This window comes from Streptomyces aurantiogriseus, assembly GCF_014649375.1.
In the GTDB taxonomy this organism is placed as follows: domain Bacteria; phylum Actinomycetota; class Actinomycetes; order Streptomycetales; family Streptomycetaceae; genus Streptomyces; species Streptomyces aurantiogriseus.
Genome location: NZ_BMSX01000007.1, coordinates 1 through 115,343, shown reverse-complemented (window position 1 = coordinate 115,343; position 115,343 = coordinate 1). Strand labels below are relative to the sequence as shown.

Here is a 115,343-nt window from a genome sequence, read left to right as displayed (position 1 = left end):
CACGGCAAGACCTTCGCGCTGCGCGAACTGGCCCGCCGTATCCCGGCCGAACTGCCGCATCTCGTCCCCCTGTTGGTGGAGCTGAACGCGCTGGACCGGGCCTACTCCTTCGAGGGGCTGGTCGCCGCCCACCTCGCCGCGCACGGTGTCGACACCATCGACCTGCGCGCCTTCCGCTACATGCTCCAGCAGGGCCGGATCGTGCTGCTCTTCGACGGCTTCGACGAGCTGGTCAACCAGGTCACCTACGACCGTGCCGCCGAACGTCTCCAGGTGCTGCTGGACTCCGCCGTCGACAGCGCCAAGATCGTCGTCAGCAGCCGCACCCAGCACTTCCGCTCCCAGGGCCAGGTCCTCACCGCCCTCGGCGAACGCGTCGGGCTCCTCCCGCACCGCCGTGTGCTCGCCGTCCAGGAGTTCACCCCGCAGCAGATCCACGCCTACCTGGCCAACCGCTACGACGGCGACGAACGCGCCGCCGACCGCCGGGTGCGGCTCCTCGACGCCATCCCCGACCTGCTCGCCCTGTGCCGCAACCCCCGGCTCCTCGGTTTCGTCGCCGACCTCGACGACGACCAGCTGCGCGCGGTGGCCGGTGCCGGCCGCGCGCTCAGCCCCGCCGGTCTCTACCAGGAGGTCCTCACCTCGTGGCTGCGCCACGAGGAGCAGCGCGCCGGCGGCGGCCCCGGCCGGGCCCCCGGACTCAGCCTCGACCAGCTGTGGAACGCGGTCACCGCGCTCGCCCTCAGACTGTGGGAGAGCGGCCAGGAGTCGCTGCGCCTCGATGAGCTGACCGACGTCGCCGAGACCCTGACCGGGCTCGCCGAGAGCCGGCTGTCGGTGCCGCAGGCCGCCCATGCCGTCGGCTCGGGCAGTCTGCTGGTGCGCAGCGACGACGGCGTGTTCCGGTTCATCCACGGCTCGGTGGTGGAGTGGCTCGTCGCCCGCGCGTGCGCCCTGCGGCTGGCCGCCGACGACACAGCACTGCTGACCCGACGGCAACTCAGCCGTCTCGCCGTGGAGTTCCTCTGTGACCTCGCCGACCACCGGGCCTGTCAGGAGTGGGCCGAGCGCACGCTGAGCGGCAGCGGAGGGGGCGAGGAGACCGCCCGCGCCAACGCCGTGAAGATCCTCTCCCGGCTGCGCGTGCCCGCCCACACCGACCTGCGCGGCGCCGCCCTCGCCGGGGAGGACCTGTCGTACCGCGACTTCTCCGGCGTCGACCTCACCCGCGCCGACCTCACCGACGCCCGGCTGGTCGGCGCCAACCTCTCCGGGGCGGTGCTGCGTGACGCCCGGCTGACCGGCGCGCGGCTCGACGGCGCCGATCTGACCGGGACCGACCTGCGCGGGGCCGACCTGCGGCGGGCCCGGCTGATCCGCACCGACCTGACCGGCGCCCGCGTCGAGGGCGGGAGATGGCGCCGGGCGGCGCTGGTCTCGGCGACCACCGGCACCGACCTGTCCGACACCCCCGAACTGGCCTCCGCCGCCATCGCCCCCGGCATGGCCGTCGACTCCGGTTTCCGGCCCTCCGCGGTCGGCGTGCCGTACGGCTTCGACATGCGGACCAGCCGGCTGCCGGAACCCATCTCGTACAGCCCGGACGGCGAACTCCTCGCCGTGGGCAGCGAGGACGGCGGGGTGCTGGTCTGCGACGCCGCCACCGGCACCGCCCTGCGCACCCTGGAGGGCCACACCGATCGGGTCTACGCGGTGAAGTTCCGGGACCGGGTGCTGGCGACGGGCAGCGCGGACGGGACCGTACGGCTGTGGGACCCCGTGTCCGGCGCGTGCCGGCACCGGCTGGAGATCCACCCCGCCGGGGTCTGGCCGGTCGCCCTCGACGCCGACGGTTCCCTGCTGGCGACCGGCGACGCCGACGGCGTGGTCACCCTGTGGGACACGGCCACCGGAGCCCCGCTGCACCGGTTGCCCGGTCACGCCGCGCCCGTCTACACGGTCGCCTTCGGACCGGGCAACACCACCCTGGTCACCGGGGACGCCTCCGCCGCCGTACGGCTGTGGGACCTCGCCGACGGGCGGGCGCTCGGGGAGCTGCCGGGGCACCGGGGCGCGGTGTTCCGGGCGCGGTTCAGTCCGGACGGGAGCCTGCTGGCCACCGGGGACATGGGCGCCGGGCGGGCCGGGACGGTCCGGGTGTGGGACGTGGCCGGGCGGCGGGTGCTGCACACGTTCACCGGTCACGCGGGGCGTGTCTACACGCTGGACTTCCATCCCGGCGGCCGCTTCCTGGTGAGCGGCGACACGGAGGGCGAGGTGCGGTTGTGGGACCTGGCCGCCGGGGCCGGCGCCGGGCTGCTCGGCGGCTGCCGGGGCGCGGTGTACCAGGTGCTGTTCGACCCCGACGGCACGACGCTCGCCGCCGGGGACAGCCAGGGCGTCGTCCGGCTGTGGCGCATCGCCCCGGACGCCGAACCGGTGGCCGTCCCCCTCAACCGGCAGCCCGAGGACCACCGCGGCTCGGTCTGGGTCTGCAAGTTCCGCCCGCACGGCGACGCACCCGCCCCGGAGGCCGGCTCCCTGCTGGTGACGGGCGCCAACGACGGTGTCGTACGGCTCTGGGACCCCGCCACCGGCCAGGGCCGGCACATCCTGCGCGGCCACGGACGGCGGATCGGCACCCTGTCCTTCAGCGCCGACGGCTCGATGCTCGCGGCCGGCGGCAACGACGGCGTCGTCCGGCTGTGGCACGCCGTCTCCGGACGGTGGCTGCGCGAACTGACCGGGCAGAGCGACCGCCTGGTCTCGGCTGTGTTCAGTCCCGCCGACCCCGCCCTGCTGGCCACCGCGAGCAGCGACGGCGACCTCTACCTGTGGAACGCCGGGACGGGTGAGTACCAGCGGGAGATGGACGTGGAGACGGACCACGTCTGGGCGGAGGCGTTCAGCGCCGACGGCCACCTGCTGGCCACCGCCAACGACGACGACACCGTACGGATCTGGTACCGGGCCACCGGCGCCCACGTCACCACCATCACCGAGCACTACGGCCGGGTCCGCTCCATCGCCTTCCGGCCCGACGGGGCGGTCCTCGTCACCGGCTGCGACGACCGCAAGGTGCGGATCTGGGACATGGCCGCCCGCCGGATCACCGCCGTCCTCGACGGGCACACCGACCGGGTGTACGCCGTGGCGTTCGCGCCCGACGGCACCTGGCTGGCCAGCGCCTCCTGGGACGGGCAGGCGGTGATCTGGCGGGACGGCGAGATCGCCCACCGGCTGACCGGGCACACCGGCAAGCTGTGGACGGCCGCCGCGCATCCGCTGCGGCCCCTGCTCGCCACCGCCGGCGACGACCGGACCGTCCGCCTGTGGGACCCGCGCTCCGGCCGTGAGACCGCCGTTCTGACCGGCCACACCGGCCGCGTGCTGGCGGTCGCGTTCAGCCCCGACGGCTCGCTGCTGGCGAGCGGCGGCGAGGACGGGACGGTGCGACTGTGGAACGTCCCCGGTGGCGCCCCGGCCACCCTGCGCGCCACGCTCGTCGGGCTGCCGGGCGGCTGGGCGGCGCTGTCACCGTCCGGCGGCTACAAGTTCGAGGGCGATGTCACGGGCGAGTTCTGGCACGCCGTGGGGATGTGCCGGTTCGAGCCGGGGGAGCTGGACGGGCATCTGCCGGGGGTGCGGCAGGTGCCGTTGGAGGAGGCGCTGGACTGAGGCCGCTCAGCGGCCGTGAAGCGCATCCTGGTGCGGCCGGCGAGCGGCGCAAGTGTTTTGAACATGTTCAATTACGGGCGTACGCTGCCTCCATGAGCGACAGAGCCGCCCTGCTGAAGGGCATCCGTGCCTGGCTTGTCTTCTTCGTCGTCTGTCTGGTGCTCAGCGGCGTCACGGCCTTCCCCCTGGTGCACGAACTGCGCTGGACGGAGGACCTGTTGCGCACCCTGTCCGTGCCGGAGCACCTCCCCGCTCTCATGGAGTGGATCGAGCACGTCCGCCGCGGCCTCGACACCGTCGACGCCGAGTACCCCTTCGTCCTCTACGGCACCGACTGGCTGGCCTTCGCCCACCTGGTCATCGCCGTCGCCTTCTACGGCCCCTACCGCGACCCCGTCCGCAACATCTGGGTCGTCGAGTTCGGCATGATCGCCTGCGCCGGGATCATCCCGCTCGCCCTGATCTGCGGGCCGATCCGGGACATCCCCTTCTGGTGGAGCGTGATCGACATGTCGTTCGGGGTGTTCGGGGTGATCCCGCTGTACGTCGTACGCGGGAAGATCAAGCGACTGGAGGCGCTCACCGCCCCGAACACCCTCGCGGTGGCGGCTACTTGAGGGCGGCCGTCGCGATCCGCTCGGCCACCGGGTTCATCCCCTCCGCCTTCGCGTCCGTGGAGTTGACCGAGTAGACGAGGGTACGGCTCAGGTTCCGGGTCCCGGCGATCAGCGCGTTGTAGCCGTACCGGCCGCCCGACTTCAGCCAGTAGACCCGGCCCCCGTACTCGAACCGCTGGAGACCGGCGCTGTAGGTGGCCCCGTCGATGTGAGCCGGGACCGTGAACATCTCCCGCAGTTGGGGCTGCGGCACGATCCGGCCCCGGAACAGCGAGGTGAGCAGCCGTTCCAGGTCCGCGGTCGTGGAGATCATGTCCCCGGCCGCGAACCGGTCCGCCTGGTTCCACTCCGTGACGTCGACGAGCTCCGTCGTCCCGTCGGCCCCCCGCACCGCCTGGTAGCCGTGGTTGTGCGGGCCGCGGATGCGCGGGTCGGTGCCGGGGAAGTACGTGTCGCGCATGCCGGCGGGCGCCAGCACCAGTTCGGCGGCAGCGGCGGCGTACGGCTGCCCGGTCACCTTCTCGATCAGCAGGCCGAGGATCGTGTAGTTGATGTTCAGGTAGTGCTGCTTGCAGCCGGGGCGGAATTCCGGGCCCTTCGCCGCCGCCGAGGCCACGACCTGCTGCGGCGTGAGGGTGTCGTAGCGGTGGGCGTACAGCTCCTCGAACGAATTCCCGAGGCCGTCGCCCGCCGGGATGCCGCTGGTGTGGTTCAGCAACTGCCTTACGGTGACCGGCCGGAAGTCCTTGCCGAGCAGGCCGGGCAGATAGCGCTGGATCGGCCGGTTCAGGTCGATCTCGCCCTGTGCCACAAGCTTCAGTACGGCCGCCGCCGTCACCACCTTGGTCGTCGAACCGGCCCGGAAGCGGGCGTCCGGGTCGGCCGCCCGGCCGCTCTGCAGGTCGTGCACGCCCGCGCTGCCGTGCCACCTGCCGTCACTTCCGCCCACCCGGACCAGGGCCGCCGTCGCGTCCGGATCGGGGAGCCCGGCCAGCGCGGCGCGCAGGGCCTGGGTGTCGAGGCCGGGCGTGCCGGGGGCGGAGGCCGGTGCGGGAGCGGCTGACGCGGGGGCGGTCAGCGGGCCCGCCCCCAGGGCGAGGAGAAGGGTGGCGGCGAGGAGGGTGGTGCGGCGGCGAGCGCGCATGCCAGGGCTCCCGAAGGGGTCGGTGACAGGATCGTGATCATCCTCGGGCGGTTCGCGCCTGCCCGGATCGTCGGCCGGGAGGGTGTCCGACCCTGGTGAAACCCCGAGCAACTGCCGTACTGGGTACGCGGGTTGTCCGGGACGTCCCCTACGGGTGCGCGCAAAAAGTGTTATCCCGACGTCCTTCACCCCGTCTCCGCCCTGTGATCCCCGACATAGCCATCACCCCGGGACCGCCTGAGAGGGTGCGTGCACGCACGAAGTGACATGAGGTACGGAGAGGACGACGTGGACGGGCGGCACTGGCGCTCCACCATCGCGGCCGCGCAGGCCGGCGACCGGCATGCGCTGGACGAGCTGGTCGCGGGCTGGCTGCCCCTGGTCTACAACATCGTCGGCCGCGCCCTGAACGGCCACGCCGACGTCGACGACGTCGTCCAGGAGACCATGCTGCGCGCCGTCGACAACCTCGGCTCACTGCGCGACCCCGACAGCTTCCGGTCCTGGCTGGTGGCGATCGCCATGCGGCAGATCCGCGACCGGGCACGCCGCCGCACCACCCAGCACCTCGACGAGAGCGTGCCCGCGGACGGTGCCGCCGACTTCGCCGAGCTCACCGTCCTCAAACTCCAGTTGGAGGGCCAGCGGCGCGAGGTCGCGGAGGCGGTGCGCTGGCTCGACGACGAGGACCGGCAGTTGCTGTCGCTGTGGTGGCTGGAGGTCGCGGGCGAGCTCAGCCGGCGCGAGCTGGCCGCCGCCGTCGGCATCAGCCGGCAGCACGCCGCCGTGCGCGTCCAGCGGATGAAGGAGCGCCTGGAGGTCTCCCGGGGGATCGTCCGCGCCCTCGACGGCGCCTGCCCCGACCTGCGCGAGCTGACCGGCCGGTGGAACGGCCACCCCGACTCCGTCTGGCGCAAGCGGCTCGCCCGGCACATCCGGGGGTGCGGCTACTGCGGTGACACCGGCACGTCCGTCGTACCGGCCGAGCGGCTGCTGGTGGGCATCGCGCTCGTGCCGGTCCCCGTCGGGTTCACGTTGTCGCTGGCCTTCGGCGGCAAGACCGCCGTGGCCGCCACCGCCGCCGGAACCTCCGTCGGCTGGTCGGCCAAGGTACTGAGCGCGCTGGCCAATCCGGCCGTCGCCGTGACGGCGGGCGCGACCTTCGTCGCGGGCGGCGCCTACGTCGTCACCCAGCCCCCGGACGCCCCGCCGCCGCGCGCGGCCGTCACCCCCACGGCGACGGTCACCCCCGCCCCGCCGCCGTCCCCTTCGGCCGCTCCGTCCGCGTCCCCCTCCGCCACGCCCTCGCCGTCGGCGAGCCCGAGAAGGACCGACCTGTACGGCACCGTCGTCGACGCCGTCGACCAGGCGCCCGACCCGAACACGCGGCCCGCGGCCCTGCCCCACCGGCCCGAGACCGGCATCACCAGCAGCGGCGGCGCGCACGCCACCATGAACCACCGCGGGGACAGCGTCACGCTCAGCGGCCGGGGCTACGTCCTCGTCCGCTGGCAGATCTCCCCGCAGTACCGGTCCGGCGGGCTGGTCATGCCGACCTGGACCGGCCTGAAGGGCAAGCTCTTCCACGTGGCCTCGGGCGGCGGCCGCCGCATGGACGACCCCGTCAGCAGCACCGACAGCTCCGCCACCGGCATGGGCAACTCGACCACCGGCTACGCCGTCCTGCCGTCGGGCACCCAGCAGATGTGGCAGAACGAGTACTACTACGTCGACGGCAGCGTCACCCTCACCGTGAACGAGCGGGGCGCCGACTACGGCCTGAATGTCTTCCCCTCCAGCTGGGACGCGGTGGAGAAGGACGTGCTGAGCGGACCCCCCGAGGGCGCGCAGCGCTACGGCCTCGTCCGCGACACCGGCGAGGACGACACCCCGGTGCCGCAGTACGTAACCCGGGAGACTCCGGCCGATCCGGCGACCGTGCCTCAGCGGTCCCGCGTGTAGTCACCCACGCATGTAGTCACCCACGCGTGTAGTCAGTCAGAGGTGTGCGCGGCGTTGCGGTGGGGGAGGCGCCGTCGCGGAGGTTGCAGAGGACGTCGATGCGGTTGGTGGTGATCGAGTCGACGCCCAGGTCGATCAGCCGGCGCATGGAGCGGCGGGTGTCCGGGGTCCACACGGAGAGCAGATGGCCGCCGTGGTGGACGCGGGCGGCCAGGTCGCGGCTGACCAGCGAGAAGCGGTAGTTGAGCCAGCGGGGCTGCACCGCCGCCAGCAGGACGGGGCGCGGCGGCGCCAGACTCGTACAGGTCAGGGCGATCTCGGCGGACGGGTCGGCGGCGCGGACCGCGAGCATCGCGGCGGCGTTCGCGCAGTAGTACACGCGGTCCGCCGCCCCGGCCTCCCGTACGGCGTCCACCACCCGGCGCGCCGTCCGCACGTCGCGGGTGCCGGGCAGGTCCAGCATCACCCGGCTGCCCTCGGTCGCCGCCAGCGCCTCCGCCAGGGTCGGCACCCCACCCGCCGTGAGCCCGCGCACCTCGGCGGACGACAGGGACAGCAACGGCCGTTCCTGCTCCCACAGCCGCTTCAGCGTCTCGTCGTGCAGCAGCACGGGCACGCCGTCCCTGGTGAGCCGTACGTCGATCTCGACGGCGTCCGCGCCCTGGTGGAGCGCGGAACGCAGTGAGTCGAGCGTGTTCTCACGGAAGCGGTAGGGGTCGCCGCGGTGGGCCACGGCAGTCACGGTCTGCATGGGGCCCATTGTGGCGGTCAGCCGGCGAGGTGGTCCGAGGTGTAGCTGTCGATCTCGGACGTGAGCCTGGTCTTGGCCGCATCCTCCAGGAACGACGCCTCCACGGCGTTCTTCGCCAGCTCCGCCAGGCCCCGCTCGTCGAGGTCGAGGAGCGTGGCCGCGACGGCGTACTCGGTGTTGAGGTCCGTGCCGAACATCGGCGGGTCGTCGGAGTTGATGGTGACCAGGACGCCGGCCTTCACGAACTCCTTGACGGGGTGCTCGTCGAGGGTGCGCACGGCGCGCGTGGCGATGTTGGAGGTCGGGCACACCTCCAGGGCGATGCGGTGCTCCGCGAGGTGTGCGAGGAGCTTCTCGTCCTGGGCGGAGCTGGTGCCGTGTCCGATGCGCTCGGCGCGCAGGTGGGTGAGGGCGTCCCAGACGGTCTGCGGGCCGGTCGTCTCGCCGGCGTGCGGCACCGAGCGGAGGCCGGCGGCGATCGCCCGGTCGAAGTACGGCTTGAACTGCGGGCGGGGGACGCCGACCTCGGGGCCGCCGAGGCCGAAGGAGACCAGGCCCTCGGGGCGCAGGCGGTCGTCCGTGGCCAGGCGGGTCGTCTCCTCGGCGGCCCTGAGACCGGCCTCGCCGGGGATGTCGAAGCACCAGCGCAGCACCGTCCCGAACTCCGCCTCCGCCGACTTGCGGGCGTCCTCGATCGCGTCCATGAAGGCCTGCTCGTCGATGCCGCGGCTGGTGGAGGAGAAGGGGGTGATCGTGAGCTCGGCGTACCGGACCTGCTGGCGGGCCAGGTCGCGGGCCACCTCGTAGGTGAGCAGCCGGACGTCCTCCGGGGTGCGGATGAGGTCCACGACGGACAGGTACACCTCGATGAAGTGCGCGAAGTCCGTGAAGGTGAAGTAGTCGACCAGGGCTTCGGGGTCGGTGGGGACCTTGGAGTCGGGGTGACGGGCGGCCAGTTCGGCGACGATCCGGGGGGAGGCGGAGCCGACGTGGTGGACGTGGAGTTCGGCCTTGGGCAGGCCGGCGATGAAGGTGTGCAGGTGGTGGTCGGTCAAAGGGGCCTCCCCGGGACGGCGCCCCTGGCCTGGGCGCGGGGGCCTGGCCGGGTGGGCGCGGGTGATCGGCTGATCGGTGCGTCGGGGTCATCGTAGGCGGAGGTGGGTGGCTGCGGGCGGTGGGTTTTCGCGTGCGGGGCGCTCTTGCTGGGGGTGGTGGGTGGGGCGGGGGCTTGCGGTGCGGGGCGCGCCTGCGGGTGGTGGGTGGGTCGGGGTCGTGGTGGTGCGGCGAGCCCGTCGCGTGTTGGGCGTACGGCTGCCTGCTGCCACAGTTCGAGTTGGCTGTGACGAGCTGAGCGACGGGCTCCAGCCGCACCACCACGACCCGCTCCCGCCGGGGGGCGGGTGCGGGTGTGTGGGGGCTTGGGTGGTGCCACGGCCCGTTCCTGCCGGGGGGGCGGGTGCGGGTGTGTGGGGGCTTGGGTGGTGCCACGGCCCGTTCCTGCCGGGGGGGCGGGTGCAGGTGCGTTTCGCGGGGTGCGCCGACCTTCATGGACTCTCCTGTGGTCGGGTGGGTGCGGGCCGGCTCGGGGGCTGGGGTGGGTCGTCGGTGTTCGGGCCTTAGCATTGCGGGACGTACGACAGAGGGGGGCTGCGCATGTCTGACGACGCGTCTACTACGGGTGAGGACGCTGCGTGGGGTGCGCCCGGGTCGGTGCCGGAGGGGGTCGAGGGGCCGCAGTACGCGAGTTCCGAGGGGGACGGCGAACCGCGGGACGCGGCTTCCAAGGTGGACTTGGACAAGGGCGGTCCCGGTGGCACCGTCGCCACCCATGAGCCGTTGGCTGCGCGGGCGACCGGTTCGCAGGAGCCGGTGTCGCCGTCCGTACATGAGCAGCAGACGGTCACCTCCCTGCCCAGCGTGACTCCGGCGGTGGGGGACGGCGCCTCGCAGGGCTGGGCGAGTCCGGTCGAGCCGCCGGCACCGGAGAACGGGGCCCTGGCTTCCTTTCCGCCGCCCGATCCCGCTACCGCGATCGGTGGCCCCAACCCCTTCGCGCCCCCTGTGGTCCAGGACGGGGCGGTGCCTCCGCCGCCGATCGCTCCGGACGGCCCCGGCCAGGTCCCGTACGGCTATCCCGGTGGTTATGGATATCCGGTTCAGCCCGGTTACGTCGGCGCTCCGGGGTACGGCTGGCCCGGGATGCGGCCGGCGGAGAACGGGATGGGCATCACCGCGATGGTGCTGGGGATCGTGTCGGCCGGGGGGTTCTGTCTGTGGCCGGCCGCGCTCGTCGTGGGGCCTCTCGCCATTATTTTCGGCGTGATCGGGCGGGCGAAGGCCAAGCGCGGCGAGGCCACCAACGCCGGTCAGGCCCTGGCCGGCATCATCTGCGGCATCGCCGGAACCCTACTGGCGATCGGCTTGGTCGTGCTGGTGATCGTGGCTCCCTGAGCGGTTGCGGAGGCCTACAGCCCCCGCAGTCGCTCCCGCGCCTCCATCAGCGCGAAGCCCAGCAGGTTCGGCCCTCTCCAGCGCTCCGGGTGTGAGGCGGCCTCGTCGTCCGCGGCGAGGCCGATGCCCCAGACCCGGTCCACCGGGCTCGCCTCCACCAGGATCCGATCACCCGTGTTCAGCAGGAACGTCCGCAGCTCGGGATGTGCCGCGAACTTGTGGACGCTGCCCTCGACCACGATCCGGAAGCGCTCGCGCTCCCAGGTCGCCTCGTCGAAGTCGCGGACCAGGCGTCCGGCCTTCTTCGCCTGGGACGGGTGCTCGGCGGCCAGGGCCCGCTTCTCGGCTTCGGCGTCGCCGAAGAGCCGTGCCTTGCCGGCCATCATCCAGTGCTCGGCCGTCGCATAGGTGACACCGTCCACCACGAAGGGTGACGGCCACCACTGGCTCAGGCAGCTCACGCCCACCTGCCCGTCGGGACGTGGCCGGTGTCCCCAGAAGTGCAGGTACTTGATCCTCGCCCCCGCCCGGACCTCCCCGACCAGGGCCTCCCAAGAATCGATCTTCTCCATGCACGCCACTGTCGCACGCGCCACTGACACTGCGTCCCCCGTTTTCCTGGCCGACTCGACACCTGGTCGACAGATTCCGTCGCGTAACCAAAAGGCAACAACGGAATCACTTGTTGGAGTGCCGTAGCTCTGTCAGGATCGGCACTCAAATCAAGCTGGAGCTACGCCACCCGCCCCCACGTGAAGTGGGGCGAAGGCGGAGGAGAGCGACATGCAGAAGCCGGGTACCGCCACCCCGGACCGATTTCCCGCACAGCGACATTTCGCGGACGGCGCTCAGTACATCGCGGGCCGCCTCAGGAGGGGCACGTCCGGCCGGACGCACGCCGTGGTCGATCCGGCCAGTGGGGAGGAGGTCTACCGGTACGAGCTGGCCGGGGCCGATGACGTCGACGCGGCCGTGGCCGCTGCCCGCGCCGCCTTTCCGGAGTGGGCGGGAGCCACTCCCGGCGAGCGGTCCGACGCCCTGTACCGCTTCGCCGTCGTCCTCGCCGACCACGCCGAGGACCTTGCCCGTGCCGAGTCCCTCCAGTGCGGCAAGCCGCTCAAGCTGACGCGGGAGTTCGACGTCCCGGGGACCATCGACAACACCGGCTTCTTCGCCGGTGCCGCCCGGCATCTCCAGGGGCAGTCGGCGGGGGAGTACTCCGGGGATCACACGTCGTACGTGCGGCGGGAGCCCATCGGTGTCGTCGGGTCCATCGCGCCCTGGAACTACCCCCTCCAGATGGCCGCCTGGAAGATCCTCCCGGCGATCGCCGCGGGCAACACGATCGTGCTGAAGCCCGCGGAGCTGACCCCGCTCACCTCGCTGCTCTTCGCCCGGGCCGCCACCGAGGCGGGCATTCCCGAGGGGGTCGTCAACATCGTCACGGGGACCGGGAAGGAAGCCGGTGAGCATCTCGTCGGGCATCCCGACGTGGCCATGACCTCCTTCACCGGTTCCACCGCCGTCGGCAAGCGTGTCGCCGAGATAGCCACCGCCACCGTCAAGCGGCTCCACCTGGAGCTGGGCGGCAAGGCGCCCTTCGTCGTCTTCGACGACGCCGACCTGGAGGCCGCCGTCCACGGCGCGGTCGCGGGCGCCCTCATCAACACCGGACAGGACTGCACGGCCGCCACCCGCGCGTACGTGCAGCGGCCCCTCTACGAGGCGTTCGTCGAGCAGACGGCCGCCCTCATGGAGACCGTACGGCTCGGGGATCCGTTCGCCCCCGGCACCGACCTCGGGCCACTGATCTCGCACGCCCAGCGGGACCGGGTCGCCGCCTTCGTCGACCGGGCGCGCGGCTACGCGCGCGTGGTGACCGGCGGCGAGGCTCCACAGGCGGAGCTCAAGAACGGCGCGTACTATCTCCCCACCCTGATCGCGGACGTGGCGCAGGACAGCGAGATCGTCCAGTCCGAGATCTTCGGGCCGGTCCTGGTCGTCCTGCCCTTCGACAGCGACGACGAGGGGATCCGGCTGGCCAACGACACGCCGTACGGGCTGGCCGCCTCCGCGTGGAGCCGGGACGTCTACCGGGCGAACCGGGCGACACGTGAGATCAGGGCCGGGTGCGTGTGGGTCAACGACCACATCCCGATCATCAGCGAGATGCCGCACGGCGGCTACCGGGCGTCCGGCTTCGGCAAGGACATGTCCGCGTACTCGTTCGAGGAGTACACGCAGATCAAGCACGTCATGTTCGACAACACCGCGGTGGCCCGCAAGGACTGGCACCGCACCGTCTTCGGGGACCGATAGTCATCACCACGGCCGCTGACCAGGCCGAACCCTCCCGAAAGGGCACCACGCGCATGGAGCAGTACGAGCCCGACCGCCTGACCCCGGCCCAAGTGGCCGCCATGCGGCGCAGTCTCCGCAACGGCCGGGCAGCCATGACCCGCCGTTCGCTGCTGCGCGCCTCGGCGGGCGGCGCCCTGACACTGGGCGGCCTCGGGGCACTGAGCGCCTGCGGGATCCCCGCGGCCGGCAAGACCGAGGGCGGCACGTCCGCCGAGGACCACTCGGCCGAGGAGAAGACCGTCAGCTTCTCCAACTGGACCGAGTACATGGACGTCGACGACTCGGGGAAGCACCACCCGACCCTCGAGGCGTTCACCAGGCGGACCGGCATCAAGGTCAAGTACACCGAGGACATCAACGACAACAACGAGTTCTTCGGCAAGATCAAGCCGCAGCTCGCCGCGGGCCAGGACACCGGCCGCGACATCATCGTCCTCACCGACTGGCTGGCCGCCCGCCTCATCCGCCTGGGGTGGGTCCAGAAACTGGACCCGTCCAACCTGCCGCACGCCTATGCCAACCTGTCGAGCCAGTTCCGCAGCCCCGACTGGGACCCGGGGCGGGCGTACTCGTATCCCTGGCAGGGCATATCGACCGTCATCGCCTACAACAAGAAGGCGCTCGACGGCGTCGAGGTGAAGTCGGTCTCCGACATGCTCGACAACCCCAAGCTCAAGGGGCGCGTCGGCTTCCTCACCGAGATGCGCGACAGCGTCGGCATGACGCTGCTGGACATGGGCAAGGACCCGGGCAAGTTCACCGACGACGACTACGACGCGGCGATCGCCCGCCTCCAGAAGGCCGTCGACGGCGGGCAGATCCGCCGCTTCACCGGCAACGACTACACCTCCGACATCACCAGCGGAGACTTCGCGGCCTGCATCGCCTGGGCCGGTGACGTCGTCCAGCTGAAGGCCGACAGCCCCGATGTCGACTTCGTCATCCCCGACAGCGGCTACATGACGTCCAGCGACAACCTGCTGATCCCCAACAAGGCACGTCACAAGACGAACGCCGAGCGGCTCATCGACTACTACTACGAGCCGCAGCCGGCCGCCGAGCTCGCCGCGTACATCAACTACGTCTGTCCCGTCGACGGTGTACAGGCCGAGCTGGCGAAGATCGACGAGGATGCGGCGAACAACCCGCTGATCATCCCCGACCAGGCCATGCAGGCGAAGTCCCACGCCTTCCGCTCCCTGAGCGCGAAGGAAGAGACGGCCTACGAAGCACAGTTCGCGAAGCTCACTGGGGCGTGACGACGAGATGAAGACGACAGACAGCAGCGGCGACGTCCGCCTCTCCGGCATCAGCAAGACCTACGGCTCCTTCACCGCCGTCCACCCGCTCGACCTGACCGTCCCGCAGGGCTCCTTCTTCGCCCTGCTCGGCGCCTCCGGCTGCGGCAAGACCACCACCCTGCGCATGATCGCCGGCCTGGAGGAACCTTCCTCCGGCACCGTCCACCTCGGCGACCAGGACGTCACGGCCCTCCCGCCGTACAAGCGCCCGGTGAACACCGTCTTCCAGTCCTACGCCCTCTTCCCGCACCTCGACATCTTCGAGAACGTCGCCTTCGGTCTGCGCCGGCGCGGCATCAAGAGCGTGAAGAAGCAGGTCGAGGACATGCTGGAACTCGTCCAGCTCGGGGAGCAGGCGCGCAAGAAGCCGCACCAGCTCTCCGGCGGCCAGCAGCAGCGCGTCGCCGTGGCCCGCGCCCTCATCAACCACCCGAAGGTGCTCCTCCTCGACGAGCCGCTCGGCGCCCTCGACCTCAAGCTGCGCCGCCAGATGCAGCTGGAGCTCAAGCGCATCCAGACCGAGGTCGGCATCACCTTCATCCACGTCACGCACGACCAGGAGGAGGCCATGACCATGGCCGACACGGTCGCCGTGATGAACGCGGGCCGCGTCGAGCAGCTCGGCTCGCCCGCCGACCTGTACGAGAACCCGCGGACGACGTTCGTCGCGAACTTCCTCGGCACCTCGAACCTGATCGAGGCCGAGGTGGACTCCAAGAGCGGTGACGACATCGTGCTCAAGGCGGGCGACGGCAAGCTGGTGCTGCCCGAGGCGCGCTGTGCCGCGCCGGCCGGGGCCGGCGGCAAGGTGCTGGTCGGAGTGCGACCCGAGAAGATCTCCCTCACCCACGCCGACGACGCGGGCGAGATCCCGGTGGGCCGCAACCGCGTCACCGGCAGGATCGCCGCCACCTCCTTCATCGGCGTCTCCACGCAGTACATCGTCGACAGCGCGGTCTGCCCCGAGCTCGAGGTCTACGTCCAGAACGTCGACCGCGACACCCGGCTCGTCCCCGGCGCCGAGGTCGTCCTGCACTGGAGCCCCGCCCACACCTTCGGCCTGGACGCCGCCCAGGACATCGACGCGGGTCTTGAGGAAGAGGCGGCCGCCTGATGTCGACGCTCACCGAGGCGCCCCCGCCTCTCTCCCCGACGGCGCCCGAGAAGAAGCCACCGCGCAGGCGAGGCCGCTGGACGCCGTACTGGCTGCTGCTGCCGGGCCTGCTCTGGCTGCTGGTCTTCTTCGCGCTGCCGATGATCTACCAGGCCTCCACGTCCGTGCAGACGGGCTCCCTGGAGGAGGGCTACAAGGTCACCTGGCACTTCGCGACCTACTGGGACGCGCTGAGCGAGTACTGGCCGCAGTTCGTCCGCTCGGTCCTCTACGCGGCCGCCGCGACGATCCTCTGCCTCGTGCTGGGCTACCCGCTGGCGTACCTGATCGCCTTCCGGGCGGGCCGCTGGCGGAACCTGATCATGATCCTGGTGATCGCGCCGTTCTTCACCAGCTTCCTGATCCGTACGCTCGCCTGGAAGACGATCCTCGCGGACGGCGGCCCGGTCGTCGGCGCCCTCAACACCCTGCACGTCCTGGACGTCACCAGCTGGCTCGGCTGGACGGCCGGCGACCGCGTCCTCGCCACGCCGCTCGCGGTCGTCTGCGGTCTGACGTACAACTTCCTGCCGTTCATGATCCTGCCGCTGTACACCTCGCTGGAGCGCATCGACGGACGGCTGCACGAGGCGGCCGGCGACCTGTACGCCAGGCCGATCACCACCTTCCGTAAGGTCACCTTCCCGCTGTCGATGCCGGGCGTGGTCTCCGGCACGCTGCTGACCTTCATCCCGGCGGCCGGCGACTACGTCAACGCCGAACTCCTCGGCTCGACCGACACCCGCATGATCGGAAACGTCATCCAGACGCAGTTCCTGCGCGTGCTGGACTATCCCACGGCCGCGGCCCTCTCCTTCATCCTCATGGCCGCGATCCTTTTCATGGTCACCTTCTACATCCGCAGGTCCGGGACGGAGGATCTGGTCTAAATGCCCTTCGTCAACTGGCTCAAGAGGAATCTCGTCGTCATCGCGGGACTTCTGACACTCGCCTATCTCCTGCTGCCGAACATCGTCGTCACGGTGTTCTCCTTCAACAAACCGAAGGGCCGCTTCAACTACGAGTGGCAGCAGTTCTCCACGGACGCCTGGAAGGACCCGTGCGGGGTCGCCGGCATGTGCGGCTCGCTGTCGCTGAGCCTGCAGATCGCGTTCTGGGCGACGCTCGGCGCCACCGTCCTCGGCGCGATGATCGCCTTCGCGCTCGTCCGCTACCGCTTCCGCGCGCGCGGGGCGGTGAACTCGCTGATCTTCCTGCCCATGGCGATGCCCGAGGTCGTCATGGCGGCCTCACTGCTCACGCTCTTCCTCAACATGGGTGCCGAGTTGGGATTCTGGACGATCCTGATCGCGCACATCATGTTCTGCCTCAGCTTCGTCGTGACGGCCGTGAAGGCGCGCGTGATGTCGATGGACCCGAGACTGGAGCAGGCAGCGCAGGACCTTTACGCCGGTCCGTTCCAGACGTTCCTCCGGGTCACCCTGCCGATCGCGGCACCGGGAATCGCCGCGGGCGCGCTGCTCGCCTTCGCGCTCTCCTTCGACGATTTCATCATCACCAATTTCAACGCGGGCTCGACCGTCACCTTCCCCATGTTCGTCTGGGGTTCGGCACAGCGCGGAACGCCCGTGCAGATCAATGTCATCGGGACGGCCATGTTCCTTGTCGCCGTACTGTTCGTGCTGGCCTCGATGGTCATCAGCAATCGTCGGAACAAGCACAAGGCATAAAGCCCTGTAGGGAGTTGAAATCATGGCCCCGAGCGCCATGAGCAGTGGCAGAGAAAAAGACTGGACGAAGTCCCTTTCCGAAGCCCAGCCGGTCCCGTACTGGCTGGAAGACCCCGGCAAGCCCCGGCCCGAGCCCGCGCTCACCGGCGCCGAGACCTGCGATCTGCTGGTCGTCGGCGGCGGGTACAGCGGACTGTGGACCGCGCTCGTCGCCAAGGAGCGCGAGCCGCAGCGGGACGTGGTGCTGCTGGAGGGCCGCGAGGTGGGCTGGGCCGCCTCGGGCCGCAACGGAGGCTTCTGCGCGGCCTCCCTCACCCACGGCCTGCCCAACGGGCTCGCCCGCTGGCCGGACGAGATCCACACGCTTCAGCAGCTGGGCGAGCGCAACCTCGACGAGATCGAGGCGGCGATCGCCCGGCACGGCATCGACTGCGACTTCGAGCGCACCGGCGAGATCGACGTCGCGACCGAGACGTACCAGGCGTGGGAACTGCGCGACTGGTACGAGGAGCTCGAGCGCAGGGGCCTCGCCGAGGGCTTCGAGTTCCTCGACGCCGACGCGGTCCGCGAACAGGTCGCCTCGCCCACCTTCGAGGCGGGCCTGCACGACCGCCGGGGCGTCGCCATGCTCCACCCGGCCAAGCTCGCCTGGGGCCTGAAGCGGGCCTGCCTGAAGCTGGGCGTCCGCGTCCACGAGCACACGCCCGCGCTGACGCTGAAGCCGTACGGCGCCGGCATGGCCGTACGCACCCCGTACGGGCAGGTCCGCGCTCGCCAGGTGGCCCTCGGCACGAACATCTTCCCGAACCTGGTCAAGCGGGTGCGGGCGTACACCGTCCCGGTCTACGACTACGCCCTGATGACCGAACCACTGAGCGCCGACCAACTGGCGTCGATCGGCTGGAAGAACAGACAGGGCCTCGGCGACAGCGCCAACCAGTTCCACTACTTCCGGCTGTCCGCCGACAACCGCATCCTCTGGGGCGGCTACGACGCCATCTACCCGTACGGCGGCCGCGTCCGCGCCGAGTACGACGACCGCCCGGAGACCTACGCCAAGCTCGCCGGGCACTTCTTCACCTGCTTCCCGCAGCTGGAGGGCGTCCGCTTCACCCACGCGTGGGGCGGCGCGATCGACACCTGCTCACGCTTCTCGGCGTTCTTCGGCACGGCCCACCAGGGGAAGGTGGCGTACGCGGCGGGGTACACAGGGCTGGGCGTGGGCGCCACCCGGTTCGGCGCCGAGGTGATGCTGGACCTGCTGGCGGGGGAGACCACCGAGCGCACCTCGCTGGAGATGGTCCGCAAGAAGCCGCTGCCCTTCCCGCCCGAGCCGTTCGCCTGGACGGGCATCGCCCTCACCAAGTGGTCGCTGGCGCGGGCGGACGCGCACGCCGGCCGGCGCAATCTGTGGCTGAGGACGATGGACCGGCTGGGCCTCGGCTTCGACAGCTGACCCGTTCATCGATCCGGTTCACTCCAACGAGGGGCCGGAACGCGCGTAATGCCCGCAGGGGGACCTCCCTCCTCCCCGTGGACGCGCACGCGTCCACGAGAGAAAGGGAGGTCTCCTCATGGCTCGGGCGAAGACGGCCGTCGAATGGCTCGCATCCGTCGCACCGGACCCCGAGGCCTGCCGCTGGGAATGGGAGCGCAACCCCCTCGGGGTCGCCCTGTTGCCCGCCGGCAAGGCCTGGGACGTACTGATCCTGCCGGGCGAGCTGGGCCATCCCACGCTCGACGTCCTCACCCGCATCCTCGACCAGCCCGGCCCCGTGCTGCTCGACTTCGCGGACGACCGGATGGGCTTCTTCGTACCGCCGGGCACGGCCGCCCGCTGGATCGGCACCGGCGTCCGCACGGCCGGCGCCGACACCTGGATCGTCGTCCCCTACCCGGGCCGGTCAACCGGCACCGTCCGCTGGCTGATCCCCCCGGACGGCTCGGGCACCCTCACCGACCCCTCACTCCTGGAACTGGCGATGCACGAGGCGGCAGCGGGCCCGACCGACCCGGAAAACACCTGACCCACACCCGCACCCGCCCTCCGGCAGGAGCGGGCCGTGTCACCACCCAAGCCCCCACACACCCGCACCCGCCCCCATCCCCACCACGACGCTCCCGCACCCGCATGCGGCGGGAGCGGGTCGTGGTGGTGCGGCTGGAGCCCGTCGCTCAGCTCGTCACAGCCAACTCGGACTGTGGCAGCAGGCAGCCGTACGCCCAACACGCGACGGGCTCGCCGCACCGCCACGACCCCGACCCACCCACCGGCAGCAGGCGCGACCCGCACCGCCACGACCCCGACCCGCCCACCAACCCGCAGGCGCCCCGCTCACCCCCACCCGCAGCCACCTACTCCGCAGCCGTAGCCTTCAACGCCAGCCACAGCTCCATCCGCACATCCGGATCGTCCAGCGAGCGCCCCAGGATCTCCTCCACCCGCCGCATCCGGTAGCGAAGCGTGTGACGGTGGACGCCCAGGTCGGCGGCCGCCGCGTCCCACTGGCCGTGGCGGGACAGCCAGGCGCGCAGGGAGGCCACCAGATCGCCCCGGCCGGTCGCGTCGTGTTCGTGCAGGGCTCGCAGAAGTCCGTCCGCGAACGCCTTCACCGCGTCGTCCGCGAGGAGGGGAAGGACCGAGCCCGCCGCCAGCTGCTCGTGTTCCACGAAGACACGGCCCCGACGGCGTGCCACCGACAGCGCCTGCTCGGCCTGCTTGTACGCCGCGGCCGCCGCGATCGGCCCGGCCGGGGCGGACAGACCGACGACCGGTTCGTCCTCCTCGCCGCCCTCGCGAACGGCGCCGGCGCCCACCGTCCCCCGGGCCCCCTCCAGCGCCGCCGCGTACTGCACACAGGCCGCCGCGGCCGAGCCCCCGTCCGCGACCAGGGCCACCAGCCGCTCACCCTCGGGCACGACCAGCACCGCCTCCCCGGAGCGCGCGGCCGCGGACTCCACGGTCTCGGCGACGCCGCCCAGCGGGTCCCCCGACGGCTTCGCGGTCGCCGACTCGGCCACGAGCACCCGGAAGGGGGCGTCGAGCAGGCCGCCGTACAGATCCCCGGCGACGGCACGGGCGTGATCCGGTTCGCCCGCCAGGAGCATGCGCAGCACCGCCGCCCCGATCCGCTGCTCCGCCGCGTGCAGGGACCGGGAGCGTTCCGTGGTGAGGGTGAGCAGGGCGATGGCCGAGTGGACGGCGTACCGCTCCGCCGTACCGAGGGCGGACGCCGTGCCGACCGCGAGGGCGGCGCGCGGGCGGCGGCCGGTGCCCAGGGAGTGCAGTTCTATCCGGTCGTCGTGATCGGAGTGCTCCGGCCCGCCGACCACCGCCGAGGCCGGCGCCGACCGCTCCCGCAGCCGTTCCACCTCCGCCGTGAGCCGTGCCGCCCGCCGCCCCGCCCACTCGGGCGCGGTCGCGACGACGGCGCCCGAGGCGTCGTACAGCGCGGCCCAGCCGTCGACCTGCGAGGCGAGGGCGGTGAGCAGGCCCTCCGGGCCGCCCGTCAGCGTTTGCTTCGTCAGCTCGCGCTGGGCCGCGAACCCGGCCGTCACCGCCCGGTACTGATCGGCCGCGATCGCCGCCGACACCGCCTTGCTGATCGCGAGGAAGGGCGTGCGGCGCGGCACCTCCAGCAGCGGCAGGCCCGCCTCCTCCGCCGCGTCCACGAGCGCCTTCGGGATCTCCTCGTAGTTGACGCCGACGGCGAAGCCGAGCCCCACCACACCCGCCCCGACCAGGCGCTTCACATAGCGCCGCATGGCCTCCGGGTCCTCCGCGTCCAGCTTCAGCGCGGTGATCAGCAGCAGCTCCCCGCCCTCCATGTACGGCACGGGGTCGGCGAGCTCGCTGACGTGCGCCCAGCGCACCGGCACGTCCAGACGGTCATCGCCCGCCCGCACGGTCAGCTTCAGCGCGGAGTGGTGGACGAGCGAGGCGAGCGTGGGAGGCATGGGGCCTTCAGGTCGGAGAGGTGATCGGCTGCGAGATCGTCCGCATCGGCTGCGTGATCTTTTGGCCGCTTCGTACGAAGGGCCTGGGTCGATTCTGCCTCACTGTAGGGGTGCCCTGCGCCTGCTCAGCCCCGCAGATCCACCAGCAACGGCGGCGCGTGCTCGCCCTTGACGGTCGTCAGGGACAGCACCGCGTGCCCCGGCGGCACCTCGTGCGCCAGCTGGGACGCCGACCACCGCTCCCGCTCGACCTGGCGCACGGTCACCGCGTCCGTGGTCACCGCCTTGCCGGTGACCAGCTTGCGCAGGGCGTGGAGGGCGCGGGTCATCGGCTGGTCGGCGAAGACGGTGTGCTTGGCGACCTCCGTCGTCTCCACCCACTCCGTGCCCCAGGTCTGTGCGAACCGGCTGCCGTCCCAGGTGGTGATCCCGGAGAACGCCATCCGGCAGCCGACCGCCCCGTACAGCGGCCCGTGCAGCGCCTCGGGGACGTCACCGATGCTGCGCAGGGCGAGCACCACGCCCGCGTTCTGCGAGCGCAGCCGCTGGATCCGGCGCACCGACTCCGCGGTGACCGTCCCCGTCGCGTCGTCCAGGACCAGGCAGGCGAAGTGCGCACGCCGCCCCTCCCGGACGACGGTGTGGAACTGGGCGAGGACGAGCCGGGTGATCAGCCGGCCGGCCTCCTCGTGGCCACGTTCGGGCAGGTCGACGCGGACCCGCAGCGGATGATGGGCGACGGCCCGCAGGGAGAACGGCCGATGCGCGCCGCCCTCCGGCTCGCCCGCCCGGCCGCCGCTCCCGCCGAAGAAGTCCGCGAACGCCGGCCGGTTCAGCAGCGCGAGCCGGTCGGCGAGGGCACGGCCCGGGTCGCCGGGCGTGCCCGTCTGCCGGATGCGCGCCTCCAGCTCGCGGCGCATGACCTCGTCCCCGGCCACGGCCTCCCGCAGCGCGGACAGCGCCGTCGGCTCGCCCTCGAGGAGCTCGCGCAGCTCGGGCAGCGTCGGGAAGCGGCCGTGGACGGCCCGGTAGGGGCCGAGGAGCTGGGCGAGCGCGGTGGCCGCACTCTGGCCGTTCACCGTGTCCAGGTCGCCGACCAGCGCCTCGCCGAGGACGGCGGCCGCCTCGTCGGGGTCGTCGGACTCGGCGTACGGGTCCAGGTCGTGGACGGACGCCGGATCGCCGATCCGTACGATCACGTCGAACGCGGAGTCGGAGCCGAGCGGGCTCCCGGGCGAGGAGACCGCGACCAGGGCGCAGCCTCCGGTGAGCGCCTGGAGGGCCAGCGCCTCGGTCAGCGGCTCGACCAGCGTCCGCGTCTTGCCCGAGCCGGACGGCCCGACCGCCAGCAGCGAGGTGCCCAGCACCTCCGGGCCGAGCGCGGCGCCCGCGTCGTGGTAGGCGAGGGGGGCGCGCTCGGCGGCCACCCAGCGGCCGATGCGTACCTGGCCCGCGAGCAGATCGTGGCGCGCGCCGCGCCGGGGCAGATCGCGGTCGCCGGACGGGTGGGCCCAGGCGGCGCCGCCCTCCCGCAGCACCGTCTCCCGGAAGTCCGCGAGGCCCGCCGCCCACGCGCGCGTGACGCGCGCGCAGTCCACGTCGTTCATCCGCCCGGCCGCGACCTCGGCGGTCAGCACGTCCGCCGCCTCGTACTGCCCGGCGTCCCGCAGCTGCGGCCACTGCGCACGCGGCCGCTCGACGCGCGTCGGCCCGGGACGGTCGGGGCCCTTGCGGCGGGCGGCGAGGCGTTCCCTCAGGTACGGCCACCAGCCGCCCAGCAGCGCGAACGGCCACACCACCAGCAGGGTGATCACCGTGTACAGGAAGTCGGTGAAGGTGGGGGAGGCGAACAGCTCGTAGCTGCCGGAGATCAGGACGATGAGCGAGAACAGCGGGTCGACGACCGGCAGAGCGTCCCAGCCGACCCCGGGGAAGGCGCTGGGGAACACGAAGCTCAGCGCGGCCAGCGCGCACAGGAGGGCGAGCAGGGCCCGCGCGGGCTGCGGCCGGCGGCCCACGAAGTGGCGGGCGGCGTCGAGCCAGCCGCCCAGCCGGCCCATCGCGTAGACCAGGACGGCGAAGAAGGCGCCGTCGTAGACGACCCGCGCCTCGGCGCCCTCCATGTTCCGTGGCGAGGCGATCGTGCCGCCCCACCACCAGTCGTCCGGGGTGAACAGCCGCAGCAGCGCGAACTGGTACGGGAGGCTGCCCTGCCGCCACAGCGACCACAGCACCAGCGCGACCGCCAGCGGGATCAGCATGCCGAGAACGGTGACGGGCGAGAGCCGCTCCGGTGCCCCGGCGGCCTTCGGCAGCCGGTACCCGAACCGCCAGATGCCCGGCCGGGCCGCCGGACGCGCCTCGTTCAGCCACGCGGCCACGGCGGAGGACGGCGGCGTGACCTGCCCGGACGCGTGCGGCACCCCCGGCGCGCGGGCCGGCCGCGGCGGCACCGCGGGCGGCTGAGGCGGCCCCGCCGGGCGCGGCACAGGATTCGCATGCGTACCCCGCGCGTCCTGCGTCCCGTCGCTGTCCATCGCCCTTGCCCCCTGACCAGCCGTTCCGTCCACCATCGCCGAGTCAATCTAACGCCCCCGCAAAGGGAGTTCACCGCTTACGTGGCCGGGCCCACGGCGACGGGCGGCCACGCAGCTATGTCCACGACGGACAACCCGAGCCGCCGACAACGCCCACATGGAGCATGCCCGCACCTCTCGTCCCGTCCTAGCCTGCGAGAAAAGAAGTAATGCGTCCGAAAAACGCACCCTCCGGACCACCCGGACCGCCCGGTACGCAAGATCATCAGGGAGCCCCCATGACCGCACTTCCCCAGGAGCGCCGCGTCGTCACCGCCATCCCCGGCCCGAAGTCGCAGGAGCTGCAGGCCCGCCGCGTCGCCGCGGTCGCGCAGGGCGTGGGCTCCGTGCTGCCGGTCTTCACCGCGCGCGCGGGCGGCGGCATCATCGAGGACGTCGACGGCAACCGCCTCATCGACTTCGGCTCCGGTATCGCGGTGACCAGCGTCGGCGCCTCCGCCGAGGCCGTCGTACGCCGGGCCTCCGCGCAGCTCGCCGACTTCACCCACACCTGTTTCATGGTCACCCCGTACGAGGGCTACGTGGAGGTCGCCGAGGCCCTCGCCGAGCTCACCCCGGGTGACCACGCCAAGAAGTCCGCGCTCTTCAACAGCGGCGCCGAGGCCGTCGAGAACGCCGTCAAGATCGCCCGCTCCTACACCAAGCGCCAGGCGGTCGTCGTCTTCGACCACGGCTACCACGGCCGGACGAACCTCACGATGGCGCTGACGGCGAAGAACATGCCGTACAAGCACGGCTTCGGCCCGTTCGCGCCCGAGGTGTACCGCATGCCGATGGCGTACGCCTACCGCTGGCCGACCGGCCCGGACAACTGCGGCCCCGAGGCCGCCGCGCAGGCCATCGACCAGATCACCAAGCAGGTCGGCCCGGAGAACGTGGCCGCGATCATCGTCGAGCCGGTGCTCGGCGAGGGCGGCTTCATCGAGCCGGCGAAGGGCTTCCTGCCCGCGATCCGCCAGTTCGCCGCCGACCACGGCATCGTCTTCGTCGCCGACGAGATCCAGTCCGGCTTCTGCCGCACCGGCCAGTGGTTCGCCTGCGAGGACGAGGGCATCGTCCCGGACCTGATCACCACCGCCAAGGGCATCGCCGGTGGTCTCCCGCTCGCCGCCGTCACCGGCCGCGCCGAGATCATGGACGCCGCGCACGCCGGCGGCCTGGGCGGCACCTACGGCGGCAACCCGGTCGCCTGCGCCGGTGCGCTCGGTTCCATCGAGACGATGAAGGAGCTGGACCTCAACGCCAGGGCGAAGGCGATCGAGGCGACGATGAAGGCCCGGCTGGGTGCCATGGCCGAGAAGTTCGACGTCATCGGCGACGTGCGCGGCCGCGGCGCGATGATCGCCATCGAGCTGGTCAAGGACCGCGCCACCAAGGAGCCGAACCCGGAGGCGACCGCCGCGCTGGCCAAGGCCTGCCACCAGGAGGGCCTGCTGGTCCTGACCTGTGGCACCTACGGCAACGTCCTGCGTTTCCTGCCGCCGCTGGTCATCGGTGACGACCTGCTCAACGAGGGTCTTGACATCATCGAGCAGGCCTTCGCCCGCATCTGAGCCGGCCTGCGGCGCCGGTCCGGAAAGGCGTGGGATTCCGGGCCGGGCAGAGCGTGTGAAGAAGGTGTGCGAGGTGGATGGCGGGACGGGATTCCGCCTGTCGTCCCGCCAGTCACTGCCGTAGGTTCTACCCAGATGAGAGATACACCCGCCCACAGGGGACTGTGGGTGAATCCCAGGCCGGGGCCTCCCCAGCTTCGACCTGGTCGTGCCCTCGCGCACACAACCGGAGCCTCCGGCTTCGGATCTCCTCACCGATCGGACGGTCGCCCGCCCCAAACCCCCCGGGGCGGCCGGCGTTCCGATCCGGACGGCCGCCCCGGAATCACCCCCCCTGTTCCGGGGTGGCCGACCTCCTTCTGAGGTGCAGACCACGGAGCCCCGGTTCGCCGGGGTCTTCTTTTTTGCGGCCTTGATGATTTTTTGTGGCGCTGACGATCTCTGTGTGGCATTGACGATCCGACGCTGTGTGGCATTGACGTCCGATGCGTCTCGTCTCGTCCTTTCGGCGCATGATCGCGGAGCGCACCCGTATCCGGTCGTCGATGGCGCCCGCGGTCGGCCGCACCTGTCAAGCTTGGGCCCATGCCGACCCGCCCCCACCAGCGGACCGAGGACGCGCCGCCGGACCCCGACGTCCCCGCCCCGGGTGTCTCCTTCCTCGCCCTCCTCCTCGCCCTGCCCACCCTTCTCTTCGCGCTGTTCACCTGGCAGGTCGCGACCGACGGGCCCCTGCTGGACCTCGACGGGCGCCTCAGCCGCGCCCTCGTCGAGCCGGACCGGGCCTCCGATCTCCTCGCCGACCTGGGCAATGTGTCGGTCGCGGTGCCCGCGCTGGTGCTGGTCGCCTGGTACGTCGCCCGGCGGGGGAGGGCAGCGGGTACGGGGCGCTGGTGGCTGCCGTCCGTCGCCGCGCTCGTGCTGATCGTGCTGGTGCCGCTGATCGTCGTCCCCCTGAAGGAGTGGACGGCCCGGCCGGGCACGCCCGTCGTGCCGCCGGCCACCGGGTACTACCCCTCCGGGCACACCGCGACGGCGGCCGTGGCCTACGGGTCCGCCGCCCTGATCCTGCTGCCCTGGCTGCTCACGGCGCTCGCGCGCCGCGCGGTCGTCGCCACCGCTGCCGTCCTTGTCGCGGCCGTCTCCTTCGGGCTGGTCCGGCACGGCTACCACTGGCCGTTGGACGTCGTGGCCAGCTGGTGCCTGGGGGTGGCGATGCTGGGGGCGTTGTGGCTGTTCCTGCGGCGTGTCGCGCGGTAGACGACCGCGCCAAACCGGCGCACCCCCACCCCCCACCACTACGTCACGGACAAACGACCGGCTGCCTCGCCGCCCCTACCGTGGACCAGGAAAGCCAGCACACCCCCAACGCGGAAGGGCCGGGACTCACATGGCCATAGAGAATGTGGCAGCCACCCACGCCTTCTGGCTCGCCGGCCGTCAGGTCACCGGCGAGGACAGCTTCGACGTCACCTCCCCGTGGGACGGCCGTCTCGTCGGCAGGGTCAGCGTGCCGACCGAGGCGCAGGTCGAGGAGGCCGTGGCCGCCGCGTACGGCGTGCGGGACGAGTTCGCCGCCACCCCGGCCCATGTACGCGCCGCCGCCCTGGACCATGTCAGCAAGCGGCTCGTCGAGCGCACCGAGGAGATCGCGCAGCTGATCTCCGCCGAGAACGGCAAGCCGATCAAGTGGGCGCGCGGCGAGGTCGGCCGTGCCGTCTCCGTCTTCCGGTTCGCCGCCGAGGAGGCCCGCCGGTTCAACGGCGGCGAGGCCCAGCGGCTCGACACCGACCCCGGCGGCCAGGGGCGCCTCGCCCTCACCCGGCGCTTCCCGAAGGGGGTCGTGCTCGGCATCGCGCCGTTCAACTTCCCGCTGAACCTGTGCGCCCACAAGGTCGCCCCGGCGATCGCGGCCGGCGCGCCGATCATCCTGAAGCCCGCCCCGGCCACCCCGCTCTCCGGCCTGGTCATCGGCGAGCTGCTCGCCGAGACCGAGCTGCCCGCCGGCTCCTGGAGCATCCTGCCGGTCTCCAACGAGCGCATGCCCGCCCTCGTCCAGGACGAGCGGCTGCCGGTCATCTCCTTCACCGGCTCCGAGAAGGTCGGTTACGCGATCATGGACTCGGTGCCGCGCAAGCACTGCACCCTGGAGCTGGGCGGCAACGGCGCGGCCGTGGTCCTCGGGGACTACGCCTCCGACGCCGACCTCGACTGGGCCGCGACCCGCATCGCCACCTTCTCCAACTACCAGGGCGGCCAGTCCTGCATCTCCGTGCAGCGGGTCATCGCGGACGCCTCCGTGTACGACCGCCTGCTGCCGCGCATCGTGGCCGCCGTGGAGGCCCAGGTCACCGGCGACCCCTCCGACGACAAGACCGATGTCGGCCCGCTGGTCAGTGAGGAGGCCGCCAAGCGCGTCGAGACCTGGGTGGACGAGGCCGTCGCCGCCGGCGCCTCCCTCCTCGCCGGCGGCAAGCGCGACGGCGCCTCCTACGCGCCGACCGTCCTCACCGACGTACCCGCGGACGTCACGATCTCCTGCGAGGAGGTCTTCGGACCGGTCCTCACCGTGCAGAAGGTGGACGGCGAGGCCGAGGCCTTCGCCGCCGTCAACGACTCCAAGTACGGCCTCCAGGCGGGCGTGTTCACCCATGACCTCCAGGTCGCCTTCCGCGCGCACCGCGCGCTCGAGGTCGGCGGTGTCGTCATCGGCGACGTGCCCTCCTACCGCGCCGACCAGATGCCGTACGGCGGGGTCAAGCAGTCCGGTGTGGGGCGCGAGGGCGTCAAGTTCGCGATGGACGACTACACCTACGAGCGTGTGCTGGTCCTCACCGGGCTCGCTCTGTGACGCGAATCCCTTCGCCCACCCTCTAGCTAATGGGAACCATTTTCAGGTAATCTCGCTCTGACGCGAGATCGCTGTCCCTGAAGGGGCCCGGCACCGATGCCTTCCGGTGCCGGGCCCCTTCTCCGCGTCGGCCTGGTCCGGACCCTCAACCGGAGAAGCCGACGAGCGCGAGCCGCAGCGGGCCGCGCAGCCTGAGCCGCAGGTCGTGCACGCCCCCGGCGGTGAACGGGGCGTCGAGGGTGGTGTAGTCGTACGGGCCCGGCGTGGGCGTGGCGAGCGTCAGTGTCGCCAGGGTGGGGCCGCCGGCCAGGGAGACCTCCACCGTGCCCTCGCCGGCCACCTCCACGCTCACCCCGGTGACACCGGCGCCGAAGTCGCAGGCCCGGTAGAGCAGCTCGCCCGTGCCGCCCGCCATCGGCGTCACCGCGTCACCCGACACCTTCGTCCGGTCCACGATCTCCGTGCCGCTCTGCTCGTCGAAGTCGACGGCGGACAGGCCGCGCCGCAGGACGGGGCGCGGGGCGGCGGGCTCGCCGTCCAGCGTCACCGTCGTCCGCAGCCGGACGTCCTCGCTGGACGCGCCGACCAGCAGGTCGTACGGGCCCGGCTCCAGGCGCCAGTCGCCCCGGGCCACGTCCCAGAACGCGAAGGCGGACAGCGGGACCTCGAAGGACACCTCCGCCTTCTCGCCCGGGGCCAGCGTGACCCTGCGGTGGGCCAGCAGCTCACGGCGCGGCCGGGTGACCGACGGGTCCACCGGGCGCGTGTAGAGCTGGGCGACCTCGTCGGCGGTCACGTCACCGGTGTTGGTGACCGTGAAGGAGACCCGCGCCGAGTCGTCCCCGACGCCCACCGCCAGGTCGGCGTAGGCGAACGACGCGTAGGACAGACCGTGCCCGAACGGGAACAGCGGGGTGCCCTCGAAGTACAGGTACGTCTGGCGGGCGCCGATCACGTCGTAGTCGAGCAGGTCGGGCAGGTCGGCGTCGTCGGCGTACCAGGTCTGCGGCAGCCGGCCCGCGGGGGAGACGTCACCGGCCAGGATCCTCGCCAGGGCCGTGCCCGCGGCCTGCCCTCCGTGCGCGGTCCACAGCACCGCGGAGAGGTGCCCCGGCTCGATCGCGTACGGGTACGCCGACACCAGCGCCAGCACCGTGCGCGGGTTCGCGGTCCGGGCCGCCTCGAGGATCCGCTCCTGCTGGGCCGGCAGCCGCAGGGTCGTGCGGTCCTCCGTCTCGCGGCCGTTGATGTGCGGGTCGTTGCCCGCCACGACCACCACGACGTCCGCCTCGGCCGTGACGCGGGTCACTGCGTCCTCGCCGCGTTCGACGACGATGAGCTCGAAGATTTCGGGATTCTCCTCGGCAACCTTCACGCCCTCGGCGGCGACAGAGACGTGGCGACCCGTTCCCATGTGCTTCAGGAGGTGACCGTTTCCATGGGGTTCCAGGCGGAACGTCTCCTGGACGATCCAGCCGCCGGGCTGGTCGGCGGAGGCGCGCAGACAGCCGTCCTCGGCGACCGACAGGTAGCGGCCGTCGGGGGCGCGCAGGGTGAGAAGGCCCTCGCCCCAGTCGGCCAGGGCGAGCTCGGTGCCCGTGGTGTCGGCGGTGAGAGGCGGGAGGTCGGTGCGGCCCGCGAGCAGCGCCGGGTCCAGGGCGCCCTCGGCGCCGCGCACCTCGTCGGCGGCCTCGGGGGCGGACGGGACCTTCAGGAACGTTCCTGCGGACGTCTTCAGCAGGACGCGGTCCACGCCCTCCGCGAACTCCACCCGCTCGGCGCCGAACCGCTCGTACAGCCCCTCCAGGGGAGTGGAGCGGTGGATCAGCGTGCCGCTGTACCAGTCGAGCTTGCACTCGTCGGCGAGCAGACCGACGACGGCGATGCGGGTGTCCGGGGCGAGCGGCAGGACGCCGTCGTTGCGCAGCAGGACGACCGCCTGCTCGGCCGCCTCCCGCGCGAGGGCGCGGTGGGCCGGGGTGTCGAACTCGCCGGTGCCCGCGTGCGGGTCGTAGTGCGGGTCGAACTCGCCCAGGCGGAAGCGGACCGAGAGCTGCCGGCGGACCGCCGTGTCGAGGTCGGCCTCGGTCAGCAGGCCCTGGTCCAGCGCCCCCTGGAGCCGGGCGGTGATCTTGGAGCCGTCCGTGCCGTGGTCGGTGAAGCTGTCCACCCCGGCGGTCAGCGAGGCCGCCGTCGCCTCCTCGTGGGTGTCGAAGTAGTGCTCGGAGTCGACCAGGTTGGAGGGGGCGCCCGCGTCCGAGCAGACCAGCAACTCCTGCTCCGTCCAGGCGCGCAGATGCTCGCGCAGGTACGGGGAGACATGGTTGGGGCGGCCGTTGACCAGGTTGTACGCGGGCATCACCCCGGCCACCGCGCCCGCCTCGACCGTCTCGCGGAAGGCGCGCAGATCGTACTCGTGCAGCACGCGCGGGCGGACCGAGGACGACGTGACGGACCGGTCGGTCTCGTTGTTGTGGGCCAGCCAGTGCTTGAGGACCGGGGCCGTGCGCCAGTAGGTCGGATGATCCCCGCGCAGGCCCTGGGTGTAGGCGGTGGCGATGGCCGAGGTCAGCTTCGGATCCTCGGAGTAGCCCTCCTCGTTGCGGCCCCACAGGGGATGGCGCAGCAGGTTGACCGTGGGGGACCAGACGTTGAGGCCGACCCGGTCGTCGCCGGCGCGCATCGCGCGGACCTCCTTGGAGACCGCCTCGCCGACCCGGCGCACCAGCTCCGGGTTCCAGGTCGCGCCCAGCCCCACGGCCTGCGGGAACACGGTGGCAGGGCCCATCCACGCCACGCCGTGCAGCGCCTCCTGGCCGGTGCGGAACGCGGCGATGCCGAGCCGCTCCACGGCGGGCGCGAACTGGTGCAGGAAGGAGATCTTCTCCTGCCGGGTCAAACGCGACAGCAGATCGTCGATGCGCTTCGCGAACGGCAGATGCGGATCGCGGAAAGGCGGCGTGGGCGGCGTGGGTGCGGTCACGTTGAGGATCCCTTTGCGATGGAGCGGGGAGGCGCTTTCGAAGCGCTTCGATGCTCATTCGACGTCGGGGTGGGTGTCAAGAGACCCCACCGCAACAACTCCGATGTGCGGCCGTCATTTCAAGCCGTATATGAGCGTGCAGGAAACCGGGACACCTCGGAGGAATATTGGGAACGACCCTTGTGCGCCCCCTGCCCTTCACTTAACCTCGCAGCAACATCGAAGCGCTTCGACGATCCTTCGACGGTGAGGAGCCGCCACCGACGGCGGCCAGTCCTCCGACGATCACGGGCCGAGAACCGCTTCAGCTCAGCCAGTTCCACTCGAGACACCGCAGCCGACGGCCACCGCCGGGTGTCCTGGTGCGCCATGAAGGGTTGACGCAATGACGCCGAACGCCGCTTCCGCCTCCTCCGGGCCCAGCCGGAGAAGCTTCCTCGCCTCCACGGCGGTCGCCACCGCAGCGGTGGCGGGTGGGATGCCGTTGCTCGCCGCCTGCGGCGGTGCGGACAGCGGCTCGCGCGAGGGCACCACGTCGGGCAAGGACGCGAAGAAGATCCTGCCGGCCTACGTCGCCAGCAACGTCGTCACACCCGACATCCCCGCCAAGAACGGCTCCCCGATCGGCTTCACCAGCAAGCTGGACCTCACCACCCTCAAGACCTCGGTGCCCAAGAAGCTCGGCAAGGGCGGCAAGGTCACCATCATGTCGCCGTTCTGGGGCTCCCCGCCCAAGCAGGACAACCCCTACTACAAGGGGATGAACGACCTGATCGGCGTCGACGTCGTCTGGCAGAACCAGGACGGCAACACCTACGACCAGAAGCTCGGCGCGGTCCTCGCCTCCAGCGACGTACCGGACGTGGTGGTCGTCCCCAGCTGGAACATGGGCGGCAAGATACCCAGCGCCATCATCAGCAAGTTCGCCGACCTCGGCCCCTACCTCTCCGGGGACGCGGTCAAGGAGTACCCGAACCTCGCGGCCATCCCGACCGACGCCTGGCAGCGCTGCATCATCGGCGGCAAGCTGCGCGGCCTGCCGATGCCACAGTCGTACGTCACCGGCATCGTGCCCCTCTACCGCAAGGACATCTTCGACAAGGAGGGGTACGAAGTCCCGCGGACGGCGGACGAGTTCCTGGCGCTGGCCAAGGAGATCACCAACGCCAAGGCCAAGCGCTGGGCCTGCCTGGACATGAAGTGGACCGCCTGGCAGATGTTCGGTGTCCTCTCCGGCAGTGAGAAGCCGCTCGGCTGGAACCTCGTCGACGGCAAGATGATCAACCGCATCGAGACGGAGGAGTATCTCGAAGCGCTGGAGTGGACCCGCAAGCTCTTCGCCGCCGGGGTCGTGCACCCCGACGCCCTGATGGGCAAGAACGCCCCCGACCCGGGCCCCAAGTTCGCGGCGGGCGAGTTCCTGATCTACTCCAACAACATCAGCCAGTGGTGGAGCCGTACCGCTGAACAGGCCACCCAGAACCCGGAGTTCAAGATCTGGGGCATGGACGTCCACGGCCACGACGGCGGCGACCCGACGGTCTGGGCCGAACAGCCGGCCGGCATCTTCGCCTACGTCAACAAGAAGGCCTCGGAGGCCGTGATCCGTGACGTGCTGGCCGTCGCCAACGTCACCGCCGCGCCGTACGGCACCAAGGAATACATGATGACCAACTACGGCGTGGAGGGCACCCACTACACCGTCAAGGACGGCGTGCCCATCAAGACCACCGCGGGCAACAACCAGGTCATGAACGCCTACGTCATGGTCGCGAGCCCCGCCGCCACCCTCGCCCACCCCGACTTCCCCGAGGTCACCAAGGCCCAGGTGGAGTGGCAGCAGCGGATGGGCGCCTTCACCAAGAAGTCCAGCTTCTTCGGCCAGATGATCACCGAGCCCGCGCGCTACACCAACCTCTCCAACGACTTCGAGCAGCTCGAGGACGACATCACCCGCGGCCGCAAGAAGATCAGCGACATGCAGCAGGCCGTCTCCGACTGGAAGAAGAAGGGTGGCGACCAGCTGCGCGACTGGTACAAGAAGCTGCTCGACGACAACGGCTCGGCCGCGAGCTGACCCGGCCCCGAGGCAAGGAGAACGGCCGTGTCGAACAGCACGGTGCCTCGGAGCGGGACCGAGGCCAGCACGCCGGAGAAGGACGGGAAGACCCCGGTGGTGCCACCCGGCGGCGCCACCGGCTCCGGCCGGGGACGAGGGCAGGGGAAGCTGAGCCTGCGCCTCAGGTTCAGACGCGACCGCGTCCTGCTCCTGATGACCCTGCCGGCCGTCCTCCTGGTGCTGCTCTTCAACTACGTGCCGATCCTCGGCAACGTCGTCGCCTTCCAGGAGTACGACCCCTACATCAGTGACAACGGGATCGTCTCCATCCTGAACAGCCCCTGGGTGGGGCTGGAGAACTTCCAGCGGATCTTCGACGACTCCGCCTTCTGGCAGGCCGTGGAGAACACGCTGGTGCTGTTCTTCCTGCAGCTGGTGGTGTTCTTCCCGGTCACGATCCTGCTCGCGCTGCTCATCAACAGCGTGGTCAGGCCCCGGGTGCGGGCGGTCGCGCAGGCGGTCCTCTACCTGCCGCACTTCTTCTCGTGGGTGCTGGTCATCGCCGTCTTCCAGCAGATGTTCGGCGGCGCGGGCATGCTCTCCCAACTGCTGCGGCAGCACGGGTACGACGGCCTCGACATCATGACCGACCCGAACACCTTCCCGTTCCTGATCACTTCGCAGAGCGTCTGGAAGGACGCCGGCTGGGGGATCATCGTCTTCCTCGCCGCGCTCGCCTCGGTCCCCCAGGACCTGTACGAGGCCGCCGCGATGGACGGCGCGAACCGCTGGCGCCGCATCTGGCACGTCACCCTGCCCGCGCTGCGCCCGGTGATCGCCCTGCTGCTGGTGCTGCGCGTCGGCGACGCCCTCACCGTCGGCTTCGAACAGATCCTCCTCCAACGGGACGCCGTCGGACCCGGCGCGGCGGAGGTCCTCGACACCTTCGTCTGGTGGAACGGCGTGCGCAACCAGGACTTCGGCTACGCGGCCGCCGCCGGGCTCGTCAAGGGCGTGGTGAGCCTCGGGCTGGTCCTCGTCGCGAACAAGGTGGCCCATCTCATGGGCGAGCAGGGGGTGTACCGGAAGTGAGTGCCGTGATCGACAAGCCGGCGGGTGAGCGCGGGGCCGCGGCCGAGCCCCGCTGGTGGGAGCCGCCGCCGCGACCGGTGTGGGAGGAGAAGCCCACCAAGGCGGGCCTGGCGAGCAAGGGCCTGGTCCTGGCGCTGGCCTGCCTGGGCATCTTGTTCCCCCTGTGGATCATCGTCGTCACCTCGCTGTCCTCGCGGAAGACGATCGACGAGGCGGGCGGACTGGTGATGATCCCGAAGGACATCACGTTCGTCGCGTACCAGGAGCTGTTGAGCGGCGGGCAGGTGACGCGTGCGGCGGTCATCAGCGTCCTGGTCACGCTCGTCGGTACGGCGTTCTCGATGACGGTGTCGGTGCTGTGCGCGTACGGGCTGTCCCGCACGGGTTCGCTCGGCCACCGCTGGCTGCTGATGATCCTGCTGGCGACGATGTTCTTCAGCGCCGGTCTGATCCCGACGTACCTGCTGGTGCAGTCCCTCGGCCTGACCGACACCTACCTCGCGCTGATCCTGCCGAGCGCGGTGAGCGTCTTCAACATCCTGGTGCTGCGGGGCTTCTTCATGGGGATCTCGCAGGAACTGATCGACAGCGCGCGGATCGACGGGGCGGGGGACTTCCGGATCCTGTGGCGGATCGTGATGCCGCTGTCGAGGGCGGTACTGGCCGTGATCACGCTGTTCTACGCGGTCGGTTACTGGAGCGCCTGGTTCAACGCGTCGCTCTACCTCAACGACCAGGACATGATGCCGCTGCAGAACGTCATGATCCAGCTGGTGCAGAAGCAGGAGGCGCCGGTCGGTCTGGGCCAGGCCATCAAGACCGGCGAACTGTCCGGCCTGGCCGTGCAGATGGCCGTGATGGTGATGGCGCTGCTGCCGGTGGCCGTCCTGTCGCCGTTCGTCCAGAAGCACTTCAAGAAGGGGATGCTGACGGGAGCGGTGAAGGGCTGACGCCCGCTGGGAGCGCCGGGGACTGCAGGTCGTGAGTTGTCTGCGGGTGGCCGGTGGCTGATCGCGCCCACGCGGCGGAGCCGCAGATCGACACAGCCCCGCGCCCCTGGGTACGTCCCCTCACGCCCGTCGTCAGCTGAGCCGTCCCACTCCGCGGCAGTCGAGCCGTCAAGCTGCGGGCATGCGTGCCGCCTGGGGCGGCTCCCGACCCACTGAAGGCGGCACCCCGTCAGCGCCGGGCTGCGCGTCCCACCCCCCCGGTACCAGCCAACGGCACCCAGCAAACCCAGGTCCAGGTATCCAACCCCTGCGAGGTACAGCCATGCACACCTCCCCCCTCACCCGCCGCACCGTCCTCGCCGGGACGGCAGCCGCGGCAGCCCTGACCGCCGTTCCCGCGGTCAGCGGATCCGCGCACGCCGCCGAGCAGGCGGAACCCACCGCCGCCGCCACCTACCGCTGGCGCAACGCCGTCATCGGCGGCACGGGCTTCGTCACCGGCGTCCTCTTCCACCCCTCCGTCCGCGGCCTCGCCTACGCCCGCACCGACATCGGCGGCGCGTACAGATGGGACGACCGCACGTCCCGCTGGACCCCGCTCACCGACCACCTCGGCTGGGACGACTGGAACCTCCTCGGCGTCGAGGCCATCGCCGTCGACCCGGCGCACCCGAACCGCCTCTACCTCGCCCTGGGCACCTACGCCCAGTCCTGGGCCGGCAACGGCGCGATCCTCCGCTCCGAGGACCGCGGCGCCACCTGGACCCGCACCGACCTCACCGTGAAGCTCGGCGCCAACGAGGACGGCCGGGGCACGGGTGAACGCCTGCTCGTCGACCCGCGCAGCAGCGACACCCTCTGGCTGGGGACACGGCACGACGGGCTCCTCAAGTCGACGGACCGCGGGGCCACCTGGGCAGCGGTCAGCACCTTCCCCGCCACGCCCAGCGCCACCGGCCAGGGCGTCACCCTCCTCGTCGCCGCCGGCCGCACCGTCTACGCCGGCTGGGGCGACGCCGACGGCACCGCCACGAACCTCTACCGCACCGCCGACGGCACCACCTGGGAGCCCGTCCCCGGACAGCCCACCGGCACCGCCGCCAAGGTCCCGGTCCGCGCCGCGTACGACAAGCACACCCGCGAGCTGTACGTGACCTACGCCAACGCGCCCGGCCCCAACGGCCAGTCCGACGGCAGCGTGCACAAGCTGGCCACGGCCACCGGCACGTGGACCGAGGTCACGCCGGTGAAGCCGGGCGGGACCACGAGCGACGGCTCGACCGACAGCTTCGGCTACGGCGGTGTCGCCGTGGATGTTTGCCGCCCCGGCACCGTCGTCGTCTCCACCAACAACCGCTGGGCGGCCGTCGACACCGTGTTCCGTTCCACGAACGGTGGGCGCACCTGGACGTCCCTGAAGGACACGGCCGTCTTCGACGTCTCGGAGACCCCCTACCTCAAGTGGGGAGAGGACAAGCCCAAGTTCGGCTGGTGGATCCAGGCGCTCGCGCTCGACCCGTACGACTCCGGGCACATCGTCTACGGCACCGGCGCGACCCTCTACGGCACCCGCGACCTTGTCCACTGGGCCCCGCAGATCCGCGGCCTGGAGGAGACGTCCGTGCGCCAGCTGATCTCGCCCCCGGCGGGGGAGGCGCACCTGATCAGCGGCTCCGGGGACATCGGCGTGATGTACCACGAGCGGCTCACGGCGTCCCCGTCGCGCGGCATGGCGACGAACCCCGTGTTCGGGACGGCGACGGGACTCGCGCAGGCCGCGGCCAAGCCGTCGTACGTCGTCCGCACCGGCTGGGGCGACCACGGCAACGGTGCCTGCTCCCACGACGGCGGACAGACCTGGGCGCCCTTCGAGGCCCAGCCCGACATCGCGAAGAGCGCGCCGGGGCCGGTCGCCACCAACGCGGACGGCAGCGTGCTGCTGTGGTCCTTCGTGCACTGGGACGGCACGAAGTACCCGGCCTACCGCTCGGCGGACAACGGCGCCACCTGGACCGAGGTCACCTCCTTCCCGAAGGGCGCCACGCCGGTCGCCGACCCGGCCGACCCGACGCTCTTCTACGCGTACGACACCGACACGGGAACGCTGTACGCCAGCGCGGACAGCGGCCGTACCTTCACGGCCCGTGCGACCGGACTGCCCTCCGGGGACAGCCAGTTCAAGCTGGTCGCGGCGCCGGGCAGGACCGGTGACCTGTGGCTGAGCGTCAAGTGGAACGGGCTCTACCGGTCCACCGACGGGGGCGCGAGCTTCTCGAAGATCACCAGCTGCTGGGCCTCGTACTGCCTCGGCTTCGGCAAGGCCGCCGACGGTGCCGCCTACCCGGCGATCTACCAGGTCGGCTCCACCGAGACGATCACCGCCGTCTACCGCTCCGACGACGAGGCGAAGACGTGGGTGCGGATCAACGACGACCGGCACCAGTGGGGCTGGATCGGCGAGACGATCACCGGCGACCCGCGGGTCCACGGCCGCGTCTACCTCGCCACCAACGGGCGCGGCATCCAGTACGGGGAGCCCGTCTGATGGCCGTGCACGAACGACCGGGCCTCGCCGATGCCACCCGGGGCCGCATCCTCTTCGGCGGCGACTACAACCCCGAGCAGTGGCCCGAGGAGACCTGGCACGAGGACGTGCGCCTCATGCGGGAGGCCGGCGTCAACTCCGTCACCCTCGGCGTCTTCTCCTGGGCGAAGCTCGAACCCCACCCGGGAGCTAGGGAGTTCGGCTGGCTGGACCGGCTCATGGACCTGATGCACGACAACGGCATCGGCGTCGTCCTCGCCACGCCCACCTCCTCGCCCCCGCCCTGGCTGGGCCGCCTCCACCCGGACACCCTGCCCCGCACCGAGGACGGCAGCACCGAGTGGTGGGGCGGCCGCCAGCACTTCTCGCACTCCAGCGCCACCTACCGCCGTCACGCCGCCGCCATCACCGAGGACCTGGCCGCCCGCTACGCCGGCCACCCCGCCCTCACGATGTGGCACATCAACAACGAGTACTGCACCTACGACCACGGTGACGAGGCCGCCGCGGCCTTCCGCCGCTGGCTGCGCGAGAAGTACGGCACCCTCGACGCCCTCAACACCGCCTGGGGCACCGCCTTCTGGAGCCAGGGCTACGACAGCTGGGACGGCATCCTGCCCCCGCGCACCCCGCACTACCTGAAGAACCCCACCCAGGTACTGGACTTCCGGCGCTTCACCTCCGACATGCTCCTGGAGTGTTACCTGGCCGAGCGGGACATCGTCGCCCGGCACACCCCGCACATCCCGGTCACCACCAACTTCATGCCGCTGTTCTTCGGCCAGGACGCCTGGCGCTGGGCCGGGGAGGAGGACGTCGTCTCCGTCGACCTCTACCCCGACCCCCGGGACCCGCTCGGTCCCCAGCACGGCGCCCTCGTCCAGGACCTGACCCGCTCACAGGCCCGCGGGCCCTGGATGCTGATGGAGCAGGCGGCCGGCCCGGTCAACTGGCGGGGCGTGAACCACCCCAAGCCACGTGGCCTCAACCGCCTCTGGTCCCTCCAGGCCGTCGCCCGGGGCGCCGACGCCGTCTGCTACTTCCAGTGGCGCCAGTCCCGCCAGGGCGCGGAGAAGTTCCACTCCGGGATGGTCAGCCACGCGGGGGAGCGGGGCCGGACGTACCAGGAGGTCAAGCAGCTGGGGGCGGAACTCGCCCGCATCAGCGGTGAGGTGACGGGCGGTCGCATCGGCGCGGACGTCGCCGTCCTCCACGACTGGCACGCCTGGTGGGCGAGCGCACAGGACGGCCGCCCCTCCACCCACGTCGACCACCCGGCCGTCCTGCACGCCTGGCACCGCGCCCTGTGGGAGTCCCACCTCACCACCGACTTCGCCCACCCCGAACACGACCTGAGCGGTTACCGGCTGGTCGTCGTCCCGCAGCTCTACCTCCTCACGGACGCCGCGATCGACAACCTCCTCGCCTACGTCCGTGGCGGCGGCACCCTCGTCAGCGGCTTCCTCACCGGCGTCGCCGACGAGGACGACCGGGTCCGCGCCGGCGGCATGGACGCCCGGCTGCGCGAGCTCTTCGGCATCCGCACCCTGCACGAGTGGTGGCCGCTGGAGCCGGGGGAGACCGTCGCCTGCGACGGCTTCCGCGGCACCCTGTGGTCGGAGGAGATCGAGCCCGACGCGGAGACGGTCGCCGAGTCGGTCCCCTACAAGGGCGGCGAACTCGACGGCCTGCCCGCCGTCCTGCGCTCCGGCCGCGCCTGGTACGTCTCCACCCTCCCCGAACCGGACGCCCTGCGCGCCCTGCTCGCCCGTGTCGCCGCCGGGGCCGGCGCCCGGCCGGTTCTCGACGGCCTCCCGGCCGGCGTCGAGGCGGTACGCCGCGGTGACCTGCTGTTCCTCCTCAACCACGGCCGTGAGCCGGTCACCGTCGACGTGCCGGGCACCCACACCGACCTCCTCACCGGCGACCCGGTCACCGACACGGTCGCCCTCGGCCGCTACGGAGTGGTGGTGTTGCGGCCATGACACCCACACCAACCACACCACCACCGACTCCCGCGCCCCCGACGCCACCGATGCCCTCCACCACCCACGGCCCCGTCCACAGCACGTGGGAGCGGGAGCCGGCCGCCCGCTGGGAGGACGGTTTCCTCAGCGGCAACGGCCACCACGGCGCCCTCGTGTTCGGTGATCCGAACGACGACCGCGTCATCGTCACCCACCACACCCTGGTCCGCCCGAACGGCGCCGAGCACGCCAAGCCCCCCGAGCTGGCCGCCCGGCTCCCCGCCCTCCAGGACCGGCTCCTCGCCGGGGACCTCACGGCCGCCGAGGGCTTCACGGACGGACGGCCACTGCAGTGGGTGCAGCCCTTCCACCCCGCCTTCCAGACCCGCCTGCGCCGCCCGCCCACGGACCGGACCGACTACCGCCGTACCGTCGACTTCGCCACCGGCGAGGTGACCGCGACCTGCGCCGACCGGACCAGCCGCGTCTTCGTCTCCCGCGCCGACGACGTGATCGTCCAGCACGTCACCGCCCCCGGCCTCACCCTCGACCTCTCCCTGGACCACCGGCTCCCGGGCGCACCCGAGAGCCTGGGCGTCGGACACGGCACCCTCCTCACGCCCGAAGGCGCCGTCCTCAGCCTCCGCGCCCGCTACCCCGGCAGCGACCGCGCGTACACCGGCGTCACCCTCGCCGCGGTCACCGGCGGCAGCGTCTCCCTCGCCGCACCCGGCGCCCGCGTCCTGGGCGCCGAATCCGTCCTCCTGCTCACGCGCGTCCGCCGGCACACCGGCGAGCTCGACGTCACCGAGGAGGCCGGCGCCCTGCGCGCCCTCCTCGCGGAGCGCTCGTACGAGGACCTCCTCGACCGGCACACGGCGCTCCACCGGACCGCCTACGAACGGGTCACCCTCGACCTCGCCGCCGACCCGGACGACCGCGCGCTGCCCGGCTCCGAGTTGCTCGAGAGGCCGTCGAGCGCGGCCCTCCTGGAGCGGCTCTTCGCGGCCGGCCGCTACCACCTCCTCAGCGCGAGCGGCCTCCTCCCGCCCCGGCTCACCGGCCTGTGGACCGGCGACTGGGACACGGCCTGGGCCGGCGCGTTCACCACCGACGCCAACGTCAACCTCCAGACCTCCTCGGCCGCGTCCGCCGCCCTGCCCGAAGTCACGGCCGGGCTCGCCTCCCTGGTCCAGAACCAGATCGGCGACTGGCGGGAGAACGCCCGAGCGATCTTCGGCGCCCGAGGCGTCGTCGCCCCGCCCCACACCGACGGCGAGTCCGGGCTGACGTACCACTTCAGCCGCGAGTACCCCCTCCACCTGTGGACCGCCGGCGCCGACTGGCTGCTCAAACCGCTCGTGGACCACGACGAGACCCGCGGTGAACACGACCCGCGCACCGTCGCCGCGCTCGCCGAAGTCGCCCTGTTCTACGAGGACTTCCTCACCCGCACCGACGAGGACGGCCGGCTCGTCGTCGTCCCCTCCTACTCACCCGAGAACCGGCCCGCCAATGCGAGCTGGGGCGCCCTCAACGCGGCCATGGACCTCTCCGCGGCCCGGCACGCGCTGCTCACCGCCGCCGCCCACCACCCGGAGAACCCGGAACAGGCGGACCGCTGGCGCGCCCTCGCCGACCGCCTCCCACCGCACCGGATCAACGCCGACGGCGCCCTCGCCGAATGGGCCTGGCCCGGCCTCGACGACACCTACGACCACCGCCACCTCAGCCACCTCTACGGCGTCTGGCCCCTCGACGAGATCAACCCCTACGACACCCCGCGCCTCGCCGCCGCCGCCCACCGCGCCCTGGAGCTGCGCGGCGCCGAGAACGACTCCGCCCACGGCCACCTCCACCACGCGCTGATCGCGGCCCGCCTGCGCGACGGCGACCGCGTCGCCGCCGCCCTCGCCCAGGTCCTGGAGGGCGACTTCTTCCACGCGTCCCTGATGAGCGCCCACTACCCCCACCGCGACGTCTACAACGCGGACGCCGCCCACACCCTGCCCGCCGTCCTCGTCGAGATGCTCGTCCAGTCGACCCCCGGCCGGCTCGTCCTGCTGCCCGCGCTCACCCCCGCCCTCCCGGCGGGCGAACTCCGGGGCGTCCGCACCCGGTTCGGCGCGGACCTCGACCTGACCTGGGGCCCCGCCGGCGCCCGCGCCGTGCTCAGACCGCACCGCACGCACCGCATCGAAGTCCGGACTTCCTCCGGCGCACACCCGCTCGACCTGGTCGCCGGAGAAGACCACGTCCTCACCCTGGGGGCGTGGTGACTCCCCGCACATTCCCCCCACCCATGGAAGGGACACCATGGCAACACGCACCCTCGGCAGGGTCACCAAGGCCCTGCTCGCCCCGGCCCTCGCGCTCGGCGCCACCATCGGCCTCGCCTCCGCCCCCGCCTCGGCGGCCGTCTGGAGCTCCTGCGACCAGTGGGGCAACACCAGCCTGAACGGCTACACCCTCTACAACAACATCTGGGGCTCCGGCGCCGGCAGCCAGTGCGTCTGGGCCAACTCAGGCACCAACTGGGGCGTCTGGGCCAACCACCCCAACACCGGCGGCATCAAGTCGTACCCCAACGCCAAGAAGGTGATCAACAAGACGATCACCTCCCTCGGCTCGCTCAACAGCAGCTACAACGTCACCGTCCCGTCCTCGGGCTCGTACAACTCGTCGTACGACATCTGGGACACGGACTACGACTACGAGACCATGCTGTGGGTCAACTACAACGGCGCCGTCGGCGCGCTCGGCTCCTTCCAGCAGAGCGTGACGCTCGGCGGGCACAGCTGGAACGTCTACAAGGGCCGGGCCTACCGGTCCGACGGCACCTACTGGGACGTCTTCTCGTTCCTGCGCACCTCGGACTCCACCTCCGGCACCGTCCAGATCCTCCCGATCCTGAAGTGGATCAAGGACACCAAGGGCTGGATGGGCAACGAGACCATCGGCGACGTCCAGTTCGGCTTCGAGATCACCTCGTCGTCCGGCGGCCTGGACTTCCAGACCAACAACCTGACCGTCACCAGCAGCTGAGCGACCCGCACGACAGTGCGGCCGGTCCCTCCCCTACGGGACCGGCCGCACCGTCGTTCCGACGCGGCTACTCCGCTACAGGCAGCCGCGCCCCGTCCCGCAGGAACAGCGGGATGCGGTCCAGCGGGGCGTCGACCGTCACGGCCGCACCGCCCTCGTACGTCTCCCCCGTCCACGCGTCCGTCCAGCTCGCGCCCGCCGGAAGATACGTCGTCCAGGTCGTCACGCCCGACTCCAGGACCGGGGCGACGAGCAGGTCCCGGCCGAAGAGGTAGGAGTCGTCGACCGACCAGGTCGCCGGGTCCTCCGGGAACTCCAGGAACAGCGGCCGCATCACCGGCAGCCCCTCCTCATGGGCCTCCCGCATCACGTCGAGCACGTACGGCTTCAGGCGCTCGCGCAGCCGCAGGTACCGCTCCAGGACCGCCCCGGCCTCCTCGCCGTACGACCACACCTCGTTCGGGCCGCCGGTCATCTCGGGGCCCAGCGGCATGCCCGGGTCGCGGAAGCCGTGCAGGCGCATCAGCGGGGAGAGGGCACCGAACTGGAACCAGCGGACCATGACCTCGCGGTACGCCGGGTCGTCCGGGTCGCCGCCGTGGAAGCCGCCGATGTCCGTGTTCCACCACGGGATGCCGGACAGGGCCGTGTTGAGGCCGGCCGCGATCTGGCGGCGCAGGGTCGCGAAGTCGGTGCCGATGTCACCGGACCACAGCGCGGCGCCGTAGCGCTGACTGCCCGCCCACGCCGAGCGGTTGAGGGTGATGATCTCGTCCTCGCCGCCGGCGCGCAGGCCCTCGTAGAAGGTGCGGGCGTTCTCGGCCGGGTAGATGTTGCCGACCTCCAGGCCGGGCCCCGCCCAGTAGCGCAGGTTCTCCTGGAAGCCCGGCTTCAGCTCCGGCTCGCACGCGTCCAGCCAGAAGGCCGTGATGCCGTAGGGGGTCAGGTAGTTGTCACGGACGCGCGACCACACGAAGTCACGGGCGTCGGGGTTCGTCGCGTCGTAGAAGGCCACCTGGACCGTCGACGCCACCTCCTTGTCCGGCCAGTCGGCGTGCGCCAGCGGACCGTACTGGGTGCCGATGAAGTAGCCGCGCTGCTCCATCACCGGGTGGTTCTCGCTCAGCGGGGACACCGACGGCCAGACGCTGACCACCAACTTGACGCCCAGCTCGTCCAGTTCACGGACCATCCCCGCCGGGTCGGGCCACTCCTTCGGGTCGAACTTCCACTCGCCCAGGTGCGTCCAGTGGAAGAAGTCGCAGACGATCGCGTCGAGGGGCAGGCCGCGCCGCTTGTACTCCCGTGCCACGGCGAGGAGTTCGTCCTGGGTGCGGTAGCGCAGCTTGCACTGCCAGAAGCCCGCCGCCCACTCCGGAAGCATCGGGGTGCGGCCCGTCACGGCGCTGTAGCGGCGCTGGGCCTCGGCCGGGGCGCCCGCGGTGATCCAGTAGTCGATCTGGCGGGCCGAGTCCGCGACCCAGCGTGTGCCGTTGCCGGCCAGTTCCACGCGTCCGATCGCCGGGTTGTTCCACAGCAGGGTGTAGCCGCGGCTGGAGGTGAGCACCGGGATGCCGACCTCGGCGTTGCGCTGGACCAGGTCCAGCACCAGCCCCTTCTGGTCCAGCCGCCCGTGCTGGTGCTGGCCCAGGCCGTACAGCTTCTCGTCGTCGTAGGCGGCGAAGCGCTGCTCCAGCCGGTGGTGTCCGTTGCCGACGGCCGTGTACAGGCGCGGGCCGGGCCACCAGAAGTGGGCGCGCTCCTCCGCCAGGATCTCGGCGCCGTCCTCCGTCCGCAGGAAGCGGATCAGGCCCTCCGCGTCGACCTCGACGGTCAGCGTGCCGACGGTCAGCCGCCCCCGCCCGTCCTCGATCTTGACGGTGGACGAGGTCGGCGGGGCCTCCTCGAGCAGCGCGCCGGGCAGACCGTCGAGGACGGGACCGCCGAGCCGCGCACGGACCCGGACCGCGTCCGGCCCCCACGGCTCGACACGGACGGTCTCCTGGCGGCCGCTCCACTCCAGCGCACCGTCCCGCTCACGGAAGGTACCGACGGTGGGCGAGGACTGCGCCAGGCTGACCTGAGGCTGGTTTTCGGCAGGCTGATTCACGGGGGGTGCTCCTGTGCTCCTGGAGGAGTGGACATGGAGGAGTGAGACATGGGGCGGGCGGTCAGGGGGTGCCCGGGCAGGGACACCGGTGAGGTGGGGCGGCGGGGTGTCAGGAGGTGCCGGCCGGCGCCGGTCCCGAGCTGGCGCGGACCGTCAGCTCGGGGGCGATCAGCACGACTTCGTCGCTGCCCCGCCCGTCGAGCTTGGCCGTCAGTCGCTCCACGGCGTGCCGCCCCATCTCCTGCGCGGGGATGGCGACGGACGTCAGCCGCACCGAGGCCTGGACGGCGACCTGGTCGGGGCAGATCGCGACCACCGACACGTCCTCGGGCACGGCCCGGCCCTGCTGGCGCAGCAGCGCGAGCAGCGGCTCGACCGCCGACTCGTTCTGTACGACGAAGCCGGTGGTGCCCGGCCGTTCGTCCAGGATCCGGGCCAGGGTCACGGCCATCGCGTCGTACCCGCCCTCGCACGGGCGGTGCAGCACCCGCAGGCCCAGCTCCTTCGCCCGGGACCGGAGTCCGTCGAGGGTGCGCTCGGCGAACCCGGTGTGCCGTTCGTAGACCGCGGGGGCCTCGCCGATGACAGCGATGTCGCGGTGGCCGAGCGTCGCCAGGTGCTCCACGCACAGCGCGCCGGTCGCGTTCCAGTCGAGGTCGACGCAGGTCAGGCCCGTGGTGTCGGCGGGCAGTCCGATGAGCACGGAGGGCTGGTCGGTGCCGCGCAGCAACGGCAGCCGCTCGTCGTCGAGCTGGACGTCCATCAGGATCATCGCGTCGGCGAGCCCGCTGCCGGTGACGCGACGGACGGCGTCGGGACCCTCCTCGCCGGTGAGCAGCAGGACGTCGTAACCGTGCGTCCGGGCCGTGGTGGCGACCGCGATGGCGATCTCCATCATCACCGGCACGTACATGTCGGTGCGCAGCGGGATCATCAGCGCGATGATGTTGGACCTGCTGCTGGCCAGGGCGCGCGCGCCCGCGTTCGGGTGGTAGCCGAGTTCGCGGATGCTCTGCTCGACCCGCTGCCGGGTGGTCGCGGAGATGGACCGCTTGCCGCTGAGGACATAGCTCACCGTGCTCGCCGAGACTCCGGCGTGCTGGGCGACCTCGGCGAGGGTGACCATCCAGCTCTCCAAGCTTTGTGAAGCGCTTCGACAGTGCGCATTGCGAACAGGGGCGGGTGAGGGTGGTTCGACAGTAGCTCTAGCGGGGGTGGGTGTCCATAGGTTGTCGAAGCGCTTCGACAGCAAGTTTCCGGGGGATGGCACCGGGGTGGGCCCTGCCTATCACTTGTGGGCGCTGACGGGGGAGACATCCGTGGCGGACGGCAACCTTCCGCACCCTCGGCGGCCACTGGGGAACGTCAGAGCGATCCGCCCCCGGAAGGACCCCCATGCAGCACCGCCGCCCCCGCCTCTCGAAGAAGGCGAAGGCCCTCACCGCCGCCGCGGTCGCCCTCTCGGCCGCCGCCGGTGTCACCGTCGCCCAGGCGGACGAGTCGAGCAAGAAGTGCACCGCGTTCGACACCATCACGCTCGGCAAGTACTACGTGAACAACAACCTGTGGAACCAGGAGAAGGCCGTCGGCAGCCAGTGCGTCTGGGACAACTCCCAGTCCGGTTCCACCATCTCCTGGGGGACGAACTACAGCTGGGCCAACAGCGCCACCGGCAAGGACTACGACGTGAAGACCTACGCCAGTACGGTCCTCGGCTGGCACTGGGGCTGGAAGGTGGACAAGGCGAAGACCGGGCTGCCGATCAGGGTCGGCGACCGCAAGAAGGTGACAGCGAGCTGGGAGTTCTCCGTCTCCGCCAACCCCGGCGTCATGAACGTCGCCCACGACCTCTGGCTGCACACCAAGAACACCGCGGACTGGCAGGACCAGCCCACCGACGAGATCATGATCTGGCTCAACCGCCAGGGCGGCGCGGGCCCGCTGGGCACCAAGTACGGCAGCGTGAGCCTGGGCGGCGCGATGTGGGACATCTACCAGGGCGACATCGGCTGGAAGGTGTACTCCTTCGTCCGCCGCACCAACACGACCAAGGCCACCCTGAACCTCGACGACTTCACCCAGGCACTCGTTCGGCGCAAGCTGCTCAGCAACGACAAGTACGTCTCCGGCATCGAGTCCGGCACCGAGGTCTTCAAGGGCACGGGCCGTCTGGACACCAAGTCCTACTCGGTCACCGTCGGCTGAGCGGCCGCGCGAGGGGTGGTGGGTTCGTCCCGGATCGGGTACCAACGATCGAGTAGGACCCGTCGGTAACCACTCAGGTCCAAGATCCCGATTCGCGGCGAGGTGAGCCTCATGTCCGCACCACCCTCATCCTCCTCCTCACCCCGGCCCACCGTCACCGAACGTGAGGCCCGCCAGGTCGCGGAGGCCGCCCGGGAGCAGCACTGGCGCAAGCCCAGCTTCGCCAAGGAACTGTTCCTGGGCCGCTTCCGGCTCGACCTCATCCACCCCCACCCCCTGCCGGCCGACGAGGACGCACAGCGCGGCGAGGAGTTCCTCGCCAAGCTGCGCGACTTCTGCGAGACCCGCGTCGACTCGGCCCGCATCGAGCGCGAGGCGCGCATCCCCGACGAGACCATCGACGGCCTCAAGGAACTCGGCGCCCTCGGCATGAAGATCGATGCCAAGTACGGCGGCCTCGGCCTCACGCAGGTCTACTACAACAAGGCCCTCGCCCTGGTCGGCTCGGTGAGCCCGGCGATCGGCGCGCTGCTCTCCGCCCACCAGTCGATCGGCGTCCCCCAGCCGCTGAAGATGTTCGGCACCCAGGAGCAGAAGGACACCTTCCTGCCCCGCTGTGCCCGCACCGACATCTCGGCGTTCCTGCTGACCGAACCGGACGTCGGCTCCGATCCCGCGCGCCTGGCCACGACCGCCGTCCCGGACGGCGACGACTACGTCCTCGACGGGGTCAAGCTGTGGACGACCAACGGCGTCGTCGCCGACCTCCTCGTCGTCATGGCCCGCGTCCCGAAGTCGGAGGGCCACAAGGGCGGCATCACCGCCTTCGTCGTCGAGGCCTCCTCCGAGGGCGTCACCGTCGAGAACCGCAACGCCTTCATGGGCCTGCGCGGCCTGGAGAACGGCGTCACCCGCTTCCACCAGGTGCGGGTCCCCGCCGCGCACCGCATCGGCCCCGAGGGCGCCGGCCTCAAGATCGCCCTGACGACCCTCAACACCGGCCGGCTCTCCCTGCCCGCGATGTGCGTGGGCGCCGGCAAGTGGTGCCTGAAGATCGCCCGCGAGTGGTCGGCCGCCCGCGAGCAGTGGGGCAAGCCCGTCGCCCTGCACGAGGCCGTCGGCTCGAAGATCAGCTTCATCGCGGCGACCACCTTCGCCCTGGAGGCCGTCCTCGACCTCTCCTCCCAGATGGCCGACGAGGAAAGCAACGACATCCGCATCGAGGCCGCCCTCGCCAAGCTCTACGGCTCGGAGATGGCCTGGCTGATGGCCGACGAACTGGTCCAGATCCGCGGTGGCCGCGGCTTCGAGACGGCCGAGTCCCTCGCGGCCCGCGGCGAGCGCGCGGTCCCCGCCGAACAGCTCCTGCGCGACCTGCGCATCAACCGCATCTTCGAGGGCTCCACGGAGATCATGCACCTGCTGATCGCCCGCGAGGCCGTCGACGCCCACCTCGCGGTCGCCGGCGACCTCATCGACCCGGAGAAGTCCCTCCAGGACAAGGCGAGGGCAGGTGCGGGCGCGGGCGTCTTCTACGCCAAGTGGCTCCCGAAGCTGATCGCGGGACCGGGCCAACTACCCACGTCGTACGCCGAGTTCAAGCACACCGACGGCGTGGACCTCTCCCCGCACCTGCGCTACGTCGAGCGGCACGCCCGCAAGCTCGCCCGGTCCACCTTCTACGCCATGTCCCGCTGGCAGGGCCGGATGGAGACCAAGCAGGGCTTCCTCGGCCGCATCGTCGACATCGGCGCCGAACTGTTCGCGATGAGCGCGGCCTGCGTACGCGCCGAGCTGCTGCGCTCCCGCGGTGAGCACGGCCGCGAGGCCTACCAGCTCGCCGACGCCTTCTGCCGCCAGGCCCGCGTCCGCGTCGACGCCCTCTTCACCCGCCTGTGGTCCAACACCGACGACCTCGACCGCAAGGTCGTCAAGGGCGTCCTCACAGGCACCTACACCTGGCTGGAGGAGGGGATCCTCGACCCGTCGGGCGAGGGTCCGTGGATCGCCGACGCCACACCGGGACCGTCCCAGCGGGAGAACGTCCACCGCCCGATCAGGTGAGCCGGCGCACAGCCACCGCGGGGTGTCCCCCCGAGACCCCACTCATGAGGGGGACCGTGGGGGACACCCTGTCCACCCGGACATCCGTTGCGGCCACAATGGGGGGATGAGCGACAGTCCAGCCCTCCTCGCCGACCCGCACCTCGTCTACGACCCCGTCGTGGGCGACGGCCCGAAGGACGTGGTGATCCTCGGCTCCACCGGGTCGATCGGCACCCAGGCCATCGACCTCGTGCTGCGCAACCCGGACCGCTTCCGGGTGACCGGCCTGTCCGCCAACGGCGGCCGGGTCGCCCTCCTCGCCGAGCAGGCCCGCCGGCTGCGGGTGCGGACCGTCGCGGTCGCCCGCGAGGACGTCGTACCGGCCCTGCGCGAGGCGCTCACCGCCGAGTACGGCACCGGGGAGCCGCTCCCCGAGATCCTCGCCGGACCGGAGGCGGCGACACAGCTCGCCGCCTCCGAGTGCCACACCGTCCTGAACGGCATCACGGGCTCCATCGGCCTCGCACCCACCCTCTCCGCCCTGGAGGCGGGCCGCACCCTCGCACTCGCCAACAAGGAGTCGCTCATCGTCGGCGGCCCGCTGGTCAAGGCGCTCGCCAAGCCCGGCCAGATCATCCCTGTGGACTCCGAGCACGCGGCCCTCTTCCAGGCCCTCGCGGCCGGCACCCGCGCCGACGTCCGCAAACTGGTCGTCACCGCCTCCGGCGGCCCCTTCCGCGGCCGTACCAAGGACGAACTGGCGCACGTCACCGTCGAGGACGCCCTCGCGCACCCCACCTGGGCCATGGGCCCCGTGATCACGATCAACTCCGCGACCCTCGTCAACAAGGGCCTGGAGGTCATCGAGGCACACCTTCTCTACGACATTCCCTTCGACCGCATTGAGGTGGTCGTGCATCCCCAGTCGTATGTCCACTCGATGGTTGAGTTCACGGACGGATCGACACTGGCGCAGGCGACGCCCCCCGACATGCGCGGGCCCATCGCCGTCGGCCTCGGCTGGCCCGCGCGGGTGCCCGACGCGGCGCCCGCCTTCGACTGGAGCAAGGCGTCGACGTGGGAGTTCTTCCCGCTCGACAACGAGGCCTTCCCCTCGGTGAACCTCGCCCGGCACGTGGGCGAGCTCGCGGGGACGGCCCCGGCGGTGTTCAACGCCGCCAACGAGGAGTGCGTGGAGGCCTTCCGCCGGGGCGCGCTGCCGTTCAACGGGATCATGGAGACCGTGACCAGGGTCGTCGACGAGCACGGCACCCCGCGCACGGGAACCTCACTCACCGTGTCCGACGTCCTCGAAGCGGAGACCTGGGCGCGGGCCCGGGCCCGGGAACTGACGGCCCAGACGGCGGAGGTCCGTGCATGACGACCCTGATGTTCATCCTCGGCATAGTGGTCTTCGCGTTCGGCCTCCTCGTGTCGATCGCCTGGCACGAGCTGGGGCACCTGTCCACGGCCAAGCTCTTCGGCATCCGCGTCCCGCAGTACATGGTCGGCTTCGGCCCGACCCTGTGGTCGCGCCACAAGGGCGAGACCGAGTACGGCATCAAGGCGATCCCCTTCGGCGGCTACATCCGCATGATCGGCATGTTCCCGCCCGGCGACGACGGCCGGATAACAGCCCGTTCCACCTCGCCCTGGCGCGGCATGATCGAGGACGCCCGCACAGCCGCGTACGAGGAGCTCAAGCCCGGCGACGAGACGCGCATGTTCTACACGCGCAAGCCGTGGAAGCGGGTCATCGTGATGTTCGCGGGCCCCTTCATGAACCTCGTCCTCGCGGTCGCCCTGTTCCTCACCGTGCTGATGGGCTTCGGCATCCAGCAGCAGACCACCTCCGTCGCCTCGGTCTCCCCGTGCGTCATCGCGCAGAGCGAGAACCGCGACACCTGCAAGTCCTCCGACCCGGCCTCCCCGGCCGCGGCCGCCGGCATGGAGAAGGGCGACAGGATCGTCTCCTTCGACGGCAAGCGCACCGACGACTGGGACACGCTCTCCGACCTGATCCGCGTCAGCGCCGGCCAGGAGGTGCCGATCGTCGTCGACCGCGACGGCAAGGAGCTCACCCTCCACGCGAAGATCGCCACCAACCAGGTCGCGAAGAAGGACTCCAGCGGCGCCTACGTCGAGGGCGAGTACGTCAAGGCCGGCTTCCTCGGCTTCAGCGCGGCCACCGGCGTCGTCAAGCAGGACTTCGGCGACTCCGTGACCTGGATGACCGAACGGGTCGGCGACGCCGTCGACTCCCTCGCCGCCCTGCCGTCCAAGGTTCCCGCCCTGTGGGACGCGGCCTTCGGCGACGGCCCGCGCGAGCCCGACTCCCCGATGGGCGTCGTCGGCGCGGCCCGGGTCGGCGGCGAGATCGCCACCCTCGACATCCCGGCCTCGCAGCAGCTGGCCATGTTCGTGATGCTGCTCGCCGGCTTCAACCTCTCCCTGTTCCTCTTCAACATGCTCCCGCTGCTGCCGCTGGACGGCGGTCATATCGCGGGCGCGCTCTGGGAGTCGCTGCGCCGCAACACCGCGAAGGTGCTGCGCCGTCCGGACCCGGGCCCGTTCGACGTGGCGAAGCTGATGCCGGTGGCGTACGTGGTGGCCGGGATCTTCATCTGCTTCACGATCCTCGTCCTCATCGCGGACGTGGTTAACCCCGTCAGAATCTCCTAGCCACACGGCGTTCAGGGGCGGCCGGACACCGACGGTGTCCGGCCGCCTTCCTATGGGTGCGTTGACGGGCGGGATGTGCTCGGGCCAGTGCCCGTGCCGTAATCTCGGAGGCCGGAGCCCGCTGCTCACGGGACCGGACCTTGATCCACGACTTGGGGTTGCACAGCAGATGACTGCGATTTCTCTCGGCATGCCGTCCGTTCCGACCAAGCTCGCCGAGCGCCGGAAGAGCCGGCAGATCCAGGTCGGCTCCGTGGCGGTCGGCGGTGACGCCCCCGTGTCCGTGCAGTCGATGACCACGACCCGCACGTCCGACATCGGCGCCACCCTCCAGCAGATCGCCGAGCTCACCGCCTCCGGCTGCCAGATCGTCCGCGTCGCCTGCCCCACCCAGGACGACGCCGACGCCCTGCCGGTGATCGCGAAGAAGTCCCAGATCCCGGTCATCGCCGACATCCACTTCCAGCCCAAGTACGTCTTCGCGGCCATCGAGGCCGGCTGCGCCGCGGTCCGTGTGAACCCCGGCAACATCAAGAAGTTCGACGACCAGGTCAAGGAGATCGCCAAGGCGGCGAAGGACCACGGCACCCCGATCCGCATCGGCGTGAACGCGGGCTCCCTGGACAAGCGCCTGCTCCAGAAGTACGGCAAGGCGACCCCCGAGGCGCTCGTCGAGTCCGCCCTCTGGGAGGCCTCCCTCTTCGAGGAGCACGACTTCCGGGACATCAAGATCTCCGTGAAGCACAACGACCCGGTCGTGATGATCGAGGCCTACCGCCAGCTCGCCGCCGCCTGCGACTACCCCCTCCACCTCGGCGTGACGGAGGCGGGCCCGGCCTTCCAGGGCACGATCAAGTCGGCGGTCGCCTTCGGCGCCCTGCTGAGCCAGGGCATCGGCGACACGATCCGCGTCTCCCTCTCGGCCCCGCCGGTCGAGGAGGTCAAGGTCGGCAACCAGATCCTGGAGTCGCTCAACCTCAAGCAGCGCGGTCTGGAGATCGTCTCCTGTCCGTCCTGTGGCCGCGCCCAGGTCGACGTCTACAAGCTGGCCGAGGAGGTCACCGCGGGCCTGACCGGCATGGAGGTCCCGCTGCGCGTCGCCGTCATGGGCTGCGTGGTCAACGGCCCCGGCGAGGCCCGCGAGGCCGACCTCGGCGTCGCCTCCGGCAACGGCAAGGGCCAGATCTTCGTCAAGGGCGAGGTCATCAAGACCGTCCCCGAGTCCAAGATCGTGGAGACCCTCATCGAGGAGGCCATGAAGCTGGCCGAACAGATGGAGGCGGCAGGCGTCACCTCGGGCGAGCCGTCGGTGTCGGTGGCGGGCTGAGAGGCCTTTCGAGCGCGGGGCGGGCCTTTCGGCGCTTGGCCGGGGCGACTCGGCGTGTCTCGGGCTCGGGAATGAGGGTGTCCGTCGGGGCGGACTGCTCGGTGCCGGTCCGGGCGATCTCGGCTGGTTCGGGGCTTGGGGTGGGCGGTGGCCGTCCCGAGCCTCCACCCGCCCCGAGGGGGGCGGACTGCTGGGTGCTGGTCCGGGCAATCTCAACGGGTTCGGGGCTTGGGTCGGTTCGGGGCTTGGGGTGAGCGGTCGCCGTCCCGAGCCCTCACCCACCCCGAGGGGGCGACTGCTCGGTGCCGGTCCAGGCAAACTCAGCCCGTCCGGCGTTTGAAGACGAGGCCCGTTCAGGGCCGAAGCGGGGGTCTGGGGGCGGCAGCCCCCAGGGACGGCACGGCAAGCCGACAGCCACTTGACAAACGAGCGGCAACCCCACAGGGCGGCACTGCCCAGCTTCCGCAGGTACAGTGCGGAGATCAGGCAGACCCGAGTGTGAGGCCCCGCACGTGTTGACGCAGACCACTTCCCGGGTCCTCGAACCGAGCGACCTGGACGCCGCGCTCGCCGTCCTCGACCGCGAGCCGGTCGCGAACGCCTTCGTGGCCTCCCGGGTGCAGGTCGCGGGCCTGGACCCGTGGCGGCTCGGCGGGGAGATGTGGGGCTGGTACGAGGACGGCATGCTGACGTCCCTGTGCTACGCCGGCGCCAACCTGGTCCCGATCTGCGCCACCCCCCGCGCCGTCCGCGCCTTCGCCGACCGCGCCCGCCGGGCCGGCCGCCGCTGCTCCTCCATCGTCGGCCCCGCCGACTCCACCGCCCAGCTCTGGCGCCTGCTCGAACCCCACTGGGGCCCCGCCCGCGAGGTCCGCGCCCACCAACCCCTCATGGTCACCGACCGCATGCCTGCCGACATCGCCCCGGATCCCTACGTCCGCCGCATCCGCAAGGACGAGATGGAAACGATCATGCCGGCGTGCGTGGCGATGTTCACCGAGGAGGTCGGTGTCTCCCCGATGGTGGGCGACGGCGGCCTGCTCTACCAGGCCCGCGTCGCCGAACTCGTCGGCTCCGGCCGCTCCTTCGCCCGTCTCGACGACAACGGCAGGGTCGTCTTCAAGGCGGAGATCGGCGCGGCGACCCCCCAGGCCTGCCAGATCCAGGGCGTGTGGGTGGCCCCGGAGCACCGGGGGAAGGGCTTGGCGATCCCCGGCATGGCAGCGGTCCTGCGCTACGCCCTGGCGGACGTGGCCCCGGTCGTGAGTCTCTACGTCAACGACTTCAACACGGCGGCGAGAAGGACGTACCGGAGGGTGGGCTTCCAGGAGGTGGGCGCCTTCATGAGCGTGCTGTTCTGAGCAGACGTTCGTCCTTCGACGGGCGCACACAACCCGCACCCCGCACACAACGGAAACCCCCCTGTAGGCTCCCGGCATGGACCTCGTCATCGGCCCCCTGGACCTCTCAGCCCACGTGGACGAGGCCCTGGCAGTCCAAGCCATCGCCTTCGGACTGGGCCCGGACGAGGTGGCCGTCCGCAGACAGATCGTCCTTCGCCACATGACGTACCCGGGGGCGAGAGCCTTCGGCGCGACAACCCGCGAAGGCCGCCTGATCGGCTTCGTCTACGGCATGCCCAACGACCGCACCCACTGGTGGTCCACCGTCGTGGAGCCCTACCTCCGGGCCCTGGGAAACGAAGCCTGGCTCGACGACTCCTTCGTCATCACGGAACTCCACGTCCACCCCGTCTACCAGAACCGCGGCGCGGGCCGGGCTCTGATCACCACCATCACGGACACCGCCGCAGAACCCCGCTCGATCCTCTCCGCGATCGACACGGAGAGCCCCGCGAGAGCCCTCTACCGCTCCCTCGGCTACCAGGACCTGGCCCGCCGCGTCCTCTTCCCCAGCGCCCCCCGCCCGTACGCGGTGATGGGCGCCCACCTCCCCCTGCTCCGCAAGCAAGGCCGCCCCGCGAGCCAGGCCGCTCCTTGAGTACGCCGCTCCCTGAGTACGCCGCTCCCTGAGCCAGGCCGCTCTTCGAGCAACGGATTCCCGGCAGACGGATTTCCGGCCGCACCGGGCTCCCGGCTAACCTCCTAGCCATCACCCTTACCCGGCAGGAGTACGAGAACCATGGCGAACGCACCGGTCCAGCGCATGTCCCAGTTGATGGCGAAGACGCTGCGCGACGACCCCGCCGACGCCGAGGTCCTCAGCCACAAGCTCCTCGTCCGGGCCGGCTACGTCCGCCGTACCGCCGCCGGCATCTGGACGTGGCTGCCGCTGGGCAAGAAGGTCCTCGCCAACGTGGAGCGCATCGTCCGTGAGGAGATGGACGCGATCGGCGCCCAGGAGGTGCTGCTCCCCGCCCTGCTGCCGAAGGAGCCGTACGAGGCGACCGGCCGCTGGGAGGAGTACGGCCCGGAGCTGTTCCGCCTGAACGACCGCAAGGGCGGCGACTACCTGCTCGGTCCCACCCACGAGGAGATCTTCACGCTGATCGTGAAGGACCAGGCGTCCTCCTACAAGGACCTGCCGGTCATCCTCTACCAGATCCAGACGAAGTTCCGTGACGAGGCCCGCCCCCGCGCCGGCATCCTGCGCGGCCGCGAGTTCCTGATGAAGGACTCCTACTCCTTCGACCTGGAGGACGAGGGCCTCGCGCAGTCGTACGCCCTGCACCGCCAGGCCTACCAGAAGGTCTTCGAGCGTCTCGGCCTCGACTACCGCATCTGTGCCGCGACTGCGGGCGCGATGGGCGGCTCGAAGTCGGAGGAGTTCCTCGCCCCGGCCGGCGCCGGCGAGGACACCTTCGCGGACTGCCCGAACTGCGACTTCGCGGCCAACACCGAGGCGATCACCTACGAGTTGAAGCCGGTGGACGCCGCCGACGTGCCCGCGGCCGAGGAGATCCCGACCCCGGACACCCCGACCATCGAGACCCTCGCCGCCTCCCTCGGCGTCCCGGCCTCCGCCACCCTCAAGAACCTCCTCGTGAAGGTCGACGACGAGATCGTCGCCGTCGGCGTGCCCGGTGACCGCGAGGTCGACCTGGGCAAGGTCGAGGCCCACTTCGCCCCGGCCACCGTCGAGTTGGTCACCGCCGAGGACTTCGTGGGCCGCCCGGACCTGGTCCGCGGCTACGTCGGCCCGCAGGGCCTGGGCGAGAAGGTCAAGTACATCGCCGACCCGCGCGTGGCCCCCGGCACGGCCTGGATCACCGGCGCCAACAAGGAGCACACGCACGCCAAGAACGTCGTCGCGGGCCGTGACTTCGAGGTCGAAGAGTACGTCGATGTCGTGGTCGTCCAGGAAGGCGACCCCTGCCCGAACTGCGGCACCGGCCTCAAGCTGGACCGAGCCATCGAGATCGGCCACATCTTCCAGCTGGGCCGCAAGTACGCGGACGCGCTGAAGCTCGACGTCCTCGGCCAGAACGGCAAGCCGGTCCGCGTCACCATGGGCTCCTACGGCATCGGCGTCTCCCGCGCGGTCGCGGCGCTCGCCGAGCAGACCGCCGACGACAAGGGCCTGTGCTGGCCCGCCGAGGTCGCCCCGGCCGACGTGCACGTCGTCGCCGCGGGCAAGGCCCTCCAGACCGAGCTGGCCCTCGAGGTCTCCGAGAAGCTGCGGGCGGCCGGCCTGCGCGTCCTGGTCGACGACCGGGCGGGCGTCTCGCCGGGCGTGAAGTTCACCGACTCCGAGCTGATCGGCGTACCGAAGATCCTGGTCGCGGGCCGCCGCTCCGCCGAGGGTGTCCTGGAGCTCAAGGACCGCAGGACGGGGGAGCGCGAGGAGCTGACGGTGGACGAGGCGATCGCCCGCCTGACGGCGTAAGCGCTCGTTGAAGGCTAAAGCAATTTAAGGGTTCTCTCAGAGACTTCTGCCGAGGCGTATGGGCGCCTCACAGACTTCTCTCAGACCGTTCCCCGACCGTAGGACGTGACAGAGCGTCACTACGGAGGGGAACGGTCATGGCGACCAGGGAAGAGGAACGGGGAGCCGCGGCAGCGGTCCGCAGAGGAGCCCGGCGGACGGCGGCCTTCGCCGCGGCCGTCACGCTGGCCGCGGCCGCCGGGGTGTTCGCCCTGATCGGCACGATGCAGGCGGACGCCACCACGACGGCGAGCAGCGGGACGAGTTCGAGCAGCGCCAACAGCTCCGGTGACTCGAGCAGCACGGACTCCGGCAGTACGGACTCCGGCAGCACGGACTCCAGCACCACCGACAGCGGCACGGACTCCTCGTCGAGCAGTTCGTCCTCGGACGACTCAAGCAGCGCAAGCAGCTCGGACAGCTCGTCCTCGGACAGCTCGAGCGGTCTCACCTCCTCCTCCGGCGGCTCCGCCGACTCCACCTCGGGGGCGTCGTGATGAGGACGACCACCGCCGCCGAGTGGCGCGCCCTCGGCACCACCGTCCGCGTGGTCGTCACCGACCCGGCCCTGCTGGAGTCCTGCAACCTGCTCCTCGCCCGGCACCTCGCCGAGGTCGACGCGGCCTGCAGCCGCTTCCGCGGCGACTCCGAACTGGCCGCGCTCGACGGCACGGGCGGCCGCCCCGTCCAGGTCAGCCCCCTGCTGGCCGAGGCCCTCGACGTCGCGCTGCGCGCGGCCGAGACGACGGACGGAGCCGTGGACCCAACGGTCGGCTCCGCGATGCACGCGATCGGCTACGACCGCGACTTCACCCTCGTCCGTGAGGACGACCGCCCGGTGCGGCTGACGGTCCGCCGCGCCCCCGGCTGGCGTCGGGTGACCCTCGACCGGAGGACCGGCACGGTCACCGTCCCCGAGGGCGTCCGCCTCGACCTGGGCGCCACCGCCAAGGCCTGGGCCGCCGACCGCGCCGCCCGCATGCTGGCACGGACCGCGGGCTGCGGCGTGCTCGTCAGCCTCGGCGGTGACACCGCAGTCGCCGGGGAGCCCCCGGCGGGCGGCTGGCAGATCCGCGTCCAGGACGTCACCGGCCCCGTCGACGAGATCCCGGGGCAGGGCCCGTACGCCACGGTCGGCCTGCACGGCGGCGGACTGGCCACCTCCGGTACGACCGCCCGCCGCTGGCGGCGCGGCGGGCAGGAGCTGCACCACATCGTCGACCCGCGCACGGGCCTGCCCGTCCGCTCCCCGTGGCGCACGGTCTCCGTCGCCGCGGCCACCTGCGCCGACGCCAACGCGGCGAGCACGGCCGCGCTGGTCGAGGGGACGGGTGCGGAACGCCGGCTGACCCGCCGGGGTCTGCCGGCCCGGCTGGTGGCGCAGGACGGGACGGTCGTCACCACCCCGGGCTGGCCCACCGCCGTCCGGGAGGCCGCCGCATGACCTCCGAGACCCTCTGGTACGCCAACCGCGCCACCGGCGCCGTCTGCCTCGTCCTCTTCACCGTCGTCGTCCTGCTGGGCATCGCGGTGCGACTCAGAGGCCGGCTCCCCGGCCTGCCCCGGTTCGGCACGATGAGCCTGCACCGCACGCTCTCCCTCTCCGCGACCGCCTTCCTGGCCCTGCACATCACCACGGCGATCGTCGACAGCTACGTGAACATCACCGTCGTCGACGTCCTCGTGCCCTTCGTCTCCGACTACCAGCCCCTCTGGCTCGGCCTCGGCACGGTCTCCCTCGATCTGATGTTCGCCGTCCTGGTCACCAGCCTCCTGCGCGAACGCCTCGGCCACCGTACTTGGCGGGCCGTCCACTGGCTGGCCTACGCCTCCTGGCCGGTCGCCCTCGTCCACGGCATCGGCATCGGCACGGACACCGGCACCGACTGGATGACCTGGCTGACCGTCGCCTGCGTGGCCACGGTGCTCGCCGCCTTCGGCGCCCGGCTGGCCCACGCCGTCCGCGCCGCCCGCCGCACCCCCGCAGCCCTTCTCCGCACCGCAGAAGGCGCCCGCCTCCGCACCGCCGAAGGAGCCCGCCCGTGACCGCGACCCTCCCCGACCTCCACATGTCCCCCCGCCTCCTCGCCCCCGCCGGCACCCCCGCCGACCTCCCCACCCACGAACAGCGCCACGGACCCCTGTCCCACGGCGACCCCGAGGCGGTCCTCCGCGCGGTCGCCGAGTCCGGCCTCACCGGGCGCGGCGGCGCCGCCTTCCCGACGTACCGCAAGCTGGTCGCCGTGGCCGAGGCCGGACGGCGCACCGGCCGCGCCCCGGTGGTCGTGGCCAACGGCGCGGAGGGCGAACCGGCGAGCCGCAAGGACCGCACCCTGCTGCACCGATCGCCGCACCTCGTCCTGGACGGCGTGCAGGTCGCCGCCCACGCGGTCGGCGCGCGGGAGGCGTACGTGGCCGTCGAGGACGGCGCGACCTGGCTGGAATCGGCCCTCGCGCAGCGGACCGACCCGCTGCCGGTCAAGGTGGTCCGGCTCTCCAAGTCCTTCCTGTCCGGCCAGGCTTCCGCGCTCGCACGGTTCGTCTCGGGCGGCGCCGCCCTGCCCACGCACCAGCGCCCGCCGGTCCGCGAACGCGGGGTGCACCGGGCCCCGACCCTCGTGCAGAACGTGGAGACCCTGGCCCACCTCGCGCTCATCGCCCGCCACGGCGCCGACTGGTACCGCACGGCCGGCACCCCGGCCCAGCCCGGCAGCGCCCTGTGCACGCTCCACGTCCCCGGACACGAACCGCGGGTCGTCGAGGCCCCGTACGGACTGCCGCTGGCCCGGCTGCTGCCCCTGCAGGGCACGGCGGCGGTCCTCGTCGGCGGCTACCACGGCACCTGGATCCCGGCCCGGGAGGCAGCTCAACTCACCGTGGATTCAAGTTATTTGGGCGCCGGAGTCCTCGCCGCGCTGCCTGTCGGCCGGTGCGGACTCGCCGAGACCGCCCGCGTCCTGCGCTATCTGGCCCTCCAGTCGGCCGGCCAGTGCGGTCCCTGCCTCAACGGCCTCCCGCGCATCGCCACCGCGTTCCGGACGTTGGCCACCCCCGGTCCCCAGGGCGCGGTCCGCCACGACCTCGCCCGCTGGTCCGGCCTCGTCGAGGGCCGCGGCGCCTGCCACCACCCCGACGGCACCGTCCGCCTGGTCCGCAGCGCCCTGACCACCTTCGCCGCCGAGGCCGACGCCCACGCCCACGGCCTGTGCACCGCGACCGACCACACGCCCCTGCTGCCCGTACCCGAGGAGAGCTGATCCCATGAGCACGGACCGGCACATCGACATCGACTGGACCGCCTGCCAGGGCCACGGCCTCTGCGCGGAACTCCTCCCCGAACAGATCACCCTCGACGAGTGGGGCTACCCACTGGCCGACGGCACCCCCGTCCCCCCGGGAGCCGTCGGACGCGCCCGCCGCGCAGCCGCCGACTGCCCGGTCCTCGCCCTCGAAGTGACTGCGGCGAAGGCGCGTTAGAGCCAGCCCGCGAACTCCAGCAACAACTCCGCGTCCCCCGCACGCCCCACCCGACGTGCCCGCACCCCGGACTCCACCGCCCGGAACAGCGTCCAGCCGCGCAGCCGCTCCTGGTCCACCTCCAGGGACTCCGCGAGCCGCTTCACCCGGCGCCGGGTCGTCGCCGCGCCGGACGGCGAGGCGATCAGGTCCTCCACCCGGTCCCGCACCAGCCGGGCCAGGTCGAAGGCGCACTCGCCGACCACCGGATCCGGCCCCACGGCCAGCCACGGCATCCGCTCACCGGCCAGCACCTTGCTCTGCCGGAACGTGCCGTGCAGCAGCCGGTGCTCGGGCGGCGAGGCCAGCAGCTCCTCGCGGGCCGCGAGCGCCGCGTCCACCAGCGGGGCCACCTCGGCGTCGGCGCTCGCCCGCATCGCCCGCGCCTGCCGCCCGGTCCGCTCGGCCACGCTCTCGAAGGAGTGCGCGCCGCTCTCATCGGGTGGTTCGACCCACAGCCGCCGCAGCGTCCCCGCCGCCTCCAGCAGCGCCTTCGCCTCCGGCAACGACCGCACCGACACATCGGGATGCAGCCGCTCCAGCACGAGCACCCCTTCCGTCACGGGACCCTCCAGCAGCTGTACGGCACCCAGGCCGCCCCAGTGCGCGAGCGCGGCCCGCTCCGCCTCCGGCCGGAACCGGGGCGGGGCCAGCTTCAGCACGGCCGGAGTCCCGTCGGCGTACCGCACCAGCACCACCAGGCTGCTGCGCCCGCCCGGCACCTGCACCCGCTCGACGGTCAACTCGCGTAGCGCAACGGCCCGTTGGACCGCCTCCGGCAGCTTCTCCAACCAGTCGTCACCGTCCGGTGCCGTCTCACCGAGCGCCCTGACCAGACGCTGCGGCGGTTCGAAAGCCATGCGCGAGTCGTCCCTTCCTGCTCCCGGTACCTCTGCCGTCATGTCGTCATGCCGTCATGCCGACGGTGTCGGCGAGCCCGCCTTCGTGGCAGAAGGCCCGGCGCCGGTGACAGCCGGATCCGCGGCCGTGCCGGCCCGCTCGGCGAGACCAGGGAAGGCTACGCTCCCGCCGCGCCAGCGCGCCGCCCGCACCGCCGCCTCCCGCAGCGCTCCGGCGGCCTCCCGGCGCCGCGCGTCACCGGAGGCCCGCACCAGGTCGGAGTACACCCCGGCCACCCGTTCCTCCAGCTCGGCCGCGAGCCGGACCGCCGCGGGGGAGTCCGGCACCGGGAACGGCAGCGCGTACGCGGCGCTCGCGGCGACCGGTTCGGCGCCCAGCGCGCGCACCTCGCGCGCCAGCGCGTCCCGGCGCGCGCGGTGCGCGTCGTACGCCGCCCGCGCCTCCGCGCGCCGGTCCTCGAGGATCCGCCCGCCGACGACCCCGTACCCGTACACCGCCGCGTGCTCGGCGGCCAGCGCCGCCTGGAGGGCCGCCAGTTCCCCGCTCTTCTTCTCGCTCATCGGGCCCCCTCCGTCAGCAGGTACGCGTGTGCCGCGCCGGCCGCCGCTACCGAGGCCAGCAGCCGCGCCAGCTCGCCCGGCACGTTCACCAGGGCCGCGACCCGCCGGTCGGCGAGCGCCCGCTCGGCGGCGGCGAGGCTACTGAGGGCGTCCTTCTCGCCCGCCGGGACGGCGGCAGGCGGGGCGGACGGATCGGCCGAGGCCGAGGCCGAACCGGACGCCGAAGACGACGGCGCCGAAGACGAGGACGCCGAAGACGAGGGGGAGGGCGTGGGCGAGGCCGTGGAGCCGGCGCCCCCGAACGCCGTCACGTGCCGCACAACCTCCGCCCGCAGCGGCGTCAGCCGCGCCGCCAGCGCCGGATGGACGGTCAGGACGGCGTCGTACCGCTCCACCAGCCCCGCGCTGTCCCGGGCCGCACGCGCGCGTGCCTGCTCCGCGACCGACGGGCTGCCGCCCGAGCTCTCCTCACCGGAGTCACCGCGCGAGGAGCAGCCCACGAGCAGGGCGGCCCCGGCGGCGGAGGCGAGCAGGGTTCTTCGGCGCGGCCCCGAGGGGGTGCGCGACGGCGGAGGGAACGGCACGGCAGACGTCCTCGGGGAACTCGTACGACAGAAATACCGATCACGGGCGGCACGCCCGTGATCACCGTACCCGCGCACCTGCCGGGCACCACTCATCGGCACCGCTCAGGCCCCGGGTGGCCGCCCGTCGGCCGCCCGGTGGACGGCAACACACCCCGCGACCGGATACCCTTTGACCAGACACGCGACCCATCCCACAACAGCACACGCGGCCGAGGAGTCACCCGGATGAGCACCACCCAGAGCGAGAGGCTGCGAGAACTGCTGGAACCGCTCGTCACCTCCCAGGGCCTCGATCTCGAAGAGATCGCCGTGGACTCCGTCGGACGCAAGCGCGTGCTGCGCGTCGTCGTCGACTCCGACACCGGTGCGGACCTGGACCGGATCGCCGATGTGAGCCGTGCGCTCTCGGCGAAGCTCGACGAGACGGACGCGATGGGCGCGGGCGAGTACACCCTCGAGGTCGGCACCCCGGGCGCGGAGCGCGCCCTCACCGAGCACCGTCACTACGTCCGGGCCACGGACCGCCTGGTGAAGTTCCAGCTCCACGAGGACGGCGAACTCGTCGCCCGCATCCTCACCGTGGACGACGAAGGCCTCGACGTCGAAGTGCCCGGAGTGAAGGGCCGCAGGCCCACCACCCGCAGACTCGCCTTCGCCGACATCGACAAGGCCCGCGTCCAGGTCGAGTTCGGCCGCAAGGACAAGCAGGACAACAAGCAGGACGAGAAGGACATGAAGGAAGAGGAGGAGGCGTAGCCGTGGACATCGACATGAGTGCCCTGCGGGGCTTGGTTCGGGAGAAGGAGATCTCCTTCGACCTGCTGGTCGAGGCGATCGAGTCGGCCCTCCTCATCGCCTACCACCGCACCGAGGGAAGCCGCCGCCACGCGCGCGTGGAGCTCAACCGGGAGACCGGTCACGTGACCGTGTGGGCGAAGGAGGACCCCGAGGACCTCGAGGAGGGCCAGGAGCCCCGCGAGTTCGACGACACCCCGTCCGGCTTCGGCCGTATCGCCGCCACCACGGCCAAGCAGGTGATCCTGCAGCGCCTGCGCGACGCCGAGGACGACGCGACGCTCGGCGAGTACGCGGGCCGCGAGGGCGACATCGTCACCGGTGTGGTCCAGCAGGGCCGCGACCCGAAGAACGTGCTCGTCGACATCGGCAAGCTGGAGGCCATCCTCCCCGTGCAGGAGCAGGTCCCGGGCGAGACGTACCAGCACGGCCTGCGTCTGCGGTCGTACGTCGTCCGGGTGGCGAAGGGCGTCCGCGGCCCGTCCGTGACGCTCTCCCGGACGCACCCCAACCTGGTGAAGAAGCTCTTCGCGCTGGAGGTGCCGGAGATCGCCGACGGGTCCGTCGAGATCGCCGCCATCGCCCGCGAGGCCGGCCACCGCACCAAGATCGCGGTCCGTTCCACCCGTTCGGGCCTGAACGCCAAGGGCGCCTGCATCGGCCCCATGGGCGGGCGTGTGCGCAACGTCATGGGCGAGCTGAACGGCGAGAAGATCGACATCGTCGACTGGTCGGACGACCCGGCGGAGATGGTGGCGAACGCGCTGTCACCCGCCCGGGTGTCCAAGGTGGAGGTCGTCGACCTCGCGGCCCGCTCCGCGCGCGTGACCGTGCCGGACTACCAGCTGTCGCTGGCGATCGGCAAGGAGGGGCAGAACGCCCGGCTCGCCGCCCGTCTGACCGGCTGGCGGATCGACATCCGACCCGACACCGAACAGACCGGCGACCAGCGCGGGGAATAGATCCAAGCCGCAGGCCGCTGAGATCACGTCAGTGTTCGCACGGCAACTGTTCGAATCCTGGCCCAAAGGGGTGAGGTCGGTACGGGGAGGTAGACTTAGCTGTGTCTGGCCGGACGCACACCCGAACATGCCCTGAACGCACCTGTGTGGGGTGCCGGGAGCGGGCGGCCAAGACAGAGCTGCTGCGCATCGTGGCGATCAAGGACGCATGCGTCCCCGATCCTCGCGGTACGCTGCCCGGCCGGGGTGCGTACGTGCACCCCACCCAGGTCTGTCTCGACCAGGCGGTACGCCGCCGGGCGTTCACGCGGGCGTTGCGCGCCCCGGGAGCGCTCGACACAAAGGCGTTGCGTCAGTACGTCGAGCAGATGACAGTTGCCGAGCAGGCAACACCGTAAGAAGCGTCGCGCGGAACGTCCGCGCGGCTCAGGTACCCCGCGAGTTGGAAGTAGGTCGAGATTGCGATGAGCACTCGATGAGCACGCGATGAGTACGCCCATGAAGTAGCGACGGTCCGGACGCAACCCGGACCTAAAAGGAGCGAAGTGGCTAAGGTCCGGGTATACGAACTCGCCAAGGAGTTCGGTGTGGAGAGCAAGGTCGTCATGGCCAAGCTCCAGGAACTCGGTGAATTCGTCCGTTCGGCGTCTTCGACCATCGAAGCGCCCGTCGTCCGCAAACTGACTGACGCCTTCCAGGGTGGTGGCAGCGGCAAGTCCGCCAAGCCCGCCCCGCGCAAGGCTGCCCCCAAGCCCGCCGCGCCCTCCCCGGCGCAGGCGGCTCGTCCGGGTCCGGCTGCTCCGCGGCCGGCTGCCCCCAAGCCTCCGGCGGCTCAGCAGCCCGCGGCCCCCGCGGCTCCGGCCGCCTCGTCGGCTCCGTCGGCCCCCGCGCCGTCGGCTCCCGGCCCGCGTCCGGGCCCCCGGCCCGCGCCGCGCCCGGCACCGGCCGCCCCGGAGTTCACCGCTCCGCCGTCGGCCCCGGCCGCCCCGGCTCAGCCCGGCCCGCGTCCGGCCGCCCAGGGCCCGCGCCCCGGCGCTCCCCGGCCCGGTGGCCGTCCCGCGCCCGGTCAGGGTCAGCAGGATCGTGGTCAGGGCTCGCGTCCGGCCGCCGCACAGGGCCCGCGTCCCGGTGGCGCCGGTGCGCAGCGTCCGGGTGCCCGTCCGGCCGGTCCGCGCCCGGGCAACAACCCCTTCACCTCCGGCGGCAACGCCGGTATGGCCCGTCCGCAGGCCCCGCGGCCGCAGGGCGGCCCGCGTCCCGGTGGTCCCGGTGGCGCTCCCGGCGCTGGTCCCCGTCCCCAGGCCCCCGGCGGCCAGGGCGGCGGTCCGCGTCCGCAGGCTCCGGGCGGTTCGCGTCCGTCGCCGGCCGGCATGCCCCGCCCGCAGGGCGGCGCTCCGCGTCCCGGTGGCGGCCCCGGCGGTCCGCGCCCGAACCCCGGCATGATGCCGCAGCGTCCGGCTGCCGGCCCGCGTCCCGGCGGCGGCGGCCCCGGCGGCCGCGGTCCCGGTGGCGGCGGTCGTCCCGGTGGCGGCGGTCGTCCGGGCGGTGGCGGCGGCTTCGCCGGTCGTCCTGGTGGCGGTGGCGGCGGCTTCGCCGGTCGTCCCGGCGGTCCCGGTGGCGGTGGCGGTGGCGGCGGCTTCGCCGGCCGTCCCGGTGGTCCGGGCGGTGGCGGCGGTGGCCGTCCCGGCTTCGGTGGCCGTCCCGGCGGTCCCGGTGGCCGTGGTGGCACGCAGGGCGCCTTCGGTCGTCCGGGTGGTCCCGCGCGTCGTGGCCGCAAGTCGAAGCGGCAGAGGCGCCAGGAGTACGAGGCCATGCAGGCCCCGTCGGTCGGCGGCGTGATGCTGCCTCGCGGCAACGGCGAGACCATTCGCCTGTCGCGCGGTGCGTCGCTCACCGACTTCGCGGAGAAGATCAACGCCAACCCGGCGTCGCTCGTCGCGGTCATGATGAACCTCGGCGAGATGGTCACCGCGACCCAGTCCGTCTCCGACGAGACCCTCCAGCTCCTCGCGGGCGAGATGAACTACGAGGTTCAGATCGTCAGCCCGGAGGAGGAGGACCGCGAGCTGCTCGAGTCCTTCGACATCGAGTTCGGCGAGGACGAGGGCGACGAGGAGGACCTGGTGGTCCGCCCGCCGGTCGTCACCGTCATGGGTCACGTCGACCACGGTAAGACCCGACTGCTCGACGCCATCCGCAAGACGAACGTCATCGCGGGCGAGGCCGGCGGCATCACCCAGCACATCGGTGCCTACCAGGTCGCGACCGAGGTCAACGACGAAGAGCGCAAGATCACCTTCATCGACACCCCGGGTCACGAGGCGTTCACCGCTATGCGTGCGCGTGGTGCGAAGTCGACCGACATCGCGATCCTGGTCGTCGCGGCCAACGACGGCGTCATGCCGCAGACGGTCGAGGCGCTCAACCACGCCAAGGCGGCCGACGTCCCGATCGTGGTCGCGGTCAACAAGATCGACGTCGAGGGTGCCGACCCGACCAAGGTGCGCGGTCAGCTGACCGAGTACGGCCTGGTGGCCGAGGAGTACGGCGGCGACACCATGTTCGTCGACATCTCCGCCAAGCAGGGTCTGCACATCGACTCGCTGCTGGAGGCCGTGATCCTCACGGCCGACGCCTCGCTCGACCTGCGGGCCAACCCGAACCAGGACGCGCAGGGCATCTCGATCGAGTCCCGTCTCGACCGCGGCCGCGGTGCCGTGGCGACGGTCCTCGTCCAGCGAGGCACGCTGCGGGTCGGCGACACGATGGTCGTGGGCGACGCCTACGGTCGTGTGCGCGCCATGCTCGACGACAACGGCAACAACGTGGCCGAGGCCGGCCCGTCGACGCCGGTCCAGGTCCTCGGCCTGACCAACGTCCCGGGCGCGGGCGACAACTTCCTCGTCGTCGACGAGGACCGTACGGCCCGCCAGATCGCCGAGAAGCGTGCGGCCCGCGAGCGCAACGCGGCCTTCGCGAAGCGCACGCGCAGGTTCTCCCTGGAGAACCTGGACGCGGCTCTGAAGGCCGGCGAGGTCCAGCAGCTGAACCTGATCATCAAGGGTGACGCTTCTGGTTCCGTCGAGGCCCTCGAGTCCTCCCTGCTCCAGCTGGACGTCGGCGAAGAGGTCGACATCCGCGTCCTGCACCGCGGCGTCGGTGCGGTCACGGAGTCCGACATCGACCTGGCGATGGGCTCGGACGCGATCGTCATCGGCTTCAACGTGCGTGCCGCTGGCCGTGCGCAGCAGATGGCGGAGCGCGAGGGTGTGGACGTTCGCTACTACTCGGTCATCTACCAGGCGATCGAGGAGATCGAGGCGGCCCTGAAGGGCATGCTGAAGCCGGAGTACGAGGAGCACGAGCTCGGTACGGCGGAGATCCGCGAGGTCTTCAAGTCGTCCAAGCTGGGCAACATCGCCGGTGTCCTCATCCGCTCGGGCGAGGTCAAGCGCAACACCAAGGCCCGGCTCATCCGCGACGGCAAGGTGGTCGCGGAGAACCTCAACATCGAGGGCCTGCGTCGCTTCAAGGACGACGTCACCGAGATCCGCGAAGGGTTCGAGGGCGGTATCAACCTCGGCAACTTCAACGACATCAAGGTCGACGACGTCATCGCGACGTACGAGATGCGGGAGAAGCCGCGGGTGTGACCCACGGTTCGCGCCGGCCGGCGGAAGCACCTTCCGCCGGCCGGCGCGCCGGTGTTTCCTGGGGGCTCGCTGTCCCCAGCCCCCTTCTTCGACCCTGAGTCCCCGTGGGGGTCGGGGCGGAGCCCCGGGTGGGCGGCCTCTCAGCCGACCGCGTCGGGCGGTGGGTGGGCGGGCGAAAACCCCGTCGAGCCACCGCAGGTATCGTTGTACCGTTCTTGATGCCCTGTCCCACACGGCTGACAGGGCCATCGATCCCGTACCGGCGGGTGAACCGGCTACACACATGTACGTGGGGACTCTGTCCTTCGACCTCCTCCTCGGCGACATACGGTCGCTGAAGGAGAAGCGCTCCGTCGTCCGCCCCATCGTCGCCGAGCTCCAGCGCAAGTACGCGGTGAGCGCGGCCGAGGTGGACCACCAGAACCTCCACCGCCGGGCCACGATAGGCCTGGCCTTGGTCTCGGGTGACGCGGAGCACCTGACCGACGTACTGGACCGGTGCGAACGGCTGGTCGCCGGCCGCCCCGAAGTGGAGCTGCTGTCGGTCAGACGCCGCTTCCACGGCGAAGACGACTGACCAGACCAGAGAACGCAAGAGAAGAAAGAACGGGAGACGGACCAGTGGCCGACAACGCGCGCGCCAAGAGGCTGGCGGACCTCATCCGAGAGGTGGTGGCCCAGAAGCTGCAGCGAGGGATCAAGGACCCGCGGCTCGGCTCCCACGTCACCATCACGGACACCCGCGTCACGGGTGACCTCAGGGAGGCGACCGTCTTCTACACGGTGTACGGGGACGACGAGGACCGCAAGGCCGCGGCCGCCGGTCTGGAGAGCGCCAAGGGCATCCTGCGCTCGGAGGTCGGTCGCGCGGCCGGCGTGAAGTTCACGCCGACGCTGGCCTTCGTCGCCGACGCCCTCCCGGACAACGCCCGCACCATCGACGACCTCCTCGACAAGGCGCGCCAAGCCGACGAGAAGGTGCGCGAGGCGTCCGCGGGCGCCGCGTACGCCGCCGGCGCCGACCCGTACCGCAAGCCCGGTGACGACGAGACGGACGACACTGCCGAATGAACCGGAAGCACACCGCGCCCGACGGCCTCGTCATCGTCGACAAGCCGTCGGGCTTCACTTCGCACGACGTCGTGGCCAAGATGCGGGGGATCGCCAGGACCCGCCGCGTCGGCCACGCCGGCACGCTCGACCCGATGGCGACGGGCGTCCTCGTCCTCGGCGTGGAGAAGGCGACCAAGCTCCTCGGGCACCTCGCCCTCACCGAGAAGGAGTACCTGGGGACCGTCCGCCTCGGCCAGACGACCCTCACGGACGACGCCGAGGGCGAGATCACGGCCTCCACGGACGCCTCCAAGGTCACCCGGGACGCCATCGACGCCGGCATCGCCAAGCTGACCGGCGACATCATGCAGGTCCCGTCCAAGGTCAGCGCCATCAAGATCGACGGCGTGCGCTCGTACAAGCGGGCCCGTGAGGGCGAGGACTTCGAGATCCCGGCCCGTCCGGTCACCGTCTCGTCCTTCACGGTGTACGACGTCCGGGACGCCGTCGCCGAGGACGGCACCCCCGTCCTGGACCTGATCGTCTCGGTGGTCTGCTCCTCCGGCACCTACATCCGTGCCCTCGCCCGCGACCTGGGCGCCGGCCTCGGCGTCGGCGGCCACCTCACCGCGCTGCGCCGCACCCGCGTCGGCCCGTACAAGCTGGACTCCGCCCGCACCCTCGCCCAGCTCCAGGAGGAGCTGACGGTGATGCCGATCGCGGAGGCCGCCGCGGCCGCGTTCCCGCGCTGGGACGTGGACGCCAAGCGGGCCCGGCTGCTCACCAACGGCGTGCGGCTGGAGATGCCCGACGAGTACGCCGCCGCCGGCCCGGTGGCCGTCTTCGACCCCGAGGGCCGTTTCCTGGCGCTGGTCGAGGAGCAGAAGGGCAAGGCGAAGAGCCTGGCCGTCCTCGGCTGAACGCCGCCGGATTGCCCGTGGAGCGGCGAGCACGGGGCCCTGCTCCGCCGCCGCTCCACGGTCCCCCCTCGGTTCCCCCACCCCTAGGGTGTATCCAACGCTCCCCGTTCATTCACCCGTGCGGGCAGGCGCTCGGAGTGAACCCGGGGAGTGCAGGGGGGCGCGTTCGTCCAGCGATCTGTCCCGCTGATCATCCCCCGCCTACCGTCGCACAAGAGAGCAGGTGGGCGCGGCGGGGAGGTACGACGATGGCGGCACGGGGCCCGCGAACCGGCGGTGGCCGCCACACGGCGCCGCGCGACTCCCGGCAGCCACGGCACGGCACCGGGTCCGCGCAGGACGACGCACGGCCGGCGGACATCCCCGCACGCCCCGCTCACCCCGCCCCGCAGGACCCCGACGGCTCCCTCGTCCGCATTCACGACCTCGTGGGCCGCCCGCGCGGCACCGGCTTCCTGGCCGACCGCCACGGCACGGTCGTCACCAGCCACGAGGCCGTCGACGGCCTCCCCCGCCTCGTCCTGTACGACGCCGACGACCACGGCTGTGTCGTGACCGCCGACGCGGTCACCCCGCTGCCGGAGCTGGACCTGGCCCTCGTCCGCACGGAGGGCCTGGTCGGAGACCCCCTGCCCATCACCGTCCGGGACCACGTCGAGACCGGCACGTACGTCCGGCTGGCCGCGGGCTGCTGGCGCGAGGCACGGGTGCTGGCCGAGACACCCGTGACGTACGCGGGCACCCACCGCTTCCACCTCCTCGACGGCGCCCTGGAGCTGGCGATCGGCACCGCGGGCCGGGACGCGCTGCGGCTCGGCGGGGGCGCGGCCGGCGGCCCGGTGCTCGACGCCGCGACCGGCGCCGTCGTCGCCGTCCTGGGCACCGCCCTGCACTCCGGCCGGGACGCCGGCTTCGCTGTCCCGCTGCGCCCCGGCCCGGCCGACGGCCCCCTCGCCGAGCTCCTCGCCCGCAACGCGGCGACGGTCCCCGCGTACGGCGCCGACCTCAATCCGGCCGGCGCCCTGGAACTCACCGCCGCCTCGGTCGGCTCGGACGGCCCGCCCGGCGACTCGTGCGGCATGCCGGTCGAACGCGCCGTACCGGCAAGGGAGTTCGCCGCCTTCGCCGCGGGCCCGGCGGCCGTGCTCGGCCTCGTCGGCGCCCCGGGCAGCGGCCGTACGACGGAACTCACCGCGCTGGCCGCCCGCCGTGGCCGTGGCCCGGAGCCGGCGCCCACGCTGTGGCTGCGCGGCGCCGACCTGAGGGAGGAGGACGACTCGGTCGCCGACGCGGCCCGCAGGGCGCTGGCGCGCGCGGCCCGGGTCGTGGCCGCGTCCCGCCCCGGCCCGGCCGGCCTCGACGACCTCACCCCTGAGCGACTCGCCCACGTCGCCCACGCCGCCGGCCGCCCCTTGCTGCTCCTCCTCGACGGCCCCGAGGAGATGCCCCCGGCCCTGGCCCGTCTTCTCCCCGAGTGGACCCGGGGGACGGCCAGGTGGCTGCGGGAGACGGGCACGCGGCTGGTGGTGGCCTGCCGGGACGAGTACTGGGAGCAGGCGGGCGCGCACTTCCCGGCGGAGACGCTGTACGGCCGTACGGTCCGGACGCTGCCGCCCTGCGTCCCCCTCGGCGATCTCACCCCGGACGAGGCCCGCGAGGCCCGCGCCCGCCACGGCATTCCGGACACCGCCCTCGACCCCGGAGACGCCCGCCACCCCCTCACCCTCCGCCTCTACGCGGAGGTCCGCGCCGCACTGCCCGACGCTCCCGGCACCCCGGTCGGCCGCGACGAGGTCCTCGCCGCCCACCTGGACCTGATGTGCCTGCGCATCGCGGTACGGCTGGCCGCGGAGAACGGCCTGCGCGGCAACGCCGTACGACGGCTCGCGGCGAAGGTGTCCGGACAGGTCCACGAGGCCGCCCGGCGCAGCCTCGGGCCCGGACAGGGGGAGCTGGACCGGGCGTCGTTCGAGGCGGTGTTCCCGTGGGGGGCCGCCCCGGCCCGGCTCGGCGGCGGCACCGGCTGGGCGTCGGCCGTCCTCGCCGAGGGGCTCCTGGTGCCGGCGGGCGGCGGCTACCGGTTCGCCCACGAGGAGCTCGCCGACTGGATCCAGGGCGTCCACCTCGATCTGGACGAGGCCCTGCGCGCCCTGGTCCACCACCGCCACAGCCCGGACGGCGCCCGTCCGCTGCCCGTCCCGCATCACCGCATCGGGCCCGTCGTCCAGGCTCTGCTGCTCGTCGCCCGCCAGCAGGGCACCCGCCAACTCGCCGACAGATTGAGCGAGTTGGCCGATGCCCTGGAGGCCGACCCGGACTCGTGGTGGGCCGCCCGTCTGCTCGCCGCGACCGTGCTGCGCGTCCCGGACGCCACGCCGTACCTCGGTGTCCTGCGGCTGCTGGCCGACCGGATCGTGGAGTGGGGGAGCCGGCCGGAGCGGTCCGCCGAGTTCGCGCCCGGCTTCTGGACCGCCCTCCCACTGCCGACGGAGACCCGCCTGGACCTCCTGCGCCGTCTGGTGCTCGCCGACGCGGCCCCGCGCACGGCGGACGAACCCCGCTACCTCGACGCCGTCGCCGGCCTCCTCGCCGCCGACCCCACCGCCGTACAGCCGCTGCTGACCCGCTGGTTCGACGACGAGCGGCCGTTGCCCGCGACGCCGCACGCCACCGTGGCGACGGCCGCGCAGGCGCTGCTGCACACGAATCGGCACCGGGGCCTGGACGATCTGACGGAGGTCCTCGTCGAGTGCGCGCACCCGAGGGCCGACGAGCTGCTCGGCGTCCTGGCGGAGGAGGAACCGTCCGCGCTGTGCCGGGCCGTGGACCGGTGGGCGCACGACGAGCGGCCGGCCCGGCGGGCCGCGGCGGTGGCGTACGGACTGCGCGCCGCGCCCCAGGTCCGGACCCCCGCCGACCGCGAGCTGCTGCGGTACGCGGCCCTCGCGCTGCTGGCCCGCCCCGCCGACCGCCCCCTGCACGGCGGCGCGCTCGCCCTCCTCGTAGGAGACCCGCAGACCCGCCCCCGGCACCTCCCGCAGGCGCTGGAGCGGTTCGCGGCGGGCGATCCGCAGCTGCCGCCGAGTGCCCTGCTCGCCGCCCTGACCACCCATCCGGAGCCGGTACTGGACGCCTTCCGGACCCGGCTGCGCGGCCCGGACGTGGGCGGTGTGCTGCGTGCGCTCGCCGATGTCACCACGCCCGCCCTGGCCCGCCTAATCGTGGCCCTCGTCCGGGAGGCGGTGGAGCGGCGCCCGGAGACCGCCGAGGACCTGGCCGTGTACGTCGACCGGCGCCTCGACCAGGGGCTTACCGCGCGTGCCGTTCTGTTCCCGCTGGTCACCGGGCTGCTGGGCGACGGGCCCGGGCCGGTGCGGGCCGCCCTGGCCGCCGTCCTCGCCGCTCCCGGCACCCTCATCTCCCGTCCCCTCCGCCGCGAACTCCTGGAGTTCCTTCTGACGCACGAGGACGACCCCGCCGTCCTGGACGCCGTCCTGCACGCGGCCGCTCAACGCAGCGGGGACGACCTGCGCGACCTCGTCCACCGCACCGGCCTCCTCCTCGTGCGCACCCCGGAGGGCGCGGCCCGCTTCGACCGCGGCCTGGTCGACCTGGGCCGCCACGTCCCCGGCTTCGCCGCGCAGGTGGCGGGCTGGCTCACGGACGCGCCGGGGGAGTGGGCGGCGGTGGTCGGCCCGAGCGCCCGCCGCATGATCGAGAGCCTGACGGGCGGCCGGGTGCCCGCCTGATCCGCGGGTACGGGGAGGGCGGTCGCGTGGGCCGGGTCACAGCCCCCATGCCGATGCGGGGCGGGGACATCCGGCATGGCACCCTTAGAGCTGCGTAAGCGGTCAACGGAACACGAAGAACGAAGCAACCGAAGTAACACGGACACGGGTTCGAGGAGCGGTCACAGTGCAGCGCTGGCGTGGCTTGGAGGACATCCCCCAGGACTGGGGGCGCAGCGTCGTCACCATCGGCTCTTACGACGGGGTGCACCGCGGCCACCAGCTGATCATCCGGCACGCCGTGGATCGCGCCCGCGAGCTGGGCGTGCCCTCCGTCGTCGTCACCTTCGACCCGCACCCCAGCGAGGTCGTCCGCCCGGGCAGCCACCCGCCGCTGCTCGCCCCGCACCATCGCCGCGCCGAACTGATGGCCGAGCTGGGCGTGGACGCGGTCCTGATCCTCCCCTTCACGACGGAGTTCTCGAAGCTGTCCCCGGCCGACTTCGTGGTGAAGGTCCTGGTCGACAAGCTGCACGCCAAGGCGGTCGTCGAGGGCCCGAACTTCCGCTTCGGCCACAGGGCCGCGGGGGACGTGGAGTTCCTCGCCGAGCAGGGCAAGATCTACGACTTCGAGGTCGAGGTCGTCGACCTGTACGTGCGGGGTGAGGCGGGCGGCGGCGAGCCGTTCTCGTCGACCCTGACCCGGCGCCTGGTCGCCGAGGGCGATGTCCAGGGCGCCGCGGAGATCCTCGGCCGCCCGCACCGCGTCGAGGGCGTGGTGGTGCGCGGCGCCCAGCGCGGCCGTGAACTCGGCTTCCCGACGGCCAACGTGGAGACGCTTCCGCACACCGCGATCCCCTCCGACGGTGTCTACGCCGGCTGGCTGCACGCGGGCGGCGAGGCGATGCCGGCCGCGATCTCCGTCGGCACGAACCCGCAGTTCGACGGCACCGAGCGCACGGTCGAGGCGTACGCCATCGACCGCGTCGGTCTCGACCTGTACGGCCTCCATGTCGCCGTCGACTTCCTGGCGTTCGTCCGCGGCCAGGCGAAGTTCGAGTCGCTGGAGGGGCTGCTGGAGCAGATGGCGCAGGACGTGAAGCGCTGCCGGGAGCTGGTGGCTGCGGCGGAGTAGCCGTATCCGACCGGGGAACGCCGAAGGGCGGCCGGTGTCTTCGGACACCGGCCGCCCTTTCGTTGTGCGGCTACTGCTGGGGGGGCGGGGGAGGGGGCGGGGTCTGGCCCTCGGCGCCCTGCGGCTGCTGCGGGTAGCCCGCGGGAGGATAGCCGGGCTGCGGCTGCTGCGGGTAGGGCTGACCGGGCTGGGCCTGCTGCGGGAACGGCTGGCCGGGCTGCGGCATCTGCGGTTGTCCCTGCGGGGGGTAGGGCTGGCCGGGCTGCGGTTGTCCCTGCTGGGGGTAGGGCTGGCCGGGCTGGGGCTGTCCCTGCGGGGGGTATGGCGGTCCCGGCTGGGGCTGTCCCTGCGGGGGATACGGCTGCCCCGGCTGCGGATACGGCTGTCCCGCTTGCTGCGGGTAGGGCTGACCCGGGAACGGCTGGCCGGGCAGGGGCGGGGCGGCGACCGGCGGCGGGTTGCCGTCGTTGGTCCACAGGCCGTGCATCTGCTGGTGCCGGATGAAGTCCTCCGCGACCATCGCCGCGAGGTTGAAGTACGCCTCCCGCACCTTCGGCCGCATCATGTCGAGATCGACCTCGGCGCCGGCGGCCAGGTGTTCGTCGAAGGGCACGACGACCACGCCACGGCACCGGGTCTCGAAGTGCGCGACGATGTCCTCGACCTTGATCATCTTGCCGGTCTCGCGGACACCCGAGATGACCGTGAGGGACCGCGAGACCAGCTCGGCGTACCCGTGCGCGGACAGCCAGTCCAGCGTCGTACTGGCACTGCTCGCGCCGTCGACCGACGGCGTCGAGATGATGATGAGCTGGTCGGCGAGGTCGAGCACCCCGCGCATGGCGCTGTAGAGCAGACCCGTACCCGAGTCGGTCAGGATGATCGGGTACTGGTTGCCGAGCACGTCGATGGCGCGCCGGTAGTCCTCGTCGTTGAAGGTCGTCGAGACGGCCGGGTCGACGTCGTTGGCGATGATCTCCAGGCCGGAGGGAGCCTGGGAGGTGAACCGCCGGATGTCCATGTACGAGTTGAGGTACGGGATCGCCTGGACGAGGTCACGGATGGTGGCCCCGGTCTCGCGGCGCACCCGGCGGCCGAGGGTGCCGGCGTCCGGGTTGGCGTCGATCGCGAGGATCTTGTCCTGCCGCTCGGTCGCGAGCGTGGAGCCGAGCGCGGTGGTGGTGGTCGTCTTGCCGACGCCGCCCTTGAGGCTGATGACGGCGATCCGGTAGCAGGACAGCACGGGCGTGCGGATCAGCTCCAGCTTCCGCTGCCGCTCGGCCTCCTCCTTCTTCCCGCCCAGCTTGAACCGGCCGCCGCCGGCCGCCGGGCGGCTGCTCTTCGCCTTCTGCTTCTTGTTGTTGAGCAGCCGGTCGGAGGACAGCTCCACGGCCGCGGTGTAACCCAGCGGTGCGGCACCGGGGTTGACCGGCTGCCGATGGTCGTGCTGGATCGGCTGCGGCCAGGCGGCGCCGGCGCGGGGGTCAGCGGGGGGCTGGGCAGCCTGCGGGGCCTGGCCGTCGGCCTGCTGGGGGATGCCGGGGTGCGCCTGGGGCGCTTGCGGCGCCGGGGGCTGCGGGAAGCCGTAACCGCCGGGTGCGGTGGGGCCGGTGCCCGACTGGGGAGCCGAGGGGGCGGGCGCCGCCGGGGCGTCGGGGGCGGCAGGGGGAGCCGCCGGCGGGGTGGGGCCCGGCTGCGGGAAGCCGTAGCCGCCCGGGGTGGCGGGGGGCGTCGGCGCCGGGGCGGCGGGCTGGGGGAAGCCGTAACCGGCCGGGGTGTTGGGCGCCGGGGGCTGGGGGAAGCCGTAGCCGGGCTGAGCGTTGGGGGCGGCAGGCGGCTGCGAGGCCGGGGGCTGGTGTGCGGCCGGTGCGGGGGCCGGGGCGTTGGGCGCAGGGGGCTGGGGGAAGCCGTAGCCGGCCTGCTGCGGGGCCGGTGCGGGGGGCGGCTGGTTCCAGGAGGGCGGGGCGGGCGGCTGCTGAGCCGCCGCGGCCGCCGCGGGGTCCGTCTGCTGCGGCTGGGCCGGCCACTGGCCCGCCGGTGCGGGTGCGGCGGGCTGGTAGGACGGCGGCAGCGGCGGCAGCCCGTTCTGCGGGACCGGCGGGGGAGTCCAGGCGGGCGGGGCCGGGGGAACGGCGCTCTGCGGCTGGGCATCCGGCGCGGCATCCGCCGATTCGGCCGTCGGTACCTCGCCCGACGGCTCGTCGCCGGCGGAGTCACCCTCCGGAACGGCGTTTTCCGCGCCGGGAACAGCATTCTGGGGCTCTTCGCCCCCCGCGTCCCCGGACACGGCCTCCTCGGCCCCGGAGAGTTCGGCGTCCGCGCCGTCGGCGTCGCCCGTCTCGCTCCCGGTCTCCGCGGACACGACGGACTCACTCACACCGTCGGCCCCGGCGGACGCGCCCTCGACGTCGCCGTCACCCGCGTCGGCCGTACCGCCCGCATCCGCGTCGGCATCCGACGGGGCGTCAGCGGCCGCACCCGCGTCGACTGCGCTTTCCCCGTCAGAGGTGCCGTCCCCGTCGGACTCGGCAGCCTGCGCCGAGACCTCGTCGGTGGCCTGGGGCGACCCGTCCTCGGCCTCCCCGCCGGCTTCGGCGGTCGCGGCCTGCGCCGCAGCGGCCTGCTCGGCGATCTGCCGCTTGAGGGCGACCGGCGAGAAGCGCATGGTGGCACCGCTCTCCAGGTCCCCGTCCCCGGAGCCGCCCTCCTCCTCGGCGGCCGGGGGCGTCACGGAAGCAGGCGTCGGCGCCTGCTGCGGCTCGAACCCACCGTCCACCGGCAACCCGGGCACAGCTACCGGCCCGCCGGTGGCAGTCGCGGGCTGCGCGGGAGTCGCGGGCTGCTGCGCGGGAGGCGCAGGCGGCGCGGGAGGCGCAGGCGGGGTGAAAGACGCCCCCTGAGCGGGAGCCGCAGGAGCGGGAGCCGTAGGGGCAGGAGCAGGAGGTGTGGACGGTGCCCCGGGCCCCGGCGCCACCGGCGGTGTGAACGGCGCCCCGTGCGCCCCGTTCGCATGGGCGGGCGGAGCAACCCCCGGAACGGGACCGCCGACAGGGAAGCCGCCCGCCGGCGCAGGGGGCGCATGCGGGGCCGCCGAGGGCCCGGAGGAGCGAGGATCCTGACCCGAACCGTCCCCCGAGGGCGCCCCCGAGCCCGAGCCCGAAGCGTCCCCCGAGCCCGACCCCCCAGCCGCGTTCTGCGTGTACCAAGCAGGCGGCGCGTAGTCGATGGTGAACTCGCCCGTCGTCTCGATGGCGGACTCCGCGTCGGGCTGGTCATCGCCGGGTGTCGCCCAGCCCCCGCGCATCCCGTCCCGATCGCTGCTCACAGTTCCTCCTGGTGTGGTCGAGCACCCTCATGCCGTGCCGGGGCGACCATTTCTCGTCGTACGAAGTGGTTTTGAGGCCGTCCGAGGTCGTCCGACGTGCCGGCCCTGGCCGGAGACATCGACACCCACCCCACGGTTTCCGGCATCGCGCCCCGCACCAGCCTAATCGTCAGGCGCCCCAGCCGGGCAGGCCCGCCCACCCCTCGGCACCAGTCCATCACGCCGGCCACTCCACTCGGCAAACCGGCCATAACGTCCCAAGTGCCGTACAAAGACAGGGAAAAGCTCCCTCAGTCCATCCGCCTAGGCGTACCCAGCAGCCCGATCTCCGCATCCGTCGGCTGCGTCATCACATACTGCCGGTCACGGTCGGCGCACCACAGCGTGAAACCGTCGGCCAGCGTGGGCAGGGCCTCCACGTCCCCCCGGGGCAGCGTCAGCGCACGGCCCAACTCCGCGGCCTCGTCCGGCGAGATCCGCTGCACGCCGACCAGCCGGGCCTGCCGGAGCAGCCGCGGAGCGACCGGGCTGAGATACGGCAGCAGCGTCAGCACAGCCTGCCAGGGCCCGGAGGCGACCCGTCCGCGCGGCGGGCGCATACCGCAGTCCCGCACCACCAGCACGGGCGTACCCGCCGAGGCGCCCTGCGGGGGCACCCGGCCGACGTCGTACACCGCCAGGCCGTTCTGCCCGCCGCCCATGGCGTGGACCATCTGCACCCACGCCTGCGGCCGCCCTGTCTCCACGGCCACGCGCGCGCCGGTCGCCGCCGCTCTCAGTGCGAGAACCTGCGCGGTCCACAGACCGCCGATGAGGACGACGTCGTACGGCGTGGGCCGGTTGAGGCCCAGTACGGCGGGCCGTCCCTCGGCGTCGACACCGATGACGACACCGTCGTCCCCGATGGGCAGCGCGAGCCCGGACAACTGGTCCAGGGACACCGAGTGGCGGGCGTGCCGCGGACCGAGCAGACCGAAGCCGCTGCGCAGCGACCGGCCGCCCCGCCGGCCCGTGGAGGGCTCCGGCTCGCCGGGAGCGGAGGCCGCCCGTGTCGTCATCGCCGTCACCGAACACCTCCGAGGGGCAGAGTGGCCAGGATGCCGGGCACCTGTTCCCGGTCGAGGCGGGCGAGTCCCGCACCGGTGTGCCGGGCCGCGCCCTGCACCGCGCGCCGGGCCGCCACGAGTTCGTCGTCACTGCGCCCCGTCACCCGGATGTGCGCGGAGAGCGACACCTCCTGCCGGTCACCGCGGGCGAGGGTGACACTGAAGGTCGTGGCGAGCGCCGGGACCGCCGTGACCAGGGCGATGAACTGCGGCAGCGAGGGGGCGTTGCGGCTGCCCAACGAGGGCCAGCGGCGCAGCCAGTACGTCGTGTGCCGGCGGTTGTCGCAGCGCCAGCTCCGGCCGGTCTCCTCGGTCCGCCGGTCCACCGCCCCGGTGCGTCCGGCCTCCGCCGTCACCAGCGGGTTGGCGCAGACCGACGTGGCGATGGCGGCCGTCAGCTGCTCCTCGTCGAGGACGGTCGCCCGATACCCGGCCCCGGTCAGGCGGCTCGCGAGATGGTCGGCCGCCCGCACCACACACTTCTGCGCTCCGACCAGACCGCCGCCGCGCACCGCCACGGCCTCCGGACACAGCTCCGGATCCAGCTTCAGCGCGATCCATGTGATGCGCACGGCCGGTGCGCCGGTCTGCTCCTGCAGGGGCGCGTAGTTGGACACGGCCACGGACTGCGGGGGCAGATGCAGCGCGGGCGCGGGCTGGGTGTGCAGCACGACCTGTGCGGACTCCAGACGGATGCCGTCCACGTCGAGCGCGTCATGCACCAGGGCGAGCGGCAGGGGCTGCCGGTTGCGCTCGGCCCGCAGCGCGGTCGCGTCCGCCTCCACCTGCAGAACGGCGGTGACGAACGTGCCGTCCCCGACGATGCCGACGGGCCGCCGGTCACGGCCGCCGTACGTGTACGTCCGCAGGCTCGGATCGCACTCCAGGGCCGGTTGGAAGCCCGGTTCGGTGCCGGACGGTATCTCCAGCTTCTCGGCCAGCCGGCGCCGGGCCTTCAACGCCCGCGCCGTGGCCAGCCATTCCGGAAGGGAGCGGCCGCGACGGCGGGCGACGGAGAGCACCACCAGCACGACGGCGACGACGCCCGCCACCGCCAGGGCCACCGGGTCGATCACCCAGCCGATGAGCAGGACGGCCGCCGCGATCTCCCACAGGACGAGGCGTTGCAGCCGGAATGCCCCGCCCTGCCCCGAACGCGCCTTCGGATGGAGCGCGCCCGACGCCGCAGGCTGCTGCGACGCTTCCGGCCGGGGCGCCGAGGAGCCCCGCGTCCGCGATCGGCCACCGGAGCGTTCGCGTGTTCCCGAAGCCATCACTCCATCCCCCCGTTCTGCTCACGACTCGCCCGCATTTCAGCACCGCACAGGGCACTTGACGGCCCAGGAACCCTACCCGCTCCCCAAGCCCCCGCGGATACCAGGCATAGTAGGGGGCCGCTCTGACATCGAGGGCGGGGGACCGTGGCCCCGCGGGTGCGGCCAGGACGGAAAACGGGGAGAGACAGAGACAGATGGCATCCCGGCGCGATCAGCTCAATGCCTACACCTTCGCGAAGCGCCGTATGCTCGCGGCCTTCCTGCAGTCGTCGCCCGACGGTTCGGAGGAGGGAGCGCCGCGACCGCTGCGCGCGATCCTGCCCGGCATCATCGTCGGCGTGATCGTCATGGCGGTCTTCGGGGCCTGGGGCATGTTCAAACCCACCGCGCCGAAGGGCTGGGACGAACCCAACGCCAAGGTGATCATCGCCAGCAAGTCGACCACGCGCTACGTCGTCCTGAAGACCGACGGCGAGGTCCAGCTCCATCCCGTCCTCAACATGGCGTCCGCGAAGCTGCTCCTCGAGGCCGGGAAGGGCGACGTCGTGACCGTCGCCGAGTCCGTCCTCGACAACGGCAAGATCCCGCACGGCGTCACCATCGGCATCCCGTACGCACCCGACCGTCTCCCCTCGGCGGACGAAGCCGGCACCGCCAAGCGCTGGGTGGTCTGCGAGCGCCCGAGCGCGGGCGGCGGCGACTCCGTCCAGAAGGCCGCGCTGGTCCTCTCCTCCCGCGACATGAAGGCGACCGACGGCAAGGGCCGCCTCAGCGGCGGCCAGCTGCTCTACGTGGCGGACCCGGACGGCAAGCGCTACGTCGTGGACGCGGGCGGCACGGCGTACCCCATCGACAAGAGCGACGAGCTGCTGCTGCGTGCCGTGGTCGGCTCGGGCCGGCAGCCCCAGCGGGTGTCCCCGGAATGGCTGGCGACCCTGCACCAGGGCGACCCGATCACCTTCCCGGACATCACCGCGCAGCCGGGCGACGCGGCCGGCGCCCCGGGCCAGCTGGACGAGGCGACCAACAAGGTCGGCATGGTGCTCAAGGCGTTGGACAACAACGCGGACCAGTACTACGTGGTGCTGCCCGGACGGGTCGCCCCCGTCTCCGCCTTCGTCGCCCAACTCCTGCTGTTCAGCGAGGAACTGGCCCCGCTCGGCCAGGCCGGTCAGGCCCGTGAGGTCAGCCCCGGCGCGATCGTGCCGGGCAAGGCGTTCGGCACCGAGCACCGTTGGCCGACCGGGGACCCGGCCCCCGTCAACGAGGCGTCGGCGGCCGCGGGGAGCCGCAGCACGATCTGCAACGTCCTGCGTGGAGTGGACGCCGACTCGGGCGCCACCACCCTGAGCACCTGGGCGGGCACGGACTTCCCGGAGAAGCTGCCCGCCGGTTCCTCCAGCGCCTATGTCACGCCGGGCTCCGGCCAGCTCTACCGCCAGTTCCAGGGTGAGGCCACGAAGACCGGCCCGGTGTTCCTGGTCACCGACACGGGCCTGCGCTACGTCCTGCAGTCCAACGGCGACAGCGCCACGGACGACGCGGGCATCGGCACCACCGCCCAGCAGCGCGAGCAGCAGCAGCGGGAGGCCCAGCAGGCCCAGACACTGCTGGGCTACAAGGACGTGGACCCGGCGCCGATCCCCGCCGCCTGGTCGGAGTTCCTGCCCACCGGCCCACGTCTGTCGACGGCGGCGGCCCGCCAGCCGCAGGGCTCGTGAGGAGGAGGGCGACAGTGCTTCGTACGACGCTGGTGGCGGCCGCGACCCTGCTGACGGCGACCACGGTCCTCGTGCCCCCCGCGGCCGCCGCGGACAAGCTGCCCTACTCGGACCAGTGCCAGTTCCCCAACGGCCTCTACCCGGGCCGCCCTTGGTCCCTGCAGCGCGTCCTGCTGGACGAACTGTGGAGCCAGTCCCAGGGCAAGGGCGTGCGGGTGGCGGTCATCGACACGGGCGTGGACGTGAAGAATCCGCAGCTCACCGACGCGGTCGATGTGAAGGCCGGCCGCAACCTCCTGCCGAAGAACCTCAAGGACGAGGACGGCGACCCGATCGAGCGGGGCAAGGAGAACGGCACGACGGACACCGTCGGCCACGGCACCAAGGTCGCCGGCATCATCGCGGCCCGCCCTGCCGCCGGCACCGGCTTCGTGGGCCTGGCCCCCGAGGCGACGATCATCCCGATCCAGCAGAACGACGCGGAGGGTCACGGCACCACCGACACCCTGGCCGCCGCGATCCGCTACGCCATCCAGGCCAAGGCCGGGGTCATCAACATCTCCCAGGACACCTCGAACGCGATGAAGCCCTCCTCCGACCTGGAACGGGCGATCGACGAGGCGCTGGCCCAGAAGATCGTCGTCGTGGCGTCGGCCGGCAACGACGGCCTCGGCGGCAACGTCAAGGAGACGTACCCCGCCTCCTACGACGGCGTCCTCGCGGTCGCCGCCTCCGACCGCAACAACGAACGCGCCTCCTTCTCCCAGTCCGGCGACTTCGTCGGCGTCGCGGCCCCCGGCGTCGACATGATCTCCACGGTCCCCCAGGGCGGCCACTGCTCCGACAACGGCACGAGCTTCTCGGCGCCGTACGTCGCGGGCGTCGCGGCGCTGATCAAGGCCAAGCACCCGGACTGGACCGCCCGCCAGATCGTCGCCCAGATCGAACAGACCGCGGAACGCACCATCGACGGCCACGACCGCCTGGTCGGCTGGGGCGTCGTCGACCCGGTCCGCGCCCTCACCGAGGACGACCACCCCATCGAGTCCCCGTCTCCCCAGGGCGGCCTCGGCAGGGCGGAGGCACCCACCGCCGCCAAGTTCCAGACCGGCGAGACCCCCGACGAACGCAACGCCCGCCTCGCCACGTACGTGGCCGTGGCCGCGGCGGTCCTCGTCGCCGGCCTCGGCGGCACGGCGGTGGCGATCCGGGACGCGCGGAGGCGGGCGCGGAGGGTTTCGGGGGCGGAGTAGAAGAAGGGAGCCGCCATCTCGCAGTGACAAGGCCCGAGTTGAAACGTACGGCCGTCACCGACTATAGGATCATCACAGCAGCAAAAAGACTTGTGATGCCGATGTGACGGGGGACGGAGGCACAGCATGGGCGTGCCCGGAGTGGGCCCAGGGCAGAAAAGCGGCACTGATCTGAGGGTGTCCGCACAGGACCTCACCAAACTCGCCAACGACCTGGACGACATGCAGGATCACCTGGACAAACAGGTCCGGCGCATGGACGCGATCGTCGACAGCATCGAGGCGGGCTGGCAGGGCCCGGCGGCCTCCGTGTACCGGGACTTCCACCGCGCGGCCACCGAGGACGCCGTACGCATCCGTGAAGTGATGAAGCTGCTGGAGGAGGCCGTACGGCTGAGCCGCGACGGCTTCTCCCAGGACGACCTCGATGTGCTCGCCCGGATGCGGCAGATCCAGGTGGACGTCGAGAGCGAGGTGGACCGGCTGTCGACGCCGAACACCGAGACACCGGTGCCGGCACCGCGCAGCAGCCTCGACGACCTGTAGCCCTTCACCGAACCGCCGTTGCCGAGACGAACACAGGGGGATCATGTCGACCGGCGCCGCACCCGAACCCGACGAGTACATCTCCGTTTCCTTCGCCGCCCTCCAGGAGCTGGCCGGCGACCTCGAGGACATCCTCAAGAAGCTCAACAGCAAGCTGGACGGCCTCTACGACCGCGTCGTGCCCGTCGTCCTGTCCTGGGAGGGCGAGACCCGCGACGTCTTCGTCGACAAACTCGACGAGTGGGACCGCTCCGCCCAGGACCTGCAGGCGGCCCAGAAGTGGCTGCACGAGGTGGTGACCAGCGGCCACAGCGGCTACGCGGCCGCGCACCAAGCGGTGCTGCGCGGCTGGGGCGGTGCCTGATGGCCGACAAGCTGCCCTCGGACGAGGAACGCGCACAGGAACGCGCGGCCACCCGGCCTTCTTCGCCCAAGACCGACGGCGGTGGATTCGATGTGGAGCCGCAGCACGTGTATTACACCGCGCTTGTCGTGCGTGACGGGCAGTTCGACTACGACAAGGGCGCCAAGGCACTCGTCGACGTGCTGAACGAGTACAGCCAGTCGGCGGGAACCGGCTGGGGCGCGGACGAGTTCTCCGCGGCGTACAAGTCGGTGAACGAGAAGTTCCTGGAGCTCTGGGCGAAGAGCGTGGTCAGCGTGGGCGGTGTCGCTGTCGGCCCTGACGGACACGAGTAACAAGTAGGTCCAGGCCGACTGGCAGGCCCGCCGGATGTACGGCCCGCCGCCCGTGGAGAAACAGCCGCCCGCCGTCATCGAGAACCAGCCCAGGTACGGCCCGGTCAACGACATCAAGTGGACCGGCACCGGCGAGGACGCGGACTCCTGGGCCATCTCCGGAGTCCTCGGCGAGGTCCCCGACTTCCTCGCCGACGTCATCCGGCCGACGATCGAGCACGGCCTGCGGCTCGGCAAGATGCACGAGATCACCCCGGGAGCCAGGGACGACGAGCTCAAGGCCATGGCCACCGCCTGGAGAGCCGTCGAAAAGGCCGCGAAGGTCGCATCGGACAACTTCAACAAGGCCATCAAGTTCATCACCAACAGCAAGGGCAACGACGAGTGGCAGGGCGCGATGAAAGCGTTCTGCCAGACCATCTGGGGCACCACCGAGTGGGGCAGGACCTACGACAACCAGATGAACCGGATCTCCATCGGTCGAACTTGGAAGACGGACCGCAACGTCGTGCCCGCGAAGCGGCGGCCCATCATCGAGATCCTCCGCGAAACAGCGACCGCCCGTGCAGCAGACCCTCGACCATCTCGCTGATGTGCGCAAGGAGACCGCGGACACCACCACCCGGCTCGCCGCGGAGGCCACGAAGGCGACGGTCAAGGACCTGACCACGGGCCTCGACCTGTTCGAGTTGACCCGGCTCGGTGCGACCATGCTCTTCGGCGAGATCGTGTTGAAGTTCCGCTCACACATGGACAAGGCGGCTGCCGACAAGGCGGTCGAGGCCTATCACCAGGCCTTCAGCGCCGCCGCCACCAAGCTGAAGGGGCTGGAGCGCGAACTCGACGAGGCGCTGCTCAGCGTGCCGACCTTCCGCGCGGAGGCGGCACGCGCGGCGGCGTACGGGGCGCGCTCCCTGAACGACTTCAAGAAGGAGCACAGCTGGCAGCGGCCGGAGAGCCAGATTCCCTACAAGTACAGCCTCGATCTGGCGACCGAGGAGGAACTGTACGGAGGGCACAGCATCGACAAGCATGTCGGGCTGACGGATGACCAGCTGACGCAGCGGTTGCGGGACGAGGCGACTGGGGCGGGCAAGGTCGATATTCCCGCGGCTTCCTCCTTCACGGACCTGGAATCGGCGCAGTATTACACTCAGTACAATGTCCGGACCAATACGGCGGAAATCGACAAGTGGCTTCAAGGCCCACCGCCTCCGGTGCCGGGTGAAAGGCAGGACTTCTCCGTGGATGCGGTGCCCTCGGGGCCTCTGGGGATTCCTGCAGTGACAGGGCGTACGGCGCCGGTGGTGAACGATCAGCCGACGCCACCACAGGACGCTCATGGTGTTCTGACCGTACTCAAATACGAACCGAACCTGGACCCGCCGTTCGTGGTCCTGACGTCCATGCCCCAATGATTGAGTGAGGAGACAGCGATGGCCGAACTCGACGAGCGGTCGTGGTCCAATGCGATCGACATGTACGAGCGTCGGGCGACCATTGCCAAGGTGACGAGCAGGGAGCACGAGAACTGGGTGCTCGACGTGTCCACCCTGATGCGCGGTGACACCCGCGACGCCCGCGGCTGGCGCACGGTGGACAGATGGGAGGGCGAACTCGAAAGGCTCGACGAACCGTTCTACCCCTTCGCCATGCCTCCGGAAGCAGTCGCGACGCCGGACGCCTGGAAGCCCTATCTGTATGAGATCCCGCGTTCTCAAGCCGTACGGTTCCTCGTGGCCCTTTCCACGCCCTGGATCGATGTCACAAAGGAACCGGATTTCGAGGAACGTAGGGAGGCCCTTGAAGCTAACGCACGCGTCATCCTGTCGCGCTTCCCTGAGGGCTCGCACTTTTATGCGAACACCGGGCGCGGTAGCGATACCCGTGACTACTACCAGCGGGTTTCTCGCTGGTACCCCTTTTCCGTGCGCACCTTCGACTTCGGCTTGGTACTCGTGTCGGAGACGGAGGTCGGGATGGTTTGGTCATTCCGCTGATGTGATGCGATCCGCAGTACTGCCCCGATCCTCCGTACTGCCCACCATGGAGAAGCCCCTTGCGTACCCGCACCGCCACCTACCCCGACCGCGCGACCGCGCAGTGGGCGACCCAGCACGTGGTTACCCGCAACGAACAGGTCATCCACAGCTGGCTGGCGCGGTCCACCCGGCAACGGCTGACGATCGAGGCAGTGTGGCCGTCCCGAGAGGAGCCCGTCGGGCGGGTGCTGCTCCAGGCGATGGCGCTGGCGGGCCGCGGCGCCGTCGAGGTGCGGGCCGTCCGGGTCGTGTTGCGCCGCGAGCCGTCCGCCGCGCACGGGTTCGCCGTGCACGCCAGTTTCCCCGTCTACCTGTGAAGGCAGTGGACCCACCGTGGCGCTGACACCCCTTGAACACGACCGCCGTTACGGCGAGTTGGACCAGGTCCTCCGCGCGTACGCCGGCCAGCCGGCCGACGACACCGAGGAGAAGCCGAGCGCGGCTCTCACCGCCTACCTGCGGCACACCTGGCACACCCGCCCCTGGGCGCTCGCCATCGCCGAGACCCAGCTACGGGAGTACGCCCGCAACCCCCCGGGGCGGCTGAGGGTCCGGCTCGGGGAGTTCTACGCCCTGCCGGACGTCGGCCTGCCCGACGCGGAGATCCTGGACTGGCTGACGCTGCTCGCCGACCACATCAAGCGCAGCGTGGAGGAGAGCCTGGTCCCGCCCCCGGCCGCCCCCGCCACCCACTGGGAGTGGAACGCCCGCTTCCCGGAACTGGGTCAGTTCCTCGGAGGCTGGTTCTCCCAGGACATGCCGGACGAGTTCGACGACCACGACGCCGCCGTCGACGACTACCGCACGACCACCGATCCGCACCTCGTGGCGCGCCTCGCGGGCGAACTGCGCGAGCTGCTCGCGCTCGAGCTGGAGGAGTCGGACTACGCACTGGCCGTCGCCGAGCTGGGCATGGAGGTCGATGTGCTGGCGCCGTACTCACCCAGCGGCTGGCTCACGCTCGTCGCGGGCCGGCTCGGTGCTCCGCGGGCCGAGTACGGGCCCGGCACGCAGGGAGACCCGCCGTGACGGTGCCGGTGGGCCTGCCGTAGGTGAAGGCCATGGCGTGCCGTGCCGTGAAGAATCGGTGAAGCTTCGATCAGCGGTAGCACGACTGTTGCATATGGCAGTTGGGACTGTCAGTGGAAGTCATTAGAGTGGTCATGTTGCGGTCATGAACACTTGAGGGGCGTGGGCTGCTCAGGACAGGCAGCGGACAACGGGGAGGGAAAGCTTCGTGCTTCCTGCAGACATGGGTGGGGGCGCCGCCGCCGACGTGCGGCGGGGCCTGATGGCGCTTTCGACGTTCAAGAAGCGCGTGGACGACCTGCTCAAGGCCTTCGAGGACTCAGCGGGCGGCTCGTCGAAGGTCGCGACTCACGGCCTGTCGCAGGCGGCCTTCGGCATGGGCAACTTCCCGGAAGCGAAGGCACTCCACCTGGAGTACGAGCGCGTTCACGAGCGCATCACGGCGCTGTCCAAGTCGCTCGGTCTCCAGTTGGAGGCGATGCAGATCGCCGTCCACGGCGTGGACGTCAACTTCGACAACCTCGAAATGGACCTTCGATACCGGTTCCACGAGATCCGGAGTGAGGTCAACCAGGAACGCGACGAGATGCTCAACGAGCAGATCAAGCGTGACAACAAGGCCGACCACACTGACGCGGGGTACTGATGAGCGGCGACAAGAACAAGCAGCCGAACGTCCACGAGGCGGAACACCAGGAAGCCGCCCAGCAGAACGGCACCCTCGACGCGGTCATGAATATGACCAAGGTGATCAACCCCTGGGGTCCGAACCGGGGTTTCCACTTCGGCAAGACCAGCTTCGAGGGCTACGACCTCAACGAGATGATCGACATCGTCGAGTCCGCGAGCCCGGAGCTCGTGGAGGCCGCCGGCACGGCCCTCGTCGACGCCCGGGACGCCATCAACGAGGCCGCCGCGGAGCTCAGCGTCAACATCAACGACGTCGACTGGGAGGGCGAGGCCCACACCGCGTTCCACACCTGGGGCATGGACCTGGTCAACACCGCCTACGATCTCGCCACTTACGCCGACACGGTGGGCACCCAGGTCATGGCGGCGAGCGCCGGCCTCGCCTCCGTACGCAAGTCCATGCCGCCGCGTGACACCCGCTCCGACCCCAAGGCGGTCGACGACATCCCCGAGGCCAAGCGGGTCGACAGCAACGACGAGTACACCGCTGCGGTGAAGGCGGAGGGCCACCGGCAGGAAGCCATCAACCAGATGTACCGGCTGGCGTCGTTCTACACGGTGTCGAGCGGGATGATGCAGACGGCTGAGGAGCCGGTGTTTCCTAAGATGCCGGATGTGGGGGTGCCTGCGCCGCCGCCGGGCTGGAAACCTCCGTTCGAGGGACCGGGGAACGGGTCGCTTTCCACTGGGGTCGAATCAGGATCCACCCGCCACGACTCTGTGGACTCCGGAGTAGCGCGATCGCGTGCGGAGGACTTGCCGTCGTCCCACAAAACCGCGGACGAGCGTGTCTTGTCTCCGGAACGGCACGTCGGCACTGAGATCGACAGCGTTGGTACCTTGCCGCCGCAGGAGACCATGAAGCCGGCGCCCGTCACGTCGCCGTCGACGACAGGTCCCAACGTCACTCCCGTGGGGGCTCCTCCCTTTGCCCCCGTTGCGGCACCTCCTGTTTCGCGCGGGCAGGTCGGACGCACCTCAGGCTTCGGCGGCGTGCCCGCGACCAGGACTCCCGCCTCGGCACAGGGGCGAGCTGGTGGTATGCCGCCTGGAACCCCGGCAGGACGTACGGGAACCGGGCCCATGGGACCAGTGGGACGTGCTGCCACGCCAGGGCAGGCAGTCAGTCGCACAACTGGCCCCATGGGGCGAGGCGTGATCGGCGGAGTGCCAAGGGCTACTGGACCAACAGGCGGGCAGACGGGCGGCATCCCGCGTGGTCCTGTCACCGGAATGGGAGCCACGAACCCCAGGCCTACCGTCGCCGGCCGGGCCGGCGTCGGGCGTACCACCGACGGCGTCGTCGGCGGGAGGCCTGTCACCGGAGCCACCCCTGGCGCCAGCGGTTCCACGGTGCCGCGTGGCACCGTCATCGGCGGTCAGAATGCACCCACCTCGCGCGGTACGGGCGAAAGGCCGGGCCAGCGTGGAGTGATCGGGGCGCCGGGTTCGACGACCGGCGGGGGACAGACGGCTCGCCGTACTGTCGGCAGTCCTGATGGTGTGGTCGGAACGCCGACAGGGCGGGCTTCCGGAGCCAGGAACGGCGGACACAGGCCCAGCGACACCGGCGTGAGGCGTGTTCCCCCAGGCAATCAGAGCTCCGGCGAGACGCGTGCGCGCCGTGACGAGCGGCGCGACGGGACGTCGTCGACCGACTGACCGGACAAGAGCGAGGACAAGCGAGGCATGGTGGCAGGGATCAGCCGATGCGGCGGGTGGAGCGCGACTTTCACGGGACGGAATGGAAGACGGGTTTCCGCTGTTTGGTCGACACTCGGTGCCTTGGCGGCCCTGTCGGCAGGTTTGGCTCCGAGTGCGGCAGCAGCAGACGTCCAGTCCCAGCAGTGGTATCTGTCGGCAATGAAGGCCGACGAGATGTGGAAGGTGAGTACCGGCCAAGGCGTCAAGGTGGCCGTTGTGGATACGGGAGTTAACCCCGACACTCCGTCACTTAAGGGCCAAGTGCTCGTCAACGAGGTTCCGAAGGCCGTTGCCTATAAGGCGACTGACGACTATTTGGGCCATGGGACAAGCATGGCGGAACTCATCGCAGGCACCGGGGCCGAAGGTGGCCTCAAGGGCCTGGCCCCGGGTGCGAAGATCGTCCCTTACCGAATCGCGCTCAAAGGTCAGAATAAGTCCGATTTGGAAAAGGCTCCTGATGAGGCGGCGGTGATCAGGGCCATCGCTGACAGTGATGTCAAGATCATTAACATGTCTTATGGTGGCAACATCGACGAGCCCGATGTGAAAGCAGCCGTCAAGTACGCCCACTCCAAGGGCAAGCTGATGATCGCCGGTACCGGCAACGACGCCCAAGAGAAGAACTTCATCGGATACCCCGCCGCCTACCCCTACGTAGTCGGCATCGCCGCTTCAGACAAGTCCGGAACGGTCGGAAAGTTCTCCGAGCACGGCAACTACGTCGACCTGGCCTCCCCTGGTCTGGACGTCCCCACCTGGTGCGACAACACATTCCGTTCGTACTGCACCGGCCAGGGCACCAGCCAAGCCACCGCCATAGCCTCCGCCTCCGCCGCCCTCATCTGGTCCGCCCACCCCGACTGGACCGCCAACCAGGTCCTCGCCAGTCTCATCGACACCGCCGGACGCGACTGGGCGAAGGACGACCCGAGCACGTACCTCGGCTACGGGCTGATCCGCCCCCGCAAGGTGTTGGAGAACAGCGCCATCAACCCCGGTTCGGCCGGCACCGACCCGCTCGCCAAGGAGAACGCGGCGGGTGTCACGGACGCCACGGGCGCCAAGCCGTCCGCTTCCGCATCAACCTCGTCACAAGCGCCCAAGGACACTTCAGGCGGCCAGACTTCGGCGGCAGGATCAAGCTCGGAATCCTCCGACAACACCACGATGTGGGTGGCCCTCGGAGCCGCAGGAGCTGTTCTGGTGATCGGGGGCGGCGCCTTCGCGGTGATCCGTTCGCGGCGAGGAGCATGACGACTCACGCACGACTCACGTACGACTCAGACACACCTGAGTACGGCGATCAGCGCGGCACCACTCGGGGACGCGCGGAAACGAACCACAGCTCTCACGAAAGGGAGTGCCGACATGGTCGACCGCAAGCTCAATGAAAGCGACGTACAGAAGCTTCAGACGGAAGTCATCGATCGCTACGACAACATCCGGCAGTCGCTCGCGAAGCTCCAGGGCACGATCGACATGATCGAGAAGCACTGGACGGGCCAGGGCGCCATGTCGTTCAACACGAAGCAGACGGAGATCAACGGCCACATGGCCGGGATCGGGAAGATGCTCGACGACTTCCTCGAGGGCATCCACATGAACAAGACCGACAAGCGCAACCTCGAAGACCAGATCGAGGCCGACATGACCAAGATCCAGGTCGACGATCTCGGTGGAAAGACTTCGGCGCTCAACAGCTACTGACGAGCCATCGGCGGCACCGAGCCGCACCGCTGTCCGGGCTGCGGAGTCCGGCTGAAATCTTCAAAGAAACGAGGGAACCATGTCCGGAGTCCACTACGACGAACTTGCCGTCACGTACGGCACCATGGACGCGCTCGCCACCGAGCTCGGCAACCAGGCCACGAAGCTCGAGGAAGACCTGGAAGCCCTGAAGCAGGCCGTGCTCAACGTGTCCGCGGGCTGGGGCGGCGAAGCGTACAGCGAGTTCCAGAAGAAGGCCGGCCAGTGGGACACGCACGCCCGGGGCATCCACTCGGCGCTGGTGCAGATCTCGAAGCTGGTCCACACCGCCGGCGGTGACTACCGGGGCGGCGACCTGAAGGGCGCCAGCTACTTCATGTAACGCCGAGCAGCACAGCTCAACAGGGTGGGCACGCACGGGAGGTGCCCACCCTTTGCTGTACCGGAATTCACGTTATGCCGCATGCAGCGGCGACATCCGGCGATCTCGGGTCACATGTCGCACTTGGCTTTGCCGTGGGAGTAAGAAGCGGCGTGCTTCACCAACTTGATCAATTCATCACGGGCTGCGGTATCGCTGGTGCTGCCCGCCTGCTTCAACTCGACGGAAACACTCACGTTGTACTGCCCGCCCGGGACCTTCCCTGCTGAGGTGCAGGGCATGAAGATGGCCGCGAATCGGCTGGAGGCTACGGCTTTCTTATCGTCGGTAAAAGGCGTGAGCGATGCGACGGACGCATTGTTCGCAGCCGTACCCTTGACCCACCGCGTCCAGCTGGCTGCCGACTCGTCTCGCATTAGGAGGGACTTTGCGACCAGTAGTTGCTTGCCGCTTCCAGAGACGAAACAGGACGGCTCGTAGACCGTGTCAGTGACTGCGGCGCGGGGTTTCACATCGTCTTCGAAGGAGTACGAGGATTCTTCGGGCAGTACCTTCCGCAGAGCCTCAGCAGCGTTGGACGAGGAGCCCAGAGACGGGCAGACCTCGTCTGCCTTGATCTCGCTCTTGTCCTCACCGGCGCAGCCGACGAAGGTAAGCAGAACGGCGCATACGAGAGACGCCGATCTCAGCACACTACGGCTCCGCATTGAGAGACCTTTCCCACCCCGCACTTGGGTTCCTGTCACGGTCGTTACTTGGCTCCCTCCTTGCACTCCGCCGATTTCTCTACCGCTTTTGTGAAGGAGATGATGAGGCGCTTCATCGCTTCGGCATCCCGATGCTTTGATCCTTGGGCTTGGATCGCCGTATACAGTGCTTGCTTGTTCCTCGTGTCAACGCAGTTTTGCGTCTTGCCGAAGGCCTCGTAACCCGAGTATCGGAATCTCCCCTCGTCTGCAGAATTCTTGGGAGTGTCAAGCGTTTGGCCGTATGCGAAGTTTTCTGTCGTAGTCCCCTCTTTCAGCCATGTTTGGCTGGTGGTCACGATGAGCGTATCGTCGACCACTATCTTGCATATGGCGGTCCATGAGTATGATTTGTCTCTGATGGTGATTTTCTTTCCGGCTGGAAGGAAGGGCGCCAGATCGTCGGCGTTGATCGCCGTACCACATAGGGAGTCCGGAACGGTGTACTCGCGTTTCGGCTCATCGCCGGAGCAACCTGAAAGGGTGAAAGCGAGAGCTGTGACTGTGGCAAAAGTAGCCATCGGAGGGCGCTTGAAGGCTCTTCGGTGGTGATTCATGAATCTCCCTTCCGGGCAGCGTGTTATCCGAAATCTGTGGTACTTCCTGGAGCCCCTCCGTCGAGAATCAGTCGCGCATTGTAGTAGCCCTGGCGTGCTGACTCCCTGGCTGTAGCGTCAAGGTCTTCAGAGTCGGTCAAACCGTACTTATCCACTGCCGTTCGGGCTGCGGATTCTGCGATGGCCATATTTCTCACCTGGCCCTCTTGTCAAAACTCTCCGCCAGTCTTCTTGGCGTCGTCCATCGCATTCCCCTCAGCATTCTGGAATACCGATTCCAGGACCATGCTGGTAACAGTGCCCGCTCCTCCGCCAACTAGGGCACCTACCCACGGGGTTGCGATAAAAGAAGTGCCTACGCCGACAGCGGTGCCGACCCCACCGGAAATCCAGTTCTTGCGCTGAGCCACAGAGTGTTCGTACGCCTTGTCCTTGTCCGAGGCTTCACTCCCGATGGCCTCCTGGACGCCAAGCCCTAGAGTGCCGGACACTTCCCCCGATCGCGAAGTGATCTGTTGGACGATGAGCTCGGGGCTATCGGGGACGCGTAGCGCCGGCGGCAGGTCCGGGTTCAGGTGGTAGTCCATCAGCTTGCCCATGTATGCCTTCTGGCCAACCTCAACAGCGGCGTAACCCTCCTCATTCTGTCCAACGGCAAAGAGAAGCTTGGTTACATCCGTGTGCTCGAGCTTGGCTTCGGATCCGGAAATGGGGTACAGCTTTGCAATGTCCTGCCACGGTTCCGACTCTGGGTCTCTCTTCACATCGCTCATGGCCCGGTTCATGTCCGGCAGATACTCCGAGGCGATCTGACCGATGCTGTCGGACATGTACCCGTACTTGGTCAGCCGCTCAGGATCGTCCCCGATCGATGCGACCAGGCTCTCCATGAGCTTTGTCTGTGCTGCATTGTGCGGAGGCGTGTCGACCGTCGGCGTCTCCCCAGCCGGATGCCCCGTAGTAGCCGCCTCCAGCGCCGCAGCCAGGTAGTTCCGCCCCGCGATACTGTCCTCGCCCTTGGCGTCCCGGTCCTGCGGCCAGTCCCGCTCCTCGAAGAGGTAGTCGAAGTTGCTGAGGGTCCGCCTGCCCTGCTTGCCGTCGCCGTCCGTGTCGTGGGTGAAGTCGTGGTCCTCGTCCTTGGTGACGAAGGTGCCGTTGAAGAACTTCGTAGCCGCGTCAGGGCTGTTGGAAAGTGCTTTGAGGTATCCGGTCATCGGATCCCAGCCCGAGTCGGTGCCGGTGCGGTTGAGGAGAGGGTCGGCGCCGGTGCCGGCCCAGGCACCGTGCCGGCCGTTGCCCGTGAACTGTTTCTCCGTCTCGATCAGCTTGTCGCCGTAGTCGACGAGGAACCGGTCGTCGTAGTCGCCCCACCGCATCAGGTTGGACATGACCTGACCACCGAGGGGGAAACCGCCGTTGCGGCCCACCGGCTTGTCGACCAGGTCGACCATGCTGGATTTCCACTCGGTCATGCCGGCGCTGTCGCTCTGCGAAGCCGTGGCGAGCGCGAGACTGAGGTTCTTCTGCAGGTCGTCGTACTGGTCGGCCCGCTGCTGGCCCAGTTTCCAGGCACTGTGCGGGTCGTTGATACCGGTCCAGAAGTCGAGGGTCCCTTCCGCCCCCAGGCGGGTAGCGAAGCGTGCCGCGAACAGTTCGTCGTCCGCGTTCTTCTTCAGGATCGTGTTGAGCCGGTCGAACTCCTTGGGCGTCAGGTCCTCGGGATTCTTCTTCGCCAACTCGGTTAGCTCATCGGCCTCCTTGATGGCCTCGGCCGCCGAGTCCCGGTCGGCGTAGTCGACGTCCGAGAAACCCAGCTTGCTCTGATCGGCGATTGCCATCAGGACGGTGCTGGCCGAGGTGTCGCTCTCGGTCGCCTTCTCCAGGATCTTCTGGATCTCGTCGCGCAGCGCGGTGATCTCACCCTGGTTGTCCTTGTCCTGCTGGGCGCGCCCCTCCGGCGGGACGCTGGACGTGACCGTGAACCCACCCTCGTAGCCGATCACCGTCAGGTTCTTCTGACGGCCCCGCTCGATGGCGTCGTTGAGCTGCCCCTTGTAGCTCTTCAGCTCGTCCCGGGTGTCCCTGAGGATCTTGTGAATGGACGAGGCCTGACTGTGTGCGTCCGTGAACTCCCCGGCCGTCTTGCCGATGAACTCCTTCGACACGGTTGCGTTGTAACCCGCCCAGTTGGCCTTGTTGGCGGCGCCGTGGAGGCCCTTCTCGGCGGCGTCCATCAGCGTTTCCAGGTCGTCGACCATCGTGGACCAGTCGTCGACGGCGTCGTCGAGCAGACCGAAGTCGATGTTCCGAAGGGCGTCGAGATCCATCAGTCCTACTTGCCCTTCTCGTCGTCCTTCTTGTCATCCTTCTCGCCGTACACCGAGTTCGGCTTGCCGGGATCACCGACGCGTTCGTCGAAGCCCGCGTCCAGCACGTCGATGCTGCTCATCTGTCGGCGGATGTAGTGGTCGTCGCCGGCATGCAGCTTCTTCGTGACGGTCATGTGGTTCGAGATGTGCGCGCACGCGTCCCTGAGGGAGCCCAGCTGTTCGTCCCAGCGGAGCGCGACGTGCTGAAGCGCGCTGCCCAGGGCGAAGCCGGCAGTGCTGAGCTTGCCGGCGGCACGCTCACTGGTGGGTACCGCCCGACGCCCCTTGTTCCAGAGATCGTTGTATAGATCGAACGCATGGGTGCCGATCTTCGCCAGGTCGCTTTGGCTTGCCTTCAGCTCGCCGTACTGACCGGGATCCGGCGCAGGACGTACCGGGCCGCTGCCGGGATCCAGCTGGTTCAGCTGCATGTGGGGCGCACCCCCCGCGGCCGCCTCCGCCTTCAGCTGTTCCCATTCGTCCCACGCCATGGGCGTGCCCCTTCCCCGTGTCCCCGTGAAAGCCCGCGTATCGGGCGGGTTGCTCCTGTCAGTCACCAACAGGCCAGATCCGCGAACTCGATTCAAGCGAGTTCACGGATCTCACCACGTGAATGTCCACAGGACCATGCCCATCATGACCGCGGCACAGAGGAACGCCACGATCCGCTTCGACCGGTACGCCGAGTCCGACGGCTCGTTAGCCGCCGGATCCCGGAACCGCCACCACAGCGCGCGCTGGTCGGCGGCGCCGAGTCCCGCCAGCGCCAGGGCCAAAAGGATCATGAAGATCCTCATACCCGCCATCAGCGCGTCCCTCCTCGCGTCTCGTACGACATATCAGACGTCCCCCTGACGCCCCCCGGCGCCGAGTACGACAACTCACGTGCCCAGGACGGCCCCTCAGAACGTCAGTACGTCCCTTCCGGCACCAACCCCACCTGCACCAACGGCTTCCCCCGACGACGGGAGACGAAGACGCCCCGCCCCGCGGGCATCGGCCGGGGCCGGACCCCGCCGAGGACGTCTCCCTCTCCGGGGTCACCCGCCAGCACCACGCCCTGCGCGCCCAGTTCCTTGATGCGCTGCATGAACGCCTCGTACGCGGCCCGTCCCGCGCCGGCCGTGGAGCGCGCGATGATGAAGCGCACGCCCACGTCCCGGGCGAACGGCAGCAGTTCCGTGAGCCCGGCCAGCGGGTTTCCGCTGGACGTCGAGACGAGGTCGTAGTCGTCGATGACGACGAACACGTTCGGCCCCTGCCACCAGCTGCGGTCCCGCAGCTGCTGTGCCGTCACGTCCGCGGTCGGGGTGCGGCGCTGCATCAGGTTGGCGAGGGCGGACATGTGGTGGTCCATGGCGTTGGACATCGGGATGTACTCGGCCAGGTGGGAGGACGGGGTGACGTCCAGCAGGGAGCGCCGGTTGTCGACCACGAACAGCTTGCACTCGTCGCCCGAGTAGCGTTCCGTCAGCTGCTTGATCAGCAGGCGCAGCAGGTTCGACTTGCCCGACTCGCTCTCGCCGAAGACGAGGAAGAACGGGTCCTGCTCGAAGTCGACGAAGACCGGCTCGAGGGCGTTCTCGTCGAGGGCGAAGGCGACGCCCTGGCGCGGGAAGCGGTTGCCCGGCGGCAGCTGGGCGGCCGGGAACTCCCGGGGCAGCAGCCGTACTTCGGGAGCCGGCGGTGCCTGCCAGTGGCGGGAGACCTCCGTGGCCAGCGCCTGCGTGGCGTCGGAGAGGTCGGTGTCCGAGGCGAGCCCGTCGATGCGGGGGACCGCCGCCATGAAGTGCAGCTTCTGCGGCGACTGACCGCGGCCCGGAACGCCCACCGGGACGTTGGCGGCGACCTTGCGGTCCATCTCGGAGTCCATGGTGTCGCCGAGTCGCAGTTCCAGGCGGTTCATGAGGTGGTCCTTCATGTTCGCCCGGACCTCCATCGACCGTGACGCCGTCAGGACGACGTGGATGCCGTAGCCCAGGCCGCGCGCCGCCATCTCGAGGACGACCGGCTCCAGCGTCTCGTAGTCCGCCCTGAAGTTGCCCCAGCCGTCGATGACCAGGAAGACGTCGCCCCAGGGCTGATCGGTGACCGAGATCTCGCCCCGCGCCCGGCGGGCCCGGAAGTCGCCGATCGACGGGATCCCGGCCGAACGGAAGTACTCCTCGCGGCGCGTCATCACGCCGTACACCTCGGCCACCGTGCGCCGCACCCGCTCCGGGTCCAGACGCGAGGCCACCCCGCCCACATGCGGCAGACCGGCCACCGACGCCATGCCGCCACCGCCGAAGTCGAGGCCGTAGAACTGGACCTCGTACGGCGTGTGGGTGAGGGCGAAGGAGCAGATCAGCGAACGCAGCAGGGTCGACTTGCCGGACTGCGGGCCGCCGAGGATCTGCATGTGGCCGGCCGCGCCGGAGAAGTCCACCCAGAGGGCGTCACGGCGCTGCTCGTACGGCTTGTCCACCAGACCGACCGGCACGACCAGGCGGCCCGCGCCCTCGTAGCCGGGCTGGGTGAGGCCGCGGTCCTGCACCGCCGTGAGGCCGGGCAGGAGGGCGTCGAGCGACGGCGGGCTGTCCAGCGGCGGCAGCCACACCTGGTGGGCCGCCGGGCCCTGCGCCTCCAGCCGGCGCACGATCACGTCGAGGACGGTGTCCGCGAGGGCCTCGTCGACCTCCGGCTCGTCCCCGGAGGACTGCTGGGGCACCTGCACGTACCGCACCGGCACCTCGGCCGCCGTGAACAGCACCGGCCGCCGGTCCACCGGCAGCGGACCGCCGCTCAGTGCCGCCCGCTGCGTGCCCGAACGGTAGACGCCGGAGACGTAGGCCGCCTTGAACCGCACCATCTCGTTCGTGCCGAACTTCAGGAAGCCGGAACCCGGCACGTTCGGCAGCTCGTAGGCGTCGGGCACACCCAGCGCCGCGCGCGACTCGGCCGCCGAGAAGGTCCGCAGACCGATGCGGTACGACAGATACGTCTCCAGGCCGCGCAGCCGGCCCTCCTCCAGGCGCTGTGAGGCCAGCAGCAGGTGCACGCCGAGCGAGCGGCCGATCCGGCCGATCTGCACGAACATCTCGATGAAGTCCGGCTTCGCCGTCAGCAGTTCGCTGAACTCGTCGATCACCAGGACCAGGGAGGGGATCGGCTGCAGGGGAGCGCCCGCCGCGCGCGCCTTCTCGTAGTCGTGGATGTTGGCGTAGTTGCCGGCGTCCCGCAGCATCTCCTGGCGGCGGTTGAGCTCGCCGCGGATGGAGTCGCCCATGCGGTCGACCAGGGTCAGGTCGTCCGCCAGGTTGGTGATCACGGCCGCGACGTGCGGCATCTGTGCCATGCCGGCGAAGGTCGCGCCACCCTTGAAGTCGGCGAGGACGAAGTTCAGGGTCTCCGAGGAGTGGGTGACCGCGAGGCCCAGCACCAGCGTGCGCAGCAGCTCGGACTTGCCGGAACCGGTCGCGCCCACGCACAGGCCGTGCGGGCCCATGCCCTCCTGCGCGGCCTCCTTGAGGTCGAGCATCACGGGCCGGCCGTCCTCGCCGACGCCGATCGGCACCCGCAGCCGCTCGGCCAGCGAACGCGGCCGCCAGGTGCGCCGGGTGTCGACGGACGCGGCGTCGCCGAGGTTCAGCAGCTCGGTGAACTCCAGGTTGGCCAGCAGCGGTTCGTCGTCGTCCCCGCCGGACGCCATCCGCAGCGGGGCCAGTTGCCGGGCGAGCACCTCCGCGGACTCGTACGACAGAACATCAGGCGTCCCCTCGTAGACGACACCGTGCCCCGACTCCAGATGCAGCGCGCCGGGCTGTACGACGATGGAGAGGTCGCCGCCGGTCCCGGTCAGTTCGCCGGGGACGACCTCGAGGACCGTCACGCCCTGGAGTCCCTCGGGGTTGGCCAGGAGCGAGTCGGGGGCGAGCGAGACGCCGTCGAGGAGGACGACGATGTGCGGCTCGTCCGGGAGGGGCGTGGCGTTCGGGTGGAACCGGGGACGGCCGCCGAGCCGGGACGCGATCATGTTCTCCAGCTCGCGCGCGTCGCTGCCGATCATCCGGCGGCTGCCCGCGCCGTCCACGGCGTCCGACGCCTGGACGTGCGGAAGCCACTTGACCCACTCCCAGTGCGCCAGCTCGTCCCGGCCCGCCGCGACGACGAGGAGCAGGTCCTCGGGGGAGTGCAGTGCGGTCAGCGAACCGGCCAGGGCCCGGGCGGAGGACCGTACCGACTGCGGCTCGCCGCTGATCGTCACGTGGTAGAAGGCCCGCAGGGAGACGGCCATCGGCAGGTCGTCCAGGGTGCCGTGGACGGCGAGGAAGCGCTGCAGGGCGCCCGCCGTCAGCGGCTCGAGCTGTTCGACGGGCCCGGTCTCGGGGGCGACGAGCGCAGTGGCGAGCGCCTGGGGGCCGAGACCGATGCGGACCTGGGCGAAGTCCTCGTCGCCCGGCCGCCGTTCCCACACCCGGCTGCCCTCGGCGACCAGCGCCCACAGCTGCTCGGGGGAGGGGTGGAGGTAGTACTGCGCGTCCCGTTGCGCCCTCGCGGTGTCGAGCGTGGTGCGGCGGGTCTGGGCGAGGTAGCTCAGGTAGTCGCGGCGCAGGTCCGCCAACTGCCCCTGGGTGCCGCGGCGGAAGCGGACCACCATGGCGATGGACATGGCGATCGTCGAGGCGATCATGACCATGCCCATGATCCTCATGAACGGCTGCCCGCTCGTGAAGAAGAAGACCACCGAGCCACCCATGCCGAGGGTCGGCAGGAGTTGCATCAGCACGCTCTCCTGATGCCCCCGCGGCAACTCGGGCGGAGGCTGCACGGCGATCTCGCCCGTGGGCACTTCGGACGGCAGCGACCGAGGCGGCCGCTTCACGACGATGTGGCTCACTGCTCACCAATTCCCTCAGCGGCCCCGGGCAGTTCCGGGTAAGTACCGTCCGCCACCCCGTGTCAGGCGGACGCAGGCCGCCGCGTGATCCTACTGACTTCTCGTGTGACGAGGGGGCGGTAGGGTGCCGGATGTTCGCGTGAGCACATGCGACATGGGCCGCGGAGGCCGGGACATTCCGTGTGATTCGGAACGCTTCGGCGCTCGGCGGCCGCCTCACGGCGCCTGTTCCGCCGCCCGGCCGGACCCACGGGTCCCGCGGGGCGCGAACCGGCGCAGGATTTTCACACCGCCGACGCGGAACCATCACTGAGGGGGAGCAGCAGGTGAGCATCACGGCCTCCGCGGCAGCCACCGGAGGAGGGCACGGAACGGGAGCCGCCTCCGGGACCGGGCTCGGCTTCTGCCGGGTCACGATCGTCGCGCCCGACAGCAGGATCGACGTGGCCCTGCCCGACGACATCCCGGTCGTCGACATCTATCCGGAGATCCTCAGGCTCTCCCGGCAGAGCTCTGCCGAGGGCGCCCCGGTCGGCTACCACCTCGTGCGCCGGGACGGCAGGGTCCTCGACGGCTCGCGCTCGTTCGCCGCCCAGCACATCCTCGACGGCGAACTCCTCACCCTGCGACCCTTCTCCGAGTCGCTGCCCCCCGCCGTCTACGACGACGTGTCCGAGGCGGTCGCCTCGGCCGTGACCCGCGAACACACCCTGTGGGGCGGCGACCTGACCCGTGCCGCGGGCCTCGTCGGCGGCGGCGTCCTGCCGGCCCTGCTGGCCTTCGTGGCCTGGATGGGCGACCCACGCCACGACATGCACTCGCTGCCCGGCGTCCTCGCCGCGGTCGCCGGCGTCCTCCTGGTCGCCCTCGCCTGCGTACGGGCCCGGGTCTACGACGACCGGCCCTCGGCCATCGCCCTGGGACTCGGCGCGCTGCCGAACATCGGGGTGGCCGGCTCCGGACTCCTTCCGCTCGCCGACGGCCAGGGCATCGGCAAGCTCCAGTTCCTGCTGGCCTGCGCGGCGGTGCTGATCGCCGCGGTGCTGCTCACCCTGTGCTCGCCCGGCGGGGACGGCCCGTTCGTCGCCTGTGTCGTCGCCTCGGGCGTGGGCCTGGCCGCCGTGTTCGCGGGGCTCCTCGCGCACTGGACGCCGTCCGAGATCGCCGCCCTGTGCGCCCCCGTCGGCGTGGGCGCCCTGGCCTTCCTGCCCGGCCTGTCCATGCGCTTCGCCCGGCTCCCGATCGGCTACGACGCCCAGACCCCCGCCCCGCGCAGCGCCTACGGCGCCGATCCGGCCCCCCAGGAGCCGGTCGACGTCGAGCGGATCACCGCCCAGGCCCGCCGCGGCCACGAACTCCTGGTCGGTCTGGTCGGCGGCTGCGCGGTGATCGCCGTCGGCTCCTGCGCCGTCCTCGGTTTCTCCGACGGCGTCTGGGCCCAGCTGCTCGCCCTCGCCGTGGGGATCGCCCTGCTGATGCGCGCCCACCTCTTCCGCTACACCGCCCAGGTCGCCCCCGTCCTGGCCGCGGGTCTCGGCTCCCTCGTGCTCCTCGGACTCGGCCTGGCGCTCAACCCGCCCGTCTCGGCGTTCCGCGACGCCCTGACGGGCGACCGCACCGACCTCGACATCCGTACGATCTGGCTCATCGCGGCGATCGCGGCGGCGTCCGCCATCGTCACCGGGATCGGCCTGATCGCCTCGCGGGGCGGCGTCACCCCGTTCTGGGGACGCTTCATGGAGATCGCCGAGGGCTTCGTCCTGCTGACCCTGGTGCCGCTGGCGCTGGCGGTCTTCGACGTGTACGCGACCGCCCGGTCGATGACGAGCTGACGCGGTGCGGACGGCCGACGACGAGCTGAACGCACCGCAGGGAAAGGAACGTCGAGCGTGAGCTTCGGCCCACCCCCGTCCGTCTACACCCAGTCCACCGTGACCGCGGAGGCCGTCCGCACCAGGCGCCGCCGGCGGCTGCTGGTGTGGCCGCTGGCTGTCGTGCTCGTCGCGGCACTCGGCACCGGCGGCTGGCTCCTGTGGGGCGGTGACAACGGCGGCACGAAGCCCAGGACGCGGGCCGCCGCGGGTCAGGGCCGCCTCGACGTCCGGGAGACGGTCGAGAAGCAGCCCGCGAGCACGGTCGGCAAGATGGCCTTCCGCTTCTCCGTGGACGACCTGACCCCCGGCGAGCACTACGAGATGCCGGGCATGTGGGCCACGGACAAGATCCTCGCCAAGGGCATCAACAAGACCGTCGTCGGTCTGACCATCGGCACCGACGCCTCCCCCGGCGACGAGAAGTGGAAGCTCCCCCTCAACGGCCCGATCTGCGGCTACACCCGCCATGTCACCGGCGAGAACCGCACGGCCGTCCTCTACCGCGCCAATGCCGCCGAGGACTCCTACTGCAATCACGTGGCCTTCTTCGACCTCGACGACGGCCGCGCGGTCTGGCAGAGCGACTTCCCCTTCTCCGCCTACGGCGACTCGCCGGGCGTCCCCGAGAGCGGCGAGAGCCAGGACACCCCGAGCGTGACCCTCACCCACGGCACGGTCGTCGTGACCTGGGGCGGCGGCACCGACGCGTACTCCATGGACACCGGCAAGCGCCTGTGGCGCACCACCTCCACCGGCGCCTGCCAGGACATGGGCGCCGCCGGCGGAGGCGCGCTGATCGTCCGTCAGCAGTGCTGGAACGACGACGACAGCCTCCCCGTCGACTCGCTGGAGCGCGTCGCCTACAAGGCCCGCAAGGTGGACCCCAGGACCGGCAGGACGCTGTGGACCCACACCGCCGCCAAGGGCATCCGGGACCTGAACATCCCGTCCGCCGACCCGGCCCTCCTCGCGGTCCAGGCCGGCGAGATCGGCATCTCCGAGATGCTCTCCCTCGACGACCAGGGCAGGAACCGCGCCACGATCCGCCTCCAGAACGGCACGTACGAGGGGGAGTGCTCGTACGACGACTACCTCGTCGTCGACGACTGCCCGACCATCGCCGTCGGCGCCGGTCAGGTCTTCCTGCGCAGCAAGGAGACCGGCGACCAGGCCAACGCCAACTGGGTCATCGGCTTCGACCTGGCCACCGGGAACACCACGAGGAAGTTCGACTCCGGCCCCGGCGCGCTGCTGTACCCGGTGCGGACGAGCGGCGACCGACTGCTCGCCCTGCGCCAGACCGACGACCACATCTCACCCAGCGCGCTGGTCGCTCTGGATCCGAAGACGGGCAAGGAGACCCCGTACTTCTACTTCGGCCTGCCGGACGAGGCCGCCCTGCTCACCATGACGGACCACAACGACATCGTCGTCCAGGACGGGCGCCTCTTCCTCGGCGCCAAGAACGCCGACGGACCCGCCTCCGGGGAGAAGGCCTGGACGTACCTGGTCCTCGGCGTCGAGAGCGGCGCGGCGAAGAAGCCGTGACCGCTCGTGCGCGGCGGCCGACGCGGGCCGGCCGCCGCGACGGCTACTGCGCCGTCAGCCCTCCGTTGTGCGGCGCCGGCTCCAGGTCGAACTCGCCGTCCCGCGCGCCCAGCACGAAGGCCCGCCACTCCGCCTCCGTGTAGCGCAGCACGGTGTCCGGGTCGAGCGACGACCGCATCGCCACGGCCCCGCCGGGCAGGTACGCGATCTCCACCCGCTCCTCGTGCTCCTCCGTACCCGGCGCGCAGTGCCACTCGACGCCCGAGATGTCGAGCGCGTACAGCTCGTCGCGCTCCCGCTCCTTGCGGGCCTTGACGTCCTCGTTCGTTTCCTCCGCCATGGCGCGGCGACCCCTTCCCGACGCACGGATGATCCCACCGTTCACCCTAGTGGCAGCGCCCGCGCCGCCCGCCCGCTTCGGGAACCGGTGCGAAGACTGCCCCTGCCTGCTGGTACTCTGGCTGACGGCCGTTTGTGTACGCACCCCCGGAGCACCCGCTCTGGAGGCCGCGCCCAGCGGATCCCCGCCTCCCGAGTAACGGAAGCTCCCCCGAGACGCAGACCGGGGGCACTCGGTGGCCATCCACAGATTTCGAGGAGTACGCGTGTCGCTCGACGCCGCAGTGAAGAAGCAGATCATCTCCGAGTTCGGTACCAAGGAGGGTGACACCGGCTCCCCCGAGGTCCAGGTCGCTCTGCTGTCCCGTCGGATCTCCGACCTGACCGAGCACCTCAAGACCCACAAGCACGACCACCACTCCCGCCGTGGCCTGCTGATCCTGGTCGGTCAGCGCCGCCGGCTGCTGCAGTACCTGGCGAAGAAGGACATCCAGCGCTTCCGTACGCTGGTCGACCGCCTCGGCATCCGCCGTGGTGCGGCGGGCGCCAAGTAAGACGCCGTGAAGGGAGCGGTTCCCGTGACGATCGGGGGCCGCTCCCTTTGCCGTACGTACGGAAACGTGCGGAGTGTCACTCACGCTTTGTAGTGTGGTAGCACAACGCAATACGGACGACACAGCACGACAAGAAAAGGAGGAGCGCACCTCGCCGCCGCCGGTCCTCGGTAGTGGCCCCCGGGCAAGAGCCCCGGGTGCTTCGATCGAAGACCGGCCCGCACCAGACGGAGCGCTTCTCCGCCACCGTCCCCCTGCCACACGGGCAACCAGGGACGAAGACGAGGAGAAAACGCTAGTGGAGAACGAGACCCACTACGCCGAGGCCGTCATCGACAACGGTTCCTTCGGCACCCGCACCATCCGTTTCGAGACGGGCCGACTGGCCAAGCAGGCCGCCGGCTCCGCCGTGGCGTACCTGGACGACGACACCATGGTGCTGTCGGCCACCACCGCCTCCAAGAACCCCAAGGACCAGCTCGACTTCTTCCCGCTGACGGTGGACGTCGAGGAGCGGATGTACGCCGCCGGCAAGATCCCCGGCAGCTTCTTCCGCCGTGAGGGCCGCCCCTCCGAGGACGCGATCCTCACCTGCCGCCTGATCGACCGCCCGCTGCGCCCGTCCTTCAAGAAGGGCCTGCGCAACGAGATCCAGGTCGTCGCCACGATCATGGCGCTCAACCCCGACCACCTGTACGACGTCGTCGCGATCAACGCCGCGTCCGCGTCCACGCAGCTGGCCGGTCTGCCCTTCTCCGGCCCGATCGGCGGCGTCCGCGTCGCGCTGATCAACGGCCAGTGGGTGGCCTTCCCGACGCACACCGAGCTCGAGGACGCCGTCTTCGACATGGTCGTCGCGGGCCGCGTCCTGGAGGACGGCGACGTCGCGATCATGATGGTCGAGGCCGAGGCCACCGAGAAGACCGTCAAGCTGGTCGAGGGTGGCGCGGAGGCGCCGACCGAGGAGGTCGTCGCCGCCGGTCTGGAGGCCGCGAAGCCCTTCATCAAGGTGCTCTGCAAGGCCCAGGCCGACCTCGCCGCGAAGGCCGCCAAGCCGACCGGCGAGTTCCCGATCTTCCTCGACTACCAGGACGACGTCCTGGAGGCGCTGACCGCCGCCGTCCGCCCGGAGCTCGCCTCCGCGCTGACCATCGGCGGGAAGCAGGAGCGCGAGGCCGAGCTGGACCGCGTCAAGGCGCTCGCCGCCGAGAAGCTCCTGCCGGAGTTCGAGGGCCGCGAGAAGGAGATCTCCGCCGCGTACCGCTCGCTCACCAAGCAGCTGGTCCGTGAGCGCGTGATCAAGGAGAAGAAGCGCATCGACGGCCGCGGTGTCACCGACATCCGCACCCTGGCCGCCGAGGTCGAGGCCATCCCGCGGGTCCACGGCTCCGCCGTGTTCGAGCGTGGTGAGACCCAGATCCTGGGCGTCACGACCCTGAACATGCTCCGCATGGAGCAGCAGCTGGACACCCTGTCGCCGGTGACCCGCAAGCGCTACATGCACAACTACAACTTCCCGCCGTACTCCACCGGTGAGACCGGCCGCGTCGGTTCCCCGAAGCGCCGCGAGATCGGCCACGGCGCCCTCGCCGAGCGCGCCCTGGTGCCGGTCCTGCCGACCCGCGAGGAGTTCCCCTACGCGATCCGCCAGGTGTCCGAGGCGCTCAGCTCGAACGGCTCGACCTCGATGGGCTCGGTCTGCGCCTCCACCATGTCGCTGCTGAACGCCGGTGTGCCGCTGAAGGCCCCGGTCGCCGGTATCGCCATGGGCCTGATCTCCCAGGAGATCGAGGGCGAGACGCACTACGTCACCCTCACCGACATCCTCGGTGCGGAGGACGCCTTCGGCGACATGGACTTCAAGGTCGCCGGCACCAAGGAGTTCGTGACCGCCCTCCAGCTCGACACCAAGCTGGACGGCATCCCCGCCTCCGTCCTGGCCGCGGCCCTCAAGCAGGCCCGTGACGCCCGCCTCCACATCCTCGACGTGATGATGGAAGCGATCGACACGCCGGACGAGATGTCCCCGAACGCGCCGCGGATCATCACCGTGAAGATCCCGGTCGACAAGATCGGCGAGGTCATCGGCCCCAAGGGCAAGATGATCAACCAGATCCAGGAGGACACGGGCGCCGAGATCACGATCGAGGACGACGGCACCATCTACATCGGTGCCGCCGACGGCCCCTCCGCCGAGGCGGCCCGTACGACGATCAACGGCATCGCCAACCCGACGATGCCCGAGGTCGGCGAGCGCTACCTGGGTACGGTCGTCAAGACCACGACCTTCGGCGCGTTCGTCTCGCTCCTGCCGGGCAAGGACGGTCTGCTGCACATCTCGCAGATCCGCAAGCTGGCCGGCGGCAAGCGCGTGGAGAACGTCGAGGACGTGGTCGGCGTGGGCCAGAAGGTCCAGGTCGAGATCGCCGAGATCGACTCGCGCGGCAAGCTCTCCCTCATCCCGGTGATCGAGGGCGAAGACAACGATGAGACGAAGGACGACACCGACAAGTGACGTCGAGCAGCTCCAAGGCGACGGCCCGCACCTCTTCGGAGGCGCGGGCCGTCGCCCGTACCCAAACCCTCATCAAGGGCGAGAACGGCATCGGCACCGTCCGCAAGACCACCCTCCCCGGCGGCCTGCGCATCGTCACCGAAACCCTGCCCTCGGTCCGCTCCGCGACCTTCGGCATCTGGGCGCACGTCGGCTCCCGCGACGAGACCCCGGCCCTGAACGGCGCCACGCACTACCTGGAGCACCTGCTCTTCAAGGGCACGACCCGGCGTAGCGCGTTGGACATCTCCTCCGCCATCGACGCGGTCGGCGGCGAGATGAACGCGTTCACGGCCAAGGAGTACACGTGCTACTACGCACGCGTGCTCGACGCCGACCTGCCGCTCGCCATAGACGTCGTCTGTGACATGCTCACGGGCTCCCTCATCCTCGAAGAGGACGTCAACGTCGAGCGCGGCGCGATCCTCGAGGAGATCGCGATGACCGAGGACGACCCGGGTGACTGCGTGCACGACCTGTTCGCGCACACCATGTTCGGTGAGCAGCCCCTCGGCCGCCCGGTCCTCGGCACGGTCGACACGGTCAACGCCCTCACCGCCGACCGCATCCGCCGCTTCTACAAGAAGCACTACGACCCCACCCACCTCGTGGTCGCCGCCGCCGGCAACATCGACCACAACAAGGTCGTACGCCAGGTCCGCGCCGCCTTCGAGAAGGCCGGCGTCCTCACCGACCTCGACGCCACGCCCGTCGCCCCGCGCGCCGGCAGGCGCGCGATCCGCACCGCGGGCCGCGTCGAGCTGATCGGCCGCAAGACCGAGCAGGCGCACGTCGTCCTCGGCATGCCCGGCCTGGCCCGCACCGACGACCGCCGCTGGGCGCTCGGCGTGCTGAACACGGCACTGGGCGGCGGCATGTCCTCCCGGCTGTTCCAGGAGGTCCGTGAGAAGCGCGGCCTGGCCTACAGCGTGTACTCGTACACCTCCGGCTTCGCCGACTGCGGTCTGTTCGGCGTGTACGCCGGCTGCCGGCCCAGCCAGGTGCACGACGTGCTGAAGATCTGCCGCGACGAGCTCGACCACGTCGCCGAGCACGGCCTGTCCGACGACGAGATCGGCCGCGCCATCGGCCAGCTCAAGGGCTCCACCGTCCTCGGCCTGGAGGACACCGGTGCGCTCATGAACCGCATCGGCAAGAGTGAGCTGTGCTGGGGCGAGCAGATGTCCGTCGACGACATGCTGACCCGGATAGCTGCGGTGACCCCGGACGAGGTCCGCTCGGTGGCCCGCGAGATCCTGGGACAGCGCCCGTCGCTGTCGGTCATCGGCCCGCTCAAGGACAAGCAGGCGTCCCGTCTGCACGAGGCCGTGGTCTGACACCCGTCCGTCTTCGGAAAGCACCTTCGACAAGGAAGCAAGAGATGAGCAAGCTGCGCGTGGCGGTCCTCGGCGCGAAGGGCCGCATCGGTTCCGAGGCGGTACGGGCGGTCGAGGCCGCCGAGGACATGGAGCTGGTCGCCGCCCTGAGCCGCGGCGACAAGCTGGAGACGCTGGCGGAGACCGGCGCCCAGGTCGCCGTCGAACTGACCACCCCGGGGTCGGTCATGGGCAACCTCGACTTCTGCGTACGGCACGGCATCCACGCCGTGGTCGGCACCACCGGCTGGACCGACGAGCGCCTCGCGCAGCTCAAGGGCTGGCTGGCCCAGTCCCCGGAGACCGGCGTGCTCATTGCGCCGAACTTCTCCATCGGGGCCGTGCTGACCATGAAGTTCGCGCAGATCGCCGCGCCGTACTTCGAGTCCGTCGAGGTCGTCGAGCTGCACCACCCGAACAAGGTGGACGCCCCCTCCGGTACCGCCACGCGCACCGCCCAGCTCATCGCCGAGGCCCGCCGCGCGGCCGGCTCCGCCCCGGCCCCGGACGCCACGGTCACGGCCCTGGAGGGCGCCCGCGGCGCGAACGTCGACGGCGTCCCGGTGCACGCCGTCCGCCTCCGCGGCCTGCTGGCCCACCAGGAGGTCTTGCTGGGCGGCGAGGGCGAGACCCTCACCGTCCGCCATGACTCCCTGCACCACAGCAGCTTCATGCCGGGCATCCTGCTGGGCGCCCGCCGCGTGGTGACCACCCCGGGCCTCACCTTCGGCCTGGAACACTTCCTGGACCTGAACTGAGCCCCTGACCCTCATGCGCGCGAAGCTCTCCTACGCCCTCACCGCCGCCGTCCTGGTCTTCTACTTCGCCCTGGTCGGCAGCCGCGGCGTCATGCTCATCCAGTCCGGCACGCTCCTCACCGTCACCTTCGGCGTGGCGGTGCTGATCCTGCCGGTCATCGGCGTCTGGTTCCTGTGGAAGAACACCCAGTTCGTCCGCAGGGCCAACCAGCTCGCCGCCGAACTCGACGCCGAGGGCGGCCTGCCCGTCGACGAGCTGAAGCGCACCCCCAGCGGCCGGATCGACCGTGACTCGGCCGACGAGGTCTTCGCCCGGCGCAAGGCCGAGACGGAAGCCGCCCCCGACGACTGGCGCACCTGGTTCCGCCTCGCCGTCGCCTACCACGACGCCCGGGACACCCCGCGCGCCCGCAAGGCGATGCAACGCGCGATCACCCTGCACCAGACCTCACGGCAGCAGGCCTCGACCTGACGACACGGCTGTGGGCCCGGCCGGCACACGCCGGGCCGGGCCCACAGCCGTGTAGGTGTCCAGTCGGCGCTCAGGGCCGCCGGTACTCCGCGGCCCACGCCTCCACCGCATCCGCCGCCCGGTCGAACGCCTCGAACCGCGCCAGGAAGTCGGCCCCGTGCGTGGTCAGCAGCAGCATGGCGTCCTCAGCGGCCCGGTCCTGCCGTACGAGCGTCAGGGCCTGGCCCTGCACGGTCCGCGGCAGCCCCAGCCAGCGCACCGGCTGCTGTACGGTCCGTACAGCCACGACCCGGTCCCAGGGCACCGTCCGCGTGAGGAAGAAGCCCACGTGCCGCAGCCCCCGCGCGCTCACCCACACGCCCATCCGCAGCAGCCGCAGCGCACCGGCGATCACCAGCAGTGAGATCCCGAAGACCGCCCCGGCCTCCGACATCGTGCCGGTCAGCGCGATCACGACCCCCGCGAACAGCACGTACGAGGCGAGCAGCAGACACAGCGCGGCCACACCGACACGCCAGGGTCCCGGGCGGTAGGGGCGCCGCCAGCGGTCACGGTCGTCGAAGGGCAACGCGACATCGTCGGCTGCCTCGAATGCGCGGTCGGCCGTCAGGAAGGGCAGGGGCACGGCGGGTCCTCACTCCAATCCATGCAGGAGCTGTGCCCGGTGAGGCTATCCGCCTGGGTCTGCGCCTACCACCTTCGGGGGTCCGGATGGAGTCAGCGCCCCTGAGAGGCCTGTGACTGCTGAGTCTGCGCGGAGTGATCCACGCTCAGCGCCGGCATCCCGATGACCAGGGAACCCACCAGCGCTGCCACGATGGTGAGCCCCAGGAGCCAGCGCCCGGCTATCTGGCCGGCGGAGGACCGCTCGCGAGGCGGTGGAGCGACATTACTCCGGAACGTGTCGGCTTCGGCGAGGAAGGCGAAGGGTACGGACTCGCTCCGACGGAACATGGTGGGTTCTTCCTCCTTGGGTTGTGGAGTGGACGTCGTCACTGATACAGACGAGCGAGTGCCCGAAAACGTGCCCCTTTTCACGAGACGTCCCGCATGAATCTCGCGGCACACCCCTGAACACCTGCCTCGGGAGCCCCCGTAGAGTTGGCGCCGCTCTCAAGCCGCACTGGGAAGGACCCCCGCACCGTGACCGACAGGCCCGCCGACGACACCAAGATCTTCACCCGCAGCGACGTCACCGTCGAGCTGGTCAAGCACACCGCGTCCGACGCCGACGTGCTGTTCGCCGCCCGCGTCTCGACCCTCGGCGAGCAGTCCCTGGACGAGCTGAACAAGGACCCGGAGCGCTCCAAGGGCCTGATCAACTACCTGATGCGGGACCGCCACGGCAGCCCCTTCGAGCACAACTCGATGACCTTCTTCATCAGTGCCCCGATCTTCGTCTTCCGCGAGTTCATGCGGCACCGCGTGGGCTGGTCCTACAACGAGGAGAGCGGCCGCTACCGCGAGCTCCAGCCCGTCTTCTACGTCCCCGACGCCTCCCGCAAGCTCGTCCAGGAGGGCCGCCCGGGCAAGTACGTCTTCGTCGAGGGCACCGAGGCCCAGCAGGAGCTGGTCGCCCGCACCATGGAGGACACGTACCGGCAGGCCTACGAGGCCTACCAGGAGATGCTCGCCGCCGGCGTCGCCCGCGAGGTCGCCCGGGCGGTCCTCCCCGTGGGCCTGTTCTCCTCGATGTACGCGACCTGCAACGCCCGCTCCCTGATGCACTTCCTCGGCCTGCGCACCCAGCACGAGCTGGCCAAGGTCCCGTCCTTCCCGCAGCGGGAGATCGAGATGGTCGGCGAGAAGATGGAGGCCGAGTGGGCGAAGCTCATGCCCCTCACCTACGCGGCCTTCAACGCCAACGGTCGTGTCGCCCCGTAACGAAGACGTATGTGCGGATCAGCCGCGCGAAGTGTCCGTATTGCGGCATTTAGAGAAGTTCATCTAGCCTGATCAAACGGACCCGGCACTGCTTGAACCCCCGAGCAGGCAGTGCCGGGCTCCGCATTTGTCAGGACTTGTCGCCTGCCCCGAGGGAAGACCCCGACCTGAGCAACGAGTAGCGTGTTACCCATGGCTCCGACCTCCACTCCGCAGACCCCCTTCGGGCGGGTCCTCACCGCCATGGTCACGCCCTTCACGGCGGACGGCGCACTCGACCTCGACGGCGCACAGCGGCTCGCCACCCACCTGGTGGACGCAGGCAACGACGGCCTGATCATCAACGGCACCACCGGTGAGTCCCCCACCACCAGCGACGCGGAGAAATCGGACCTGGTACGAGCCGTCCTGGAGGCCGTCGGCGACCGTGCCCACATCGTGGCCGGCGTCGGCACCAACGACACCCACCACAGCATCGAGCTGGCGCGCGCGGCGCAGCAGACGGGCGCACACGGCCTCCTGGTCGTCACCCCGTACTACAACAAGCCCCCGCAGGAGGGCCTGTACCGCCACTTCACGGCCGTCGCCGACGCCACCGAGCTGCCGGTCATGCTCTACGACATCCCCGGCCGCAGCGGCGTCCCGATCAACACCGAGACACTCGTCCGCCTCGCCGAGCACCCCCGGATCGTCGCCAACAAGGACGCCAAGGGCGACCTCGGCCGCGCCAGCTGGGCCATCGCCCGGTCCGGCCTGGCCTGGTACTCCGGCGACGACATGCTGAACCTCCCGCTTCTCTCCGTGGGCGCGGTCGGCTTCGTCTCCGTCGTCGGCCACGTGGTCACCCCCGACCTGCGCGCCCTCGTCGAGGCCTTCGTCTCCGGCGACGTCCAGAAGGCCACCGAGATCCACCAGAAGCTGCTCCCGGTCTACACGGGCATGTTCCGCACCCAGGGCGTCATGACCACGAAGGCCGCGCTCGCCCTCCAGGGCCTGCCCGCCGGCCCGCTGCGCGCGCCCATGGTCGAGTGCTCGCCCGAAGAGATCGAGCAGCTCAAGATCGATCTTGCCGCAGGCGGGGTACAGCTCTGACACCAGACTTCACAACTGAATACAGCAGGCCACCGGTGCCTGCGCCGTTCATCAGGACAACTGCTTCTGCACGCACGTCACGCGCGCCACGTGCCCGACCGGTACGTGGCGTGCGTGGTTGAGGAGAGTCTTTTGAGTCATCCGCACCCTGAACTGGGCCCGCCCCCGCCGCTCCCCGAAGGCGGCCTGCGGGTCACCCCGCTCGGCGGCCTCGGCGAGATCGGCCGCAACATGACGGTCTTCGAGTACGGCGGCCGCCTGCTGATCGTCGACTGCGGAGTGCTCTTCCCCGAGGAGGAGCAGCCCGGAATCGACCTGATCCTGCCGGACTTCTCGTCCATCCGGGACCGCCTCGACCAGATCGAGGGCATCGTCCTCACCCATGGCCACGAGGACCACATCGGCGGCGTCCCCTACCTCCTCCGGGAGAAGCCGGACATCCCGCTGATCGGCTCCAAGCTGACCCTCGCCCTCATCGAGGCCAAGCTCCAGGAGCACCGCATCCGCCCGTACACCCTCGAGGTGGCGGAGGGGAACCGCGAGCGCATCGGCCCGTTCGACTGCGAGTTCGTCGCGGTCAACCACTCCATCCCGGACGCCCTCGCGGTCGCCATCCGCACACCCGCCGGCATGGCGGTCCACACGGGCGACTTCAAGATGGACCAGCTCCCGCTGGACAACAGGCTGACCGATCTCCACGCGTTCGCACGCCTGAGCGAGGAGGGCATCGACCTCCTTCTCTCGGACTCCACGAACGCGGAAGTCCCCGGCTTCACCCCGCACGAGCGCGACATCTCGAACGTCCTGCGCCAGGTCTTCGCGAGCGCCCGCAAGCGGATCATCGTGGCCAGCTTCGCCAGCCACGTCCACCGCATCCAGCAGATCCTGGACGCGGCTCACGAGTACGGCCGCCGGGTCGCCTTCGTCGGCCGCTCGATGGTCCGCAACATGGGCATCGCGCGCGACCTGGGCTACCTGAAGGTCCCACCGGGCCTGGTCGTGGACGTCAGGACCCTCGACGACCTGCCGGACCACGAGGTGGTCCTGGTCTGCACGGGCTCCCAGGGCGAACCGATGGCCGCCCTCTCCCGTATGGCCAACCGCGACCACCAGATCCGCATCGTCGACGGCGACACGGTGATCCTGGCGTCGTCGCTCATCCCCGGCAACGAGAACGCGGTCTACCGCGTGATCAACGGCCTGACCCGCTGGGGAGCGAACGTCGTCCACAAGGGCAATGCCAAGGTGCACGTCTCCGGCCACGCGTCCGCGGGCGAGCTCCTGTACTTCTACAACATCTGCCGCCCGAAGAACCTGATGCCGGTCCACGGCGAATGGCGCCACCTGCGCGCCAACGCCGAGCTCGGCGCCTTGACCGGCGTCCCGCACGACCGCATCGTCATTGCCGAGGACGGCGTCGCCGTCGACCTCGTCGAGGGCAAGGCCAAGATCTCCGGCAAGGTCCAGGCGGGTTACGTGTACGTCGACGGCCTCTCGGTCGGCGACGTGGGCGAGCCGGCTCTGAAGGACCGGAAGATCCTGGGCGACGAGGGCATCATCTCGGTCTTCGTGGTCATGGACTCCTCCACCGGCAAGATCACGGGCGGCCCGCATGTCCAGGCCCGCGGTTCTGGCATCGAGGACTCGGCCTTCGCGGACGTCATCCCGAAGATCACCGAGGTCCTGGAGCGCTCGGCCCAGGACGGCGTGGTGGAACCCCACCAGCTGCAGCAACTCGTCCGCCGCACCCTGGGCAAGTGGGTCTCCGACAACTATCGGCGCAGGCCGATGATCCTCCCGGTCGTCGTGGAGGTCTGACCCGCGGACGACCCCTCGTACGCGTGAACTCGGAGCGGGGCACCTCGATTTGCATCGGGGCGCCCCGCTCCAGTACGTTTACGGCTCCGCCTGAACGGGAACCCGGCCGCCTCGTGCGCCGGACAGCCCCGGGAGGGGCGGGAAAACCGACTCAGAACTTCTGATAAAGTCGGAACCGCCGGAAAGGAAACCGCGAAACAAAAGCGGTGGCCTGGAAAGCACCGAGGAAATCGGATCGAGAAAAGATCTGATAGAGTCGGAAACGCAAGACCGAAGGGAAGCGCCCGGAGGAAAGCCTGAGAG

At 70.9% G+C, this 115,343-nt stretch carries 93 protein-coding genes and 1 pseudogene (1 of these 94 running past the window's edge); 69 read left to right on the top strand and 25 right to left on the bottom strand.

Annotation, left to right across the window (positions count from 1 at the left end):
* Together IE263_RS16880 and IE263_RS16875 are read left to right on the top strand one after the other, a co-directional pair.
* On the top strand, nucleotides 1–3,681 hold the 3' portion of the coding sequence (locus tag IE263_RS16880; protein ID WP_189937198.1) for a WD40 domain-containing protein. Its footprint begins 2,121 nt before the window's first position; only the last 3,681 of its 5,802 coding nucleotides appear in the window; the start codon falls outside the window, past its left edge; the stop codon is at nucleotides 3,679–3,681.
* Nucleotides 3,682–3,773: 92 nt separating this feature from the next.
* Nucleotides 3,774–4,298: a hypothetical protein gene (locus IE263_RS16875; protein WP_189937196.1), complete on the top strand. Its 525-nt coding sequence runs from the start codon at nucleotides 3,774–3,776 to the stop codon at nucleotides 4,296–4,298.
* Here the strand turns inward: IE263_RS16875 and IE263_RS16870 are convergent.
* A complete protein-coding gene (locus tag IE263_RS16870; RefSeq protein ID WP_189937194.1) occupies nucleotides 4,291–5,442 on the bottom strand; it encodes a serine hydrolase domain-containing protein in 1,152 nt (383 codons plus the stop codon). The two genes, IE263_RS16875 and IE263_RS16870, sit on opposite strands and share 8 nt — an antisense overlap.
* A 267-nt stretch (nucleotides 5,443–5,709) precedes the next feature.
* Between IE263_RS16870 and IE263_RS16865 the strand changes: the two genes are divergently transcribed.
* Nucleotides 5,710–7,404 (top strand): RNA polymerase sigma factor, encoded by a 1,695-nt coding sequence (locus tag IE263_RS16865; protein ID WP_189937192.1) that lies wholly within the window; start codon nucleotides 5,710–5,712, stop codon nucleotides 7,402–7,404.
* 16 nt (nucleotides 7,405–7,420) lie between these two features.
* Here IE263_RS16865 and IE263_RS16860 read toward each other — a convergent pair whose 3' ends face one another.
* Nucleotides 7,421–8,155, bottom strand: coding sequence for a glycerophosphodiester phosphodiesterase (locus IE263_RS16860; RefSeq protein WP_189937191.1), 735 nt, complete (start codon nucleotides 8,153–8,155; stop codon nucleotides 7,421–7,423).
* A gap of 17 nt (nucleotides 8,156–8,172) precedes the next feature.
* Nucleotides 8,173–9,276: an adenosine deaminase gene (locus IE263_RS16855; protein ID WP_189937659.1), complete on the bottom strand. Its 1,104-nt coding sequence runs from the start codon at nucleotides 9,274–9,276 to the stop codon at nucleotides 8,173–8,175.
* A 532-nt stretch (nucleotides 9,277–9,808) separates the two neighbouring features.
* Between IE263_RS16855 and IE263_RS16850 the strand changes: the two genes are divergently transcribed.
* A complete protein-coding gene (locus IE263_RS16850; RefSeq protein ID WP_189937189.1) occupies nucleotides 9,809–10,606 on the top strand; it encodes a DUF4190 domain-containing protein in 798 nt (265 codons plus the stop codon).
* A 14-nt stretch (nucleotides 10,607–10,620) separates the two neighbouring features.
* Here IE263_RS16850 and ybiA read toward each other — a convergent pair whose 3' ends face one another.
* On the bottom strand, nucleotides 10,621–11,178 hold the full coding sequence (gene ybiA / locus IE263_RS16845; RefSeq protein ID WP_189937187.1) for a riboflavin biosynthesis intermediates N-glycosidase: 558 nt from the start codon (nucleotides 11,176–11,178) through the stop codon (nucleotides 10,621–10,623).
* Between the two features lie 211 nt (nucleotides 11,179–11,389).
* On the opposite strand from ybiA, the gene IE263_RS16840 reads away from it, so the two are divergent.
* The 7 genes from IE263_RS16840 to IE263_RS16810 all read left to right on the top strand — a co-directional run bounded on the left by IE263_RS16840 (nucleotide 11,390) and on the right by IE263_RS16810 (nucleotide 19,139).
* The gene (locus tag IE263_RS16840) at nucleotides 11,390–12,925 is read left to right on the top strand and encodes a gamma-aminobutyraldehyde dehydrogenase (protein WP_189937185.1); all 1,536 of its coding nucleotides are present in this window, start codon (nucleotides 11,390–11,392) and stop codon (nucleotides 12,923–12,925) included.
* Nucleotides 12,926–12,978: 53 nt separating this feature from the next.
* The gene (locus tag IE263_RS16835) at nucleotides 12,979–14,226 is read left to right on the top strand and encodes a polyamine ABC transporter substrate-binding protein (RefSeq protein WP_189937183.1); all 1,248 of its coding nucleotides are present in this window, start codon (nucleotides 12,979–12,981) and stop codon (nucleotides 14,224–14,226) included.
* A 7-nt stretch (nucleotides 14,227–14,233) separates the two neighbouring features.
* Nucleotides 14,234–15,382 carry an ABC transporter ATP-binding protein gene (locus IE263_RS16830; protein WP_189937181.1) on the top strand — a complete coding sequence of 383 codons (1,149 nt, stop codon included), beginning with the start codon at nucleotides 14,234–14,236 and terminating at the stop codon, nucleotides 15,380–15,382.
* Nucleotides 15,382–16,311 (top strand): ABC transporter permease, encoded by a 930-nt coding sequence (locus IE263_RS16825; protein ID WP_189937179.1) that lies wholly within the window; start codon nucleotides 15,382–15,384, stop codon nucleotides 16,309–16,311. The genes IE263_RS16830 and IE263_RS16825 overlap by 1 nt, the downstream gene beginning before the upstream one ends.
* Complete coding sequence (locus IE263_RS16820; RefSeq protein WP_189937177.1) at nucleotides 16,312–17,112, top strand: ABC transporter permease; 801 nt, start codon at nucleotides 16,312–16,314, stop codon at nucleotides 17,110–17,112.
* A gap of 22 nt (nucleotides 17,113–17,134) precedes the next feature.
* Nucleotides 17,135–18,568 (top strand): NAD(P)/FAD-dependent oxidoreductase, encoded by a 1,434-nt coding sequence (locus IE263_RS16815; protein WP_189937175.1) that lies wholly within the window; start codon nucleotides 17,135–17,137, stop codon nucleotides 18,566–18,568.
* A gap of 118 nt (nucleotides 18,569–18,686) precedes the next feature.
* Nucleotides 18,687–19,139, top strand: a complete 453-nt coding sequence (locus IE263_RS16810) for a hypothetical protein (protein ID WP_189937173.1) — start codon at nucleotides 18,687–18,689, stop codon at nucleotides 19,137–19,139.
* Nucleotides 19,140–19,467: 328 nt separating this feature from the next.
* Here the strand turns inward: IE263_RS16810 and IE263_RS16805 are convergent, their stop codons facing one another.
* Together IE263_RS16805 and IE263_RS16800 are read right to left on the bottom strand one after the other, a co-directional pair.
* The gene (locus tag IE263_RS16805) at nucleotides 19,468–21,069 is read right to left on the bottom strand and encodes a PucR family transcriptional regulator (protein ID WP_189937171.1); all 1,602 of its coding nucleotides are present in this window, start codon (nucleotides 21,067–21,069) and stop codon (nucleotides 19,468–19,470) included.
* Nucleotides 21,070–21,194: 125 nt separating this feature from the next.
* Nucleotides 21,195–23,330 carry a type IV secretory system conjugative DNA transfer family protein gene (locus tag IE263_RS16800; protein WP_229911016.1) on the bottom strand — a complete coding sequence of 712 codons (2,136 nt, stop codon included), beginning with the start codon at nucleotides 23,328–23,330 and terminating at the stop codon, nucleotides 21,195–21,197.
* On the opposite strand from IE263_RS16800, the gene IE263_RS48585 reads away from it, so the two are divergent.
* The 5 genes and pseudogenes from IE263_RS48585 to IE263_RS16785 all read left to right on the top strand — a co-directional run bounded on the left by IE263_RS48585 (nucleotide 23,329) and on the right by IE263_RS16785 (nucleotide 28,070).
* Nucleotides 23,329–23,535: a hypothetical protein gene (locus IE263_RS48585; protein ID WP_229911015.1), complete on the top strand. Its 207-nt coding sequence runs from the start codon at nucleotides 23,329–23,331 to the stop codon at nucleotides 23,533–23,535. The genes IE263_RS16800 and IE263_RS48585 overlap by 2 nt on opposite strands.
* Before the next feature lie 349 nt (nucleotides 23,536–23,884).
* A complete protein-coding gene (gene gabT / locus IE263_RS16795) occupies nucleotides 23,885–25,219 on the top strand; it encodes a 4-aminobutyrate--2-oxoglutarate transaminase (protein ID WP_189937167.1) in 1,335 nt (444 codons plus the stop codon).
* A 135-nt stretch (nucleotides 25,220–25,354) separates the two neighbouring features.
* Nucleotides 25,355–25,570: pseudogene (locus IE263_RS48580) on the top strand (phosphatase PAP2 family protein); the annotation flags it as partial.
* A 234-nt stretch (nucleotides 25,571–25,804) separates the two neighbouring features.
* Complete coding sequence (locus IE263_RS16790; RefSeq protein WP_189937165.1) at nucleotides 25,805–26,479, top strand: phosphatase PAP2 family protein; 675 nt, start codon at nucleotides 25,805–25,807, stop codon at nucleotides 26,477–26,479.
* 145 nt (nucleotides 26,480–26,624) lie between these two features.
* Nucleotides 26,625–28,070: an aldehyde dehydrogenase family protein gene (locus IE263_RS16785; RefSeq protein ID WP_189937657.1), complete on the top strand. Its 1,446-nt coding sequence runs from the start codon at nucleotides 26,625–26,627 to the stop codon at nucleotides 28,068–28,070.
* A gap of 145 nt (nucleotides 28,071–28,215) precedes the next feature.
* Here the strand turns inward: IE263_RS16785 and IE263_RS16780 are convergent, their stop codons facing one another.
* Nucleotides 28,216–31,053 (bottom strand): glycoside hydrolase family 3 C-terminal domain-containing protein, encoded by a 2,838-nt coding sequence (locus IE263_RS16780; RefSeq protein ID WP_189937162.1) that lies wholly within the window; start codon nucleotides 31,051–31,053, stop codon nucleotides 28,216–28,218.
* Between the two features lie 385 nt (nucleotides 31,054–31,438).
* On the opposite strand from IE263_RS16780, the gene IE263_RS16775 reads away from it, so the two are divergent.
* From IE263_RS16775 to IE263_RS16745, 7 genes are all read left to right on the top strand, one after another.
* On the top strand, nucleotides 31,439–33,130 hold the full coding sequence (locus tag IE263_RS16775; RefSeq protein WP_189937160.1) for an extracellular solute-binding protein: 1,692 nt from the start codon (nucleotides 31,439–31,441) through the stop codon (nucleotides 33,128–33,130).
* Between the two features lie 27 nt (nucleotides 33,131–33,157).
* Nucleotides 33,158–34,204, top strand: coding sequence for an ABC transporter permease (locus tag IE263_RS16770; protein WP_189937159.1), 1,047 nt, complete (start codon nucleotides 33,158–33,160; stop codon nucleotides 34,202–34,204).
* Entirely contained in the window at nucleotides 34,201–35,154 is a 954-nt protein-coding gene (locus tag IE263_RS16765; protein ID WP_373311996.1) for a carbohydrate ABC transporter permease, read from the top strand. Before IE263_RS16770 ends, IE263_RS16765 begins: the two co-directional genes overlap by 4 nt.
* 322 nt (nucleotides 35,155–35,476) lie before the next feature.
* A complete protein-coding gene (locus IE263_RS16760) occupies nucleotides 35,477–37,699 on the top strand; it encodes a sialidase family protein (RefSeq protein WP_189937157.1) in 2,223 nt (740 codons plus the stop codon).
* Entirely contained in the window at nucleotides 37,699–39,684 is a 1,986-nt protein-coding gene (locus tag IE263_RS16755) for a beta-galactosidase (RefSeq protein WP_189937154.1), read from the top strand. The genes IE263_RS16760 and IE263_RS16755 overlap by 1 nt, the downstream gene beginning before the upstream one ends.
* Nucleotides 39,685–39,734: 50 nt before the next feature.
* The gene (locus IE263_RS16750; protein WP_189937152.1) at nucleotides 39,735–41,945 is read left to right on the top strand and encodes a glycosyl hydrolase family 95 catalytic domain-containing protein; all 2,211 of its coding nucleotides are present in this window, start codon (nucleotides 39,735–39,737) and stop codon (nucleotides 41,943–41,945) included.
* A 37-nt stretch (nucleotides 41,946–41,982) separates the two neighbouring features.
* Nucleotides 41,983–42,711: a glycoside hydrolase family 12 protein gene (locus tag IE263_RS16745; RefSeq protein ID WP_189937150.1), complete on the top strand. Its 729-nt coding sequence runs from the start codon at nucleotides 41,983–41,985 to the stop codon at nucleotides 42,709–42,711.
* Between the two features lie 67 nt (nucleotides 42,712–42,778).
* Here the strand turns inward: IE263_RS16745 and IE263_RS16740 are convergent, their stop codons facing one another.
* Nucleotides 42,779–44,821, bottom strand: a complete 2,043-nt coding sequence (locus tag IE263_RS16740; RefSeq protein WP_189937148.1) for a glycoside hydrolase family 31 protein — start codon at nucleotides 44,819–44,821, stop codon at nucleotides 42,779–42,781.
* 109 nt (nucleotides 44,822–44,930) lie between these two features.
* Entirely contained in the window at nucleotides 44,931–45,947 is a 1,017-nt protein-coding gene (locus tag IE263_RS16735; RefSeq protein WP_189937146.1) for a LacI family DNA-binding transcriptional regulator, read from the bottom strand.
* Between the two features lie 269 nt (nucleotides 45,948–46,216).
* On the opposite strand from IE263_RS16735, the gene IE263_RS16730 reads away from it, so the two are divergent.
* The 8 genes from IE263_RS16730 (at nucleotide 46,217) to IE263_RS16695 (ending at nucleotide 56,927) form a co-directional block, all read left to right on the top strand.
* Nucleotides 46,217–47,026 carry a GH12 family glycosyl hydrolase domain-containing protein gene (locus IE263_RS16730; RefSeq protein ID WP_189937144.1) on the top strand — a complete coding sequence of 270 codons (810 nt, stop codon included), beginning with the start codon at nucleotides 46,217–46,219 and terminating at the stop codon, nucleotides 47,024–47,026.
* A gap of 111 nt (nucleotides 47,027–47,137) precedes the next feature.
* The gene (locus IE263_RS16725) at nucleotides 47,138–49,090 is read left to right on the top strand and encodes an acyl-CoA dehydrogenase family protein (RefSeq protein WP_189937142.1); all 1,953 of its coding nucleotides are present in this window, start codon (nucleotides 47,138–47,140) and stop codon (nucleotides 49,088–49,090) included.
* 106 nt (nucleotides 49,091–49,196) lie between these two features.
* Nucleotides 49,197–50,453 carry a 1-deoxy-D-xylulose-5-phosphate reductoisomerase gene (gene dxr, locus IE263_RS16720; protein WP_189937140.1) on the top strand — a complete coding sequence of 419 codons (1,257 nt, stop codon included), beginning with the start codon at nucleotides 49,197–49,199 and terminating at the stop codon, nucleotides 50,451–50,453.
* Nucleotides 50,450–51,754, top strand: a complete 1,305-nt coding sequence (locus IE263_RS16715) for a M50 family metallopeptidase (RefSeq protein ID WP_506005095.1) — start codon at nucleotides 50,450–50,452, stop codon at nucleotides 51,752–51,754. The genes dxr and IE263_RS16715 overlap by 4 nt, the downstream gene beginning before the upstream one ends.
* 169 nt (nucleotides 51,755–51,923) lie before the next feature.
* A complete protein-coding gene (ispG, locus tag IE263_RS16710) occupies nucleotides 51,924–53,081 on the top strand; it encodes a flavodoxin-dependent (E)-4-hydroxy-3-methylbut-2-enyl-diphosphate synthase (RefSeq protein WP_189937139.1) in 1,158 nt (385 codons plus the stop codon).
* Nucleotides 53,082–53,593: 512 nt separating this feature from the next.
* Complete coding sequence (locus IE263_RS16705) at nucleotides 53,594–54,442, top strand: GNAT family N-acetyltransferase (protein WP_189937137.1); 849 nt, start codon at nucleotides 53,594–53,596, stop codon at nucleotides 54,440–54,442.
* Nucleotides 54,443–54,518: 76 nt separating this feature from the next.
* On the top strand, nucleotides 54,519–55,082 hold the full coding sequence (locus IE263_RS16700) for a GNAT family N-acetyltransferase (RefSeq protein WP_189937136.1): 564 nt from the start codon (nucleotides 54,519–54,521) through the stop codon (nucleotides 55,080–55,082).
* 141 nt (nucleotides 55,083–55,223) lie between these two features.
* On the top strand, nucleotides 55,224–56,927 hold the full coding sequence (locus IE263_RS16695; RefSeq protein WP_189937135.1) for a proline--tRNA ligase: 1,704 nt from the start codon (nucleotides 55,224–55,226) through the stop codon (nucleotides 56,925–56,927).
* Between the two features lie 67 nt (nucleotides 56,928–56,994).
* On the opposite strand, the gene IE263_RS48575 is transcribed toward IE263_RS16695, so the two are convergent.
* The gene (locus IE263_RS48575; RefSeq protein WP_229911036.1) at nucleotides 56,995–57,417 is read right to left on the bottom strand and encodes a hypothetical protein; all 423 of its coding nucleotides are present in this window, start codon (nucleotides 57,415–57,417) and stop codon (nucleotides 56,995–56,997) included.
* A gap of 45 nt (nucleotides 57,418–57,462) precedes the next feature.
* Between IE263_RS48575 and IE263_RS16685 the strand changes: the two genes are divergently transcribed.
* The 4 genes from IE263_RS16685 to IE263_RS16670 are packed head-to-tail and all read left to right on the top strand — an operon-like array spanning nucleotide 57,463 to nucleotide 60,443.
* Entirely contained in the window at nucleotides 57,463–58,410 is a 948-nt protein-coding gene (locus tag IE263_RS16685) for an FAD:protein FMN transferase (RefSeq protein WP_189937134.1), read from the top strand.
* Nucleotides 58,407–59,012, top strand: a complete 606-nt coding sequence (locus IE263_RS16680; protein ID WP_189937133.1) for a ferric reductase-like transmembrane domain-containing protein — start codon at nucleotides 58,407–58,409, stop codon at nucleotides 59,010–59,012. Before IE263_RS16685 ends, IE263_RS16680 begins: the two co-directional genes overlap by 4 nt.
* On the top strand, nucleotides 59,009–60,223 hold the full coding sequence (locus IE263_RS16675; RefSeq protein ID WP_189937124.1) for an NADH-ubiquinone oxidoreductase-F iron-sulfur binding region domain-containing protein: 1,215 nt from the start codon (nucleotides 59,009–59,011) through the stop codon (nucleotides 60,221–60,223). Before IE263_RS16680 ends, IE263_RS16675 begins: the two co-directional genes overlap by 4 nt.
* A gap of 4 nt (nucleotides 60,224–60,227) precedes the next feature.
* Complete coding sequence (locus IE263_RS16670) at nucleotides 60,228–60,443, top strand: ferredoxin (RefSeq protein ID WP_189937123.1); 216 nt, start codon at nucleotides 60,228–60,230, stop codon at nucleotides 60,441–60,443.
* Here the strand turns inward: IE263_RS16670 and IE263_RS16665 are convergent.
* From IE263_RS16665 to IE263_RS16655, 3 genes are read right to left on the bottom strand one after another with little or no spacing between them, the layout of a single operon-like run.
* Nucleotides 60,440–61,342, bottom strand: a complete 903-nt coding sequence (locus IE263_RS16665) for an aminoglycoside phosphotransferase family protein (RefSeq protein ID WP_189937121.1) — start codon at nucleotides 61,340–61,342, stop codon at nucleotides 60,440–60,442. The two genes, IE263_RS16670 and IE263_RS16665, sit on opposite strands and share 4 nt — an antisense overlap.
* A 54-nt stretch (nucleotides 61,343–61,396) precedes the next feature.
* Nucleotides 61,397–61,903 carry a ferritin-like domain-containing protein gene (locus IE263_RS16660; protein WP_189937119.1) on the bottom strand — a complete coding sequence of 169 codons (507 nt, stop codon included), beginning with the start codon at nucleotides 61,901–61,903 and terminating at the stop codon, nucleotides 61,397–61,399.
* Nucleotides 61,900–62,487 carry a hypothetical protein gene (locus IE263_RS16655; RefSeq protein ID WP_189937118.1) on the bottom strand — a complete coding sequence of 196 codons (588 nt, stop codon included), beginning with the start codon at nucleotides 62,485–62,487 and terminating at the stop codon, nucleotides 61,900–61,902. The genes IE263_RS16660 and IE263_RS16655 overlap by 4 nt, the downstream gene beginning before the upstream one ends.
* A 228-nt stretch (nucleotides 62,488–62,715) precedes the next feature.
* On the opposite strand from IE263_RS16655, the gene rimP reads away from it, so the two are divergent.
* The 9 genes from rimP (at nucleotide 62,716) to IE263_RS16610 (ending at nucleotide 74,736) form a co-directional block, all read left to right on the top strand.
* Entirely contained in the window at nucleotides 62,716–63,246 is a 531-nt protein-coding gene (gene rimP, locus IE263_RS16650; RefSeq protein ID WP_189937116.1) for a ribosome maturation factor RimP, read from the top strand.
* Nucleotides 63,247–63,248: 2 nt separating this feature from the next.
* Nucleotides 63,249–64,247, top strand: a complete 999-nt coding sequence (gene nusA / locus IE263_RS16645; protein WP_189937114.1) for a transcription termination factor NusA — start codon at nucleotides 63,249–63,251, stop codon at nucleotides 64,245–64,247.
* Between the two features lie 101 nt (nucleotides 64,248–64,348).
* The gene (locus IE263_RS16640) at nucleotides 64,349–64,645 is read left to right on the top strand and encodes a YlxR family protein (RefSeq protein WP_189937112.1); all 297 of its coding nucleotides are present in this window, start codon (nucleotides 64,349–64,351) and stop codon (nucleotides 64,643–64,645) included.
* A gap of 147 nt (nucleotides 64,646–64,792) precedes the next feature.
* Nucleotides 64,793–67,900, top strand: coding sequence for a translation initiation factor IF-2 (infB, locus tag IE263_RS16635; protein WP_189937111.1), 3,108 nt, complete (start codon nucleotides 64,793–64,795; stop codon nucleotides 67,898–67,900).
* A 283-nt stretch (nucleotides 67,901–68,183) separates the two neighbouring features.
* Entirely contained in the window at nucleotides 68,184–68,477 is a 294-nt protein-coding gene (locus IE263_RS16630) for a DUF503 domain-containing protein (RefSeq protein WP_189937109.1), read from the top strand.
* Between the two features lie 44 nt (nucleotides 68,478–68,521).
* Nucleotides 68,522–68,971, top strand: coding sequence for a 30S ribosome-binding factor RbfA (gene rbfA / locus IE263_RS16625; protein ID WP_189937107.1), 450 nt, complete (start codon nucleotides 68,522–68,524; stop codon nucleotides 68,969–68,971).
* On the top strand, nucleotides 68,968–69,873 hold the full coding sequence (gene truB / locus IE263_RS16620; RefSeq protein WP_189937105.1) for a tRNA pseudouridine(55) synthase TruB: 906 nt from the start codon (nucleotides 68,968–68,970) through the stop codon (nucleotides 69,871–69,873). The genes rbfA and truB overlap by 4 nt, the downstream gene beginning before the upstream one ends.
* A gap of 248 nt (nucleotides 69,874–70,121) precedes the next feature.
* Nucleotides 70,122–73,622: a trypsin-like peptidase domain-containing protein gene (locus IE263_RS16615; RefSeq protein ID WP_189937103.1), complete on the top strand. Its 3,501-nt coding sequence runs from the start codon at nucleotides 70,122–70,124 to the stop codon at nucleotides 73,620–73,622.
* A 166-nt stretch (nucleotides 73,623–73,788) separates the two neighbouring features.
* Nucleotides 73,789–74,736, top strand: a complete 948-nt coding sequence (locus tag IE263_RS16610) for a bifunctional riboflavin kinase/FAD synthetase (protein WP_189937101.1) — start codon at nucleotides 73,789–73,791, stop codon at nucleotides 74,734–74,736.
* 70 nt (nucleotides 74,737–74,806) lie between these two features.
* Here the strand turns inward: IE263_RS16610 and IE263_RS16605 are convergent, their stop codons facing one another.
* From IE263_RS16605 to eccE, 3 genes are all read right to left on the bottom strand, one after another.
* Nucleotides 74,807–78,061: an SCO5717 family growth-regulating ATPase gene (locus IE263_RS16605; protein WP_268256034.1), complete on the bottom strand. Its 3,255-nt coding sequence runs from the start codon at nucleotides 78,059–78,061 to the stop codon at nucleotides 74,807–74,809.
* 290 nt (nucleotides 78,062–78,351) lie between these two features.
* Nucleotides 78,352–79,119, bottom strand: a complete 768-nt coding sequence (locus IE263_RS16600) for a hypothetical protein (protein ID WP_373311994.1) — start codon at nucleotides 79,117–79,119, stop codon at nucleotides 78,352–78,354.
* Nucleotides 79,120–79,124: 5 nt separating this feature from the next.
* The gene (gene eccE / locus IE263_RS16595) at nucleotides 79,125–80,441 is read right to left on the bottom strand and encodes a type VII secretion protein EccE (protein ID WP_189937097.1); all 1,317 of its coding nucleotides are present in this window, start codon (nucleotides 80,439–80,441) and stop codon (nucleotides 79,125–79,127) included.
* 197 nt (nucleotides 80,442–80,638) lie between these two features.
* Here eccE and eccB point away from each other — a divergent pair, with 197 nt between their 5' ends.
* The 15 genes from eccB (at nucleotide 80,639) to IE263_RS16520 (ending at nucleotide 92,220) form a co-directional block, all read left to right on the top strand.
* Nucleotides 80,639–82,165, top strand: a complete 1,527-nt coding sequence (eccB, locus tag IE263_RS16590) for a type VII secretion protein EccB (RefSeq protein ID WP_189937095.1) — start codon at nucleotides 80,639–80,641, stop codon at nucleotides 82,163–82,165.
* A 14-nt stretch (nucleotides 82,166–82,179) separates the two neighbouring features.
* On the top strand, nucleotides 82,180–83,418 hold the full coding sequence (gene mycP, locus IE263_RS16585; RefSeq protein ID WP_229911014.1) for a type VII secretion-associated serine protease mycosin: 1,239 nt from the start codon (nucleotides 82,180–82,182) through the stop codon (nucleotides 83,416–83,418).
* A gap of 126 nt (nucleotides 83,419–83,544) precedes the next feature.
* Nucleotides 83,545–83,964 (top strand): WXG100 family type VII secretion target, encoded by a 420-nt coding sequence (locus IE263_RS16580; RefSeq protein WP_189937093.1) that lies wholly within the window; start codon nucleotides 83,545–83,547, stop codon nucleotides 83,962–83,964.
* A gap of 43 nt (nucleotides 83,965–84,007) precedes the next feature.
* Nucleotides 84,008–84,328 (top strand): WXG100 family type VII secretion target, encoded by a 321-nt coding sequence (locus IE263_RS16575; protein WP_189937091.1) that lies wholly within the window; start codon nucleotides 84,008–84,010, stop codon nucleotides 84,326–84,328.
* Nucleotides 84,328–84,663, top strand: coding sequence for a hypothetical protein (locus IE263_RS16570; protein WP_189937089.1), 336 nt, complete (start codon nucleotides 84,328–84,330; stop codon nucleotides 84,661–84,663). Before IE263_RS16575 ends, IE263_RS16570 begins: the two co-directional genes overlap by 1 nt.
* Nucleotides 84,664–84,715: 52 nt before the next feature.
* Entirely contained in the window at nucleotides 84,716–85,255 is a 540-nt protein-coding gene (locus IE263_RS16565; RefSeq protein ID WP_189937087.1) for a hypothetical protein, read from the top strand.
* A complete protein-coding gene (locus IE263_RS16560) occupies nucleotides 85,227–86,081 on the top strand; it encodes an RNase A-like domain-containing protein (protein WP_189937084.1) in 855 nt (284 codons plus the stop codon). The genes IE263_RS16565 and IE263_RS16560 overlap by 29 nt, the downstream gene beginning before the upstream one ends.
* 18 nt (nucleotides 86,082–86,099) lie before the next feature.
* On the top strand, nucleotides 86,100–86,663 hold the full coding sequence (locus tag IE263_RS16555) for a hypothetical protein (protein WP_189937082.1): 564 nt from the start codon (nucleotides 86,100–86,102) through the stop codon (nucleotides 86,661–86,663).
* Between the two features lie 59 nt (nucleotides 86,664–86,722).
* Nucleotides 86,723–87,022, top strand: coding sequence for an RNase A-like domain-containing protein (locus IE263_RS16550; protein ID WP_189937080.1), 300 nt, complete (start codon nucleotides 86,723–86,725; stop codon nucleotides 87,020–87,022).
* Nucleotides 87,023–87,038: 16 nt separating this feature from the next.
* Nucleotides 87,039–87,734 carry a contact-dependent growth inhibition system immunity protein gene (locus tag IE263_RS16545; RefSeq protein WP_189937079.1) on the top strand — a complete coding sequence of 232 codons (696 nt, stop codon included), beginning with the start codon at nucleotides 87,039–87,041 and terminating at the stop codon, nucleotides 87,732–87,734.
* Nucleotides 87,735–87,942: 208 nt separating this feature from the next.
* The gene (locus tag IE263_RS16540) at nucleotides 87,943–88,380 is read left to right on the top strand and encodes a DUF2563 family protein (protein ID WP_229911013.1); all 438 of its coding nucleotides are present in this window, start codon (nucleotides 87,943–87,945) and stop codon (nucleotides 88,378–88,380) included.
* Complete coding sequence (locus IE263_RS16535; RefSeq protein ID WP_189937076.1) at nucleotides 88,380–90,086, top strand: hypothetical protein; 1,707 nt, start codon at nucleotides 88,380–88,382, stop codon at nucleotides 90,084–90,086. The genes IE263_RS16540 and IE263_RS16535 overlap by 1 nt, the downstream gene beginning before the upstream one ends.
* A gap of 123 nt (nucleotides 90,087–90,209) precedes the next feature.
* Entirely contained in the window at nucleotides 90,210–91,385 is a 1,176-nt protein-coding gene (locus tag IE263_RS16530) for a S8 family serine peptidase (protein ID WP_373311993.1), read from the top strand.
* A gap of 114 nt (nucleotides 91,386–91,499) precedes the next feature.
* Nucleotides 91,500–91,838: a WXG100 family type VII secretion target gene (locus IE263_RS16525; RefSeq protein WP_189937072.1), complete on the top strand. Its 339-nt coding sequence runs from the start codon at nucleotides 91,500–91,502 to the stop codon at nucleotides 91,836–91,838.
* A 79-nt stretch (nucleotides 91,839–91,917) separates the two neighbouring features.
* The gene (locus tag IE263_RS16520; RefSeq protein ID WP_189937065.1) at nucleotides 91,918–92,220 is read left to right on the top strand and encodes a WXG100 family type VII secretion target; all 303 of its coding nucleotides are present in this window, start codon (nucleotides 91,918–91,920) and stop codon (nucleotides 92,218–92,220) included.
* Between the two features lie 110 nt (nucleotides 92,221–92,330).
* Here the strand turns inward: IE263_RS16520 and IE263_RS16515 are convergent, their stop codons facing one another.
* The 6 genes from IE263_RS16515 to eccCa all read right to left on the bottom strand — a co-directional run bounded on the left by IE263_RS16515 (nucleotide 92,331) and on the right by eccCa (nucleotide 100,771).
* Entirely contained in the window at nucleotides 92,331–92,912 is a 582-nt protein-coding gene (locus tag IE263_RS16515) for a hypothetical protein (protein ID WP_189937063.1), read from the bottom strand.
* A gap of 59 nt (nucleotides 92,913–92,971) precedes the next feature.
* Complete coding sequence (locus IE263_RS16510) at nucleotides 92,972–93,523, bottom strand: hypothetical protein (protein ID WP_189937061.1); 552 nt, start codon at nucleotides 93,521–93,523, stop codon at nucleotides 92,972–92,974.
* Nucleotides 93,524–93,732: 209 nt separating this feature from the next.
* A complete protein-coding gene (locus tag IE263_RS16505) occupies nucleotides 93,733–95,850 on the bottom strand; it encodes a DUF6571 family protein (protein WP_308430622.1) in 2,118 nt (705 codons plus the stop codon).
* Between the two features lie 5 nt (nucleotides 95,851–95,855).
* Nucleotides 95,856–96,383, bottom strand: a complete 528-nt coding sequence (locus IE263_RS16500) for a hypothetical protein (RefSeq protein ID WP_189937059.1) — start codon at nucleotides 96,381–96,383, stop codon at nucleotides 95,856–95,858.
* Between the two features lie 111 nt (nucleotides 96,384–96,494).
* Nucleotides 96,495–96,677 carry a DUF6199 family natural product biosynthesis protein gene (locus IE263_RS16495; RefSeq protein ID WP_189937057.1) on the bottom strand — a complete coding sequence of 61 codons (183 nt, stop codon included), beginning with the start codon at nucleotides 96,675–96,677 and terminating at the stop codon, nucleotides 96,495–96,497.
* Between the two features lie 125 nt (nucleotides 96,678–96,802).
* Nucleotides 96,803–100,771: a type VII secretion protein EccCa gene (eccCa, locus tag IE263_RS16490; RefSeq protein ID WP_189937055.1), complete on the bottom strand. Its 3,969-nt coding sequence runs from the start codon at nucleotides 100,769–100,771 to the stop codon at nucleotides 96,803–96,805.
* 326 nt (nucleotides 100,772–101,097) lie between these two features.
* On the opposite strand from eccCa, the gene eccD reads away from it, so the two are divergent.
* The gene (gene eccD / locus IE263_RS16485; protein WP_189937053.1) at nucleotides 101,098–102,603 is read left to right on the top strand and encodes a type VII secretion integral membrane protein EccD; all 1,506 of its coding nucleotides are present in this window, start codon (nucleotides 101,098–101,100) and stop codon (nucleotides 102,601–102,603) included.
* Between the two features lie 57 nt (nucleotides 102,604–102,660).
* Entirely contained in the window at nucleotides 102,661–104,193 is a 1,533-nt protein-coding gene (locus IE263_RS16480; RefSeq protein WP_189937051.1) for an outer membrane protein assembly factor BamB family protein, read from the top strand.
* A gap of 43 nt (nucleotides 104,194–104,236) precedes the next feature.
* Here IE263_RS16480 and IE263_RS16475 read toward each other — a convergent pair whose 3' ends face one another.
* A complete protein-coding gene (locus tag IE263_RS16475; protein WP_189937049.1) occupies nucleotides 104,237–104,533 on the bottom strand; it encodes a DUF397 domain-containing protein in 297 nt (98 codons plus the stop codon).
* Between the two features lie 265 nt (nucleotides 104,534–104,798).
* Between IE263_RS16475 and rpsO the strand changes: the two genes are divergently transcribed.
* The 5 genes from rpsO to IE263_RS16450 all read left to right on the top strand — a co-directional run bounded on the left by rpsO (nucleotide 104,799) and on the right by IE263_RS16450 (nucleotide 110,246).
* Complete coding sequence (rpsO, locus tag IE263_RS16470; protein ID WP_043504552.1) at nucleotides 104,799–105,086, top strand: 30S ribosomal protein S15; 288 nt, start codon at nucleotides 104,799–104,801, stop codon at nucleotides 105,084–105,086.
* Between the two features lie 298 nt (nucleotides 105,087–105,384).
* On the top strand, nucleotides 105,385–107,601 hold the full coding sequence (locus tag IE263_RS16465) for a polyribonucleotide nucleotidyltransferase (RefSeq protein WP_189937047.1): 2,217 nt from the start codon (nucleotides 105,385–105,387) through the stop codon (nucleotides 107,599–107,601).
* Nucleotides 107,598–108,977, top strand: a complete 1,380-nt coding sequence (locus tag IE263_RS16460; protein ID WP_189937045.1) for a M16 family metallopeptidase — start codon at nucleotides 107,598–107,600, stop codon at nucleotides 108,975–108,977. Before IE263_RS16465 ends, IE263_RS16460 begins: the two co-directional genes overlap by 4 nt.
* A gap of 44 nt (nucleotides 108,978–109,021) precedes the next feature.
* Nucleotides 109,022–109,774, top strand: a complete 753-nt coding sequence (gene dapB / locus IE263_RS16455; RefSeq protein ID WP_189937043.1) for a 4-hydroxy-tetrahydrodipicolinate reductase — start codon at nucleotides 109,022–109,024, stop codon at nucleotides 109,772–109,774.
* Nucleotides 109,775–109,787: 13 nt separating this feature from the next.
* Nucleotides 109,788–110,246: a tetratricopeptide repeat protein gene (locus IE263_RS16450; protein ID WP_189937041.1), complete on the top strand. Its 459-nt coding sequence runs from the start codon at nucleotides 109,788–109,790 to the stop codon at nucleotides 110,244–110,246.
* A gap of 70 nt (nucleotides 110,247–110,316) precedes the next feature.
* On the opposite strand, the gene IE263_RS16445 is transcribed toward IE263_RS16450, so the two are convergent.
* On the bottom strand, nucleotides 110,317–110,871 hold the full coding sequence (locus tag IE263_RS16445; protein WP_189937039.1) for an SCO5741 family PH domain-containing membrane protein: 555 nt from the start codon (nucleotides 110,869–110,871) through the stop codon (nucleotides 110,317–110,319).
* 92 nt (nucleotides 110,872–110,963) lie between these two features.
* Nucleotides 110,964–111,200 (bottom strand): hypothetical protein, encoded by a 237-nt coding sequence (locus IE263_RS48570; RefSeq protein ID WP_229911012.1) that lies wholly within the window; start codon nucleotides 111,198–111,200, stop codon nucleotides 110,964–110,966.
* 189 nt (nucleotides 111,201–111,389) lie between these two features.
* Here IE263_RS48570 and thyX point away from each other — a divergent pair, with 189 nt between their 5' ends.
* The 3 genes from thyX to IE263_RS16430 all read left to right on the top strand — a co-directional run bounded on the left by thyX (nucleotide 111,390) and on the right by IE263_RS16430 (nucleotide 115,040).
* Entirely contained in the window at nucleotides 111,390–112,130 is a 741-nt protein-coding gene (gene thyX / locus IE263_RS16440; protein ID WP_189937037.1) for an FAD-dependent thymidylate synthase, read from the top strand.
* A 192-nt stretch (nucleotides 112,131–112,322) separates the two neighbouring features.
* Nucleotides 112,323–113,222 carry a 4-hydroxy-tetrahydrodipicolinate synthase gene (gene dapA / locus IE263_RS16435; RefSeq protein ID WP_189937035.1) on the top strand — a complete coding sequence of 300 codons (900 nt, stop codon included), beginning with the start codon at nucleotides 112,323–112,325 and terminating at the stop codon, nucleotides 113,220–113,222.
* A gap of 132 nt (nucleotides 113,223–113,354) precedes the next feature.
* Nucleotides 113,355–115,040: a ribonuclease J gene (locus tag IE263_RS16430; RefSeq protein WP_189937033.1), complete on the top strand. Its 1,686-nt coding sequence runs from the start codon at nucleotides 113,355–113,357 to the stop codon at nucleotides 115,038–115,040.
* Nucleotides 115,041–115,343 lie beyond the last annotated feature (303 nt).

Coding starts and splice junctions, on each gene's coding strand:
- IE263_RS16875 (WP_189937196.1), top strand. CDS start 3,774: ATGAGCGACAGAGCCGCCCTGCTGAAGGGCATCCGTGCCTGGCTTGTC.
- IE263_RS16870 (WP_189937194.1), bottom strand. CDS start 5,442: ATGCGCGCTCGCCGCCGCACCACCCTCCTCGCCGCCACCCTTCTCCTC.
- IE263_RS16865 (WP_189937192.1), top strand. CDS start 5,710: ATGAGGTACGGAGAGGACGACGTGGACGGGCGGCACTGGCGCTCCACC.
- IE263_RS16860 (WP_189937191.1), bottom strand. CDS start 8,155: ATGCAGACCGTGACTGCCGTGGCCCACCGCGGCGACCCCTACCGCTTC.
- IE263_RS16850 (WP_189937189.1), top strand. CDS start 9,809: ATGTCTGACGACGCGTCTACTACGGGTGAGGACGCTGCGTGGGGTGCG.
- ybiA (WP_189937187.1), bottom strand. CDS start 11,178: ATGGAGAAGATCGATTCTTGGGAGGCCCTGGTCGGGGAGGTCCGGGCG.
- IE263_RS16840 (WP_189937185.1), top strand. CDS start 11,390: ATGCAGAAGCCGGGTACCGCCACCCCGGACCGATTTCCCGCACAGCGA.
- IE263_RS16835 (WP_189937183.1), top strand. CDS start 12,979: ATGGAGCAGTACGAGCCCGACCGCCTGACCCCGGCCCAAGTGGCCGCC.
- IE263_RS16830 (WP_189937181.1), top strand. CDS start 14,234: ATGAAGACGACAGACAGCAGCGGCGACGTCCGCCTCTCCGGCATCAGC.
- IE263_RS16825 (WP_189937179.1), top strand. CDS start 15,382: ATGTCGACGCTCACCGAGGCGCCCCCGCCTCTCTCCCCGACGGCGCCC.
- IE263_RS16820 (WP_189937177.1), top strand. CDS start 16,312: ATGCCCTTCGTCAACTGGCTCAAGAGGAATCTCGTCGTCATCGCGGGA.
- IE263_RS16815 (WP_189937175.1), top strand. CDS start 17,135: ATGGCCCCGAGCGCCATGAGCAGTGGCAGAGAAAAAGACTGGACGAAG.
- IE263_RS16810 (WP_189937173.1), top strand. CDS start 18,687: ATGGCTCGGGCGAAGACGGCCGTCGAATGGCTCGCATCCGTCGCACCG.
- IE263_RS16805 (WP_189937171.1), bottom strand. CDS start 21,069: ATGCCTCCCACGCTCGCCTCGCTCGTCCACCACTCCGCGCTGAAGCTG.
- IE263_RS48585 (WP_229911015.1), top strand. CDS start 23,329: ATGCCGAGAACGGTGACGGGCGAGAGCCGCTCCGGTGCCCCGGCGGCC.
- IE263_RS16800 (WP_229911016.1), bottom strand. CDS start 23,330: ATGCTGATCCCGCTGGCGGTCGCGCTGGTGCTGTGGTCGCTGTGGCGG.
- gabT (WP_189937167.1), top strand. CDS start 23,885: ATGACCGCACTTCCCCAGGAGCGCCGCGTCGTCACCGCCATCCCCGGC.
- IE263_RS16790 (WP_189937165.1), top strand. CDS start 25,805: ATGCCGACCCGCCCCCACCAGCGGACCGAGGACGCGCCGCCGGACCCC.
- IE263_RS16775 (WP_189937160.1), top strand. CDS start 31,439: ATGACGCCGAACGCCGCTTCCGCCTCCTCCGGGCCCAGCCGGAGAAGC.
- IE263_RS16760 (WP_189937157.1), top strand. CDS start 35,477: ATGCACACCTCCCCCCTCACCCGCCGCACCGTCCTCGCCGGGACGGCA.
- IE263_RS16755 (WP_189937154.1), top strand. CDS start 37,699: ATGGCCGTGCACGAACGACCGGGCCTCGCCGATGCCACCCGGGGCCGC.
- IE263_RS16750 (WP_189937152.1), top strand. CDS start 39,735: ATGCCCTCCACCACCCACGGCCCCGTCCACAGCACGTGGGAGCGGGAG.
- IE263_RS16745 (WP_189937150.1), top strand. CDS start 41,983: ATGGCAACACGCACCCTCGGCAGGGTCACCAAGGCCCTGCTCGCCCCG.
- IE263_RS16735 (WP_189937146.1), bottom strand. CDS start 45,947: ATGGTCACCCTCGCCGAGGTCGCCCAGCACGCCGGAGTCTCGGCGAGC.
- IE263_RS16730 (WP_189937144.1), top strand. CDS start 46,217: ATGCAGCACCGCCGCCCCCGCCTCTCGAAGAAGGCGAAGGCCCTCACC.
- IE263_RS16725 (WP_189937142.1), top strand. CDS start 47,138: ATGTCCGCACCACCCTCATCCTCCTCCTCACCCCGGCCCACCGTCACC.
- dxr (WP_189937140.1), top strand. CDS start 49,197: ATGAGCGACAGTCCAGCCCTCCTCGCCGACCCGCACCTCGTCTACGAC.
- IE263_RS16715 (WP_506005095.1), top strand. CDS start 50,450: ATGACGACCCTGATGTTCATCCTCGGCATAGTGGTCTTCGCGTTCGGC.
- ispG (WP_189937139.1), top strand. CDS start 51,924: ATGACTGCGATTTCTCTCGGCATGCCGTCCGTTCCGACCAAGCTCGCC.
- IE263_RS16700 (WP_189937136.1), top strand. CDS start 54,519: ATGGACCTCGTCATCGGCCCCCTGGACCTCTCAGCCCACGTGGACGAG.
- IE263_RS16695 (WP_189937135.1), top strand. CDS start 55,224: ATGGCGAACGCACCGGTCCAGCGCATGTCCCAGTTGATGGCGAAGACG.
- IE263_RS16685 (WP_189937134.1), top strand. CDS start 57,463: ATGAGGACGACCACCGCCGCCGAGTGGCGCGCCCTCGGCACCACCGTC.
- IE263_RS16680 (WP_189937133.1), top strand. CDS start 58,407: ATGACCTCCGAGACCCTCTGGTACGCCAACCGCGCCACCGGCGCCGTC.
- IE263_RS16670 (WP_189937123.1), top strand. CDS start 60,228: ATGAGCACGGACCGGCACATCGACATCGACTGGACCGCCTGCCAGGGC.
- IE263_RS16665 (WP_189937121.1), bottom strand. CDS start 61,342: ATGGCTTTCGAACCGCCGCAGCGTCTGGTCAGGGCGCTCGGTGAGACG.
- IE263_RS16660 (WP_189937119.1), bottom strand. CDS start 61,903: ATGAGCGAGAAGAAGAGCGGGGAACTGGCGGCCCTCCAGGCGGCGCTG.
- rimP (WP_189937116.1), top strand. CDS start 62,716: ATGAGCACCACCCAGAGCGAGAGGCTGCGAGAACTGCTGGAACCGCTC.
- IE263_RS16630 (WP_189937109.1), top strand. CDS start 68,184: ATGTACGTGGGGACTCTGTCCTTCGACCTCCTCCTCGGCGACATACGG.
- truB (WP_189937105.1), top strand. CDS start 68,968: ATGAACCGGAAGCACACCGCGCCCGACGGCCTCGTCATCGTCGACAAG.
- IE263_RS16615 (WP_189937103.1), top strand. CDS start 70,122: ATGGCGGCACGGGGCCCGCGAACCGGCGGTGGCCGCCACACGGCGCCG.
- IE263_RS16600 (WP_373311994.1), bottom strand. CDS start 79,119: ATGACGACACGGGCGGCCTCCGCTCCCGGCGAGCCGGAGCCCTCCACG.
- eccE (WP_189937097.1), bottom strand. CDS start 80,441: ATGGCTTCGGGAACACGCGAACGCTCCGGTGGCCGATCGCGGACGCGG.
- eccB (WP_189937095.1), top strand. CDS start 80,639: ATGGCATCCCGGCGCGATCAGCTCAATGCCTACACCTTCGCGAAGCGC.
- IE263_RS16580 (WP_189937093.1), top strand. CDS start 83,545: ATGGGCGTGCCCGGAGTGGGCCCAGGGCAGAAAAGCGGCACTGATCTG.
- IE263_RS16575 (WP_189937091.1), top strand. CDS start 84,008: ATGTCGACCGGCGCCGCACCCGAACCCGACGAGTACATCTCCGTTTCC.
- IE263_RS16570 (WP_189937089.1), top strand. CDS start 84,328: ATGGCCGACAAGCTGCCCTCGGACGAGGAACGCGCACAGGAACGCGCG.
- IE263_RS16555 (WP_189937082.1), top strand. CDS start 86,100: ATGGCCGAACTCGACGAGCGGTCGTGGTCCAATGCGATCGACATGTAC.
- IE263_RS16535 (WP_189937076.1), top strand. CDS start 88,380: ATGAGCGGCGACAAGAACAAGCAGCCGAACGTCCACGAGGCGGAACAC.
- IE263_RS16525 (WP_189937072.1), top strand. CDS start 91,500: ATGGTCGACCGCAAGCTCAATGAAAGCGACGTACAGAAGCTTCAGACG.
- IE263_RS16520 (WP_189937065.1), top strand. CDS start 91,918: ATGTCCGGAGTCCACTACGACGAACTTGCCGTCACGTACGGCACCATG.
- IE263_RS16510 (WP_189937061.1), bottom strand. CDS start 93,523: ATGAATCACCACCGAAGAGCCTTCAAGCGCCCTCCGATGGCTACTTTT.
- IE263_RS16505 (WP_308430622.1), bottom strand. CDS start 95,850: ATGGATCTCGACGCCCTTCGGAACATCGACTTCGGTCTGCTCGACGAC.
- IE263_RS16500 (WP_189937059.1), bottom strand. CDS start 96,383: ATGGCGTGGGACGAATGGGAACAGCTGAAGGCGGAGGCGGCCGCGGGG.
- IE263_RS16495 (WP_189937057.1), bottom strand. CDS start 96,677: ATGATCCTTTTGGCCCTGGCGCTGGCGGGACTCGGCGCCGCCGACCAG.
- IE263_RS16475 (WP_189937049.1), bottom strand. CDS start 104,533: ATGGCGGAGGAAACGAACGAGGACGTCAAGGCCCGCAAGGAGCGGGAG.
- dapB (WP_189937043.1), top strand. CDS start 109,022: ATGAGCAAGCTGCGCGTGGCGGTCCTCGGCGCGAAGGGCCGCATCGGT.
- IE263_RS16450 (WP_189937041.1), top strand. CDS start 109,788: ATGCGCGCGAAGCTCTCCTACGCCCTCACCGCCGCCGTCCTGGTCTTC.
- IE263_RS48570 (WP_229911012.1), bottom strand. CDS start 111,200: ATGTTCCGTCGGAGCGAGTCCGTACCCTTCGCCTTCCTCGCCGAAGCC.
- dapA (WP_189937035.1), top strand. CDS start 112,323: ATGGCTCCGACCTCCACTCCGCAGACCCCCTTCGGGCGGGTCCTCACC.